The sequence below is a fragment of the candidate division KSB1 bacterium genome (genome assembly GCA_016214895.1).
GTDB lineage: Bacteria > Electryoneota > RPQS01 > RPQS01 > RPQS01 > JACRMR01.
Map to the genome: position 1 here is coordinate 1 of JACRMR010000020.1, position 115343 is coordinate 115343.

At 59.8% G+C, this 115343-nt stretch carries 87 protein-coding genes; 44 read left to right on the forward strand and 43 right to left on the reverse strand.

The window, feature by feature from the left end:
• Positions 1-277 precede the first annotated feature (277 nt).
• Positions 278-772, reverse strand: coding sequence for a ferritin (locus HZB60_09880; protein ID MBI5060072.1), 495 nt, complete (start codon positions 770-772; stop codon positions 278-280).
• A gap of 631 nt (positions 773-1403) precedes the next feature.
• Here HZB60_09880 and HZB60_09885 point away from each other — a divergent pair.
• The 8 genes from HZB60_09885 to pepF all read left to right on the forward strand — a co-directional run bounded on the left by HZB60_09885 (position 1404) and on the right by pepF (position 11326).
• Positions 1404-2450 (forward strand): hypothetical protein, encoded by a 1047-nt coding sequence (locus tag HZB60_09885; protein MBI5060073.1) that lies wholly within the window; start codon positions 1404-1406, stop codon positions 2448-2450.
• A gap of 10 nt (positions 2451-2460) precedes the next feature.
• The gene (locus HZB60_09890; GenBank protein MBI5060074.1) at positions 2461-2988 is read left to right on the forward strand and encodes a DinB family protein; all 528 of its coding nucleotides are present in this window, start codon (positions 2461-2463) and stop codon (positions 2986-2988) included.
• Between the two features lie 231 nt (positions 2989-3219).
• Positions 3220-5499 carry an aconitate hydratase gene (locus HZB60_09895; GenBank protein ID MBI5060075.1) on the forward strand — a complete coding sequence of 760 codons (2280 nt, stop codon included), beginning with the start codon at positions 3220-3222 and terminating at the stop codon, positions 5497-5499.
• Between the two features lie 340 nt (positions 5500-5839).
• Positions 5840-6361: a phosphohistidine phosphatase SixA gene (gene sixA, locus HZB60_09900; protein MBI5060076.1), complete on the forward strand. Its 522-nt coding sequence runs from the start codon at positions 5840-5842 to the stop codon at positions 6359-6361.
• On the forward strand, positions 6358-7065 hold the full coding sequence (gene tmk, locus HZB60_09905) for a dTMP kinase (protein ID MBI5060077.1): 708 nt from the start codon (positions 6358-6360) through the stop codon (positions 7063-7065). The genes sixA and tmk overlap by 4 nt, the downstream gene beginning before the upstream one ends.
• The gene (locus tag HZB60_09910; GenBank protein MBI5060078.1) at positions 7058-7792 is read left to right on the forward strand and encodes a thymidylate kinase; all 735 of its coding nucleotides are present in this window, start codon (positions 7058-7060) and stop codon (positions 7790-7792) included. The genes tmk and HZB60_09910 overlap by 8 nt, the downstream gene beginning before the upstream one ends.
• Positions 7785-9341 (forward strand): Ppx/GppA family phosphatase, encoded by a 1557-nt coding sequence (locus HZB60_09915; protein MBI5060079.1) that lies wholly within the window; start codon positions 7785-7787, stop codon positions 9339-9341. The genes HZB60_09910 and HZB60_09915 overlap by 8 nt, the downstream gene beginning before the upstream one ends.
• 77 nt (positions 9342-9418) lie before the next feature.
• Positions 9419-11326 (forward strand): oligoendopeptidase F, encoded by a 1908-nt coding sequence (pepF, locus tag HZB60_09920; GenBank protein ID MBI5060080.1) that lies wholly within the window; start codon positions 9419-9421, stop codon positions 11324-11326.
• Positions 11327-11404: 78 nt separating this feature from the next.
• On the opposite strand, the gene HZB60_09925 is transcribed toward pepF, so the two are convergent.
• The gene (locus HZB60_09925; protein MBI5060081.1) at positions 11405-13027 is read right to left on the reverse strand and encodes a T9SS type A sorting domain-containing protein; all 1623 of its coding nucleotides are present in this window, start codon (positions 13025-13027) and stop codon (positions 11405-11407) included.
• Positions 13028-13757: 730 nt separating this feature from the next.
• On the opposite strand from HZB60_09925, the gene HZB60_09930 reads away from it, so the two are divergent.
• On the forward strand, positions 13758-15461 hold the full coding sequence (locus HZB60_09930; protein ID MBI5060082.1) for an agmatine deiminase family protein: 1704 nt from the start codon (positions 13758-13760) through the stop codon (positions 15459-15461).
• Between the two features lie 79 nt (positions 15462-15540).
• On the opposite strand, the gene HZB60_09935 is transcribed toward HZB60_09930, so the two are convergent.
• From HZB60_09935 to HZB60_09970, 8 genes are all read right to left on the reverse strand, one after another.
• Positions 15541-17265, reverse strand: coding sequence for a right-handed parallel beta-helix repeat-containing protein (locus tag HZB60_09935; protein MBI5060083.1), 1725 nt, complete (start codon positions 17263-17265; stop codon positions 15541-15543).
• A 1-nt stretch (position 17266) separates the two neighbouring features.
• Positions 17267-17701, reverse strand: coding sequence for a hypothetical protein (locus HZB60_09940; GenBank protein ID MBI5060084.1), 435 nt, complete (start codon positions 17699-17701; stop codon positions 17267-17269).
• Positions 17702-17907: 206 nt separating this feature from the next.
• Positions 17908-18927, reverse strand: coding sequence for a quinone-dependent dihydroorotate dehydrogenase (locus HZB60_09945; GenBank protein MBI5060085.1), 1020 nt, complete (start codon positions 18925-18927; stop codon positions 17908-17910).
• A 3-nt stretch (positions 18928-18930) separates the two neighbouring features.
• Positions 18931-20229, reverse strand: a complete 1299-nt coding sequence (locus HZB60_09950) for a BamA/TamA family outer membrane protein (GenBank protein ID MBI5060086.1) — start codon at positions 20227-20229, stop codon at positions 18931-18933.
• Positions 20226-23909, reverse strand: coding sequence for a translocation/assembly module TamB domain-containing protein (locus HZB60_09955; GenBank protein ID MBI5060087.1), 3684 nt, complete (start codon positions 23907-23909; stop codon positions 20226-20228). Before HZB60_09955 ends, HZB60_09950 begins: the two co-directional genes overlap by 4 nt.
• A complete protein-coding gene (locus tag HZB60_09960) occupies positions 23909-25765 on the reverse strand; it encodes a BamA/TamA family outer membrane protein (GenBank protein ID MBI5060088.1) in 1857 nt (618 codons plus the stop codon). Before HZB60_09960 ends, HZB60_09955 begins: the two co-directional genes overlap by 1 nt.
• Positions 25766-25818: 53 nt before the next feature.
• Positions 25819-27390: a hypothetical protein gene (locus HZB60_09965; protein MBI5060089.1), complete on the reverse strand. Its 1572-nt coding sequence runs from the start codon at positions 27388-27390 to the stop codon at positions 25819-25821.
• Positions 27387-29945, reverse strand: coding sequence for a hypothetical protein (locus HZB60_09970; GenBank protein ID MBI5060090.1), 2559 nt, complete (start codon positions 29943-29945; stop codon positions 27387-27389). Before HZB60_09970 ends, HZB60_09965 begins: the two co-directional genes overlap by 4 nt.
• A gap of 296 nt (positions 29946-30241) precedes the next feature.
• On the opposite strand from HZB60_09970, the gene HZB60_09975 reads away from it, so the two are divergent.
• From HZB60_09975 to HZB60_09995, 5 genes are all read left to right on the forward strand, one after another.
• The gene (locus HZB60_09975; GenBank protein ID MBI5060091.1) at positions 30242-31519 is read left to right on the forward strand and encodes an efflux RND transporter periplasmic adaptor subunit; all 1278 of its coding nucleotides are present in this window, start codon (positions 30242-30244) and stop codon (positions 31517-31519) included.
• A 57-nt stretch (positions 31520-31576) separates the two neighbouring features.
• Positions 31577-32257: an ABC transporter ATP-binding protein gene (locus HZB60_09980; protein ID MBI5060092.1), complete on the forward strand. Its 681-nt coding sequence runs from the start codon at positions 31577-31579 to the stop codon at positions 32255-32257.
• Between the two features lie 6 nt (positions 32258-32263).
• Positions 32264-33490, forward strand: a complete 1227-nt coding sequence (locus HZB60_09985; protein MBI5060093.1) for an ABC transporter permease — start codon at positions 32264-32266, stop codon at positions 33488-33490.
• Between the two features lie 3 nt (positions 33491-33493).
• Positions 33494-34750 (forward strand): ABC transporter permease, encoded by a 1257-nt coding sequence (locus tag HZB60_09990; protein ID MBI5060094.1) that lies wholly within the window; start codon positions 33494-33496, stop codon positions 34748-34750.
• Positions 34751-34820: 70 nt separating this feature from the next.
• Positions 34821-36731 carry a S9 family peptidase gene (locus HZB60_09995; protein ID MBI5060095.1) on the forward strand — a complete coding sequence of 637 codons (1911 nt, stop codon included), beginning with the start codon at positions 34821-34823 and terminating at the stop codon, positions 36729-36731.
• Positions 36732-36846: 115 nt separating this feature from the next.
• On the opposite strand, the gene HZB60_10000 is transcribed toward HZB60_09995, so the two are convergent.
• From HZB60_10000 to HZB60_10010, 3 genes are all read right to left on the reverse strand, one after another.
• On the reverse strand, positions 36847-37944 hold the full coding sequence (locus HZB60_10000) for a dienelactone hydrolase family protein (GenBank protein MBI5060096.1): 1098 nt from the start codon (positions 37942-37944) through the stop codon (positions 36847-36849).
• Positions 37945-38062: 118 nt separating this feature from the next.
• The gene (locus HZB60_10005) at positions 38063-39241 is read right to left on the reverse strand and encodes an HD domain-containing protein (protein ID MBI5060097.1); all 1179 of its coding nucleotides are present in this window, start codon (positions 39239-39241) and stop codon (positions 38063-38065) included.
• A gap of 23 nt (positions 39242-39264) precedes the next feature.
• The gene (locus HZB60_10010) at positions 39265-40044 is read right to left on the reverse strand and encodes a PAS domain-containing protein (protein MBI5060098.1); all 780 of its coding nucleotides are present in this window, start codon (positions 40042-40044) and stop codon (positions 39265-39267) included.
• Between the two features lie 537 nt (positions 40045-40581).
• Here HZB60_10010 and HZB60_10015 point away from each other — a divergent pair.
• The 10 genes from HZB60_10015 to HZB60_10060 all read left to right on the forward strand — a co-directional run bounded on the left by HZB60_10015 (position 40582) and on the right by HZB60_10060 (position 52793).
• On the forward strand, positions 40582-43722 hold the full coding sequence (locus tag HZB60_10015) for a T9SS type A sorting domain-containing protein (protein ID MBI5060099.1): 3141 nt from the start codon (positions 40582-40584) through the stop codon (positions 43720-43722).
• 104 nt (positions 43723-43826) lie between these two features.
• Complete coding sequence (locus tag HZB60_10020; GenBank protein ID MBI5060100.1) at positions 43827-46169, forward strand: T9SS type A sorting domain-containing protein; 2343 nt, start codon at positions 43827-43829, stop codon at positions 46167-46169.
• A gap of 77 nt (positions 46170-46246) precedes the next feature.
• Positions 46247-47173 (forward strand): ornithine carbamoyltransferase, encoded by a 927-nt coding sequence (gene argF / locus HZB60_10025; protein ID MBI5060101.1) that lies wholly within the window; start codon positions 46247-46249, stop codon positions 47171-47173.
• A gap of 54 nt (positions 47174-47227) precedes the next feature.
• A complete protein-coding gene (locus tag HZB60_10030; protein ID MBI5060102.1) occupies positions 47228-47788 on the forward strand; it encodes a hypothetical protein in 561 nt (186 codons plus the stop codon).
• Between the two features lie 4 nt (positions 47789-47792).
• Positions 47793-49004, forward strand: a complete 1212-nt coding sequence (locus HZB60_10035) for an outer membrane protein transport protein (GenBank protein MBI5060103.1) — start codon at positions 47793-47795, stop codon at positions 49002-49004.
• Positions 49005-49071: 67 nt separating this feature from the next.
• Entirely contained in the window at positions 49072-50088 is a 1017-nt protein-coding gene (locus HZB60_10040) for an HD domain-containing protein (GenBank protein ID MBI5060104.1), read from the forward strand.
• Positions 50069-50362: a hypothetical protein gene (locus tag HZB60_10045; GenBank protein ID MBI5060105.1), complete on the forward strand. Its 294-nt coding sequence runs from the start codon at positions 50069-50071 to the stop codon at positions 50360-50362. Before HZB60_10040 ends, HZB60_10045 begins: the two co-directional genes overlap by 20 nt.
• 62 nt (positions 50363-50424) lie before the next feature.
• Complete coding sequence (eno, locus tag HZB60_10050; GenBank protein MBI5060106.1) at positions 50425-51702, forward strand: phosphopyruvate hydratase; 1278 nt, start codon at positions 50425-50427, stop codon at positions 51700-51702.
• A gap of 23 nt (positions 51703-51725) precedes the next feature.
• Entirely contained in the window at positions 51726-52055 is a 330-nt protein-coding gene (locus HZB60_10055) for a septum formation initiator family protein (protein MBI5060107.1), read from the forward strand.
• A 72-nt stretch (positions 52056-52127) separates the two neighbouring features.
• A complete protein-coding gene (locus tag HZB60_10060; protein ID MBI5060108.1) occupies positions 52128-52793 on the forward strand; it encodes a DUF502 domain-containing protein in 666 nt (221 codons plus the stop codon).
• Positions 52794-52867: 74 nt separating this feature from the next.
• Here the strand turns inward: HZB60_10060 and HZB60_10065 are convergent, their stop codons facing one another.
• From HZB60_10065 to ispG, 22 genes are all read right to left on the reverse strand, one after another.
• Positions 52868-53962 carry an AI-2E family transporter gene (locus tag HZB60_10065; protein ID MBI5060109.1) on the reverse strand — a complete coding sequence of 365 codons (1095 nt, stop codon included), beginning with the start codon at positions 53960-53962 and terminating at the stop codon, positions 52868-52870.
• A gap of 87 nt (positions 53963-54049) precedes the next feature.
• Positions 54050-54781 (reverse strand): tol-pal system protein YbgF, encoded by a 732-nt coding sequence (gene ybgF / locus HZB60_10070; protein ID MBI5060110.1) that lies wholly within the window; start codon positions 54779-54781, stop codon positions 54050-54052.
• A gap of 135 nt (positions 54782-54916) precedes the next feature.
• Entirely contained in the window at positions 54917-55447 is a 531-nt protein-coding gene (gene pal / locus HZB60_10075; protein ID MBI5060111.1) for a peptidoglycan-associated lipoprotein Pal, read from the reverse strand.
• A 71-nt stretch (positions 55448-55518) separates the two neighbouring features.
• On the reverse strand, positions 55519-56856 hold the full coding sequence (gene tolB, locus HZB60_10080; GenBank protein MBI5060112.1) for a Tol-Pal system beta propeller repeat protein TolB: 1338 nt from the start codon (positions 56854-56856) through the stop codon (positions 55519-55521).
• Between the two features lie 34 nt (positions 56857-56890).
• Positions 56891-57529, reverse strand: coding sequence for a TonB family protein (locus tag HZB60_10085; protein MBI5060113.1), 639 nt, complete (start codon positions 57527-57529; stop codon positions 56891-56893).
• 6 nt (positions 57530-57535) lie between these two features.
• Positions 57536-57973: a biopolymer transporter ExbD gene (locus tag HZB60_10090; protein MBI5060114.1), complete on the reverse strand. Its 438-nt coding sequence runs from the start codon at positions 57971-57973 to the stop codon at positions 57536-57538.
• 28 nt (positions 57974-58001) lie between these two features.
• Positions 58002-58697, reverse strand: coding sequence for a MotA/TolQ/ExbB proton channel family protein (locus HZB60_10095; GenBank protein MBI5060115.1), 696 nt, complete (start codon positions 58695-58697; stop codon positions 58002-58004).
• A gap of 104 nt (positions 58698-58801) precedes the next feature.
• Complete coding sequence (locus HZB60_10100) at positions 58802-59095, reverse strand: DUF2480 family protein (GenBank protein ID MBI5060116.1); 294 nt, start codon at positions 59093-59095, stop codon at positions 58802-58804.
• 22 nt (positions 59096-59117) lie between these two features.
• On the reverse strand, positions 59118-59456 hold the full coding sequence (locus HZB60_10105) for a hypothetical protein (protein MBI5060117.1): 339 nt from the start codon (positions 59454-59456) through the stop codon (positions 59118-59120).
• A 101-nt stretch (positions 59457-59557) separates the two neighbouring features.
• A complete protein-coding gene (gene erpA / locus HZB60_10110; protein MBI5060118.1) occupies positions 59558-59881 on the reverse strand; it encodes an iron-sulfur cluster insertion protein ErpA in 324 nt (107 codons plus the stop codon).
• 42 nt (positions 59882-59923) lie between these two features.
• Positions 59924-60841: a lipoyl synthase gene (lipA, locus tag HZB60_10115; GenBank protein MBI5060119.1), complete on the reverse strand. Its 918-nt coding sequence runs from the start codon at positions 60839-60841 to the stop codon at positions 59924-59926.
• A 6-nt stretch (positions 60842-60847) separates the two neighbouring features.
• Positions 60848-62506: an exo-alpha-sialidase gene (locus HZB60_10120; GenBank protein ID MBI5060120.1), complete on the reverse strand. Its 1659-nt coding sequence runs from the start codon at positions 62504-62506 to the stop codon at positions 60848-60850.
• A 50-nt stretch (positions 62507-62556) separates the two neighbouring features.
• Positions 62557-63432, reverse strand: a complete 876-nt coding sequence (locus HZB60_10125) for a 4-hydroxy-3-methylbut-2-enyl diphosphate reductase (protein MBI5060121.1) — start codon at positions 63430-63432, stop codon at positions 62557-62559.
• Complete coding sequence (locus HZB60_10130) at positions 63429-65438, reverse strand: 1-deoxy-D-xylulose-5-phosphate synthase (GenBank protein MBI5060122.1); 2010 nt, start codon at positions 65436-65438, stop codon at positions 63429-63431. The genes HZB60_10125 and HZB60_10130 overlap by 4 nt, the downstream gene beginning before the upstream one ends.
• Positions 65439-67199: a cytochrome c biogenesis protein CcsA gene (gene ccsA / locus HZB60_10135; protein ID MBI5060123.1), complete on the reverse strand. Its 1761-nt coding sequence runs from the start codon at positions 67197-67199 to the stop codon at positions 65439-65441.
• Between the two features lie 11 nt (positions 67200-67210).
• Positions 67211-68266 (reverse strand): cytochrome c biogenesis protein ResB, encoded by a 1056-nt coding sequence (locus HZB60_10140; protein ID MBI5060124.1) that lies wholly within the window; start codon positions 68264-68266, stop codon positions 67211-67213.
• A 24-nt stretch (positions 68267-68290) separates the two neighbouring features.
• On the reverse strand, positions 68291-68578 hold the full coding sequence (locus HZB60_10145; GenBank protein MBI5060125.1) for a NifU family protein: 288 nt from the start codon (positions 68576-68578) through the stop codon (positions 68291-68293).
• A gap of 73 nt (positions 68579-68651) precedes the next feature.
• Positions 68652-69362: a hypothetical protein gene (locus HZB60_10150; GenBank protein ID MBI5060126.1), complete on the reverse strand. Its 711-nt coding sequence runs from the start codon at positions 69360-69362 to the stop codon at positions 68652-68654.
• A 53-nt stretch (positions 69363-69415) separates the two neighbouring features.
• Positions 69416-69751 carry a cupin domain-containing protein gene (locus HZB60_10155; GenBank protein ID MBI5060127.1) on the reverse strand — a complete coding sequence of 112 codons (336 nt, stop codon included), beginning with the start codon at positions 69749-69751 and terminating at the stop codon, positions 69416-69418.
• A 62-nt stretch (positions 69752-69813) separates the two neighbouring features.
• The gene (locus HZB60_10160) at positions 69814-70680 is read right to left on the reverse strand and encodes a damage-inducible protein D (GenBank protein ID MBI5060128.1); all 867 of its coding nucleotides are present in this window, start codon (positions 70678-70680) and stop codon (positions 69814-69816) included.
• Between the two features lie 51 nt (positions 70681-70731).
• On the reverse strand, positions 70732-71694 hold the full coding sequence (locus HZB60_10165; protein MBI5060129.1) for a CBS domain-containing protein: 963 nt from the start codon (positions 71692-71694) through the stop codon (positions 70732-70734).
• Positions 71695-71709: 15 nt separating this feature from the next.
• Positions 71710-72834 (reverse strand): flavodoxin-dependent (E)-4-hydroxy-3-methylbut-2-enyl-diphosphate synthase, encoded by a 1125-nt coding sequence (gene ispG, locus HZB60_10170; GenBank protein MBI5060130.1) that lies wholly within the window; start codon positions 72832-72834, stop codon positions 71710-71712.
• Between the two features lie 352 nt (positions 72835-73186).
• Here ispG and HZB60_10175 point away from each other — a divergent pair, with 352 nt between their 5' ends.
• The 5 genes from HZB60_10175 to HZB60_10195 are packed head-to-tail and all read left to right on the forward strand — an operon-like array spanning position 73187 to position 78159.
• The gene (locus tag HZB60_10175; GenBank protein MBI5060131.1) at positions 73187-73777 is read left to right on the forward strand and encodes a nucleoside recognition protein; all 591 of its coding nucleotides are present in this window, start codon (positions 73187-73189) and stop codon (positions 73775-73777) included.
• A complete protein-coding gene (locus tag HZB60_10180) occupies positions 73774-74319 on the forward strand; it encodes a spore maturation protein (GenBank protein MBI5060132.1) in 546 nt (181 codons plus the stop codon). The genes HZB60_10175 and HZB60_10180 overlap by 4 nt, the downstream gene beginning before the upstream one ends.
• 21 nt (positions 74320-74340) lie before the next feature.
• Positions 74341-76914: a S9 family peptidase gene (locus HZB60_10185; protein MBI5060133.1), complete on the forward strand. Its 2574-nt coding sequence runs from the start codon at positions 74341-74343 to the stop codon at positions 76912-76914.
• A gap of 7 nt (positions 76915-76921) precedes the next feature.
• Positions 76922-77641: a class I SAM-dependent methyltransferase gene (locus HZB60_10190; protein MBI5060134.1), complete on the forward strand. Its 720-nt coding sequence runs from the start codon at positions 76922-76924 to the stop codon at positions 77639-77641.
• A 26-nt stretch (positions 77642-77667) separates the two neighbouring features.
• Entirely contained in the window at positions 77668-78159 is a 492-nt protein-coding gene (locus HZB60_10195) for a hypothetical protein (protein ID MBI5060135.1), read from the forward strand.
• Positions 78160-78307: 148 nt separating this feature from the next.
• Here HZB60_10195 and HZB60_10200 read toward each other — a convergent pair whose 3' ends face one another.
• The gene (locus tag HZB60_10200) at positions 78308-85612 is read right to left on the reverse strand and encodes a carboxypeptidase regulatory-like domain-containing protein (GenBank protein MBI5060136.1); all 7305 of its coding nucleotides are present in this window, start codon (positions 85610-85612) and stop codon (positions 78308-78310) included.
• Between the two features lie 447 nt (positions 85613-86059).
• Between HZB60_10200 and HZB60_10205 the strand changes: the two genes are divergently transcribed.
• The 10 genes from HZB60_10205 to HZB60_10250 all read left to right on the forward strand — a co-directional run bounded on the left by HZB60_10205 (position 86060) and on the right by HZB60_10250 (position 102293).
• Positions 86060-91048 (forward strand): carboxypeptidase regulatory-like domain-containing protein, encoded by a 4989-nt coding sequence (locus HZB60_10205; protein MBI5060137.1) that lies wholly within the window; start codon positions 86060-86062, stop codon positions 91046-91048.
• Between the two features lie 152 nt (positions 91049-91200).
• Positions 91201-92403, forward strand: coding sequence for a glycosyltransferase (locus HZB60_10210; GenBank protein ID MBI5060138.1), 1203 nt, complete (start codon positions 91201-91203; stop codon positions 92401-92403).
• Positions 92404-92405: 2 nt separating this feature from the next.
• Entirely contained in the window at positions 92406-93515 is a 1110-nt protein-coding gene (locus tag HZB60_10215; GenBank protein ID MBI5060139.1) for a mechanosensitive ion channel family protein, read from the forward strand.
• Entirely contained in the window at positions 93512-96202 is a 2691-nt protein-coding gene (locus HZB60_10220) for a glucosidase (GenBank protein MBI5060140.1), read from the forward strand. The genes HZB60_10215 and HZB60_10220 overlap by 4 nt, the downstream gene beginning before the upstream one ends.
• A 131-nt stretch (positions 96203-96333) precedes the next feature.
• The gene (ettA, locus tag HZB60_10225) at positions 96334-98007 is read left to right on the forward strand and encodes an energy-dependent translational throttle protein EttA (protein ID MBI5060141.1); all 1674 of its coding nucleotides are present in this window, start codon (positions 96334-96336) and stop codon (positions 98005-98007) included.
• Positions 98008-98386: 379 nt separating this feature from the next.
• Positions 98387-98866 carry a MarR family transcriptional regulator gene (locus tag HZB60_10230; GenBank protein ID MBI5060142.1) on the forward strand — a complete coding sequence of 160 codons (480 nt, stop codon included), beginning with the start codon at positions 98387-98389 and terminating at the stop codon, positions 98864-98866.
• A 37-nt stretch (positions 98867-98903) separates the two neighbouring features.
• Positions 98904-99497 carry a YceI family protein gene (locus HZB60_10235; protein ID MBI5060143.1) on the forward strand — a complete coding sequence of 198 codons (594 nt, stop codon included), beginning with the start codon at positions 98904-98906 and terminating at the stop codon, positions 99495-99497.
• Positions 99498-99562: 65 nt separating this feature from the next.
• Positions 99563-100618: a VOC family protein gene (locus HZB60_10240; protein ID MBI5060144.1), complete on the forward strand. Its 1056-nt coding sequence runs from the start codon at positions 99563-99565 to the stop codon at positions 100616-100618.
• A complete protein-coding gene (locus tag HZB60_10245) occupies positions 100618-101274 on the forward strand; it encodes a dienelactone hydrolase family protein (protein MBI5060145.1) in 657 nt (218 codons plus the stop codon). The genes HZB60_10240 and HZB60_10245 overlap by 1 nt, the downstream gene beginning before the upstream one ends.
• Positions 101275-101366: 92 nt before the next feature.
• On the forward strand, positions 101367-102293 hold the full coding sequence (locus tag HZB60_10250; protein ID MBI5060146.1) for an EamA family transporter: 927 nt from the start codon (positions 101367-101369) through the stop codon (positions 102291-102293).
• A gap of 114 nt (positions 102294-102407) precedes the next feature.
• Here the strand turns inward: HZB60_10250 and HZB60_10255 are convergent, their stop codons facing one another.
• Positions 102408-103814, reverse strand: a complete 1407-nt coding sequence (locus HZB60_10255) for a glycosyltransferase family 39 protein (GenBank protein ID MBI5060147.1) — start codon at positions 103812-103814, stop codon at positions 102408-102410.
• Between the two features lie 69 nt (positions 103815-103883).
• Positions 103884-104987 carry a hypothetical protein gene (locus tag HZB60_10260; protein ID MBI5060148.1) on the reverse strand — a complete coding sequence of 368 codons (1104 nt, stop codon included), beginning with the start codon at positions 104985-104987 and terminating at the stop codon, positions 103884-103886.
• A 370-nt stretch (positions 104988-105357) separates the two neighbouring features.
• Here HZB60_10260 and HZB60_10265 point away from each other — a divergent pair, with 370 nt between their 5' ends.
• Complete coding sequence (locus HZB60_10265) at positions 105358-105858, forward strand: hypothetical protein (protein MBI5060149.1); 501 nt, start codon at positions 105358-105360, stop codon at positions 105856-105858.
• On the forward strand, positions 105858-107414 hold the full coding sequence (locus tag HZB60_10270) for a T9SS type A sorting domain-containing protein (GenBank protein ID MBI5060150.1): 1557 nt from the start codon (positions 105858-105860) through the stop codon (positions 107412-107414). Before HZB60_10265 ends, HZB60_10270 begins: the two co-directional genes overlap by 1 nt.
• 87 nt (positions 107415-107501) lie before the next feature.
• Here HZB60_10270 and HZB60_10275 read toward each other — a convergent pair whose 3' ends face one another.
• From HZB60_10275 to alr, 4 genes are all read right to left on the reverse strand, one after another.
• Entirely contained in the window at positions 107502-108506 is a 1005-nt protein-coding gene (locus tag HZB60_10275; GenBank protein MBI5060151.1) for a hypothetical protein, read from the reverse strand.
• Between the two features lie 437 nt (positions 108507-108943).
• Positions 108944-109291, reverse strand: a complete 348-nt coding sequence (gene trxA, locus HZB60_10280) for a thioredoxin (GenBank protein MBI5060152.1) — start codon at positions 109289-109291, stop codon at positions 108944-108946.
• Between the two features lie 25 nt (positions 109292-109316).
• Positions 109317-109829 carry a TlpA family protein disulfide reductase gene (locus HZB60_10285; GenBank protein MBI5060153.1) on the reverse strand — a complete coding sequence of 171 codons (513 nt, stop codon included), beginning with the start codon at positions 109827-109829 and terminating at the stop codon, positions 109317-109319.
• 243 nt (positions 109830-110072) lie between these two features.
• Positions 110073-111215 (reverse strand): alanine racemase, encoded by a 1143-nt coding sequence (gene alr, locus HZB60_10290; GenBank protein ID MBI5060154.1) that lies wholly within the window; start codon positions 111213-111215, stop codon positions 110073-110075.
• A 739-nt stretch (positions 111216-111954) separates the two neighbouring features.
• On the opposite strand from alr, the gene HZB60_10295 reads away from it, so the two are divergent.
• Genes HZB60_10295 through HZB60_10305 form a run of 3 tightly spaced genes read left to right on the forward strand, consistent with a single transcriptional unit; the run spans position 111955 to position 114077 of the window.
• A complete protein-coding gene (locus HZB60_10295; protein ID MBI5060155.1) occupies positions 111955-112335 on the forward strand; it encodes a hypothetical protein in 381 nt (126 codons plus the stop codon).
• Positions 112332-113657, forward strand: coding sequence for a B12-binding domain-containing radical SAM protein (locus HZB60_10300; GenBank protein MBI5060156.1), 1326 nt, complete (start codon positions 112332-112334; stop codon positions 113655-113657). Before HZB60_10295 ends, HZB60_10300 begins: the two co-directional genes overlap by 4 nt.
• Positions 113658-113687: 30 nt before the next feature.
• Positions 113688-114077, forward strand: a complete 390-nt coding sequence (locus tag HZB60_10305; GenBank protein MBI5060157.1) for a hypothetical protein — start codon at positions 113688-113690, stop codon at positions 114075-114077.
• Positions 114078-114275: 198 nt separating this feature from the next.
• On the opposite strand, the gene HZB60_10310 is transcribed toward HZB60_10305, so the two are convergent.
• Complete coding sequence (locus HZB60_10310) at positions 114276-114887, reverse strand: DUF1579 domain-containing protein (protein MBI5060158.1); 612 nt, start codon at positions 114885-114887, stop codon at positions 114276-114278.
• Positions 114888-115343 lie beyond the last annotated feature (456 nt).

Consider the following 115343-nt stretch of genomic DNA (forward strand, 5'->3'; position numbering starts at 1 on the left):
TATATTAAACAAACCAAAACATGAGCGCGTGCCTACTATCTGTCCCATCTGCCATCATCCGGAAGCCGTCCACCCCGACGAACGGATGCGCCCCAAATCGGCCTTCAAGTTTCAAGTTTCAAGTTTTAAGTTTTAAGTTTTCAATGAGTAAAGCAATTTGTTCGGTCAAATAATTATTGCGAGACCCATCGTTTTTCATCCTTGTTCCTTGTTCCTTCCAAAAAAAGCGGGCCGGAACTCTCGTCCCGACCCACTGCAACCACACGCACGATAGCGTTTAGCCGCCGGCGCGCTTCTTGAGTTCCTTGTCGATCCACAAGAGGGACGACATGCGATTCTCGACGGCGGCGATGCGCGCGAGGATCTCCGCGGCGACTTCTTCCTCTTCCTGCTGCTCCGTGATGAACCAGTGCAGGAAGACTTGCGTGCGGTAGTCGTTCTCTTTCAGCGCCAACGCGTAGAGTTCATGGATGTTCCTGGTGATGTGCTGCTCGTGGGCCAGCACTTTCTTGAACAGCTCCTCGGGAGAGCCGAACTCGGCGGGCGGCTGCTGAATCGCTTCGAGCGTGACCTTGGCGCCATTTGAAATGAGGTGCTCGTAGAACTTCATCGCATGACCGCGCTCTTCGTCTGACTGCACTCGCATCCAGTGCGCGAAGCCCTTCAGATTCAGGTTTTCGACGTGAGCAGCCATCGAGAGATAGAGATAGGAAGAGTAGTACTCCTCCTGGAGCTGGTGATTCAGCTTGCCGGCCATCGCGGGTGTGAGCATGACGGAGTCTCCTATTGTATTAGTACACCGATGAATCCTGAACGAATCGAGTTCGCAAGTGGTCCCACCGTTCGGCAACCAAACTGGAATATAAGACCAAATCGTGAATTATTCAAGCTTTATGTTAGAGACTGTGGCGAACCATATATGGAGCAAATAAGACTGACCCGGGGATAAGGAGTGTGCAATCGGGCAAGGCTTGCACGGGTGAAACGGCCTCTGCCTCTCCGAGCGGGGGTCAGGGAAATCGTTCGTGAAGGGAAATCAGGTATATACCGAATCAGGCACGCCGTGAAGTCGGGCGATTATCGCTTGACAATGTACGGAGGCGGGCCTAAATTGACAATGTCCTTCTCACCTTGGCGGCACATGGCCTTAGCGGAATCCGACCGTTCTGCGACAGGTCCGCACAAATATGAATAGAGGTAGGCGAGACGATTGAGACCTCAGGGTGGATGGCGCAAGGCGGAACCGCGAGGTTCCGCTTTTTTATGGAGTCAAATGTCGGCCGGCAGCAGCGCGATCGTCCTTGTGCAACAATCCGATGGCAGCGGAGGCGTTACGGATGCGCAACGTCACAGGTCGGGCGCGCGGAGTTGGAGGATTAGTCGGGAATTCGTATCTTGTGGTCATGTCCACACCGAAAGTAGTTACGCAGAAGTTAGCGCACGGGTTCCCGGCGAAGTTGGCGGAGTATCACGCGTTGGCGCAGCCGTTGGAGGCGGATCTTACTCCGGCGCTGTTCACGTTTTTGCGCGCGCGCGAGCTTGTCATCAGCTACAGCGAAGTCGATGTACTCTCGGGACTGGCATCGCAATTTTTGTATTCGCGGGAGGAGCCGGAGTGTGTGAATTTGAGCTTTGTGCCGCCGGTGGAAACGTTGTTCAAGTCGCTGGGGATCTCGTGGAAGGAATTGACTCCGTCGGGATCCGACGCGGCGTACGCGGTGTTTCGCGATCGGGTCGATGCGGGATCGCCGATTCTCGCTCGCTTGCGCGAGCCGTTGATTGTCTATGGCTACGGCCAGAGTATCATTGAGCAGTTTGTGTACGCGGCGCGAGCCGCGGAGCGGATGCAGGAAGTTGCGATCTCGCGCTCGGCCTGCGATCGGGACTATTGGCGATATCCGTTGGACGAGGGCAACACTCTGATCGTGATCGACGAGGCGCCGCGGGGGATTCCGCGCGCGATCGAACTCTGTCATGTGGCGGCGTTGCGCACGGTACGGGCGTGGAAGACGCCCGTGCTGGCGGGCTGTTCAAGCGGGGCCCACGCTTACCAGGCGCTGGCGGAAGATCTTCGCGGTTCGATGGTGGATTTTGCGCGAGCATGCAGCCGGCCGTGGATGGGTCGCGCGTTGTGGCGGCAATGGACATCCCGCGACAGCAGTCGCGTCTATTTTGATTGCATGGCGCCGCGGTTCGGCGGGGCGGAACGCGCGGCCTTCAATAAGGCGGCGTTCTGTTATCAACAATGTGTGGTTTCGTGGCGGAAGTTCGCGGCGATTTTGGGGCCGACCTGGAACCACGCGGCGGTCGGTTTTAACGGCAATTATCCCGCGGAGTTTGTTTCGCGGTGGCGCAACCGGACGTTGCGCGAGCGCGCGGCGAGCTGCGTGGATGAGGCGGCGGACTGGGAGCATCGCGCCGTGAATGAGTTGTTGCGCGTGATTGCGTAAGGAATCGAAGATGGTTCCGGAATTGAAGCCTTGGGTAGAGCGGACGTTCGTGCTGGAGCTGCCGGACTGGCGATTTCCGCTGGAATTGGAGCGGCTGCGGAGCGGACCGGTGAGCGCGGAGCAATTAGTCAGCGGGTTAGAGCTTGACGTCTTGACAACACGAATTGACGGTGCGTGGTCGATCCAGGAGCAGCTCGGGCATCTGATTGATTTGGAGACGCTGGGCATGAGCAGGCTTGACGATTTCGCGGCGGGTAAGTCCGTGCTGAGTGCGGCGGACATGACCAATGCGCGGACGAACGAGCGTGAGTACAATCGGGCTTCGATTCGAGAGCTGCTAAGGGAATTTCGCGAGGCGCGGCAGCGCTTCACGACCCGGTTGGAGGAGCTATCCCCCGGGGATCAACAGCGGCGGGCGCTGCATCCACGGGTTCGGCAGGACATGCGTCCGGTCGATCTGATGTATTTCGTTGCGGAGCACGATAATCATCATTTGGCCCGGATATCCTCGATCATCCGCGAGGCGACAGGGCATTAGAGAGGGAGCCTCCTAAGAGAAAAGTCGCAGACGCGGCGCTGGCGAGTTATCGACAACTTATTGATTGTAAATATGTTAAGCGGCACGATGCCGCTTTTCTTTTGCTTGAATATCTGACGGAGGATTGCGATATTGTAAGATTCACCAAGATCGCGGCCGGGACGCCGTGAATGTCAGCCGTAACGAGCGTGCAGCACGGAGCTATTCTCGGACACGCAGGAGCAAGTTAAGATGGTACAAGTGGAATCCACGCGCGAATTCGTCGCGTCGGCATACAAGCAAATTGAAGCGCGGCTGGCGCTGGTTCGGCAGCGCGTAGGCCGGCCGTTATCATTGGCGGAGAAGGTTATTTTCGGGCATCTCGATGATCCGCTCGGCGCGGAACTGAACGCGGGGAAAAGCTATTTGCAGTTGCGTCCGGACCGGGTAGCGATGCAGGATGCGACGGCGCAAATGGCGTTGCTGCAATTCATGAGCGCGGGGTTGAAATCGGCTGCTGTACCGTCGACGGTGCACTGCGATCACCTGATTCTGGCGCGCGTGGGCGCCGGAGCAGATTTGCAGAGTGCGCAGGTGACCAATGAAGAGGTCTATAACTTCCTGCGGACGGTCTCGCAAAAGTACGGGATCGGATTCTGGAAGCCGGGCGCGGGGATCATTCATCAGGTGGTATTGGAGAATTACGCATTTCCGGGCGGTCTGATGATCGGGACCGACTCGCACACGCCGAATGCGGGCGGCCTGGGGATGTTTGCCTCGGGCGTGGGGGGCGCCGACGCGGTGGACGTGATGGCGGGGCTGCCGTGGGAAGTGCTGTATCCGAAGCGGATCGGCGTGCACTTGACGGGGCAGTTGACAGGCTGGTGCGCCCCGAAAGACGTGATTCTGGTGTTGCTGGGAATTCTGACGGTGAAAGGCGGCACGAACGCGGTGATCGAGTATTTTGGTCCGGGCGCGGAGACGATATCGGCCACGGGCAAGGCGACGATTTGCAATATGGGCGCGGAATTGGGCGCGACGACCTCGCTGTTTCCGTTTGACGCGCGGATGGACGCGTACTTGCGCGCGACGGAACGGGCGGGACTGGCGGAGCTGGCGGATGCTCACAGGCACTTGCTGGCGGCGGATGCGGAAGTGATGTCGGACCCGGCCAAGTATTTTGATCGCGTGATTGAGATTGATTTGGACAAGTTGGAGCCCTTCGTCGTCGGTCCGCACAGCCCGGACGCGGCGCGGCCCGTTTCGCAGTTGGCCCAGGCTGCCCGTGAAAACGGTTGGCCGCTGCAGCTCAGCAGTGCGTTGATCGGGTCGTGCACGAATTCATCCTATGAGGATATCTGTCGATCGGCTGACGTTGCGGATCAGGCGGCGGCGGCGGGCGTGAGGGCCACGATTCCGTTTTACGTGACACCGGGGAGCGAGCAGGTCTTCCGCACGATTCAGCGCGACGGACAGATGGCGCGACTGGAGCGCGTCGGCGCGACCGTATTGGCGAATGCCTGCGGTCCGTGCATCGGTCAATGGAAGCGCGAAGACGTGCGGGAAGGAGAGCCGAATTCGATCATTTCGTCTTACAATCGAAATTTTCCGGGCCGCAACGACGGCAGCGCGAGTACGCTGTCGTTTATCACGAGTCCGGAGATTACGGTGGCCTACGGCTTGGCGGGCACGTTGGATTTCAATCCGTTGACCGACGAGATTAACCTCGACGGCAAGTCGCTTCGCCTGCGGCCTCCGGCTCCGGCGCCCGATTTGCCGGCGAACGGATTTGTCCGCGACGTTGAAGGTTACCTTGCTCCGGCGGCCGATCGTGGCCGGATTGACGTGCAGGTGAAGCCGGACTCGGATCGGTTACAGGTGCTGGCGGCCTTCGCGAAGTGGGACGGCCAGGATTTCATCGAACTGCCGCTCTTGATCAAGGCGGTGGGCAAGTGCACGACGGATCATATTTCGCCGGCCGGGAAGTGGCTGCGGTATCGCGGCCATCTTGACAACATCTCCGACAACATGTTCAGCGGGGCGATCAACGCGTTCACGAAGGCGGCGGGCAAGATCGCGCATCCGCTCACCAGCGTGGCGAATCTCGAGGTCTCGAAGGTGGCGCGCGATCTGAAGGGTCGGGGGTTGCGGTGGGTCGTCGTGGGCGACGAGAACTACGGCGAGGGGTCCTCGCGCGAACATGCCGCGATGTCGCCGCGGTTTCTCGGCGGCGCGGCGGTGATTACGCGCAGCTTTGCGCGAATCCACGAATCGAATCTGAAGAAGCAGGGCATCCTGCCGTTGACGTTTGCGAATTCGTCCGATTACGACAAGGTTCGCGACGGGGACCGGATCTCGCTGCTCGATCTTGCACAGCTCGCGCCCGGCCGCGGTGTGACGATGATTCTCAAACATCGCGACGGCGCCTGGGAAGAAGTACCGCTGAATCACTCGCTGAATGCGGAGCAGATTCAGTGGTTCAAGGCGGGCAGCGCGCTCAACATGCTGCGGGACAAGCAGGCGCAGGCATAGGGACGTCGGCGCGGCTCGTAGTTCGTAAGTTGGGGCAGGGGAAGACACCTGCCGCGGCGGGGAAGGTGAAGACACCTGCCGCGGCGGGAAAGGTGAAGACACCTGCCGCGACGGAGAGGATTAGGACCGTAACGCTGGAACGCTGAGAACCGTATCCCCCCCCGCTGAAGCGGAGGGGGGACGAATCCGATTCCGGCCGGGTTGCGAAGACTTAACCCGGCTCGGCGACCATGTGCTGCCAAGGCTATAGGCGATAGATTCCGGCGGGGACACAGTCCCCGCTCGGCGAAGATGCAGAACCCCCCTATGTCCCCCCGTGAACGGGGGGGAGATCCGACTAATGGAAGTATATCTGCTCAGACATGCCATCGCGGCGGACCGGGGAACGCCGGGGTTGGTCGATGACGACCGTCCTCTGACAGCCGACGGGATCGACAAGATGAAGAAGGCCGCGCGCGGGATTGCGGAACTCGCGAAGGGCTTCGATCTTGTGCTGACGAGTCCACTGATCCGCGCGCAGGAGACGGCGCGGATCGCCGCCGAGGCCACTTCGAGCAGCGAACGGATCGGGGTTGCGAAGGAGTTGTTGCCGACGGCAACGACGCGGGAGATGTATTCGCTCTTGATGACACACCGTGCTCTCGAGCGAATCCTGCTCGTAGGGCATGAGCCGAATCTGAGTAGGTTTGCGACGCATCTGTTGGGCGGTACGAGCAGCGTGATTGAGTTCAGGAAAGGTTCGCTCTGCCGCATCGACCTCACGCCCTCCACCCCGCGCGAGTCGGGGGTATTGATTTATCTGCTGCCGCCCAGGGCCCTGCGGGCTTTGGGTTCCAAGGGTCGTCAACCCCACCATTCATGATTCGACAATTCGACAAGGCACATCACTATCCGGGCCGTTTGATCATCGTGGAAGGTATCGACGGGTCGGGCAAGTCCACGCAGTTGCAATTGCTTCAGAAATGGCTCTTGAACGAGGGCTACGAGGTCTTTTTCACGGAGTGGAATTCGTCGGCGTTGGTCAACGAGACGATTCGCCGCGGCAAGAAGAAGAATCTGCTGACGCCGACGACGTTCAGCGTGCTGCACGCGACGGATTTTGCGGACCGGCTGGCGCACTTGATCATTCCGCCGCTGAAGGCGGGGATGATCGTGCTCGCCGACCGCTATGTGTACACGGCGTTCAGCCGCGACGTGGTGCGGGGTGTGCATCGCGACTGGGTTCGCGATATGTACGGCTTCGCCCCGCGTCCCGATCTGGCCTTTTACTTCCGGGTCCCGATCGACATTTCGTTGAAGCGGATTCTGACGGGCCGGCCGCAACTGAAATTTCACGAGGCGGGCATGGATTTGAATCTCGCGGATGACTATCAGGAGAGTTTCAAAATATTTCAGAGCATGGTGCTGGACGAATACGACCGGCTGTCGGTTGAGTTTGGATTGACGGTGATGGACGCGACGCAGCCGATTTCGGCGCAGCAGTCCTTGATCCGGCGGATCGCGAAGGAGATGTTGAAGGGCTACAAGCAGGCGCCGTTCATGCCGGAGCGGAGGCAGCATGTCTGAACCCGGGACCGATTACATCGGCGTCGGCCTGCCGTACGTTGACATCAGCGACATCAGCGGGAAGTTGATCGTGATTGAGGGTACCGACGGCGTCGGCCGTTCGACGCAAATCGATGAGCTGCGGCGTTGGTTGGAGGTGAACGGGTATGGCGTGGTGACTACGGGCTGGACGCGCTCGAGTTTGATGGGCAAGGCCATCGACGAGGCGAAAGAAGGCCACACGCTAAACGTGCACACGTACAGTTTGCTGTATGCGGCGGATTTCGCGGACCGGCTGGAGCACGAGATCATTCCGGCGTTGAAGGCCGGCTTTATCGTGCTGGCGGATCGCTACGTGTACACGGCGTTTGCGCGGGCGCTGGTGCGGGGCGCGGACCGGGACTGGATTCGCAAGGTGTTCGGGTTCGCGTTGCAGCCACACATGGTGTTTTACATGACGATTGAGCTGGAGCAGTTGGTGCCGCGGGTGATCAACAGCGATACGTTGCGGGAACGCTATTGGGCGGATGGTTACGGCGAGGGCTTGAACTATTGGGAATCGGGGATGGATCTCAAGCTGGGGGAGGATTTCTACGACAGTTTTGTGGAATATCAGCGGCTGATTCTCGCGGAATTTGACCGGATGTCCGAGGAATACAAGTTTCACGTTGTTAGCGCGTCGCGCAGTTTACAGGACACGAATCGTCGGCTGAAGGAAGGGATCGAGGCCTTACTGAATCGTGGCTGAGGCTCCGCGCAAATTAGCGGCGATCGATATCGGCACGAACTCGATTCACCTGCTGCTCGTGCAGATCGACGGTCGCAGCGGGAAGTTCAAGGTGATCGGTCGGGCCAAGGAGCCGGTGCGCCTGGGCGCGGGCTCGCCGGACTTGAAGCACCTGTCCGAGGCGGTGATGGCGGCGGGGATCGAGGCGATCTCGAAGTTCAAGGCGATGGCGGATGCGGCGAAGGCTCCGCTGCGCGCGGTGGCGACGAGCGCGGTGCGCGAGGCGCTGAATCAGGCGGAGTTTATCCGGCGCGTGCAGGCGCAGACGGGTGTGCGGGTGGAGGTGGCATCGGGGTTTGAAGAAGCGCGCTTGACCTACCTTGGCGTAATGCAGGCACTGCCGGTGTTCGCGAAGCGCGTGTTGCTCATCGACATTGGCGGCGGCAGCACGGAGTTTCTGGTCGGCGACCGGGGCCAGATTCTGTTCGATAATAGTCTGAAGCTGGGCGCGGTACGGCTGTCGCAGCGGTTCTTTCCGACGGGGAAGATCGAGCGCGGGGCGGTCACCCAGTGCCGGGACTACGTCGCAGGCACGGTGTTTCCGGTAGTGCGCGAGCTGCAGCGCGCCAGTTATGATGTCGCGGTGGGGAGTTCGGGCACGATTCAGGCGATGGCGCGGATGATTCGCGGGATGCGCCGGGAATCGACGACGGGGATGACAAACGCGTTCGTGATTCAGCGCGCGGAATTGAAGAAGGTCGTGGGTGCGATTACGAAGGCGCGAACGGTTGCGGAGCGGCGACGGTTGCCGGGGTTGGATCCGGGGCGGGCGGATATCGTGATCGCGGGCGCGCTGATCGTCGAGCAGATATTCGCCGAATTGGGTTTGCGCGAGTTGACGGTCTCGGATTTTGCGCTGCGGGAAGGGATCATCGTTGACTCGATTGAGAAGAGCCGGCGGCGCGGGCGACCCGATCACGAGGGGGATATACGCTGGCAAAGCGTCTTGCATTTGGCCGAGCACTACCAGTATGAGCGCGGACACGCGGCGCAGGTGGCAAAGCTGGCGCTCAGCATCTTCGATCAAACGGCGAGTCTGCATCGGTTGGATGCCGTGGCGCGGGAGTATCTCGAAGCGGCGGCGGTCTTGCATGAGGTGGGCGGTTACATCTCGCATGCGCGGCACCATCAGCACTCGTACTATTTGATCAAGCACGCGGAGTTGCTGGGATTCACGGAGAACGAGATCGATGTGATTGCGAACGTGGCGCGCTACCACCGCAAGAGCCATCCCAAGATGACACACGACGGCTATGCCCGGCTGAATCCTGAGGAACAGCTGTTGGTTCGGAAGCTGGCGGGGATTCTGCGGATCGCGGACGGTCTGGACCGGACGCATTCGGGGGTGGTGTCAGCGGTAACCTGCCGGATCCTGAAGGGTTCGGTACATTTTTCGTTGCAACATCGCCGTAATGCCTCGGTCCATTTGGAGGAGTGGGCGGCGGGGATGAAACGGCAGTTGTTTGAGGAGACTTATCGGACCCGGGCAGTGTTCGGCAGTCAGACCTGAGTGCCGGTCGGGACCGATTTCGATAGCTTTTCACATTCTTCGTTGTGCGGTTTAACCTGGTCGAAGGAGGCTGATTCATGCGGCAGTTGCCCAAGGCTTACACGCGTCCCGTAGTCGGTTTCGGTTTGATGGCGTTGACGATTGCGCTGTCGTGCACGGGATTGTTTGCACAGGAATTGAAGGAGCGCAAGGACGTTCCGGACAAGTACAAGTGGGACTTGACGGATATGTATAAGACGGACGCGGATTTGGAGCGGGATCTGCAGGCGATCGAAGGGATGTTGCCGGGTCTATCGGCTTACAAGGGCAAGATCAGCCAGTCCCCGGACGACTTGTTTGCCTACTTCAAGGCGATGGAGCCGGTTCACATCAAGCTGGACAACGCGGTGGGCTACGCCCACATGTCCTACGATCAGGACACGCGCGTGACGAAGTACAGCGGCTACAAGGACCAAGTGGATAATTTGGCGAGCAAGGTCTATGAGTCGGAGTCTTGGTTCATTCCGGAGCTGGTGACGTTGACGACAGAGACTTTGGAGGATTGGTATAAACAGAAGCCGGAGTTGGCTTTGTACCGGCAGTGGATCGACAATCAGCTGCGCACGAAGCAGTACACGTTGAGTTCGCGGGAAGAGGAGTTGATCGCGATGGCCGGTCCGGCGTTGCACGCCGTCGGCAATGCCAACACGGCGCTACGCAACACGGACATCAAGTTCCCGACGATCAAGGACGATCAGGGGAACGACATCGAGATTTCGGAAGGCCGGGTGGCGATGCTGATGGAGAATCCGAACCGTGAAGTTCGGCGCAACGCGGCGTTGGGGCTGCTGAATACGTATATTCAGTACAAGAACACGGCTTCGGCGCTGATGAGCGGGAACGTTCAGTCGAACATGTTTAACGCGCGGGCGCACGGCTACAATTCGGCGTTGCAGGCCTCGATGGACAATGAGAACATCGACACGACGGTTTATCTGAATCTGCTCACGACGGTGAAGGACCACATCACGCCATTGCAGAAATACGTGGAACTGCGGCGCAAGGCGTTGGGCATCGACAGCGTCCATAGTTACGACATGTTCGCTCCGTTGGACGAGTCCACGACCTTGAAGTACACGTATGAAGAGGCGGTGGCGATGCTGAAGACGGCATTGAAGCCGCTGGGGACGGAGTACAATAAGGCGATGGCCAAGGCGTTCGAGGATCGCTGGGTTGATGTGTACGAGACGGCGGGGAAACGATCCGGCGCATACTCGTGGGGCAGTTATGCCAGCCATCCCTACCAGATGACGAACTTCAACGGGACGTTCGACGACATGTTCACGCTGGGCCACGAACTGGGCCATTCGATGCACACGTGGCACTCGTCGAAGGCTCAGCCGTTCATCTACGCGGACTACACAATCTTTGTCGCGGAAGTGGCATCGACCTTCAACGAGTCGTTGATCATGGACTATATGATCAAGCGCGAGACGGATCCGAAGAAGAAGCTCTACCTCGTGACGCAATACATCGATCAGATTCGCGGGACGTTGATCACGCAGGTGATGTTCGCGGATTTTGAGTTGAAGATGTACCGCGCGGCGGAGGCGGGCGAGCCGTTGACCTCGGAAAAGCTGTCGGAGCTTTACCTCTCGACGATGCAGGAGTTCTACGGTCCGCGCTTCGCGTACGACGAGCAGTATGCCTACACGTGGATCCGGATTCCGCATTTCTACCGGAATTTCTACGTGTACAAGTACGCGACGTCCTATTCGGCGGCGCAGGGCTTGTCCCAGCGGGTGCTGAGCGGCGGCGACAAGGAGTTGAAGGCGTATCTCGGATTCCTGTCGGGCGGTTCGTCGAAATACCCACTCGACTTGCTGCGCGGCGCGGGGGTTGACATGGCCAAGCCGGACGCGATCAAGGCGGTGATGACCAAGTTCGAGGAACTGGTCGGGCAGATGGAAAGCCTGATGCTGCAGACGGGGATGATGAAGGGCTAAGTCCTGCTTGAGGCTGTTTTGGGAAAGGGCCGGATCGTGACGATCCGGCCCTTGGTTTTTCCCGGGGTATGCCAGCGGCTATTTCAGCAGCACGAGTTTCTGTGTGAGCAACGGACGATTTTGAACTGCGTGCTTGGCGCGTAGAAAATAGATGCCGCTGCTGAGCTGGCCGGCATTGAAAGAGATGTCGCGGGTGTGGATCACGGGGCCGTGGAAGACGTCGGCGATGCGGCGGCCTAGGAGATCGAAGATTTCGATTTGATAGATATCGGCTTCCGGTGCGCTGAAGCGGATGCGCGTTTCGGAATTGAAGGGATTGGGGAAGACGAGCAGCGAGCTTGCTCTGGGCAGCGGAATATCCGGCTCACCGGCATCGCGAAAACTCGTATCGGGATACCACGGGTCGAAGCTCACATTACCCCGCACTTCGTCTCCCAAACCTGCCGGGTTCTCGCTCAGATTGTACGGTCCAGTTGCGTCACCCCAATAATTCAGAGTCGCGTCCAAGCTCTCGTGAGCGGCAAACACAGCGTAGGAGTTCATGCAGAATGTGTTTTCACGCAGCAGATGCAAATTACCGAGCGTATCGACAGCCACCACAGCCGCTGAAGCCGGGGAGATAGCGCTAAATCGATTTCGTCGCAGCTCCACGGAAGTGTGAAGTGTATATAGATGCAGGCCTTTGACGTCGGTTGCTCCCGGTAGCGCTCCCTCACAACTGTCCATAGAGTTATTCTCAAACAGTACGCGCGGATTGGACGCTTCGACTTCATCGGTGATCGTAATCGGGATGGCGGAACCCTGGGAGACAAAATTGTGTCGCCAGTGATTGGATTGTACCGCGATCAGCGCCGCGGTCCGGGCAACGATTTCAAATGACGGTCCCGCGATCCCCAACCCGTTGAACCCGCAGTTCTCCACGACCGTCCGTCCAAGCGTGTACACATGGACCGGAGACTGCAAACATGTTCCCGGGCCGAAGCTGCAATTTCGCAGCACGTTTTCGGAGCGATAGAGACCAACCCAGCCGAGCTCGGTCAGGCCACTGAAACTACAGTTCTCGATGAAGGAACTATCCAGCCCGCGCATTCCTCCCACGCAATGGCCTTCCACTCTACAATCTGTCGCCTGTAAGCGGCCTTGTGCAACGGCGCACCCATTGGTGACGTTGCGGAACACACAATGCGCGATGGTGACCGGAGTATGAAGATTGGGGGTCGTGTAGTCGATGCCGCCATAAGTGGAATCGAAGATGCATCGACGGGCCACAATTGGCTCGCCTGTCGCGTAGGCGATCCCGCCCGGACATAACATCCCGATGCGACGTGGGTACATCTGGCGGCGGTTAACAAAGCGGAAATCCAGTATCGAAACCTGGCTTCCTGCTGGTAGATAAAGGCATGCCACGGTGTCGGACCCGGACAGGGCGGACGGGTCAATCACTGGGCGCGGATATTCGCCGGTGTCCGGATCAACCTGCCCGCACAGCACAAACTGAAGCGGAGGCGCAACCAGCGCCTCCGCATACGTCCCGGTCTCGACCAGCACCGTGTCACGATCAGTCAGTGCCACGAATGCTTCTTGAATCGTAGCGAATTCGGAGGGCACCCGCAAGGTATGCGCGTACCCGGAGCCCGCGACGAAGGCAATGATGCCAACTGCGCTGACAACTCTTCCGCGCAATATTACCAGGCGGGACATGCCGCAGTTGGAACATAGACCCGGGCCTCGGCTTTGCAATCACAAAGCGTGCAATACAACACGTCGCATTTGTGTAGCCCGACCCTGAACTCGTAGACGTGATTCTGAACTAATGGTACCCCGTTGGTCGCGCGATAGCACCCGGACTCGCAGTGTCCGCCCTGGTCGAGCACGGTAGTGCAAGTCCAGACTTGGCCCGTGCCTGTATCAGTCAATTTCGCGCATGTTATACAATTGTGGCATATTGATTGGTCGCACTTGACGTTCTTGCATTCAAATTTGTAGTTATCCGTGCAGGGAGCGCTGAACGTCGTTACAACATCCCCCGCGGCACTCGAACACGTTTGACTTGCGTCGCAGGCGTCATCGACTAAGTCCCAACAGACGTTGCAGTCCGGGGAGTCGGGCTGCGCCAAACCGGTCTCGGACATTGCCATCAAGCAGCCCGCGATCGTCACGAGGCCAAGCGCCTTTACTCGCCCGTCCCTGAAGGCAGCGGCAATTGCCGAAAACAAGATGTACTTCATGTCAACCTCTTGCTAAGTCTGCGATAGAGAGTATTCGTCGCAGCGGGTCTGTAATATAGTACGCAATTGGCTGGAAAAAGGCAAGCCTCTCCATGAGGAATCTGAGAACTCTCGCAAGATTAGAATTAACATATAGTAAAATTGGATCGCATAGCTGGTCACAACGTTTGGAAAACGGTGGAATCACCACTATCTTTGATCTCATGAAGAAACACAGTATCAGAGCGATCTGGCTTGGAGCGGTATTCCATTTGATGACTGCGTCGTTGTGCGCTCAGATGGTCGACGATTCAGGAATTCAGCTCTTGCCGCGCGGGTTAGCTCCCGGTGAGCGAGCGGTGGCGCCTCGTACGCTGGACTATTTGACGACGCCTCCGGCGGAGCCGGTGCGCGCGGTGGCGGAATGGGAAGAGGTGGAAGCGCTGATGGTGCGTTGGCCGAATAGCACGTCGTGGAACGCGCTGTGGGCGCAGTTCATCGCGCCGGTGGCGCTGGATCTCAAAATCTATGTCATCTGCGCAACTGCCGGGCAGGCCATCTCCGCGGAGAACTACTTCATCGCGCAGGGCGTACCGGTTGACTCGATGGAGTTTCCGGTACAGGCGACGAACTCGGTTTGGATTCGGGATTACGGTCCGTGGTGGGCATGGCGCGAGAATTCGTGGGACCGCGCGATCGTGGACTGGATTTACAACCGGCCACGACCGCAGGATGATTCGATTCCGGAGTGGGAGGCGCGGGAATGGGGTCATCCCTACTACGGACCGAATCTGGTGTTTACGGGCGGCAATTTCATGGTGGACGGTTGGGGTCGGGGGTTTTGCAGCGAGCTGGTGTTCGATGAGAACGTACCCACGGTCGATACGCGGCCCGAATTGGACAGTGTGATGAGTGCCTTCATGAATTTGGACACGATGTACACGTTTCCGCGCTTCTTCGGCATCGATCACATCGACATGTCGATGAAGCTGCTCAACGATCATACAACGATCTTGAACCAGTACCCTGCCGGTAATTCCTTCAATGCGGTGATGGACAGTTGCGCGGAGATTCTGGCGGGGATCACGAATCCGTGGGGCGAGGCGGTCGCGGTGCATCGCGTACCGACGCCGTCGTGGAGCGGCGGGGTTCCGTTCACGTACACGAACGCGATCTTCGTGAACAACAAGGTGTTGCTGCCGATCTACAGCCGCGCGGAAGACACGGCGGCGCTGGCGCTCTGGGACTCGTTGCTGCCGGGCTATTCGATTCACGGATTCGACTGCAACACGATCATTCCGTCACAGGGCGCGATTCACTGCGTGGTGAAGGAGGTCATTCACCGTCATCTGATTCGCATTGAGTATGCGCCGCTGCCCGCCGCGCTGACGACTCCGGCGCAGGGGTTGATTGACGCGCGCGTGGTGTCGCTGGGAACACTGGATCGGGACTCCCTACAACTATTCTTCGCCACCGACGCGGCGGGACCGTGGCAGACCGTGGGGTTCGATTCCAGCGGAATCGAGCACTATGCGGCGACCCTGCCCCCACAGTTGGCGGGTGGTCCGGTGTACTACTACGTGCGCGCGAAGAATGTGGAGGGGAATTGGACGACGATGCCGCGTTACGGACCGGACGCGCACTATCTGACGCGGTTCGCGGCGGGCGAACCGGCGGGGCCGCAGCATTTGGTCGCGAATCGCAGCGGCGATGATCTGACGCTATCCTGGGATGCGGTCACGCAGGACGTAAACGGCATACCGATCGCCGGCGTTGAGTATGATGTTTACGGTTCGCTCACATTGGGCTCGATTGTGCAGGCGGGAAATCTGCTGACGACCACGAGTTCTCCCACCGCCCTGCTCGTGGGCGAGGCGATCGGCGCATCGACTCTTCGCTACTTTCAGGTCGTCGCGCGATTGCCTTAACCACCGCGATATGGTCTGCACTGAGAAGCCCGCGATCGCTCGCGGGCTGCTTGGTTTTGTGGTGACTCGTCGTACTCAGCTATTTCATCAGCACAAGCTTCGCGGTCGCGAGGGGGCGATTGTCAAGACCGGCTTGAACGGTCGCGAAATAAACACCGGAAGCAGCATCCGCAAGATCAATTCGAACGTCCCTGCTCGTGACGACCGTCCCTTTCCACGCATTTCTCACCCGTTGGCCCGTCACCGACGTCAACGTGATCGCGTATTCGCCCGGCAGCCCCACTTGCACGGTTAGTGTTGCGGAGTTATTGAATGGATTCGGGTAAACGGACACGGACGTGGAGGACGGAATCCATGCCGGCGGTCGGGAGCGCCCAACCGCAAACACCGTGTCTTCCGCCCAAGGTCGAAACAGGACGTCACTCCCGATGCGGTCACCGAGGCCAGCGGAGTTGCTGTCGGGTTCGTACGGACCGGAGGGATCGCCCCAATAGTTCATGGTAAAGTCCATGGGCTGCGCCGGATGAGGGTTGTTGGAGCCGACGGCGCCGGGGAAGTTGTTGCGAAAGATGTTGTAGTGTCCGACGATGTTCTCGCTATTGTAGCGGAGGATCCCGCCGCACGGGGTGTCGAAGCCGTAGGTCGTGCTGCAGGCTTCGATCAGGTTGTGTTCAAAGACGAGCGGATTCGAATTCTGCACGAAAGCGCCGACACCACTCGACGGCCCTTTGCAGTTGCGGAAGATGTTGTTCTCGAAGCGTCCGCGATAGAACTGGGTATGGAAGCAACCCTCGCCGACCCACCCGTGCTCACCGCCGAGCACGGTCATATTCTCGAAGGTGTTTCCCTCGACAATCAAGTTGAACAGATTCCGGCCGTCGCTGCACAAGATGGACCCTGTTCCGTACACCAGATTGTCCCGAAAGACGTTATCGCGGAGGGTGACATCGTCTTCATCAATCATGAATAACGCCCCGAAGAACGGGTCCGTTGCGTGACAGCTCGCGATCGTACATCCTTCAACGACCAGGTCACGGCCAAAGCTAACGAGCACGACAACGCCCGCGAACACGAGCCCCTCGAACATGCAGTTCTTAATCTCGCACGTCGTACCCGCACCGATTTCGATGCATGGCCCAATCGCGGACTCTGACTCGGGGTTAGGCTTGAAGGCATTGTCTTCGATCCGGGATGGTTCGCTCCACGCCCAATTGTCAACCGAGATTAGATCGCCTTCAAAGTGATTGTCCTCGATTCGATTCGCGCGAAATAGTACTGAGCTGTGCATGAACAAGCCGACGAGGTGAAAGCTACATGAGTTTTCGCGCATGATGTTGTGCTTGATCACGGGGGAGTTGTCCACCACGTGGAACACGCCCCAGGTTGTCTTCCACTCCCCGAAGTACGGAAAACGCGTGCCATGGCCGCCGGTCAGCGTGAATCCGGACACGACATTCCCATCGACACAAAGGGTGTCCATTGTGATGAGCGTAGCGGTATCCTGGTTGGCAAAGGAGTTTCCGTCGATCACGGTTCCGTAGATATCCGCAGAATCGCCGGAAAGCTCGTAGTGGCTCATCAAGGTCAGGCGGTGCTCCGGGAAGCGAATCAACTCAGGATACAGACCGCGATCTACGAGTATGGTGTCCTCCGGTTGGGAGGCCGCCATAGCTTCCACGATGGTGGCATGGTCGGCGGGGACATTGCGGACGAAGGCCAGGGCAACGCTCGGGGGAAGAACGGCGACCAATAGACACAGGGCGGCGGGCAGGAACGCCCACCGCCCCGAGCTCAGGGAGCGCATCTCAGTTCTCTTGGCAGTTCGTCGGACCGCCGCCGGTTACGATTGCCTGCACAGGACCAGCGGACTGTGGAGGCGTGGAGGTGCCGGTGCTCGCGAAACGTGCTTTCAGGATGTAATTCTGGTTCGGGTGACCAAGCGCATATGGCCCGCCGATATCGTTGCCTCCACACTCCCTTTGCACGAAATACGCTTCAGCAGGCCGCTCGAATTTCGCCTGTGACCACCAGTGGTATTGCGCGCTTGGACAAGTCACCCCGATTTGGTCCTTGCCTGGCGAACAAAGAGTCAGGTAAGCCGCGCTGGTCCCGGCGAGCACGGTTGTCTCACCGTCAACCCAGTTCGATCCATTCCATGACGTAGAAACCGATCCCCCCCACGCGAAAAGCAGAGCAGGCACGACGACGGCCAGCAGTGATACAACCAAGTTGCGTTTCATTTCCCGACCTCCCGTTGTTTGATTGGCGTTTGGCAAAACAACTTCTACCGATCGGCCTCACGAGTACTCTGCTATAAGATATCGCGTGTCCGCAAGCATGTCAAGTGTCCACCACAGGCGATGCCAAATCGTATCCAAAAAACAAAACATTGGCTTGCACGCAAAGCGACAGAAATGTCGCAGGTCAAGATGCCGCCGTGCCTCCATTACGTTGATGTAACAAGGCACTTCACGCATCCAGGTCCGAGGTACACCAAGGCAGTGTAGAGATCAACCAGACTCGCACCACTGCGCACGATACTGCGCACCTGCTGCGATGTGCCGATCCCACCCGCCGCGACAATGGTCTGCGACGCGCTCAACCCGGAGCGCAAGAGGCTCACCACTTCCAGCGTGCGCGGGTAGAGCGGCGCGCCGGAAAGTCCGCCGCGCTCGAGGGCCGCGGCACGCGGCACGAGTTGACGACGGACAGTCGTATTTCCGGCGACGATTCCGGCGAGTCCGAGTTCCCGCGTGAGCCGGGCGATGGCCGTGATATCCGCGTTGTTGAGGTCGGGCGCGATCTTAACCAACACCGGTTTCCCGCCGCGCCGTTGGTCGAGCTCCATGAGCGGGGCGAGGATCAATCGCAACGAGTCAACCGCTTGCAGATCGCGCAGGCCGCTCGTGTTGGGCGAAGAGACATTCACGACGAAGTAGTCGCCCAGCTCGTACAAGTGGTCCAGCACGGCGGAGAAATCGTGCACGGCCTGTTCCGGGTCCGTATCGGCGTTCTTCCCGATATTGATGCCGATCGGGATTCGCAGCAGACCCGTTTCGCGCACGCGCAGCAGATTCGCGGCGACCGCGTGCATGCCCTGGCCGGGAAAACCGAGCGCGTTGACGAGCGCTTGCGCCTCCGGAAACCGCCAGATGCGCGGCTTCGCGTTGCCGGGTTGCGGGCGCGGCGTGACCGTGCCGATTTCGACGTGGGAGAAGCCCAGCTCCTGCATCGCTAGCACGACTTCCGCATTTTTGTCGAAGCCCGCGGCCAATCCGACGGGATGATCGAAGGACAATCCCAGCACGCTGACCGGTGCCCGTCGCGGCATTCCCGCGAGCACGCGCAACAGGGCGCGGCCCGCCGCGGATCGCTGCAACATCGACAAGCGCCGCAACATGTGCTCGTGGACAAGCTCGGGGTCGAGCCGGAAGAGCAGCGGTTTTACCAGACGGTAGAGTGCCATAACTTAGAACCGGATCCCGGCTTCGAGACTGAGGGAGGTCTCGCCGTCGCGATTGATCTCCCAGCTTGCTTCGACCACGTGCACGTACGGCGCCCGGACCAGCAGGCCGACGGCAGCGGCGAAGCCGTCAACGCGCGTGCCGTCCAGTTGTAACTCGAATCCCTCCGCGGCAATCAACCCGCTGACGCCCCACGGCAATCGCTTTCCGTAGCTGCCGAACGCGGGGAGGGAATAGGTGGATTCGCGGAGTAGCGGAAAGCGGAATTCGGCCTCACCGGAGAGGTAGTTGGCGGCCTCAGCTTTGCTCGTTCGATAGCCGCGAAAACCGCGATTGAATCCGGAGTAGTAGTGCGACCACGCGGGCGTGGAGTTCGTGGCCGTGCCACCGGTGGCGCGTAACGCGATGACCGGCGGCCGATGTTCATCGCGAAGGGGCCACATTCCGGGGGCTGCCCAATAGCCGCGCAGCTCGGCACTGGTGCGCACGAAGTCGGCGGTTCCGACGACGAGATTGGTCAACGCGCGCGCGTAGGCTCCGCGCGCCGGATACCATTCGAGATCGCGTCGATCCAGCACCGCGAACGGCGAGCACCAGACGGTGTAATCGGTTTTGCCCTCCGCCGGGAGGTCAGTGTCCTGGATCACGTGTTGGTAGCGGAGCTCGCTGCCGACGCGGGAGCGCGCGCCCTGGCGCGTCGCGACGGACACGCCGATTCGATTATCCCGCAGGGAGCGACTCGAATCGAGCACGGCGCTATGCCGATCCGAGATCTTGAGGCTTTGGAAGAAGAGTTCCGTAGCGATCGGCAGCCGCGGCGAGAGCCAGCGGGTAGCATAGCCGCCGGTGACACCGGTGTTGGTTCCGAACTCGGTCATTAACCAGATGCGGCTGGCCGCTCCGCGGAAGTTGAGATCGAGACCGCCGAGCATCACGGCGGCACGCTCGAAGAAGTCCTGGACTCCGCGTACGTCGGCGGGCCGGCCCTCGGTAAACGCCACGGAAACAATCGGGATGTAAGGCCAGGACTCGGTGACCGAAACGCGCACGCGGCCCGCGGAGTCCGCGGCGATCGAGACATCGTTGAAGATGACCAGATTGTTCAGGCGATTGCGCGCCTGCACCAGTTGCGCTTCCGCGACGGTATCGCCGACTGCGAACTCCAGTTCGCGGAGCACGACCCATTCCCGGGTTCGGTGCAGGCCGTCGATCTTCAGCTCGCGCACCGTTATCGCGCCGTGAGCGACCCCTGCAACCAAGAGGCTCAGTAGGACCAGCAGTCCAACGCGCCGCGGAGATTTCATCGCCATTCCACCTGAAACACGGCTTTGATTTCGGAGGCATCCTTGCCGTACTGCAACGCGCTGAGTTTCAGCCAATCGAGCAGCCTGTACTCGACGGTGACCTCCTGCCCGCTCTGAATGCTCTCCACCGGTTGCAGGACGCGGACGAACAGGCGGTCCGTCACGTAGGAACCCACTTCGAGCGATCCCTGCGTGAGATTCCCTTGGTCCGAAGCGCGGTATTGCAGCAAGTCCAATCCGGCCATTTTGCCGACCACGGACGAGAGCTGACTGAGTCCCGCCGCGGCGATCTGCTCCTGGAGTCCGCCGCCATCTCCGTCGGTTGAGGGTACGAAAGCCTGAATCAGGGCATAGATCACTTCGGCCGCGGTCATGCTGTCGCCGTCCGCGGTGGTCCCGGACAGCTCCGATCTCGTCTCCAGGAGCGTGCCGGAGAGACTGACCGAAAGCTGCTCGTCGTGGATGGACGTGTAGAAGGCGCGGATCGCCAGCTCGGGATTCGTGATGTCGCCTTTGAAACTGACGCGCCCGGAGTCCTCGGGGACGCGGAACTCCTTGCCCAGGACTTCCACGGTTCCCTTGCGAACGAGAATGTCGCCGTTGATGTAAGGCTCCTCCCAGGCGTTCTTGTAAAGCCACAATTCGCCCGCCAACTCGACGTTGACGCCGCCGCCGCGCAGCCACATGTTGCCGGGGATATCGATGTGAATGGCATGGGACATTGGTCGATAGATCCGATCCGCCAGGGAATTGGCTTGCGCGGTGGTATCGCCGCGCAGCCGCGCGACCTCGCTTGCGACGTCAATGGCCTCAATCTGCTTGGTGGTCGCTTGTGTGATGCGATAGAGCGCTTCGCGGAAGCGCAGATCTCCGGTCGCGGTCAGCGAATCCAACGGTCCATGGAGTATTACATTGCCGTCAAGCCGGGCCTGGATCTGCCGGGAATTCACGGCCTGAAAGTTGTCGAAGTTCAGATTCAAGGCGAGGCTTTCCGGGGCGGGAAACGCCATCACGGCGGAACCGTCGCCGCGGACATGGCCGTCCGCTTCCACGTCCAAGCGACTGACGCGCAGCGTATCGCGGTCAACGTCGAGGGTGACGTTTGCGTTTTCATAATTCAGGCCATATCGCTGGTCACGATAGCCGCCATTCTGCAACCGCAACTGACCGGACCAACTCGGGATGGCCGGGGAACCGAGAATGAGGAAGTCACCACTGAGCTCGCCGGTCACCGTGGTTCCATAGGGCAGGATCGGATCCAACGCAGCCAGCGTCTGTCGCGTGAGTGTGACGGTGCCGAACATCGGCAGGCTGTCCAACAGTTGGAATCCGCCGTCGAAGGTCAGGAACGCCGGCAGCGTGGCATGGCCGAATGCCAACGAGTCCGCCTCGCGGATCATGAGCAATTCCAGGTCGGTCGCCGTGGACGACGTCGAAGCGTTGACTATCACGCGATCGAGCACGGGCGTGCCGCGAACCACCACGGTGTCGAGCGTCAGGGAGAAGTCGCCGGCGAGATTAGAATCGGGTCCCGAGAACTGAGCGCGAATATTCAGGACCGCGTCCGGCAGTTTGCGCTTCGTGATTTCCGCAATTCGTGAGAGGCGGATGGCCGACAGCTCGACGGCGAAATCCTGCTCACCGGGCCGCGCCAGCGTGCCCGCGGCCAGGAGCGATCCGAAGGGCGACTGCACACGCAGGGCATCCAGCTCCACAGTGGCACCCCGGAACGTGACGATGGTGGTTCCTTCCGTTTTCCAGATGGCGCCGAACGCGAGCGCAGCAGCGTGCGTAAGGATCAGCCGGAATTCCCCGGGTTCGGTTTGCACGCGCAGGTCGCTGGTGAGCTCGATCGAGTCGGCCCTCGCCCAGACGCGCAGGGTCACCCCAAGATCCTCGAGCGTACCATCCGCGAGCACCGACAGTGAGTCGATCCGCTGTCCCCTTGCCTCGATTCGGCGCGCGCGCGCCACGGCGCGGAGCGAGCGTTCGCTCAAATTGAAATCCTGAAGGCGAATTGCAATTTCGCGAACGGAATCCGCGCCGAGCGAAAGCTCCGATGCGCGCAGGTCTCCGGCCAGCCAGACAGCCGACGAATCTTGCGGCCGAAGTGAAACTACTCCGTGCAGATGAGCCTCAAGCGTTCCGGTCAGCGAGTCCAGAATGGGGAAGGCCGTTGCGAGCGGCCGAAGTCCCGAAATCCGCGCTCCGGGAATGTCGAGCTTCCAGGTTGCGGAATCCGATAGCGCTCCGTAAGCCGACATCACGACCGGGAATCCATAGGCCCAGACCCGCGCGGTGTCGAGCGAGAAGCTGACGGCATCGGACATGTGCGCGACCGCACTCAAGGAGTCAATCCGATAGGTGCCGAACTGCAAAACGCCGAGTTGAGCGGATACGGCCAGCGTGCGCCGGTCGGAGCCGAAGTTCTGCATCGTGCACATCAATTTACCGGACATCGGTGAGAGCGAGTCGGGAATGTCCGGCAACAGATGGTGAAGCAGCAATTGCTCGACCGTTGCGCGGAATTCGAGATCACTTGTGCGCGGATCGAATCCGAATACGGTAATCTCAGCCGCGAACGTTCCGCGAGCGGCGCCGCCGTGAATTTCGGCGCGAAGCATCGAGTCGGCGGTGGTTGCCCGGAGCTTCAGCGCGGTCAGGTCATAGCGTCCGTACGTGATGGAATCGAGATTCGCTGACACCGTCCAACCGTTGAGCGCATCAGCGGTTCCGGCGTTGTGAAGGGCAACGGTTCCGCGCACGGCAAGTTCGGTGGTGTCGGACCAGAGGCTCGAAGGCAATAACGGGTCAAAACTAATTTCGCCGGCCAGCGCGACACCGCGCGGGGGGAAGGGCAGCTCGACCGCCCCGTGCAATCGCCCGACGTGCGGACTCGCGATTTCAAATCGGGTCCGGAGCGAATCGTCAGCCGTTGCGTATTGCAGGTGTCCATTCAACAGACCGACCGGAATCAGCGGTGTCGCGAGCGACGCCGCAAATGCGGAATCGAGCAGGAACCCGACGGTGCCGGAGCATGACGGCAGGGAGTCCAGCAAGCCGATCTTGCCGCCGGCGTCGATGCTGAGCTGGGCCGGATCGTCGAATGTAATACTATAGTCCAACGCGGCAGTCTCATAACGGAGACTGCCCGACAGCAACCAGCGCTCGCTGCGATAGCTGAAGAGGGTGTCAAATGCGATCGCCGTGCAATCGGCGCGCACCGCAAATTCGTCGATCACCACCTTCCAGTCCGACGTGGCGGCAGCCGGGACCGTTTGGGGCACACGCGGCGCGAGCGCGGCGGCAATATTCGCCGCGCGGCTGCTATCGAAAGCAATGTCGGCGCGAAACCCGGAGACGGTGAGCAATCGAATGTGCGCAACGTGGTCGGGCAGTTCCGCCAGTGCGACTTGCGCACGCAACGTATCGAACCCGGCGATGAACCCGCCCCGTTCATCCAGCAGGCGCACGCCGGCAAGCTCCAGCTCGCCGTTCCAGCGCGCGTGTACCGATGTGAACAGCAGCTGACCGTGAATTCGCCGGTTGACGATGTCCAGCGCACGGTGAGCCGCATAGGTCTGGACGGCACGAGTCAACGCAGCCGCGGCCAAGCCAACGACCACGGTCAGGAGTGTCAGGGGGAGCCAGAGCAGGCCGATGCGCAGCGCGCGCTTCATTAGAACGGCGCTCCGAACGAGAAATGAATTGCGTAGGGACGGTCGCCGAAGGGATTCGGGCGAAGTTGGTAGCCGTAATCGACGCGCAGCGGTCCGACGAGGGTGACAAAGAGCAGGCCGATACCCGCCGACGGATACAGATTGCTCGGTTGCACGCCATCCGGCTCACTCCAGACGTTTCCGGCATCGACGAAGCCCGCGAGACTGACGGGTCCCCAGACGTTACGGCGCAGCTCGGCGGTCAGGCTCAGCATCAGATTTCCGCCCAGGATGGTTTTCACGTTTCCTGCGGCTCGTGGCGATAGTCCATCCATCCTCCAGCCGCGGACGGTGGAGGGACCGCCCAAGGTGAAGCGTTCAAACGACGGTGTTTCCGCGGAGTCATGCAGCGGCCCCATCACCCCGGCGTCGGCCTTTCCGGCGAGGACCGTAAATCGACCCTGGGGTATCAGCACCTTCGTTTGTATAACGGATTTCCAGTAGCGGTAGAACACGCGATAGGCGGCGCCGGATTCACTCAGGGTGATCCCGACGAAGTGGCCTTTGCGGGGAACGAGCGGATGATCACGGGTGTCCCAGCCGAGCGAAACGGTCTCGATGGATTTGGTGAAGTGGATGGTCCCGAGGTCCGTCCCAGATTCATCTTTCTGATCGGTCAGCGTACGACCGGCTTCGTTGGAAACGGAGACGCGGGCCTTCTCGGAGAGATTCATCGAGAAGATCGTCGTGGCGGTGCGGTCTTCGACGATCGCGAGCGGGCTGCTTTCGCGTGTCCAGGCCGGCACGATCGTGAGGTCGGTGCGATTCCACGGGACGTGCGGATAGAACAACTTGAGTTTTGCCTCGCGCTGGAACTCCGCATAGACGCCGGATAACGTCATGCGGCGTCCATGTCCGAAGAAGTTCAGATCGGTAAATTCGACGTCGCCGCGCGCCCGTTGCACGGAGTGATAGCCGGCTCCGTAGCGCAGCCGGTAGCGATTGCCCTCTTCGGTGGCGACGATGACGGGGAGTGTATCTCCGGGAGCGGAGAGATCGGGGCGAACGGTCACGTAGCGAAACGTTTCGAGGCGCACGAGGTTTCGTCGCGTGAGTTCGAGCTTTGCCGGCGAGTAGGGTGAGTACGGGGCGTAGGCGAGTTCGCGGCGGGCCGTGGCCTCGCGCACTTGCCGAAGACCGGTGACCGTAGTCCTGCCGAGGTAGCAGAAGTGTCCGGGGAAGAGGGTGAACGTGACGTGCCCGGTATTGGCCACGCTATCGACGGCGGTTCGCGTTTCCACACGCGCGCGGGCGTGTCCGATCGTGCGCAATTTGTACGCGAGTGTGTCGGCCGAGGTTTTGATGGCGGAGGTTGAAAACCGCTTGCCGATACCGATCGGCATGAGGGCGGACCAGCGCGCGGAATCCACACCCGCTCCGGAATCGCTGCCCATCACGATGTTCCAGTTGCTGACGATCGTCGGCTCGCCTTCGCGAATCTCCACTTGCAGGCGGAGTTCCTCGCGCTCGGGGTCGGGAAACACGCGTCCGGCAACTTCAATGTGGAGGAAGCCTTCGCGGGCATAGAATCGTTCGACCCGCACGACATCGGCGGCGAAATCGTCAGCGAAGAAGATCGTGCGACCGCCGAGCCGGACGTATCGCCGCAACCAGGTGGGCTTTTCGGTGGCCATGACGTCCAGCAACTCGGCCCGTGAGAAGCTGTGAATTCCGGGGAATTCGATGACACGAATACGCCAGCCGTTGAAAGCCTGCCAGCGGTCGTAATCGTCGGGGTTCAATCCGGCGAAAACGAGACTGACAGCTCCGAGCAGCGCGAGCAGGACACAGGGGAAGAGTCGTGGCGGACTCAGCATAAGCAATTACAGCCCATAACTGGGCTGTAATTAGCTGAATTTCAACGGGAAAGTCAAGCCTCGCTGGGGCGCAGGTGTCGCGGAGTGTGGGGGGCGAACCAGTGTCTGCCGGCAAGGAATTGGATCCACTCGGCCGCCAACGCCTCGGCTTCGTGAACACCGCCCGCGGAACGGACTTCACTGGTCAATTGGTCGAGGCCGGCGATGGCGGCTTTCATTCCGTCCGGGTCCGGCAGGTTCTTGTTGGCGAGTGCGGCGGTGAGTTGGAGCGCGATGACGTCGGTCATGGCTCGCACGAAGCTCTCCGACCACGAGGCGAAGTCGGTTTCCACGATCTGGGCGAGCGTCCGGCCGGCTCGCGAGACCTGTCCCTTGCGTTCGTCCACCACGGCGGAGTTTTTACCGGTCAAGCTCCCCACCAGACCGGAGCGCTTGCCTCCGCCATCGGGAAAGACCCTCTTTTCGTCAAAGCTCGACCCAATCTTTGCCGCCAGCGGCCGCGGGTTCCACTGCGCGATGTTCTCGGCGAAGCCGATTCGATGTAGATCGACGCGGGAGGCGAGTCCGCCCAAGCCGTTGACGAACTCGCCCATGCGATCGGTGAGAAAAGCATTTAGTTTGGCGAATAGGGCGGGCAGCCCGACGGCGGCGAGATAAGAATCGCTGTCCGGACCCTTCTTTTGGGCATCCCAGAAGGCGACCATCGCCGGGCCACTTGCGCGAGCGACCACGTGCTCATCAATGGCGTTATGGAGGCCGTTCATCCAGTTTCGACGATACTGCTCCAGCGTTTGCTGAGCGACTCGCAGTTGGGCGGCATAGCGGTCGAGCGCGGTCTGGTACTGGCGGCGCCGCTCTTCGATTTGACCGATCAGGCGCTCCGCGACCCACTTCCACTGGGTGATGGCGCGCACGTCCTGCTCGTCGTCAGAATCGTTTTGAACCGACGCCACCTGATCGAACAATGCGCGGCGGCTGTCCTCAAACTCCAGTTCGGACACGGGGGTGATCCAGAGCTTCTGTCCGAGCGCCGTGAGTCGCGCGCGAAATTCAGTTGGCAGCTGTTCTTCCACGGCAAGCGCGGCTCGCTGATGCAGAAAAGTCTCCACGACGACCGGTCGTTCGAACAGCGGGACGAGGGCGGCGGGATGCGGGATCCAGATCAGCCGCCAGGCCGCGTCGCCGAAGAGTCGCTGCTCGATGCGAATGACTTCGTCGCTGCCCAGATCGCCGCTCAGCAGCGAGGCGAGCGTATTGCGTGACACTTCGCGATCGGTCTTGCCGTAGTGGATTCTGATGGCTTCGACGCCGCCGCACTCCCAACTCCAGATGAGCGGGGACTCGGGCACGAGCACGGCATCGATCAACAGGCCGAACTGCGCGGCGGATTGTCGGACCCAGTCCGGGCTGCCGCCGCAAAACATCAGGCCCGGCCGTTGGTCACGTGCCCGCACGAGCGCATCGAGATCGGGCAGCGCGCAGCCGGTCTTGCGACAGATGGTTTGCAGCTCGAGCAGCGACGGGATGCTGCCCCGTTTGGACTGCTTTTCCGCCGCGTGAACAATCTGTTCGAGTAATCTGGCGGCCGCCGGAGCGGTCCGTTCAAACGAGCGCATTTCGATCACTTACCGGCTCCCGTCAAGGGCAACCAGCGCAGGGCAAATTGAACGGCAATGCCCAGCGCCGCGAGCAGCGCGAGCATGGTGAAGACCTTGTGATTTTCCAGCTTTTGTTCGGCCAGACTCTGGTTCATTTCATTGCGCAGGGTCTGGCCGCGTTCGTTCAACGTGTTCTCCATGAACTCAAACTTGGAGGCCAGCAGGCTGGCGAGTTCTCTGCGGAAGGCGGGAAGTTCTTCGGCCTGCAACGCTTTCAGTTCAGTCGCCACGCGGTTAGCGGCCTCCCGCCCGGCATCGAATTTGGCGGCGGTGGCGGCGTCGAAGGCCTCGATCCGTTCACAGAGCGTTTCCGTCCGGGTCTCGGTCTCGGTTCTGACGTGCGCGAACGATTGCCGCATTTCCTCGAATCCGCCGTCGATGTGTTTGATGGATGTGCGCACGGCCTCAATATCGGTGGCGTGCTTTTCCATGCGCTTGTCGAGAATCGGATAATATTTCTTGGTCGCCGCGTTATCGGCGAGCAGCAGTTCGAGCTTCTCCTTGCTGAGCGACAAGAGATTCTGCGTGTCGCTGGAGATGGCGTTCAGCGCGATCTGGTCGCCCTGATGCAGCGACTGGTAAAGGTGCGCATAGCGGTCCAGCGCCTGCGGCACGGTGGCGATTTGCTTGATGAACGCGTCGGTGGCGCCATCGATGACGGTTTTGAGTCGCGCCGCATTGTCATCGTAGTTCGCGCGGATGGCTTCGCGCAGCACGGCCAGCGCGGAGTCCTGTTTTGCCCGGAGCGCGGCCACATCGGATGACACCGCTTTGACATGGCTCTCCATGGCGGCGGTGAAGGATGCACTCGAGGAGCGGAGGGCCTCGAGCTGCTCATCGAAGCGTTTGGAGCTATGCCCGATCAGGGATTGCAGATCGCGTTGAAACTGTCCGCGATCTTTGTCCACGTCGCCGATTCGCGATTCGATCCCCGCGGTGCGCGTGAGCACCTCCTCCATCCGCTCATTCATGGTTTTGTGAATGAACTCGCGGAGGGATTCCAGCGTTTCCAGCCAGACTTCGGAGATCTGATGCAGCGTCTGCTGCGTTTTTTCGAAGTCGGCGCTGAGCGATCGTTCAATGCGTTCGCGCACGTCGCGCAGACCGTTTTCGATCTTTTCCCGTTGCGCGCGGCCGTCGGAGAGCGCCAGTTCGGTGGCGGATGTGGCGGCCTGTTCGGCGCGGGCCAGTGCGGCACCGAGCTGAGCGAACTGTTGCCGGTCGTCGTCGATCTTTTCGGTCAGTTGCCGATTTTCGGTTTCGAGCAGGCGCAGCGATTGAAGCTGGGCGTCACTGAGCAGCCGTCCCTGCTCGCGCTGTTCGGCGGTCAGCGCTTCGAGCGCCGCCTGATTTCCGGCCATGCGTTCGCGGTTGGCGCGATCACTGTCCCGCAATTCGCGGAGGATGCTGTCGAGCTGGGCGATGGACTCGTAAATCTGGACACTATCGGAGTTCATGCGTTCGCTGTGCTTGCGCATGACTTCGGTAAGATTCCGTTCGAGTTCGGACATGGCCCGTTGCACACCGGACAATTCCTGACCTTGCGAATCGCGCAGGGCGTCGATCTGATTGACGATGCGGTTTTCGGAGGCACTCATGCTTGCGGTGACGAGCTCGGGCGAGATTTGCGGAACCGGAGTTCCCTCGTGGGAGGACGACTGCGCCGCGGCAATCGAGCCGCGCGCCTCCACCTGCGCGGTCACCAGAACCTGAATTTGATCGCGCAGCCGGGAGACGACCTGGTCCAGGTCTCCGCGCACCTTGGTACCGACGTCGCCCATCACGGCGTTGATCGTGCGATCGAGTTTGTCCAGCAGCTCGCCGCGGTCTTCGGAATCTCGCGAGAGGCGTTCACCGATTTCTTTGCGATAGCGTCTCAGCTCCTCGACGACCGTGGTCTCGGTCCGGGTCAGTGCGTTTCGCACATCCTCCGACATTTCCAGACTGACCGGCCCGGCCGGTACCTGTTGCTGGATGATCTCGCGGATGACCGGTTCGGGGGATCTCGGCGCTGTCACGGCCAGCTGCTCCGATTCGGACTCGAGCTTCCTGAAGAGCGAGTCCATCTGACCGGAGAGTGCCTGGAGCCTGGCCTCCATTTCGGAGGTCACGCGTCCGATCGCGTCGCGGCTGGCCGCGTTCTGCTCCTGCATGAGTTCGGTTTCGCCGCGAAGTGCCTGTTCGAGCTGGGAATGGGTGGAAAGCAGGTCGGCGACGACACCGCCGGCGCGTTCCTGAATGTCGGCGGCGTTGGCCTTCATGGCCATCTCGAGCTCTTTTACCCCCTCCAGCAATCTTGTCCCGGCAGGACCGAACACTTCGCGCAACCGGTCAACTCCGCGAGCAATCTGTTGCAGAGTTTCCTCAGAACGCTGTAAATTGTCAATGGCGCCGATCAGGCGGGCGAGTTCATCACGGAAGGCCGGAATAAACTTTTGTTCCGTAAGCTCTTGGCTGAGATTCTCGAGGAAGTTCTGGAGCGGTTCGACGAGTTCGAGATGGGATCCTGGCTTCGGTGTCATCGTGTAAGTCTGAGTGTGGTTGAGAATTACGGTCCTATTCCGGCCAAAGAAGCGCAAGGTAAGTACCAAGCGAGGTTTCCGAAAGGAAACGCGGGGCGGAGCACGGTCGCTCGACCGTCTGGTGGCACGGGTACGGGATTCGCAGGTTGGCTGACGTCGCGGTCTTGCAACTTTCCGGCTGGTAAGCCTCTCGTAAACAATGAACCACGAGGCTCGACGGGCGTCAAATCGGCGAAATGCCAATCAATGTTTGGTCGTGTTAGACACAGTAAATAACTGTTTTGTACGAAACTCCTATGAAATCGAAGAAAAAGCGCCTCTGGACCATCATCATCATAGTCCTCGTGATCGCGGGGGCGACTGTTGGAGCCTTGACCAGCAAGCGGAAGGACACGCGGACGGCGGTGACAACCGAAGGAGTCGAGTACCGGCGGCTGATCTCCACGGTTTCGGCCGAGGGCGAGGTTGAGCCGGTCGATCAGGTCAAGATCTCGGCGGAGATTCCGGGTCGGATCACGGAATTGCCGGTGAAAGAGGGCGAGATGGTGACGAAGGGTCAGTTCCTGGTCGAACTTGATCCCAAGACCTATGCCGCGAATCGCGAGTCGGCTCAGTCCATGCTTCGATCCGCGCGGGCTTCTCGCGACAAAGCCGAGGCGGACTTGAAGCGGGTTCGCGAGCTGGTAACCAAGGGCATGGCGTCGCAGGCCGATCTGGACGCCGCTCTGGCGGGATCGGAACTGGCGGCGGGCGAGCTTGATCGAGCGGTTGCGGGCGAGAAGAGTGCCCGGGAAAGCCTTTATAAGACGCGCATCGACGCTCCGATGAGCGGGACGATTTCGCGGCTGAACAAGGAGATTGGCGAGTTGACGTTGGGTTCGCAGTTCCAAGAGGACGTGATCATGGTCATCGCGGACTTGACGAAGATGCAGGTCCGCTCGCAGGTTGACGAGAATGACATCACGGGGGTCAAGCTCGGCGATTCCGCGCTGGTCGAGATCGACGCGTATCCCGACACCTCGTTTCGCGGGATTGTGACCGAGATCTCGCAGAGTGCGACGCAAGCGGGCCAGCTGGGTTCGGAGCAGGTCGCCAAGAACTTTGACGTGAAGATTGCGATCGTCGATACGATTCTCGGGATTCGACCGGGGATGTCGGCGACGGTGGATATTGCGACGGACAAGCGGGATCACGTGTTGTCGGTGTCCTTGCAGTGCGTGGCCCTGCGCGACAAGGAAGAGGGCAAGGTGGTTGAGCTGACCGAGAAGAAGGAGAAGAAGTCGGCCCGTCAGGTTGCCGCGGAAGTAAAGTCGGGGACGGCGGACAGTTCGCTGTTCAAGCGCGAGCAGCCGCAAGAGGGGGTGTTCATTTTCGCCAAGGATTCAGCGGTATGGCGGCCGGTGCAGACGGGGCTCTCATCGGACCGCTATATGGAGATTCTCGGCGGCTTGTCCGAGGGTGACTCGGTGGTCAACGGTCCGTACAGCGTGCTCGCTCGCGATTTGAAGCACGGCGACAAGATCAAGTTGAAAGCGAAGGACGAGAAGGGCAAGGGCGCGAAGGGCGGCAAGTGAAACAGCGGAGCCATGGCGGAGCAGCACATGAGTGATAACGGCCAGCCTGCGGGCAACCTGATCGGCATCAAGAACCTGGTCAAGACGTACATCGTCGGGACGGAAGAGGTGCGCGCACTGCGCGGGGTGGACTTGCGTATCGGTTCGAACGAATACGTGGCGATCATGGGACCGTCCGGTTCGGGAAAATCGACGCTGATGAACCTCATCGGCTGTCTCGACACTCCGACGTCGGGGGACTACATTCTCGCGGGCGACAACGTCGCGCGGTTGGGGGATTCCGAACTGGCGGAGATTCGGAATCGGCGGATTGGCTTTGTGTTTCAGACGTTCAACCTCTTGCCGCGGACCTCGGCTTTGCACAATGTAGAGCTTCCGCTGGTTTATGCGGGACTCCCGGCCGCCGAACGCCGCAAGCGCGCGCTGGATGCGCTGGTGGAGGTTGGGCTGGAAGACCGCACGCATCACAAGCCCAACGAGCTGTCGGGCGGGCAGCGGCAGCGCGTGGCCATCGCGCGCGCGCTCGTCACGCGCCCGTCGATCATTCTGGCGGACGAACCGACCGGCAATCTTGATTCGCGGACGGGTGAAGAGATCATGGGCATTTTTGACAAGATTTACGCCGAGGGCAACACGATTGTGCTGGTCACTCACGAGGAAGATATCGCCCGACATGCGCGGCGGGTCGTGCGGTTGCGTGACGGCCTGATTGAAACGGACCACTTGGTTTCACGCTGACCGATCATGATACGGTTCTTCATCGATGTATTCGAGGGCGTGGGGATCGCGCTGAAGGCGCTGGCCCGCAACAAGCTGCGGGCGGTACTCACGACGCTGGGGATTGTGATCGGGGTGGCCACGGTCATCTTGATGGTGGTCACGATTCTTGGTCTGAATCGGTCCATCGCCAATCAGTTCGAGTTTCTCGGCTCGAATACGATCTATGTCTCGAAGTGGACGTGGATTTTCGGCGAGGGTGACTGGCGGTCGATGATGAAGCGGCGTGAGATGAAGGTCGAATACGCGGCTTACATCGAGCAGGAGTCTCAACTGGCCGAGGCCGTGACGCCGTTTGCGCAGGCCATGCGTGCGGTCAAGTTTCGGGGGGGCACGATCTCGCGGCTGCCGGTGTTCGGTGTGGATGAAGACTATCTGGTAACGAACTCGGTGAAGATTGAGTTGGGTCGTTTCATCAACGAACAGGATTGTGCGCGCAATCGCCAGGTGTGCGTGATCGGCTACGGGGTTGCCGACAAGCTTTTCGATCAGGTTCCGCCGGTTGGTCAGAAGTTGGATGTGGGCGGGAAGAAGTTTCAGGTCATCGGCGTCAACGAGAAGATGGGGCGCTTTTTCGGTCAGGACATGGACAACTTCGTGTTGATCCCGATCGGGGCGTGGCAAAAGACCTACGGCCGGCGTGACGACATGGACATTATCGTGAAGGCCTACGACGGCAACCAGACCGAAGACCTGAAGTGGGAATTGAAAGGCATCATGCGCCGCGCGCGCGGCCTCGAGGCGACCGAGCCGGACGACTTCGGGGTGAACTTACAGACGATGATTCTCGACTTTTTCAAGGCGATCACGGCCGGGGTGTACACCGGCGGCATCTTGATCGCGTTCATCTCGTTGCTCGTGGGCGGCATCGGCATCATGAATATCATGCTGGTTTCGGTGACTGAACGCACGAGCGAAATCGGGTTGCGCAAGGCGCTTGGCGCCCGCCGCTGGCAGGTAGCCTGGCAATTCCTGGTCGAGGCCGCGGTGATCTGTTCGGTGGGCGGGATCTGCGGAATTCTGCTTGCGGCCGGCGGCAGTTATGCGATGGACAGCTTCATCAAGACGACCATGCCATTGTGGGTGGTGCTGCTGGGCATCATCTTTTCGGCGGTGGTCGGTGTGTTCTTCGGTCTTTACCCCGCGCTGAAGGCTGCGCGGTTGTCGCCGATCGAAGCCTTGCGACAGGAGTAGTCGATGACGTGGCTGCGCGGACTCATTCAATATTCGGTATGGGAATCGCTGCGGATGGCGCTGGGCGCGATGTGGGCGCACAAGCTGCGCGCGGCGCTCACGCTGCTGGGCGTGATGATCGGCGTGATGACGATCATCTCGACGATGACCGTGCTGGGGGGAATCAAGCACTCGATCACGACCTCAATGCAGAATTCGCTGGCGGTGAACGTGTTTCAGGTGCAGCGCTACGACGATAACGGCGGTGGCATTCACATGGGTCCGCGCCAGCGTCAGCGGCGACCGGAAATTGAACCCGAGTATGCCGACGTGATCCGCGAACGTTGTCCCTCCGTGCGGGCGGTGGGCGTGGAAGCCTGGGAATTCGGTTACACGCTGCGGCGCGGCTCGTTGGAATCGAATCCGAGCCAGCAGATCGCGGGCGGGTCGGCGGAGTTTGCGTTCAACAACGGCTACAATCTGGCGCTGGGTCGTCCGATCACGCAGCAGGACATCGCCGCGGACCGGGACGTGATCGTGCTGGGCTGGGCCGCGTACAAGAAGCTGTTCGACCGTTTGAGTCCGCTTGGCAACTTCGTCCGCGTGGCCGGGCACAAGTTTGAGGTGATCGGCGTCTTTGAAGAGCGCGGTTCGTTGCTGGGGGAGAGCAAGGACAACGACAATTGGATCCCGATCAGCGCATGGTTTCGCGTGTTCGGCGACCGTTCGGTTAATCTAACGGTTCAAGCATGGAGCGGCGGGGTCTTCGATCAGGCACAGCAGGAAGTCATCGAAGCAATGCGCTCGGTGCGCGGCCTGAAGCCCGGTCAAAAGAACAATTTTGCGATGTGGACGCCCGACATGGTGCAGAACCAATTTAATCAGATGACCGCGGTCGTCGGGATCGCGGCGTTCGGGATTTGCGCGATTTCGTTGTTGGTGGCGGGGATCGGCATCATGAACATCATGTTGGTTTCCGTGACCGAACGCACGCGCGAGATCGGTTTGCGCAAGGCATTGGGCGGGACCCGTTCATCGATCTTGCGGCAGTTCCTGATCGAGGCGTTCATGCTGTCGCAAGTCGGCGGACTGGTGGGGATTATGTTGGGTTACATTGTGGCGGCGGTGATCAATAATCAGCTGCATTTTCCGGCCCCGATACCGATTTGGGCGGTCTCGCTGGCGGTTATATTTTGCAGCGTGATCGGTATCGGGTTCGGCATGTGGCCGGCGATCAAGGCGGCGCGCCTCGATCCGATCGAGGCCCTGCGTTACGAGTAATCGGCGGCCGTTCGTTCAGGTGATCCTGAGGAGTGACCGCTTGCGGTCGTGAGCATTGTGAGGTAAACGGATGATGCGTGTTGCGTTATTGCTTTCTCTAATTCTGTTCAGCATGACCATGATTTCGACGGCCAAGAGCGCGGCGGACTTGCCGCTTGAGGAGTTTTTCAAGACCTACCGAGTGGGCAGCCTTGCTTTTTCTCCGGATGAGTCCGAGTTTGCGTTCATCTCCGATAAGAGCGGCAAGCACCAGGCATATCGGATGCCGGTGCAGGGCGGCGACTGGCAGCGATTGCTCGAAACGGATGATGCGATCACTTCGATCACGTGGTGCCCCACGGATCGCTCGCTGATCATCTTCGGCATGGACCAGGGCGGGGATGAGAATTACCATCTTTATCGAACGACTCCCGCGGGCCAGACCTTCGAGGACTTGACACCGTGGGCCGGGAAGCGGGCCACACTGATCGGCTGGTCACACAACGGCTACTACCTCTACTTCAACTCAAACCGGCGCGACGACCGGTTCATGGATACCTATCGGCTCGACGTTCGCACCATGCAAACGGAGGTTGTTTTTGAGAACAACACGACCTTCAGCGTTGACGCGATCTCGCCGGACGACCGGGTGCTCATTCTGAACGAGTTTCTGAACGTGACATCGTCGAATTTGTACACGTACGATGTCACGACCAAGGAGACGAAGGCGTTCACAACGCAGGCAGACGGTGAAGCGAATTACGGGTTCGCCGACTTCTCGCCCGACGGCAAGCTATACTATGTCTTGAGCGACCGGGGTTCCGAATTTACGCACCTGAAAACATACGATCCGGCCACGCAGCAATGGGCGACGGTATTGCAGCCGGAATGGGATGTGGTCAGCGCCTCGTTCAGCTACAAGAACACATATCTCATCACCGCCGTCAACGAGGGCGGAATCTCGCGGGTGACGATTGTGGATCACAAGTCCGGCAAGCCGGTGGCGCTGCCGCCGTTGCCTGCGGCGGAAATTATTCCGGTGGGTTTCAGCCGCAGCGAACGCTACTTGCGGATCTACGTCAACGCCGACAACATCCCCGGCGATCAGTATGTGTTCGACCTGCATGAGAACAAGTTGACCAAGCTAACGGACCTCTTCGATACGAGCGAGTTGCGTGAGGAAATGATGGTGACCTCCCGCTTGGTTTCATATCCGTCGTTTGACGGCAAGCAGATTCCGGCGTGGTTGTATATTCCGAAGCACTTGCCGAAAGGCGGCAAGGCTCCGGTCGTGATCGACGTGCATGGCGGGCCGATGGCCCAGGAGACTCCGGCGTACAAGCCGTGGACGCAATTCCTGCTGAGTCGAGGTTTCATCGTGGCGTCGCCGAATGTGCGCGGGTCAACCGGATATGGGAAGTCGTACTACCTCGCCGACGACCAGAAGTGGGGCGAGGATCCGCTGCAAGATGTGGTGTACCTGAAGAAGTATCTTGCCGGCGTGCCCGAGGCGGACACGTCCCGCACGGTGATCTGGGGCGGCTCGTATGGCGGATACATGGTGTTGGCTGCCTTGGCGTTTACACCCGAGGAATTTACGCTCGGTTTGGATTGGGTGGGTCCGTCGAATCTGTTCACATTGCTCAGTTCGATTCCCCCCTATTGGGAGCCCTATCGCGCATATTTTTACAAAGAGATCGGTAATCCGGAGCTTGCCGCCGACAGCGCGCGGATGTACAAGCAATCGCCGGTCTTCTTTGCCGACCGGATTCAGCGGCCGTTGTTCATCGTGCAGGGCCGGAACGATCCGCGCGTGAAGGTGGCGGAATCGGATCAGATCGTGGACGCCGCGCGCAAGAACGGAAAAGAAGTCGAGTATCTGATCTTTGAGGATGAAGGTCATGGACTTCGCAAGCGGGAAAACAAGCTCAAGGCTTATGCCGCGATGTATGAGTTCATGCGGCATCACCTCGGCATGAACGGGACGGACCGGATCGATTAGTGGTCGCGGTGTTTCTCCGCACACTGTGACCATGATGAAACCCCGACGCTGACGAGCGCCGGGGTTTGTGTTTCTCGGAAAGTGGTTAACGGCAAACTCCGCTGCGAGCTGATCTCTACAGTTTCAGGCGCTTGTCGAGATAGACCAACGTCCGCTGGAGTGCTTCGTAGGTGATTGCCGCGTCGTAATCGGCGGCGTAGTTTGGATCCGCGAAGGCAGCGGCGGTGCTCAACAACACGATATCAACGCGCACACCGGCCTGGGACATCGCCTGACTGAACGCGGTGACCGTGGGACCGGGGCGTGTGAGATCGCGCTCACCGAATACAGCCTGGACCGGGCATGAAACGCGTTTCAGTGCATCCGGTCCCGGCCACTCGCCGGGATACCAGCAGGCACATCCACGCAACTTGGGCTGCGCGGCACCGGCGCTGATCGCCATGGAGCCGCCGTAGCCAATGCCCCAGACCGCGATTCGCGATGTTTGGATATCCGGATTCTGCGCGAGGTATTGATAGACCTGCAATGCGGAAGCGACGGCCTCACTATCCACGACGAGCGTCGTGAAGCGTTCGGCTTGCTTCGGGTCGGATGTGACCTCGCCTTTGAACATATCAACGGCAACGGCGACATAGCCACTCAGCGCGACGGAATCGCAGAAGGCCCGGATGGTGGAATTCAGGCCGAACCGATCATGCAGCACGATCACGGCAGGCGCGGCCTCCGCCGTGGCGGGGCGAGCGACGTACGCGCCCGGTGTCGCGTTCAAGTAGCCGGCCAGCTTGTCGAGTCGCGGCTGCCACCAGTCAGCCAATTGGGTGCGCGCATCGGAGGTATCGGCGGACCCGGCGGAGACCACGACGTCTTGTAACTGCACGCGGGTCCCGCTCCCCTGCCAATCGAAATGAAACGTCACGTTATGGGTGTCCGCGGCAATGATGTTATACTTCAGCGAGTCTCCCGGCCACGCCCCGCTGACCAGTCCTTCATCCAACCCGCCATTGGCAAAGGTAATCCGCCACGGCCCGCCCGCGGTGGCGGTGAACACAGCGTCGGCGGCGTCGAGCCATTCGACCAACTGCCAGTCCGTGGTCAGCGCGCGGTAGGCTTGCAGCGGCGTCGCGGCGACGTTGAAGTACGTGGCGAGCGTGTGCGTCGTCGGCTGAGCATACGCCATATTGACGCACAGCGCGAGGCAAATGAGCAGTTTCATATTGGCCTCCTTCAAATGGCATGTTGGCGAGAATATACGAAATTTATTGCGAATCGGAAAGGCGCTGGAACGCGAAAAGGCGGGCATGACCCGCCTCGCCGACCGCATCACAATCTGCTTAATGCGCGAGTTCCAGTCGCGAATGTGTTTCGGCGGCCAGATCGACGGTCCGCGGAGTGATCCGGTTTCCTTTGGCGTCGCGGACCAGTACCACGATCGGGTGGTGGGGCTTGGCCGAGTTCGGCTTCATGACGGCGGCGGCGCAGCCATCCAGACCTTTGGTGGTCGCCTCGACGATCCGCACCATCGAACCTGTCGGGAAGATCGAGATGGTCTCGACCAGTAGCTTCACAACTTCCGAGTTGTAGATACTGCGCGACTGTCGCACGATCTCCGTGATGGCCGCCTCGGGAGACTGCGGTGCTCCCTTTCGACCGGCGATCAGGTTATCGTAGGCATCGGCAACGGCCACGATTTCGGAGAGCGGGAACATGGATTCCGTGGGCTTCGCGCCGTTGACGTAGGGTTTCGTATTCTTACCCCGGACACCGAGCGGATAGCCCAGTCCGTCCTGCCGTTCGTGATGATAGAGGATCCCGGCCTGCGCCATGAAGAAGCGGTCGGTGCTATTTCCGAACATGGTGTGCCCGAACACAGGGTGCTCGCGCATCATGAAATGTTCATCTTCGCTGTACTCGTGCGGCCGCTTGGCCAGCAGTTCGGGAAAGGCCATTTTGCCGAGGTCGTGCAGAAACGCGGCGATTCCGAGTTCGAGCAGGTCGCGTCGCGAGTACAGCAGCCGGCGGCCGATCAGCACGGACAGCATGGTGACGTCAATCGCGTGTTCCTGATTGTAGCCGGTATTGCTCTTGATCAGGGTTTGATTGAGAATCAGCGCGGAGGAGTCCATGATCTCATCGACGATCGACGCGATCTCGCCCGAGACGCGCTCCACGTCCACGACGTTCCGGAACTCCGGCGCCTTCTCGATCACGGTCTTGAGTTGCTCGGGGGATACCGGTCGTTGGGCGGCGGCCTCGGCGATCCGCAGCATGGTATTGGAAACGACGGCGCTGGCGCGGTTGCGCGTCTCTTCGGAGATCGTTTCCTCGGGCAGAATATCCTCGGTCCCGTCTTCCACAATATAGAGCGCGGTCCGCCCCGTACCCAGCACGCGGTGGATGATCTCCGCTTCCAGCGGGAAGCCGGCGCGCAGCAGCAGCTGCCCGTCGTCCGAGAACAACGACTTGCCGAGCATCATTCCCGGCTGCAAATCCTTGACAGGACAAATTCGCATAGACTACAAGTTCACTTCAAGGCTTATTCATGGGCGGTGTCGCGGCTATACTGCAACACCATCTGTTCGACGTCATTTCCACTCATCAGCGGCAGGCATTCGATCCAGGCGGGATTGCCTCCCGGGTCTTGATCGCGGAGGGCCATGCGCAGTTTCATTTCCACGGCTCGCGTAAAGGCGGACAGGGCCTCGGCGGAGAGGCAGTGCCTGACATGGAGATCGAGCATGTTTGCCGGGCGGAAGCCGAAGACATCCGTCATGGCTTGATTGCGGTACAGGATTGCGCCGTCCGTCCCGGCGATCAAGATTCCGACGGCGAGGTGGTCGAGCACATTCCGCGCGTGCTCATCCTGTTCGGCCCGCAGCATATGGTGATAGGTACGATGCTCGAGGATGGCTTCGAGGTCGCGGGTGTACTCGGACAGGGTTTCGCCCGGCGTCTCTTCGGTGATGCCCGCGAGGCCGTGGCGACGCGCGGACCAGACACACAGCACCGCATCGAGTTCGCCGATGGAGTTGCGCTGCGGCAAGGCGGTCAAATAGTTGAGTTCGGCTTCGTCGTGCGCGGTTTGGAGTAATACCGGCTCGTCGGCGACCGGCTCGTCGCCGACGAGCTTGTCGATAATTTCCGACCACCTTGAGGCGACGGTCAGCCGGTTCAGCAGTGAGGCGGCATTCGACCGCTCGCGCCAAAGTTGATTGGCCTGCCGATTTTCGTAGATGACATCGCCATCCGGGCGGATCAGCATGATCGCGAGCCGGCTGTCCTCGAGGAGGGCTTGTGCGGTGGTTGCGGTTAACAAGATACGCTCATGGCGAAGTGAATGTTGAACATTTCGTCAAGGGGGCATCCGCAATTCAGAGACCAATTCGACGGGAATCTGCGGGGCGTCGAATTCTCTAAGCGCGGCAAGCCTTCCGTCCGCGGACTGTCTAATCTGGCTCGCACAGCGGGCTGCCGTTACCTCCGTTTGATGCAGCATCGTGGAACAAATTGCCTTCGGCGCGACATAGAGCATAAAGGATATATAAACAACATATTAAGAGGTTTATCTGAATTCGCAAGGAGGGAGCGTCGGGGTCCATGGTATGAACGGGGGTGCACGCATGTGCATAGATTGCGCGGAGTCAGTGCAGTGGGCATCGTCGCCCGATGCAGTGGTGGGCGGCGGAGTTGACTCTCTGCGGAACATTTGTTAGCTTGAGTACTGTGCTATAACTCTGTATGTTGCCTCACTATACGCGTTACGAGGCCCGGTCGCAGGGCTTTTGACTCGCGGATGAGACAGGACAGGCGATATCGAATTCTCGGAGTTTCAAATACGCGGAGTTCAAACAAGATGATGAAGAATCGTACGCCGGTTTGGGGGAGCGCATTGCTGGGGCTGCTCACCGTACTGCTCACCAGTCTGACCACGCAGGCTCAGCCATGCCCTGACCCCCGGCGCTGGGCGGACAGTCTGGGAGCGCCGATCCGTCAGGGCCACCACATCGAATGGCAGCGCGCGCTGGGCCGTCGGTCCACCGGAGAGATCGTGGTAACCTGGAGCGACACTCGAACGGGTGACCGTGACCTCTACGGACAGATGATCAACCCGGACGGCTCGCAGCGATGGGTGACGACCGGCATTCCGCTGGCGCGTTATCCGCAGTATCGCCAAGAGGATTGCGATGTGACGCCGGTGACTGACGGCGGCTGGATTATGGCCTGGATTGAGTTCCGCGAGGACAGTACGGGCGACATTTGGGCCCAGAAGATCAACGATCTGGGACAGCCGGTCTGGCCGGCCAACAATTTTACGGGCGTTCGTGTGGACGTATTTTCGACGCCGGTGAATGAGCTGACGGTCCGCATCGCACCCGATTTGGCGGGCGGCGCGATAATCGCATGGGAGGACACGCGGCGCGGCGATCCGGCTGAGATTTACGCACAGCATGTTGACGCCAACGGGAATACCTGGTCGCAGGTCTTGGCGGTGACCGATACCCTGGGCGAGCAAATCGGCATCACGGCCGATAGTGACGGACAGGGCAACATGATCGTGGCCTGGAATGACAAGCGGCTTGCCAGTGACCAGAATATTTACGCGGCGAAGATTACTCCGCAGCGGACGCTGCCGTGGGGATCGGGCGTGAATGGCATCTGTGTCTGCTGCGCGCCGGGTTCGCAGGACGGCGTGAAGATTTGTCCGGACGGTAACGGCGGCGCCTATCTGGTGTGGCGCGATCAACGTGGTGGCGCGCAGCGCGACCTGTACGCGCAGCGGGTCAACGGTTCGGGGACTGCGCTGTGGCAGGCGGATGGCGTGGTCGTTTGCGATGCCATCGAAGACCAGAATTCTCCGCGCATTTCGATCAGCATGAACGGTGGCGCGCCGGACGGAGCGTTTATTGTCTGGGAAGATGTGCGCGTGAACGGGTATATCGAAGAGACCTACGCTCAGAAGCTTTCGCCGCCGAACGGCGCGTCGCTGTGGCAAGCCAACGGTCTCAAGATTTGCGGCAATGCCGAGTCCGGCGGAGTCGGGCAGACCCGCCAGGGCGGGCGGCAGACAACGGATCTGGCGGGCGGGGCGATTATCGCGTGGGAAGACACGCGATCGGACGGCAACTGGCTGAAGTGCGACCTCTATGCGGCGCGCGTGAATGCGACGGGCAACTTTGTTTGGGGCGGGGATTGCGGCATCCCGATCGCGGTGGCGGCGAACCAGCAGGTCGCGCCCGTCTTGCGCGTTGATGAGGGCAACGGCGTCTTCATCTTCTGGGATGATTATCGCTCCGGATCGCAGTCAATCCGTTATCAGAATCTCGACATCACCAACGGTCAGTTCACGATCCCGGATCATCCGGACGGACTGATTGTCATCTACGGACTCGACGGCGACGCGAATGCTCCGCTTTCCTTGCCCATGACCATGGGTCGTGTGGGGGTCGTTTGGCAGGACAACCGCGTGGTGGGCGGGGGAACGCGTTTGTACTATCAGATCGTGGACACGACCGGGCACATTGAACGCGAGATGAACGGCGAGCCGTTGGTTCAGGATCCGGGTGAAAGTCCGAATCAACTGGGCCATCAAATTTGCCCGGATGGGGATGCGGGCTTCTTTGTGACCTTCGAGGATTTGCGGTCCGGCGTCAAGCGGATCCGCCAGAAGCGTGTGGGAAGCGACGGGGTTCCGCGCTGCAGCCTGGAGGGCAACTTGGTCGCGTTGGCCCCGGGCATGAACGATCAGGATCATGCCTATTGCGCATCGGATGGCGCGGGTGGCAGCTATGTGGTTTGGTCGGGTTCCGACGCGGCGTTCCTGATTGATGTGTACATGATGCGCATGAACGACAATTGCGAACCGCTGTGGCAAGCCCCGGTACGGTTGAGTACGGCGGACGCCGACGATATCGTCGAGGGCGTGGTAACGAGTTCCGGTGGCTGCTGCATCGTGGTCTGGACCTCCGGTGGATTCGGGCAGCTCAACGTCTCGGCCGCCCGCGTTTGTCAAGACGGCAGCGTGTCCTGGAATCGGGAAATCTGCTCGGCGAACGGTTCGCAATACGAGCCGACCTTGTTTGCGGATGAGGAAGGCGGCGCCTATTTCGCGTGGTCGGATGCGCGCACCTTTGACATGGGCAAGGACATCTACGCGCAGCACGTGAACGCCGCGGGCGCTGACAGTTGGACCGCCAACGGGATTGTCGTGGCCACGATTGTGAACGACCAGAAGGAACCGACGATCGACATCGACTCCCAGCGCAATCTGTTTGTGGTCTGGGAAGACTACCGGACCGGCGACGTGCTCAATCTCGATCTGTATGGTCAGAAGATCACCCCGGCCGGGCAGCGGCTGTGGCCGACGGACGGCAAGCGGATCGCGGTCATTCGTGGCGACCAAACTGAAGCTCAGTTGGAGACCGAATGGAACGACGGCCTGTACGTATTCTGGACGGATTATCGTGGCCTGTATCAGGACGTGTACGCCACGCACCTCGATCATGACGGCAATCTCACGACGGACTACTGGCAAGCGGACAGCGGGCGCGTGATCTGTGATTTCTACCAGGGGCAATTGAGTCCGACCACCAGTGACGACGGTCACGGCGGCATTCTGGCGTTTTGGCAGGACTTGCGCGCGTCGGGCAAGGAACCGTTGATCAATATCTGGGGCCAGTGGGTCAACGACTGCACGGTCGGTGTTACCGAGGTGCGGGGCCAGCCGGTTCCGGCGGTGTACACATTGGAACAGAACTACCCGAATCCGTTCAATCCGACGACAAGTATTCGCTTCTCAGTACCTCAGACCGAGCGGGTTGAGTTGACGGTCTTTAATCTGCAGGGGCAGCAGGTCTCGACCCTGGTCGATGAGGTGATGACCGCGGGCGTGTATGACGTGCAGTTCGGCTCCTCGCGGCTGGCGTCGGGAATCTACTTCTACCGGCTGCACACACCTACGTTCGAGAGCGTCAAGAAGATGACGCTGTTGAAATAACGAGTTTGGAATCGGGCGGCACTCGCGAGGGTGCCGCTCTGTGAATCCGGGGGGCGGAGTATCATCGTCGTCGCCCGATTGTCTTGAACCCCTACTGAATTGATATGCGTGGTCAGAACTACATAATTTTTGTGTTGGCCTTGCTGAGCATCAGCGCGGCCGGTTGGGCGCAGTGCCTCGACGATCGCTATCACACGCTGGAGGAACTCTACGCGTTTGTGTTTGAGCTGCAGGCCCAGCATCCCGACTGGGTAAAGGTGGACTCGATCGGCCATTCCCGCGGTGACATGGACGGCCGGCAGTGGCCGATCTATGCGGTGAAGATCTCGAACAACGTGCAGGTATTTGAAGACGAGCCGGTCTCGCTCATCATCATGCACATTCACGCGGAGGAGGTCATCGGGGTTGAGACGAGTATCGCCTACATGCAGCGGTTGGTGACCAATCAGGGGCGCGACTTGCGCATGTACACCCAGATGTACTTCGTGCCGACGATGAACCCGGACGGGCTGGCTGTGATCTCCGACTGCCGGGATAATACGTGGCGCAAGAATGGTTATCGTCCGCCGCAGCTCGGCAACCGCGATTGTGTGGTGGTCCCGGGCGTCGGCTCGGATTCGTGCGGCGTGGACTTGAATCGCAACTTCGAGTTCAACTGGATTTGGGGTGACACGCTGTGGCAGCCCGCGGCGAATGAGCCGTTTGATTATTATCGCGGGCCCGGTCCGTTTTCGGAACCGGAGGTGCAAGCGATCCGCGATCTTGCGTTGCAGATTCGGCCGACGACCTCCATCGTGTATCATTCGTCGCGATCGGGAGCCGTGGCCGAGCGCAGTATCATCGCCTGGCAATGGGGTGTCGATCCCGGTCCCTACAAATTTCCGCCGGACTGCACGGCGCTGGGACAGTGGAACCGACGCTATGTCGAGCAGACGTTAGCCTATCCGGGCAACGACCACTTCACCTTTGTCTGGGGTGGCACGCACAACGGCTGTTTGCAGGACTGGTTCTATTGGAGAATCGGGACGTTTCAGGCGCTGACCGAATCCAGCCCGAGCGACGGCGACATTCAGCCGGATTCCGTTCGCCTGGAGGCGACCATTTCGGCGATGATGCCATCGTTGGACTGGATGAACCGGCGCATGATGAACTTCGATCATGATCAGCCTGCGCCCTTGGCGATCCATACGCGCGATGCCTCGACACTTCAGCCCATTTCGGCGGAGTGGCGAATTGCGAGTACGTGGACGCCGGTTCTGGCACCGCGCACGACCAACGAGCAATATGGCCGCATGACGATCCTCCCGCCCGCCGGGCCGATCACAATCATCGCGCGGAAGGACGGCTATGCCGACGCGACGGCCTCGACGACGATTCAGCCGGGTGGCGACGTGCAGTATGTCACGCTGGATCTGCAACCGTTACCGCATCACAATCTCACCCTCCGCCTGGTGGACGCCGCGGGCGCGGGCACAGCGGGGACGGGCTTTCTGGACGGCAAGTTCCCGCGCTGGCTCAACATTCCCGCGGACGGACTGACCGTGAATCTCGCGGAGGGCGAGTACAGTTTGCGCGCGCGGGCCGATCTGGAGGGAACGGTGGTTGCCTGGCGCGACTTTGTACTGGGCGGTGACCGTACGTTTGAGATCGCGCTCCCCGCATCGCAAACGGTCTTCACGGAGAACTTCGACGCGGGGACCTCCGGTTGGACCAGCGGCGGTGACGGCAATGAGTGGAGGGCCGAGCTTGACACGACGTCGATGAACTTCGGGACCTGTTTGCACACCAATCGCGAGGGTTACCGAACGACGTACGCGCCGAACGCGAACTCGTGGATTCACACGGATCAGTCCATTCCGTTGGCGGGGGGCAACATTGCCTATCTCGAGTTCTATCGGCGCGGTCGGCTGGACGTGCCCGCGGATAGCTTTTTCGTCGAGGTTTCGACGGATGGCGGAACGTGGGAACGCGCGGCGGGATTCTGTGACATGGAATTGGACTGGACGCGCACGTATGTAAATCTCAGCCGTTGGATTCCCAATCCTGTGCAGTTGCGGTTCCGCCTACAGGCCGACCATGCGCTGGGCGAGTTGGGCATGCACGTTGACAACATTCGAGTGTACACGGCTACGGATAGTGACGCGCCGATTCCGCCTGCCTTTGTCCCTTATCGATGGCAGATCAAGAATGTCTATCCGAATCCGTTCAATCCGTCCACGACGATCACGTATGAGTTGGGCGGTCCCGGTCGTGCCGAAATCGTGATCTTCAATCTACTCGGCGAAGAAGTCCGGCGATTTGACATCATGCGGGCAATGGCCGGGGTCGGTGAGGTCAAGTGGGACGGCGCCAATAGCAGTGGGCTTGGGGTTCCCTCCGGGATCTACTTTGCGCGGTTGACCTCTGGCGGTCATCTCGCGACGCACAAGTTGCTGTTGATCAGATAACGCAACGGACCCGGCACCAAGCCACGGCCATTCAACTTTCGACCCGCAACTTCATCAAACTAACGGCATAGGTCCCCATGACGAAACCCCGAGAGCATCGCGACTTCCTTTCAATTCACGATCTCAGCCGTGAGGAAGTGATTGAAACCCTTGCGCTTGCAAAGGAGTTAAAGCAATTAGAACGCGACCACGCGTACAGCCATGCGCTGCAAGGGCAGACGTGGGGTCTGATCTTTCACAAGCCCAGCCTCCGGACGCGGATCTCGTTTGAAGTCGGCATCAACCAGCTTGGCGGCTCCCCGATCTACATCACGGATGCCGAGATTCAGTTGGGTAAGCGCGAAACGATTTCGGACGCGGCACAGGTTTTGTCCCGTTATCTGGGCGGAATCGTGATTCGGACCTTCAGCCATGACGATGTTGAAAAGCTCGCACATTTCGCGGACATCCCGATCATCAACGGCCTCACGGATCACTCGCATCCGTGCCAGATCATGGCGGACATATTGACGGTTTACGAGCACCTCGGGCGCTACGAGGATTTGAAGATCGTTTACCTTGGGGACGGCAACAATATCACGAACTCGTGGTTGGAGCTGGCCTGCCTGTTGGGCTTTGAATTCGTGGTGGCGACCTCGACGGATACGTTGCCGGACATGGAGCTCTTCCAGCGCGCCCGCTCGGCGGGTCGTTCGCGGGTCACGCTCAGCCACGATCCGCTGGAGGCGGTGCGGGGTGCGCACGTGTTGTACACGGACGTGTGGGCATCGATGGGGCAGAAAGAACAGGCCGAGTCCAAGGCGAAAGCGTTGCACGCATTTCAGATCAATCAGCAGTTGGTGGAGCGGTCGGACAAGCACTGCATCGTGCTGCACTGTTTACCGGCGGAGCGGGGCCGTGAGATCACGGACGAGGTGATGGACGGTCCGCATAGCCGGGTCTTTGATCAGGCCGAGAATCGCCTGCATGCGCAGAAGGCGATCATGGTGAAACTGAACGACTAATTCAGACAGGTCGCGGAGAAGCCTTCGGGTTCAAAGCGAATTGGAGAAACGACGATGAAACCGCGTCTCATTCTGCTAACGGCGGTCGGGATGTTTGCGCTGCTTAGCAGCGGTTGCTACACGAAGTTTTACCGGCCCGGCATGGAGATGACCGGTCGCGGGCCGTACGACACGTTGTACGATCGTTACGATTCGACGGCGATTGACACGACACTGACGGCGCCGGTGATCACGGATGAGTATCCGCCGCGCAGCTACGACCATTACGATCAGTGGTCTTATTGGGGTCGCCCGCGTACGCGCTGGGGATTTGATTTCTATAACTACGACCCAAGCTACTACCAGTCGTACTACGGATACTACGATTATTACGGAGTTCCGTGGTGGCGTAACTGGTACCGGGATCCGTGGTGGTATTATGGTGGCCAGCCGGGCGTGCCGGGCGCGCCGGAGCAGCCGCGGGAGCGCGGCCGTCGCGAGGCCGGCGGCGGGCCGGGCAGCATTGGAACGCCTCCGCCGCCGAGTTCGATCGCGACTCCGGCTCCGGCGAATCCGCCGCCGCAGCCGGCGAAGCCGAAGGACGATAATAAGCGCGAAGGAAAGCGGGGTCGATAACAGCATGAAGTATTTCATCCTTGCACTGCTGGCCTGCGCTTCGATAGCGGTCGCGCAGGATCAGATTCCGGAGCGCTTGCTGCTCACGACGGGCCAATACCTCGGCCCCGGCGCGCGCGCCATGGGCTTGGGCGGAACATACACAGGCATCGCGGATGATTATTCCGCGATCTGGTGGAATCCGGCGGGTCTGGCGCAGGTAAAGCGGATCGAGCTCCAAGGCTCGCTGTCCCGCACATCGTTCAAGAACGAGACGGATTACTTTGGCTCATCTCTCGACGGCTCGACGAGTTCACTCCGCCTGAATGACATGGGCGTGGTGTTTCCGGTTCCGGTTTACCAGGGCGCGATGAGCTTCGGGATCGGCTATTCGCAGGTGCTGGCCTTCGATCGGCGCACGCGGGTGGAATCGCCTGTTGACAGCAATGCCGACTGGGACGATTTCGACGAACTTGAGAGTGGGCGGCTCGGGCTCTGGAGTTTCGCGGGAGCGGTCGATGTATCGCCGAATCTCGCGCTCGGTCTTGGATTGAACTACTGGTCCGGCGGCGATGAATACACGCTCACCGGACATTACACGGACGCGGATTCGCGGATTTACAGCGAGCAGTCGATCACCACCGATCTTTCCGGCATCGGTGCCAACGTCGGTGGTCTGTTCCGGATCGGGCGGACCGGGCGTGTCGGCGCGATGTTCCATTCACCGATTTCAATGTCGCTGAAGGAAGACTGGATCATCGAGGGTGCCAGCGGCTACGATAATTATCGCATGTCGTATCCGGCGGTGTTCCGCCTGGGCGGTTCGATCTCTCCCGGACGGTGGCTGGTGGCGGCGGATTTGGAGTATCGCGATTGGACCTCGCTCTCGTTTCGGAGCGACACGCCGTATCGGGATGTCAGCAAGGCCGAGGCCAATCAGCAGATCAAGGATCAGTATAAGTCCACGACGCGGTTGTCGTTCGGCGGCGAATACTTATTTCCGGCTTACGGCCTGCGCGGCCGCGCCGGACTGAGTTTCGCACCGACCAATTATCGCGCGTCCGGCGGGGATGATGACAAGACGATTCTCACGTTGGGTCTTGGTATTCTGGTGGATCGCAGCGTGATGCTCGATGCGACCTATCACTTCTCCAGCTATACCGAACAGGTCACGACGGGCCTGACCGAAGACATCAGGTCCAACGCCGCGTTGTTCACGCTCAGTTACCGGCTGTAGAATCCATTCCACCTCAAGCAGGAGTTGCGGGGGCGGTTCGGAGACGGACCGCCCTGCCATATCGCCCATGCCTCCCGTTACCCTCGACACCACACCGTCACTTGCCCGCGTTCGTGAGCTGCCCACCGGTGAGAAGATCATCGGTTTTTATTTGCTCACGAAGCTCGAAGTAAAGCCAAAGAAATCCGGCGGCAACTATCTGGAACTCCGCTTGCAGGATTCGTCGGGGACGCTCGATGCGAAGAAGTGGGAGGAATTCGAGGAATTCGCGGCGGTCGCGAAGCCCGGCGATGTATTGAAAATCGAGGCGGTCGTGGATCGCTATCGCGAGATTCCGGGGTTGGTCATTTCCCGCCTGCGCCACGCGACCGGGGACGAGGCGCCGGATGGCAGTGTGTTCCTTCCCCACTCGACTCTCTCCGAAACACAGGCGCAGCAGGAGTTGTTCCGTCACATCGAGTCGATCACACGACCGGACCTGCGCGCATTGCTGGAGGCGATCTTCGGCGACGCCGGATTCCTCGCGGCGTTCTTGCGCGCGCCGGGCGGCAAACTCTGGCATCACGCGACGATCGGCGGACTGGCGGAACACACGATCTCCATGTGCTATCTTGCGGACGCGCTGAGCACACTGTACTCCGACCTGAACCGCGACCTGCTGATCGCGGGGGCGATGTTGCATGATCTCGGCAAGGCCTTTGAACTCAAGACGGAAATTGCGATTGACTACACGGTCGAAGGGCGATTACTGGGTCACATCACGCAGGGCGTGCTGCACGTGGATCGGGCCATCTCCGCGATTCCCGAATTCCCCGATGAACTTCGCCGCCAGCTCTTACACTTGATCCTCTCCCATCAAGGCGACGGCACGATGGGCTCGCCGGTCAAGCCGATGACGTTGGAGGCGCTCGTCCTCCACTACTGCGACGAGCTCGACAGCCGGATTAACGCGTTCCAGGGGGTGCGCTCGCACACACCCGAGGGCCGCGAGTTCAGCGATTATGTCAAGTTGATGGAGCGATTCTTCTACTTCCGCTCCGCGGACGAACCCAAACCGGATCCCGATGAGCAATCCCCTGTCTGATCCCCGCGAGTACACGGAGTGGAAGTCGCTGCCACCGTTGGACGGAGGGGTCTGGGTGGCGATGGTAACCGAGGTGCTGGACGACAACGGGATCCCGAATCTGGTCAAGACCGACCTGTCCGCGGGCGGGCTGGGCGTCGTCACGGGGACCACGACGCTGGGTAAGCTCTGGCGCGTGCAGGTCCCTGCCGAATACTACGAGCAGGCGCTTGACATCTATGATTCACTGTTCGGCGATCACGGTGTCACGGAAGAAGGCCCGGAAATCAGTTGATTTTGCTCAGGGGAATGCGTATATTCCCACGTAAATGCGCCTAATTTGAACATTTGAGAGCGATGACGGAAATCACTGACGTCTTTGCCCGCGAGGTACTGGACTCCCGGGGCAATCCCACCGTGGAAGTAGAAGTAGTGCTCTCGGGCGGTGCCATGGGTCGGGCCACGGTTCCCTCGGGAGCCTCGACCGGCGAACATGAAGCCCTCGAACTGCGGGACAATGACAAGAACCGCTACCTGGGCAAGGGTGTGTTGGATGCCGTGCAGAATGTGAATACGCAGATCGCGGACAAGCTGGTGGGTCGTGACGCGATCTACCAGCAGGACGTGGATGCGATGTTGCTTGAGCTTGACGGCACGGAGACCAAGTCCAAACTGGGCGCGAATGCGATCCTCGGGGTGAGCCTGGCCGTTGCGCGGGCCGCGTCCGATGCCTGTGGGCTTCCGCTATATCAATATTTGGGCGGAGTGGGGGCCAAGATGTTGCCGGTACCGTTCATGAATGTTGTGAACGGCGGCGCGCATGCGGACAATCCGTTGGACTTTCAGGAGTTCATGATCGTTCCGCGCGGTTTCAGCAGTTTTTCCGACGGTCTGCGCGCAGGCGTCGAGACGTTTCATCATTTGAAGAAGGTGTTGAAGGCCGCGGGTCATTCCACAAACGTCGGTGACGAAGGCGGGTTTGCTCCCAATCTGAAATCGCACGCCGAGGCGATTGAGTATATCCTCAGAGCCATCACCGATGCGGGATATGAACCGGGGGAGGAGATTGCCATCGCTCTCGATTGTGCGGCTTCCGAGTTTTTTGACGAGAAGACTGGAAAGTACGATCTTGCTTGCGAAGGCACGAAGCTCGACGCCGAGGAATTGACTGCATATTACGCCGATCTGTGCAAGCGGTTTCCGATCATTTCGATCGAGGATGGACTCTCCGAATCGGACTGGGACGGCTGGAAGCACTTGACGAAGCAATTGAGCAAGAAGGTGCAACTGGTCGGGGACGACATTTTTGTTACCAACGTCAAGCTGTTGTCGCAGGGTATCGAGAAGGGCGTAGCCAATTCGATTCTGGTGAAGGTGAATCAGATCGGGACGCTATCCGAAACGCTCGACGCCGTCGATCTGGCGCGGCGCGCCGGCTACACGCAGATTATTTCGCATCGTTCGGGCGAATCCGAAGACACGACAATCGCCGACCTCGCCGTGGCGACCGGCTGCGGCATGATCAAGACCGGTAGTGCTTCGCGCACGGACCGCGTTGCCAAGTATAATCAGCTGATGCGGATTGAAGAGGAGCTGGGCGATACCGCGGTTTATTTTGGAGCCGTTTGGAAATGAGCGCGGGTGCTCCCGAGAGCTTAATGCGTCCCCGAGGCGGACCGCGCAACTATCGGCGCTTTTTGAAGCCGGGGCCGATCGTCGTCGCCTCCGGCTTGATTGCATTTGCCGCGTGGTTTGTGTACGGCCGTGACGGACTATGGGAGCGTCACAAGCTCGCCGTGAGATACGAGCTTCAGGCGGCGCAGATCGCCGGTCTGCAACAGGAGAAGGTGGAGCTCGAACGCTATCTTTCTGACCTGACCGCGAAGGAACCGGCGGCGATGGAACAGGCCGCTCGTAATTATCATATGGTCGCGCCTGGCGAGCTGATTTACGAAGTCAAAGTGCAGGAACCGCAGCCTCCGCAATAGGCAGTGAACAAGTCCGATCGAAGTCCCGATTCCGGCCGGAGTCGGGACTTCTCGCTCTAACCCGACATTCCCATGGACACGCCAACGACACCCGGCCGTCGCTCGTTCTTCCGACGTAACTTCGCCACCGGCATGTTCGTGCTGGCACCGGTCGCGATTACAGTGTATTTGGTCATCGTCGTCGTGCGCTTCATCGGTGGATTTCTTTCTCCGTACTTGCGCGGCATCGCCTCGACGGTGCTCGGTGAAAGCGTCACTCCGTACGTCGTGAATGCGCTGACCGAGCTGGTGGCGTTTGCGCTGACCATCGGCCTGATCGCGATCTTCGGCGCGGTGGTGCGGCGCGTGTTAGGTCAGCGGCTGCTCGAAATGGTGGATTGGCTGCTCGGGCGCATTCCCGTGGTGCGCGATGTTTACGACGCGCTGCGCAAGTTCACGAAGATGCTCTCCGGCGACCGCAGCGGGTTCCAGCGCGTGGTTGCAATTCGATTTCCGACGGATCGTACCTGGTCGATCGGCTTTGTTACGAACACGAGCGACTGGCAGGTTCCCGCGGGTCAATCCACCCGGATGTTGTCCGTGTTCGTGCCGACCTCGCCGGTTCCGACATCGGGATTTCTCGTAATGTCGCCCGCTGAAGAGGTTGTAGAATTGCCGATGAGCGTGGAGCAGGCGATTCGACTGGTGGTCTCGGGCGGCACCCTTAGCCCTGACCAGGTGGCCGTTCCGCCGTCGTGACGAGTACCGGCCGAAACACGAAGCGGGTGGCCAAATGGTCACCCGCTTTCGCGTGGAATTGACGTCCGACTCGGCTACGCGGACTCGGCCGGCTGGTCGCCGTAGATCTCGGCGTAGATTGCCAGCGTGGACTTCAGCAGCGCGGCGACTACGGGTCCGATCACGAAACCGAAGAATCCAAATGTTGCAATTCCGCCGATCGTACTCAGAAACACGAGCAGTTCGTGCAGATTGATTTCCCGTTTGACAAGTACGGGGCGCAGCAAGTTGTCAATATTGGCGATGGCGATCCAGCTCCAGAGAAAGAGACCGAGGCCCAGCCAGAATTTTCCGATCAACATGAGCAGGATCGCCGCCGGAAGCAGGATGATCTGCGCGCCGACAGCCGGTATCACCGACGCCACGGCCATCAAGACGGTCCAGAAGAACGGTGCGGGAATGCCGCAGATCCAAAACGCGATTCCCCCCATCGTCCCTTGCACGACCCCGATGATGCCCACCGCTTTCAGTGTAGCTTTGCTGGTGTCGAAGAAGTTCGCGATCAAGCGGCGTGATTGATTCTCCGTGAGCGGTAACACGCGGCGAACCCATTCCCCGAATCGCGCGGCATCGAGGTAGCAGAAAAAGAGCGTGTACAAGGTGACAAACAGCAGGACGGCGAATCGCGCCAGACCGCCGGCCGTACTCTGAACCAATCCGATCAGCGCCTGTCCCATCCACGTCGCGAACTCATCAAATCGCGCGCTGAGATCGCCGACCTCGATGGGATAGTCAAAGATGTACAATCTTCCGGAGGCCGTAATTTCATTCAACCGGGCCTCAAATTCCGCCCGGTGCGGCTCGAACCACGCTTGGGCCCGATCCGCCAGCATGGCCGCATCCGACAGCATGATCAAGCCAATGGCGGTGAGCGGTACAATGATAAACGCAATCGTCGTCAGAATCGATAGCCCGGCGGCAAGCTGATCGCGGTTGCGCGTGCGCCGCTTCCACCAGTGGAAGATCGGGACCGTGAAGACCCACAGGATCATTCCCGCGATCACGCCGGGAATCAAGTCGGAGATGGTGAAGGTGAAGGCAACCAATAAGAGTCCCAGCAGCAACAATACGAATCTGCGTTGCTGCGGGTCGGCGGGCCGGGCAATTAGCTGCGGTTGAGATTCAGTCATCGCCGCGAACGCCAGAAGCCCCAGCGCGGCTCGCGTTGGGGCTTGAGGATGGTTAGTGCGCTCGAGTGACTAAATCCGCGCAACAATCTAACGGCTGCTTTCCAATTCATCAATCCGCTGCCGCGCGACTCTCGACTCCTCGGACTGGGGGTACTGTTTTATGAGGCTCTCCCAGACCTTGCGCGCTTCGCCGGTTTGTTGATCGGCCCGGTAGCAAAGCCCGAGTTTCAGCATGGCCGCCGGGGCCTTGGGCCCCGCGGCATCCATGTCGATGACGCGCTGATACTGCTCGACGGCTTCGTCGTACTGCTTGCGCGCATAGTAGGTTTCGCCGAGGCCGTAGCGCGCGTCGTCCGCGAGGTCCGACTGCGGGTTGCTTTCGAGATATTGCAGGAATCCGACTTCAGCCAGATCGTAATTCCCCAGCGCCAGGTCCTTCTGTGCCGCGTCATAGTAATCGATACCGGAGCCGGAGTTCGAGCCGGTGGTTCCGGTGTCCTGCTGCTGCAACCACTCCTGCAGCGGAGCGAGCGAGCGGTCCATGCGTTGGACAATATCGTCCAACCGGGCCGCCAGTCCTTCCACCTTCTCTTCGAGAGTCGTGGAGCCATACTGCGACTGCGAAGTGTACGAGTGCAGGTCTGCGCCGAGCGTCTCCAGGGCCGCGGCCATGCGCTTGGTCTCGGCGCGCACGCTATCGAGTCCGCGTTCAATCTCCGCGTTCTGCTGCTGCAAATCGAAGAACTGTTTTCGCGACGCACAGCCGGTCACGGCCAGGGCTAACGCGAAGCACCCGATGATGATACGTTGAGTTTTCATCTCTACCGATTCGGAACGGGTTGAGCGCCCGCCCGGGCTGCCATCCGCACACACTTCAAGCAGTTCGAGGGTCGAATCGACCCTCGAACGCATGTCTGCCGTCACCAACCGACCGCGCTCCCGCGCGCAGGCCGCTTACTTGGCGCGGAATTCCGCGCGGCGGTTGCGCGACCACGAGGACTCGGAATGCCCCGGATCCGCCGGACGCTCTTCGCCGTAACTAACGGTACTGACACGACCGGCGGCGACGCCTTCGGCCACCAGCGCCTGCTTGGCGGCTGTCGCGCGACGCTCACCGAGCGCGAGGTTGTACTCGTTGGTGCCGCGTTCGTCGCAATGGCCTTCGATCGAGATGCTCCAGTCCGCCCATTTCTTGAAGATCTCTCCGTTGGTCTTGACTTTGTCGCGTTGATCGCCGCGAATTGCAGACTGATCGTAGTCATAATATACGGTCTGAATACGCTGGCGATCCGCGTCCATTTGTGACTGCTGGTCGTCTCCGGAGGTGGTCGGCGTCTCCGGCTTGACTTCTTCAATGGCGGGCGGCGCTGTCACCTCTTCCGTCGTCTTGCGCGTTTTTTTCTTGCAGCCCGTCATCGAGATAGCCACGGCGAGTACGAACACGGCGAGCAGCGGAAGCAGGCGGGAGAGATTCTTCGGTTTCATGGTGTCTCCACAAGAAGTTGTTTTGGTATGTTAGGTGATGAAATCAAACTTGGTGACGCTCGAAAGGCAGTTCAATTCTCGGCGGCGAAGTTCAGCGCGGGTCCCCATTGCGGCTGGGACGCATCGAGGCCGAAGCTCAACTGCCGCGCTCCGGTGCCGTCCCAGTTGCACGCCCAAATGGCTGATTTTCCGCCCTGCACCGAGGTATAGCATATTTTCATTCCGTCCGGCGACCAGCTCGGGTCGAGATTAGACCCGGGATCGGTGACGCGGCGCTCGCTGCCGTTGTCGAGCGCGATAGTGAAGATCTGAAAACCGATTTCGCGGCTTGCGAAAGCGATCAAGTCACCGCGGGGAGACCAGCGCGCGGTTTCGTTGTAGTTCCCGGCATACGTGAGCCGCTGCACGCTGGCGCCGTCCACATCCATCCGGTAGATTTGCGGTCCGCCCGCGCGGTCGGAGGTAAACACGAGTTCGCGTCCGGTCGGCGCCCACGACGGCGAAGTATCGATCCCGTAGCTGATCGTAACTTGCGATTTGCCGCTGCCGTCGGGATGCACGAGATAGATTTCGGAGTTACCGTCGGCGGACGAGCTATAGGCGATCCAGTTACCGTCCGGCGAGCAAGCGGGCGCGCTGTCCACTCGCGGCGAAGCGATAAACGGCGCGCTTTTGCCGTTCGCCATATTCAGTTTGTAAATGTCGGCGTTGCCGCCCTTGAAGCTGGTATAATAGAGCGCTTGGCCGTCCGGCGCCCACGTCGGAGAGAAGTTCACATTGTTATCACGGGTCAGCGTGCGCGGATTGGCGCCATCCCAGTCCATGGTCCACAGCTCCTTGGTCGAGCCCGTCTTGACGACGAACACGATCTTGGACGTGAACGCGCCGTCCTCCCCGGTGAGCATCTTGGTGATCCACGCCGCGATCTGGTGCGCGGCATTTCGCGCGTCATCGGCCTTGAACGGAAAATCCTGTCGGTGAATCGGTTCGACGATCGGCGGCTGATAGACGGCGATCGTGGCGGTGGCCTTGTCCCACCCGGCGTTGATCGTGCCGAACACGCGCGCCACTTGCATGCCGCCAAACGTCCGCAACGTGTCATTCTTTCCGTTCACGCGGCGGACTTGAATAACGGTGTCAGCGGGCAGATCCCCGGGCTCAATCAGATTGAAATAACCGCAGTAGGCCAGATCGCCTTTCACGAAGTCGTGCAGGATCACCGGAAGTTCGCCGGCGAAATCCGCGCTGCTGCCGGCCGTGAACGGCATCAGGACCACATTCAACCGGCCCACCGATGTGGTTTCGGTTCGCAACGTAACATTCTGCGAGAACGCGACCTTGATCATGAACGCCATCAAAATCAGCAAAGCCAGTCCACCGGACAAGTGCAGCAAGCTGGCGTGCCGCATCGCCCGATGCAAGGATCGAACGTAACGTCGCGGCTTAGCGTCCGGCTTTGGGATTGACCACGAATTCAAAGTTGATTCCTAACTCACCTTTCTCATATTGCGGCGGCAGCGGCGGGAATTTGCCCGCGAAGCGTACCGCTCGTTCCGCGGCCTGATCCAGAAGCAGATTTCCGGACCCCTTGATCAACTCGATATTCGTGATCTTACCGTCGGACTGAATCACAAAACTCACGGTGGACATGTGTTGCGCTTTCGCGCCGGGCGGCGGCCGGAAGTTCTGTTCGATCTTTGACTGCACGACCGCCAGATAGAAATCGTACTCGAACCCCGGGTTTTGCAGCGTCAGCGTCCCGGCATCGCTCTGCCGTTCGAGTTTTGGCTGCACCGCGCGCGGCGCCGGTTCGTCCGGCTCCGGCTTTTCGAGTTTCGGCAAGACTTTGTCTTTTTGCTTCTTTGGAACTTCGAGCGGCGGCGCTTTTTTTTCCGGCAGCACCTCTTGCTCTTTCGGTTCGGTTCGCTTAGGGGCGGCCTGCGGGGCGCTCGGTCGAACCAGTTTGACCGTCGTCGCGGTTGGCAGCGGTTTGTCTTTGATCCGCCCCGGCTGACTCGCCAGAATCAGCGCGACGATGAAGACGACATGCAGCCCAATGGAGCTAAAAAGAGGTCCGCGCACGGCATTCTATCGTCTTCGACCATGCTTGGATTCGCCGGGTTCCGCGACCAACCCGAGATCAGCGACACCCGACAAACGCAACGCATCGATCACGGTCAGCACTTTCGCGTAAGGGACATCCTTGTCCGCCTTCAGGAACACGGGCTGACCGGAATTGGCCTTGTAAACCTGATTAAACGCGGCGTCGAAGCCATCTTCGTCCACGGCGGCATCGTCGATCAGGATCTTGCCGCTCTTCTGCACAATGATGGTGATCCCGGTTTTCTCGCTGGGCTGCGCGGACGCCGCCTGCGGGACCGAAATGTTCAGCGAACTCTGCATGATCGGAGCCGCGACCATGAAGATAATCAATAACACCAGCGTGACATCAACCAGGGACGTCACGTTGATATCCGGAATCGGCGCGTAGGGAACCTTGAACTTCCCCTTGCGTCCTTTCGGCATGGATTGTTGCAGTGTCGGACCGCCCATCTCAGGGCCTCGGTCTTACGACGGTGGCCGCGCTCTCGCGATCATTGCCCATGCGTTCGATGGCAAAGGCGAGATCATCCCCGAAGGCTTCGGCGCGTTCAGCTTCTTTGCGCAGCCAGGTCGAAATAAAATTGTAAGCGACGAGCGCGGGAATCGCCGCGAAGAGCCCGATCGCCGTGGCGACCAACGCTTCGGCGATCCCCGGCGCGACGACGGCGATGTTCGCGCTGCCCCAAATCCCGATTCGCTGAAACGCGCTGATGATTCCCCACACCGTCCCCAACAGCCCCAGGAACGGTCCGGCCGAACTGCACGTCGCCAGAAACGGCAGAAAGCGCTCTGCGCGGTTCAGTTCGACGGCGGCGGCTCGGGCGAATTCGCGGCCAATAAGTTCGCTGTCGCGGGAGTCCTGGCCGCCACGCTCGATCAGTTCACGATGCACGTACAGGTAAGCACGCGCCACGATCGACGACGAGAAGCGTCGGGCTTCGCCGGCCAGGGACCGCGGATCGAACTGCGACCAGCGGTAGCGGTCGATGCCGGCATTCGCCCGCCGGACGCGGGCCATCAGCAGAAGCTTCTCTATGATAATGGTCCAGGACGCCACGGACATAGCTGCCAGGACCAGCAACACCAGTTTTGCAAACGGAGATGCGATCCAGACGAGTTCCCAGAGACCTCCCTGCTGCGGGGCCATCAGATACCTATTCTCTTTTTATTCAATAATTTACAACAGACGCCCCCGCAAGAGCGAGCTGTTCATTCCATGGCAATTGAATATAAGGCATTACCTGTTGTATGTCAAGTGATATGCGGGGTTTCGGCGGGCGGCTCGGAGCCCGGCCGTGCGCGCTGCAACAGGGTAATTGGGCTGCATGCCTCTCCGAACGAGAGGACCGCCGCGACCGTGGTCAGCCGGGCGACGGCCATCAGATAGCACCAGATCGGCAGCTCGGTGTGGTGCACCCACGGAATCAGAACCGCCTGATTACGGTAAGGTTCGTAGTCCAGCTTGTTCAGTTTCTCGCGGAATTCCGTTTCACGGACAATGCCTTCACCGGCAAGATCGTCGAGGGGGAATTTGATCAGGGACATGAGCGGCGGGATGGGGGTGGGACTAAGCGGATATTTCCGGTCGTACGAGTCTGAGGTCGAATTCGCGATCCGCGCGTTCCTCAAGGACGATGCGATCTCCCGGTCTGAGCTTGTGCTCGGCGGTGAATCGCATCCAGCCGTGCAGTTTCGAGCGATTGCGAATTTGCATTTTCGACCGCTCGATGTCCGTTTCGATGACGAACCCAAGATCGGTGCGCAGCTTCACCGGGACTCCGCGCTCACCTTCGGCGGCGAGCGCGTCGGCGGGAAATAGCTCGAGGAACTCGAATACGCTCAAGTAACGCTCGGTGAACCACAGGTTCTCCGCGGTCACCAGGAGCTCAACGGATTGTCGGGACACGGGAATGGTCGAGGGAGAGAGTCAGAGAGATAAGCAAGGGTGGATGGCAAGCGGACTCCCCGCGCTGGAGAGTCCGCCGCAAATAAGCTATGTACGGGGACTCAGCTCGAGAAGCTTTGGCCGCAGCCGCAGGACTTCTTGGCGTTCGGGTTCTTGAATACGAAGCCCGATCCATTCAGCCCGTCCTCATAATCGATGGTGGTCCCGTTCAAGTAGAGGTAGCTGCGCGTGTCGCACACGAGCGTGACCCCATCCTGCGAGAAGATCTGATCGTCGTCGCCGGTCTGATTGTCAAACCCGAGCACGTACTTGAAACCGCTGCAACCGCCGCCGCGCACACCCATGCGCAGTTTCCAGTCAGCCTTTTCTTCCTTGGTCATGATCTCTTTGACCTTGCTCGCTGCGGTCGGGGAGAGATTAATCATGGTTGTCTTCCTTTTCTGTTTATCGGTATTCCGCGAGTGAATTCAAGTTGAGCGGGCGCCACCTTGCATCAGCCGCTCCTGCGTCTCGGCCTTGTAAGAACTGCGCACAAGCGGACCGGCCTCGACGTGCCGGATGCCGAAGGATTTGCCCCACTCGGCATATTCGACAAAGCGATCGGGATGCACATACGCCATGACCGGCAAGTGTCGCGGGGAGGGCTGCAGATACTGACCGATCGTCACGAGACTGCACCCCACGTCGGCCAGGTCGCGCAGCACCTGCCGAACCTCCGCCGGAGTTTCGCCCAGCCCTACCATAATGCCGGACTTGCTGACCAGTCCGCGCTTGGCCGCGTGCCCCACGACCTGCAAGCTGCGCCAGTACTTTGCCTGCGGCCGCACCTGCAAGTGCAGGCGCGCCACGGTTTCCATATTGTGCGCAAACACCTCCGGTTGCGCATCGAGCACGAGCTCGAGATGAGCAAGGTCCCCTTTGAAATCGGGTGTCAGCACCTCGACTTTGCAGTGCGGATTCAGCTCGTGTACGCGGCGGATGGTCTCCGCGAAGTGTGCCGCGCCGCCGTCCGGCAGCTCGTCGCGATCCACGGATGTGATGACGGTATAGCGCAATCCCATCGCCTGAATCGCTTCGGCCGTGCGGATCGGTTCCAGCGCATCGAGCGGAAGCGGCCTGCCGGTTTTCACATTGCAGAATCCGCACGAGCGCGTGCAGGTATCGCCCATGATCATGATCGTCGCCGTTCCGCGACTCCAGCATTCGGCGCGATTTGGACACGCGGCCTCTTCGCACACCGTCGCCAGTCGTTGACCGTGCACGATCTGTTTGACACCGTGAAACGCCTTCGTCTGACCCAGGCGAATCTTCAGCCAGTCCGGCCGCGGAACCCGCGCCTGCGATTGTGTATCTGCTTCCAGCAATGGAAGCTCAGTCAGCGCCATCTGGTCTCACTCGGTAGCCGATGTAACAATGTAAAAGCGCGGAATCCCCGGCACGATCCCGGTGGAATCGAGATAGGTCGTATCCGTGGTGCTCCCTTCAAAGGTCTCAAACGGCGTTTCGGGATTCACGCTGGAATAAACTTTGTACAGCGGTTGATTCTCCGAATTCCAGATCAACCGGACAAACTCGTTTTCCGGATGAATCACCAGAGCGGTTGGCGGCGGCATCATCGGCGGCGGGGTAATGCGGAACCAATTCGCGTAAGAATCGCCGGTGTCATTGCGCAAGTCCACCCAGCACGCATAGAATCCGTCAGCACTGAAGGTCGTGCCGTTGTAGTCACCAAGAAACGTGCTGGTCGTCGGATCGCTCACGGCATCGCTGATCGGGAAGTTCGGCTCCCATGTGACCCCGCCGTCCGTCGAGATAGATCCGTAAGCCTTGTACGTGCAATTGGCGGGATCATCCCGGGTGTCGAGCCAGGCGATTCCGATGTCGCCCGTCGCTGGATTAACGCTCATCCAGTGAAACCACTGCCAGTGACCGGTAATGTCGTCTTCGACGTGCACCGGCGGCGTCCAGTTGGTACCGCCGTCTTGCGAACTGATGAACAGGACATCAGGGTTGCCGCTGCTGCAGTCCACCCAACTGCAGTAGAGCCAGCCACGGCGCGGACCATCTGAAATATCGCAGCCCACGACCGGATATCCTTCGACTCGCCAGGTCCCGCACCCCGGCGTGGGAAACGCATTATTGAAATTGGCAATCGTATGATCGAGATGCCAAGTATCTCCGCCGTCCAGCGAATAGTCCAGCTTGATCGTGTTGGTCGAGTAGCTGTTCCACACGGCGTAGATCTCGCCGTTGGGACCTACGGTAGGACAGGAAAACTGGGTACTGGTCCCTCCGGAAATCTGAACTGGAGTGGAAAACGACGCACCGCCTGTGGTTGACCTGGCAAAGTAGATCACGGACCCGCCGGTCGCACGGAACTTCGTCCACGTCACATAGTAATTGTCAAGGTACGGCGAGCCCACACTGTAGTCACTACAAGCGTAAGGCTTGTCTTCAAAGTCCGGAGTTCCGCCGCCCACATGTTCCAGGACCGGGACCGGCGCGGCCCACGTCGCGCCGCTGTCCACTGACGTTTGCGAATAGATACCGTTATCGACGCCGGGGTCGCGGTCAAACGCGATGTAAAGCGCGTAGAGTCTTCCGCTGAGATCAGCGCTGGCAACCGGGTCGCCGGCCGCATCGTAACTCCCCACGGGTCCGCGCGTGACCAGTGCATCGGTGAAAGTCAGTCCGCCGTCCACCGTGCGGTAGAAGCCGCCCGAGGCATCGCCGTTTCGATAATCGTTGGCGCCGGTCAACACGATGCCCGGATTGAGCGGGCTGGCGGCGGCCGTCATTTCGTTCTGGCGGCTGCCGAACGGATCTTGATTGCAGCGGACGTTCGCACCCACATCGTCGAGGCTCCGGACTTGACGACGCTCGCTGACCGGGGGATAGAGCACCACTCCGGAGATCGGCACGCCCGCGCGCACTTGCAGTTCGAGTGCCCGCGTGGACACTCGTCGCTCCGCGCCATTTGCCGACCCCGCACTCGATCCAAGTAACAGCGAACACAGACAACAACACATCAACGCGCAAAGTCTAATCATGATGTACTCCGTTCAGGAATGGTTATCCTGAAGCTTAAGGTTCTTCGCACTCAGGCTTCAACGATCTCCGCGCTGGCCTGCACTGCAATGAAGTTACGCACGCGTTCGAGCAGCCAGTGCGGTGTGGATGCCGAGCCGGTTACGCCCACGGTGTCATCGGGACTGAACCAGCTCAGGTCGATTTCTTCTTCGGTAACGACGCTGTAGGAACGGTCATTGACCTCCTTGCACACGCCGTACAAGACTTTCGTGTTGGAACTCTTCGTTCCTCCCACCATCACCACCACATCAACTTCTCTGGCGAATTGCATGAGGTCGTTGTCCCGGCCGACGACGAATCGGCACAAGGTGTTCTCGACCTGCACTTCCACCTTGCCGCAGCATGCCCGGATCCACTCAATTCGCTCCTGAAACCACTCCGCCGACACCGTGGTCTGACAGAGCACAAACGTCTTCCGCGCCGCATCGAGTTTCTTCACATCTTCGCGGTCATAGACCACGAAGGCCTGATTGTCGCAATGCCCGCGAATGCCGATGGTCTCGGGGTGAAATGGCTTGCCGATGATGACGACCTGCTCGCCGTTCAAGTAATGCGTGCGGGCGATATTCTGTGAGCGCGTCACCACCGGGCACGTGCCGTCAATCACCTCGACTCCGAGTTGCTTCGCCTTCTCATACGTTTCCGGTGGTTCGCCGTGTGCGCGGATCAGAACCTTGCCGGGGACCGCGCCATTATCCGACAGCACGTCATGCTCGGCGCTGTGCAGCCCGAGGTCTTTCATCCGCGCGATTTCGACTTCGTTGTGGATGATGTCCCCCAACGAAATCAGTTCCTCGCCGGTGGTCTGCAGCTCTTTTTCGGCCATCTTGACGACCCGGCGCACGCCGCCGCAGAATCCGGCTCGCGGATCAATCAGGACCTTCATCGTGCTCCGGATTCCTCGCCGTCTTCCGGCGCGCTGTGAATTCTGGTAATCAGCCTTCCGGCGGGTGTCGCCGCGTCCCCCCGCGCCTCGCCTTTCCATATCCGTCGAATCAACTCCGCGATCTGCTGGTCCGACAGGCCGCAAAGCTCAAGCAGTTGTTCGCGCGTCCCGTGCTCCACGAAATTCTCGGGCAAGTGCACGGACTCGAATCGTTGCGGCCACCCGTGCAGCTTCATGAAAGTAGCCACGCGGGAACCGAGGCCACCGCCGCCGCAGTTCTCTTCGAGCGTCACGACTGCCTCGTGTTTGGCCAGCATGTCCGCGAGCAGCCGTTCATCGATCGGTTTTACAAAGCGGCAGTTCACGAGCGTAACATTAAGTTCGTCGTGGGCGATCGCCTGTCGCGCGATCTCGACCATCGTTCCCACCGCCAGCACCAGCACGCGTTTCCCTTCGCGCAAGACGTCCCAGCTGCCCACGGGTATCGCCTGCGGCTCGCGATCCCAGTCGATCAGGTCGGGCGCTTTGTCGCGCGGATACCGAATCGCCATGGGACCGCCTTCCACGGTCAGACCCGTGCGCATCAGGTCGCGCAGCTCTTCGCCCGAGCGTGGCGCGGCCACGATCATATTTTGAATGCAGGACAGAAAGGCGAGATCCAGACAACCATGGTGCGTCGGTCCGTCTTCACCGACGAGGCCGCCGCGATCCAGACAGAATAGTACCGGAAGTTTCTGCAACGCGCAGTCGTGCACGATGTGGTCGAAGGCTCGTTGCAGGAAGGTGGAGTAGATCGCCGTCACCGGCCGCAGTCCCGCGGTGGCCATGCCGGCCGCAAACGTGACAGCGTGCCCTTCCGCGATCCCGACATCGAAGAAGTTATTCGGATGGGTGGTCGCGTACTTCACGAGGCCGGTCCCTTCCTTCATGGCGGCGGTTATCGCCACCACTTTGGGATTCCGCGTCGTCTCGCGGATCATGGCCTCGCCGAAGATGTCCATATAGGCCATCCGCTGCACTTCCGGAGCGACGTCCGGTGCGGCTTCCGCCTTCGGCTCGATTTTGGCGGGCACGCCTTTGACCGCGTGATACTTGATCGGATCGGCTTCCGCGATATCGTAGCCCTTGCCCTTCATCGTCAACACATGCACGATCGCCGGGTGCTTATGCGCGGCCTTGATGTTCTCCAGCACTTCAACCAGCTCGCGGACATTATGCCCGTCAAACGGCCCGAAATACTGGAAGCCCAGGTCCTCGAAGAGCATTCCCGGCGAAATCAGCGTCTTCAGCGACGCTTCCATTCGGCCCGCCATTTTCTGCAAGGAGCGCGCCGCGACCGGCGACTCGCCCAGCAGCTTCCAGACCTCATCCTTCACCTTGGAGAGTTTCGGGTTCGTCTCCATGCGCGCGAGGAATTTCGGCACCGCCCCGACATTCCGCGAGATCGACATCTTGTTGTCGTTGAGAATGACCGTGAAATTCCGGCCAGACGGTCCGGCGTTATTCAGGGCTTCAAAAGCGAGTCCCCCGGTCAGCCCGCCGTCTCCGACAATCGCGACCACGTTATGGTCCTCACCGTTCAGGTCCCGCGCCACCGCCATGCCGTAGGCCGCGCTGATGGCGGTCGAGGCATGCCCGGCGCCGAACGCATCGTAGTCGCTCTCGTCGCGCTTCAGGAAACCGGACAGCCCCTTATAGCGGCGAATCGTCTTGAGCAGCGCCCGCCGCCCGGTCAACATCTTGTGGATGTAACCCTGATGCCCGACGTCCCAGATTAACTTATCCTGGGGGGTATCATACACACGATGCAGCGCAACCGTGAGTTCCACGACGCCCATCGACGCTGCCAGGTGGCCGCCGATGGAATTGATGGTGTCCCACAGCTCCGTGCGCAGCTCGACACATAGTTGTTCCAGCTCCTCAAACGAGAGCGGTTTGAGATCCGCCGGTGAATTCACTCGCGCAATCACCGGCGCGAGTAAATCTTGCGAACGTGCTTTGTTCAACTACCCCACCTCCGGATTCTTCGCACGCGACGGAATCGAGCGCGGCATCATGCTACTCTTCGCTGGCTTTGGCTTCGTCGGCAGCTTTCCTTTCAATCGCCGCAAAGCCCAGAACAGGAAACCGCCTTCGAGGGCGACGAAGCCGAACATCTGCCAGGGCAGGCCAGGCGCGGAACCCGCGCCGTAGCTATGCAATCCGGACAGATAGTAATTTACACCATAATACGTCATGATGACGACCGGAAACGCGCCGACGGAATAGGCCGCCAGTCCGCGCCAGCCCAGCCATCCCGCGCTGCGCCCGTGCAGAAATACGATATAGACAAACCAGGTGATCAAGGCCCAGGTTTCCTTCGGATCCCAGCCCCAGAATCGGCCCCAGCTCACGTTCGCCCACACGGCCCCGAGCAAAATGCCGGTGATGAGAAGCAGCGTGCCGACCTGAATGATCTTCAGGTTCGCCTTCGCCAACCCGGCCAGTTTCGGCGTGACCGCGCCGTGGGAGCGCACTCCCGCGATCAGCACTGCGTGGCCCAATCCCATGGCAATCGCGAAACAAGAGTAGCTCGAGAGCGTGATGATCACATGGTAGTTGAGCCAGTAACTCTGCAGCGCGGGCACGAGTTGGTTGATCCCGCGATCCAGACTGGCGAACTGCGCCACGCCGAGAATCAGCGCTCCCAGCCCGGAACCGACCAGCGCCAGCACGCGATCACGTTTGATGAGTTCGTAGATGATCGAGATCAGCACCGCGGCCCAGCCGATCGCCAGCAGCGATTCGTACATATTGGACCACGGCGCGCGGCCACTGATGTAAGCGCGCATCGCCAGGCCCGTAGTATAAAACAGCAGCCCGCCGATCATCCCGAGCATGCCGCCCCACTTGAGCACCGCCCACGGTTCGCGGGCGAGACTGAACAAGAACAACACCAGCGCCAGCGCCAGCAGGATTTTCGCGACAGTGAACGGCCGGATGTAATTGTAATTTGTCTCCCACGCGAGCTTCGACATCAGTCCGGGCTGCCCGTGCATCATGGCGGCTTGCGTATTGAGAAACACCATCACCGAGGTGTTGAACATGTCCGGACGGTTATCGCGCAGCGACGCGTACATGCCGGAGAAGGAAACGGCCAATGCTTGCAAGGTATCTTTCACGCCTGCCGGCTGCGGAGCCAGCAACGTGTCCTCGAATTGGCCCAGCACTGTCGGCATGGACAACCAGGTCGCCGTGGGCTCGCCGCCCTCTGTCGGTGCCATCAGCGGTAGATCATGATTGAAGACCGCGGACAGCACGCTCATCCGGTTCAGCAGTTCATTCGCCTTGCCCTGTACAAAGGTTGGCTTGTCGCCCTTTTGGTCCGCCATCGCGCCATCGCGGGCCAGTTGCATGAGTCCATTGTTTGACTGAAGCGCGACCAGCGAGAAGTGGTTCCCTCCGGTCTTCGGCAGCTTCATCTCGTCCCGCAGCGGACCTTTGGGAATGTAGAACAGCTTCTCGTTGGCCCAATAATCGCCGTCGGCCATCCATCGGAAGTAGGTCTCGGTCGGGTGTTGTCCCTTGTAACTCGCCTTTCCATAAACCATCGCGACCAGCTCGCGGGCAAAGGTATCCAGGGGTTTCACTCGACCGCTGGTTTGAGCGGTTATTTGACTGGCCATGTCCCAGTCGAAACCAGCGCTAAGTTCGGCTCCGTCCGCGGCGCGCGCAGCAGCGGAGCTGAGCATCAGCAGGAGCAGCAGTATGTTGAGTCGGATAATCATCGAAGTCTTCCTCATCCGTTAGCCGGTTGTGGCACTCTTTCTCCGGTCTCCGCGGTCATCTCCGTGTCCTCGGCAAGTTTGAACTCGCGTCGCACCGGTTTCGGCGGAAATTTCTGTTTGAGCCACGGCTTGACAAAGAAGATTCCGGCCATGCTCAGAATCAGCAGGATGCCTCCCACGTACATAAACGGGATGCCCGGATCATAGGACACTCCAAGCACGGTAGCCTGGCGTCCGTCCTTCAAGTCAATCCACGACGCCTGGCTGATTTTGTAATCCTTGTACACCAGCGGGTGATTCAACATCACCGTCCATTTTACCGTATCCTGTTCGCCTTGCTCCCAGGCCTTGACGTCGGAGCGGAAGATCCTTGTCATACCGGAGCCGGGATACATGATCTGCTCGAACTGGTCGCACCAGACCGCGAATGGCAGCTCGACTTCCTGTCCCATGAGCATGTCGAGCTTTTCCCGGTCGAGTTCTTCGAGGAAGAACGAGGTCGAGAAATCGCCTTCCGGCACGACCATCTGGCCCTGCATGCCGAAGCGGTGCGTAATGATCGACCCTGCCATCAGAATCAGCAGTGCGACATGCGTGGACAACCAGAACACCTGATGCGGCCGGTAAGGCGCGCGGCGCAACGTACAGCCGATCAGATTGATCGCCAACAGCACAATCAGCGAATCGAACCACCACGTGCGATAGATAACGATGCGCGCGGCGCCGTTGCTCAGCACCGTTTCAATGTAAGTCCCGTACGCCATCGCGCTGGCGAGGGCGAGCAGCAGAACGATGGTGAGCTTGACGGACGAAAAGAACAACCAGAGCTTATCGACCGCGAGGTCGAACCCAAAAAGCGCAGCGGTTGACTCATCTTCTCGCTCGATCGTATGCTTGTCCCGTCTCGGAAGTGCGGCCAAGGCGATCAAGGCAAACAGACCGAATAGAACTCCCAAGAAGAACCACGTAAGTGGACCGCGCTTCTTCTCTCGCGCAACATACGCACAGAAAAAGCCGCCTATCGATGCCCAGGCGAAGAATATCCCTATCCACATTCCCCACGTCATGCTCTGGCCCTCGGCAGTTTGTGCTTACTCAAATACGACTTCCCGCAATCCGGGGATTCGTTCCTGAATCATCAGGCGCAGACCACCTTCCATGCTTTCCAGGGCGCCGCCGCAGCCTTCGCAGCCGCCGCCGAACGCGATCCGGGCGACGCCGTCGCGGACGCAGACGGCCTTCGCATCGCCGCCCTCTTCCATGAAGATCGGACGCAGCGAGTCAATCAGTTTGTCGAGCGCTTCAAACTGCGCGCGCTCGTCGTCATTCGTGAACGGCTCGGTGCCGCCCTTATTGAAGGTTGTCAGATTAATGGTCATCTTGTGTCTGCTCGTTTCCCCCAATTTGTGGGGGGACCAAGGGGGGGTGAATTCAGCGTTTCAGTGTCTGCTCTTACTGTCCCCGTGTTTCCTTGAACTTCCGCCGCGGTACGCCTTCCAGCGTTTTCGCGCGCTTCGCCGCCGGGTGTTCACCCGCCGGCTTGCGATACGCGCGTTTCGGCGGCGCTTCGTCGAACGAGCGCGGTGCGCGGCGCGCGGGCCGCTCGTCTCCTTCGTTCCGCCACTCGTCCGCACTCGGACGCTGCTTGCGACCGGCGTTGGTAATCAATTCTTCGTCGCGGAAGAAGTCCCACAGCTTGTGCAGCATATCCATCTTGCTCAGCGGCTCGCTGCCGACAATTTCCGCGACCTTGCCGGTTGCGGTAAAGGTTTCGTCGTCGTATCGCGGTGGACGGAAGTCCTTGTGTTCGCCGAAATCGCGCTTCGGAGGGCCGTATTCGCGCGCGGGGCGGTCGAACGGCCGCTTTTCACCGTACGGCTTGCGGAACGGCCGGTCACCGCCACCTTCACGACTTGCAAACGGCTTGCGGTAGGGGCGGTCGCCGCCTTCGGCAGCACCTTCGCGCTTGACATACGGCTTGCGATACGGGCGGTCACCGCCGGCTTCGCCCGCTGCAAACGGTTTGCGGTACGGCCGGTCGCCGCCGCTCTCGAACGAACCTTCGCGTTTGGCGTACGGCTTGCGTGCCGGACCGCCGGGTTTGAATCCCCCACTCTTGGGACGGCTGTCGCTGCGCGGCGGCTTGGAGTAATCTCGGGGCATGGCCCTATCTTTCTTGGTCGGTTAATTTAGAAGTGATCAAGAATATCGCGCAGCTAATTGTTGGCGAGGTTTCCGGTTCGCTTCGTGGTATTTCGTTCGAATAATATGATGTGCGTTTCAACGTCCGCCACGGGGCAATGTTCGACGCCGTGCGGCACGACAATCAGCTCCCCCGGATTCAAGATCACGTCCCCGTCCCGGAATTGCATCTTGAGTTGCCCCTTCACGACATAGAAGAGTTCATCTTCTTCCGCGTGAAAGTGCCAGACAAACGGCCCCTTGAGCTTCACGCACTTGACCTGAAATTCATTCACCTCCGCCACAACTTGCGGCGACTCAAACTCCGTGATTTGGGCGAAGGCGGAGGGGATGGTAACTTTAGAGCGCATTAGAACATCCCCTCAAGCTCATTCTGCAGTCCACGTTTCCACATGAGACACACACGAGGAATCTACTCTGTGTCGCTATCCTCGGGCTTTCCCTTCGATACGTCTTTGGTCCCGTCAATCTTCTCAAAACCGCGTTTCGTGTGCTTCAGGTGCTTCTTTACATCACGAATGTCTCCGTGTTTGGGAAGATCCTCCGGAGCGATCCCTGTATTTCGAATCATAGCTCTCCGAACCTCTTTTCCAACCGCGAGGTGGGCGTCATTTAGATGACGCGGTCCTCGAATGTTCTGAGTATTGATCTTCAGCTCGACCTGCGACTCACGAAACAAATTCGCAGCCAATTCTTGCCTACCCATAAAATCCAAAGGAGAACGATCACTCGGAATCAAGCGTATCTCACGAAGTCGAGAAAGATTCATGTTATACATTCCACGATATCCCGCGTTCTTGAAGAACGCAAAGTCCTTGCTTTCGTTGATACCTGCACTGCGGACAACAGCTTCAAGAGAATTTTCACGTTGTGTAATATCGTCTCGCATCTCCACTCGCTGAACTGCTTCTGCATCGAGCCAAATCTGGTGGACAGTGGCGGCCAAGCCAGCAAGATATGTCTGAACCAGAGCTACGGCCGGCCGCTCAGGATCGGCGTTCATTGCTGTCAAAAAACAGGCAAACCGATCCATCTTGAAGTCATCGCAGCGCTCCCCGTCAATGTCCCGCGGGCACGACCTAAAGAAATCAAAGGAGGGCATCCCAAGCGTTGTCGGCACTACCATCGCACGGCTAATGACCTTGCTCGCAAACGTCCGGTAATCAGCATAACCGAAAAACGACATAACGTCGCGCGCATACCAATAACGCTTGCCATCTTCATCGAATCCGAGGCTCTCAAAAGAAGAGAAATCAGATCCAGAGAGTTCAGTGTCCATTATGATCTCCCAATTGTCGTCCGTTGTAATAGCGTACTTCGTCCAAACATCTCATAAACCCTGGGACGTCTGCCGCAACTGCTGGACTAAATGCGCGAACTTGTGCAAGAAGGCTTTCGGCTCGTCCTCTATGCCCTGCGGATTGAAGTGCATTACGTCATTTCTGACTTTGTTGACTTTCTCTAGGTCCGCTATAAAGCCTTCCCTGTCGACTTTGAGACTGACTTTCGCCCAACGACCGGGTTCCTGAAGCAATCTTACGTACTCGCCAAAGTTCATGCGATGAATACCTGAAATCTCACGGGCACCGTCCTCCGGATTCTTGGCAGCGTCGAGTTCTGGCTGACTGAACTTCCCGTGAATCAACGCCCGAATATGATTCTCAATCTCACTGATAAGCAAGAATGGTTCTCCCAGCCGATGAAACTCATTTGCCAAGTCCGATGTCGTGATAATACCAGAAATCACATTCTTGTTGTCACGAACAAGAACACACTCATACCTAATCACTATTCCGACGGCATCGAAGATAGTCTCATTGTCACTAATTTCGTGGTGCGGTTCCATAAAATGTCGCGCCTCGCTTCCGGGAATACTGAGCGCATAGCGTTGACCTACGCCACGCCAAGTAACCATTCCCTTCGCCTCGTGCGGGCTGGTCATCACTGGCAATTGGGAGAAATCATTATGTATCATGAGTCTCACAACCTCGCCTATCGGACTATTGGGCGTCACACTTACGGGCTTGTTCCGCGCCGGACCCAACATACAAATGCGTAACGTGGGATCAAACGGCGCACTTGCCGAAACAAACGCTACTGGAGCATCAATGTGAGTAAGAGTGAAATCGGGCACCGTCCAAATGCACAACCCTTCAAGTGCACGAACTATGTCTGCGGTATTGCCATCGCTGCGCCTGTAATAACCAAACCAAGACAACAAATCACGGACGGTGTACTCGGGTCTAAGCCCGTTACGAACCTGTTCCGCCACTTCCTTGAGCTTATCGGACATGGATGCCTCTCATTCCTACGCCCCCGCCACCAGCATCGCCTTGCCGCTCGGACGCTGGCTCACGTCGTACTTCTCCGCTTCTTCGAGCAAGCGCGGAATCAGTTCGTCCTCTTTGAGCGTGGCGATGATCTTGCCGTCCTTCATCAGCATGCCTTTGCCCTTGCCGCCGACGACGGCGAGATCGGCCTCGCGCGCTTCGCCCGGACCGTTCACCACGCAACCCATCACCGCGATGTGCAGCGGCTTCTTCAGTCCCGAGATCGCCTGCTCCACGCGCATCGTCAAATCAATCAAGTCGATTTCACAACGTCCGCAGCTCGGACACGCCACCAGATTTGGCCCGCGCGTGCGGAGTCCCAGCGACTTCAGAATCTCCCACGCCACGCGCACTTCTTCTACCGGATCGGCGGTCAAAGAAACCCGCATCGTTTCGCCGATTCCGTTGGCGAGCAGATAGCCGATCCCCATCGCCGACTTGATGATTCCGGTTGAGGGCGGCCCCGCTTCGGTGACGCCGAGATGCAGCGGATAGTCGCACTGCTCGCGCATCAGCGAATACGCTTCGATCATGCGCGGCACGTTAGACGCCTTCAGCGAGAGCACGATGTCTGTGAAGCCTTCGTCCTCGAGAAAGCGAATATGCCCCAGGGCCGACTCCACCATCCCCTGCGGTGTCGGTCCGCCGTACTTGTCGATCAAATCCTTTTCCAGCGAACCGGAATTCACACCCACGCGCATCGGAATCCCCGCCTCCAGCGCCGCACGTGTCACGGCTTTCGCCCGCCCCTCTCCGCCGAGATTGCCCGGATTGATGCGAATCTTATCGACACCCGCGTCAATCGCCTTCAGTGCCAGCTTGTAATGAAAATGAATATCCGCCACCAGCGGCACGTTCATTTCGCGCTTAATCAGCGGCAGCGCAGCGGCAGCCTCGTCATCGGGTACAGCCACGCGAATAATTTCACACCCGGCCTCCTCGAGGCGCCGGATTTCATTCAGTGTCGTCCGCACGTCGCGCGTGTCGGTCGTGCACATCGACTGAATCGCGACCGGATAATCGCCGCCGATGGTCACACTCCCGATGCGTACCTCACGAATACCTTTGCGGCGCGCCCCGACGGCCGCTGCGCCTTCGTGCAATCCGGCACCATGGCCAACGATAACTGGTAAACTCAGGTCTTGCAAGATGTTTGCGAGAGTTAATCCACAGCATTCCAGAACGGCAACTCTGGTTTAACTCGAAATATACTCAAAAGTTCAGGGAAAGTCAACCCTCTGTGAAGTAAATACTTATTGTTTATAATAAACTTAGCCATGCTATCGACCCATAATATGACAACCTCGGTCCAAATTAGGGGTCCAGACCGCGCAATTGACGCGAAATCCGTACCTCTTGGCGTCTGGAGCAGCTTCACTTCTCCTTGTGAATCTGAAGCACAGGTCGTATCTTTAGCGAATGATATGACAGATTCCGGGGAATGAAGGGATACCCATGATCAACTGGATTTGGTTGGGCATGATCGCCATCGCGGTGATCGTCGGGGGGGCATCGGGTCGGATTGAAGAGGTCTCGAAGGCCGCGTTCTCCTCGGCAAAAGTGGCGGTTGAGATCGCCATCGGTCTGGTCGGGGTCATGGCCATGTGGCTCGGCGTCATGAAAGTCGCCGAGGAGGCTGGCATCGTCCGTTGGCTGGGTCGAGCCGTCCGCCCCGCCCTCTCGCGAGTGTTTCCCGAGATTCCGCGGGACCATCCGGCCTTGGGGTCCATGACGGCCAACATCGCCGCGAACATGCTGGGACTCGGCAACTCCGCCACTCCGCTGGGATTGAAGGCGATGCAGGACCTGCAGGAGCTGAATCAGGACAAGCCGACGGCCACCAACGCAATGGTGACGTTCATCGTGATCAACGCGACCTCCGTAACCGTCATTCCCGCGACGATCATCGCGCTCCGCAAGGACGCCGCCAATCCGACTTCGATTCTGCTCCCGAGTCTGATCGCGACCGCGGTCAGTACCGCCGTCGGGATCATCATTTCCAAGCTCATGCAGCGTTATTCCAAACCGGGGAACACCGCCTCATGAGCGATGGGTTTGCGCTCTTCTCCGACGCCGTCGCGCGCTGGTCGATCCCGGTCATCTTGCTGCTGATTCTGGGTATTGGCGCGCTCAAACGCGTGCGCGTATATGAGTCTTTCGTCGGCGGCGCGAAGGAAGGCTTCAACGTCGCGCTCCGGATCATTCCCTATCTCGTAGCGATGCTCGTCGCGATTGGCATGTTCCGCGCGTCGGGCGCGCTTGAATTTATCACGTCGGGCCTCGCGCCGGTGCTGGCTCCGCTGGGCGTGCCGCCGGAAGTGCTGCCGATGATGCTGATCATGCCGCTCTCAGGCTCCGGCGCGCAAGGTGTGTTGGCCGAGGGCCTGAAGACTTATGGTCCCGACACGCTACTCGGCAACATGCTCTCGGTCCTGAACGGCTCGAACGAAACGACGTTCTACATCATCGCGGTTTATTTCGGCTCCGTCGCCATCCGCAACATTCGCCACGCACTTCCCGCGGCGCTCATCGGCAACATCGCCGGTTTTGCCGTCGCCGTTGCCCTCTGCAATCTACTGTTTGGATAACCTCACCCGCCCTGAGTTCTCATGCTGTCCTGTCATCGCCTGTTTGCACTTTGCGTCGTCGCGGCGCTGGTGGTGTCCGCGGCCGTCGCGGCTCCGCTAACCGTCAATCCCTGGCTGGTCACCGGCACGCTCTCGATTCCGCGACCGCTGTTTTCTGATACATTGTGGAGCACGAATTCACAATTGGATCAGCTGGATCCGAACTTCCGTGATCTCCTGCCAGAAGCGGGCGGTTCCTTCCCGTGGTCGCCGCTGGATCAGGCAACATGGGAGAAGCAGTCCAACGACACACTCAAGTTCCGCATCGCGGCGGCGCAGCCCTACGCCGTGTTTGCGGCAAGTTATGTGACCACCACGCGCCGCCAGGAACTACCGTTGAAAGTGAGTTGTGGCAATCCCGTCGCGGTCTGGTTCGACGGCAAGCTCGTGGGAAAACAATCCACGGCCAAGGACAATCTCTACGAGGTCTCGGGCACCGTGGACGCGCACACGGGCAAGCATCTGCTGCTCGTGAAGTGCATCGGCGTGGCGAATATTTCGCCCGCATCTTGGACCCTGACCGCTTCGTTTACCGAGGATTCCACGCGCATCGGAACCGTTCAGTTCTCCGCGATCTCGCGCCGCGGCTTGCAGCACTGGACCGACTGGGGTTTGTTTCAGGAATTGGGCACGCCCGCGGTCTCGGCCGACGGCCGCTATGTCGCCGTCGTGCGATCGCAACGCGATGAAAAGTATAAGAAGTCCTCGTGGATCGAAGTTTACGATTCGCGCGCGGCCAAGCTTGTTGAAACGATTCGCCCCGGCAGCGGCCTCAGCACCGGCTCAATCTGGTTCATGCCCGTCTCCCCCGCGCTTGTGTACGGACTGGGCGGCGACAACGGCACCACACTCTGGAAATTCGACTTGGTCTCGCGCACAACCACACCGCTGTTGCGCGACGCCAAGGAGATCGACCACGTGGTATGCTCTCCGGACGAACAGTACCTCTATTTCTTTCAGGACGACGAGGATCAGGACGAGGGGGCCTACAAACTCTATGACGAAGTCGAGGACCGCGTCTTTGACTATAATCGACTGCGGCACATCGTCGAGTACAGCATCGAAAGCAGAACTTCTCGTACGCTGAACGACGTCGGCACCTTCGCCATGAACGAATTTGAGTTGTCTCGCGAAGGCCGCAAGCTCGCGTTCACACGATTGATTCCCCGTCCCGGTTATCCGTTCTACAACACCGAGCTGTGGGTTTACGATCTGCGCGAACGCGACGGACAGCTGATCACCTCGCTGCCGCTCACGGAGAGTATCCGCCACCTTTGCTGGCTCCCCGGCGGAACTCAACTGTACTACTGCTCCGCCGGCGATACCGCGAATCCCGCCGACACGGTCTATCACAACGGCAATCAGGCTTGCTTGTTCTCCGTTGACTTGAAGACGAAGAAGATCTCGAACGTGAGCGCCAATCAAACGTTCAGCGTGGCTGAAGGCGGCGCGCGGTCTCGCATCTTGTGGAGCGAGCGGACCGGCAAGCTCTTCTTCACCGGGGACGATTTCGGCAAAGTCTCGCTGTTCCGCACAACGCCGGCGGCGGTACCGAAGTTTGAGTCGATCAGCCTCTCCCGCCTGGTCAATGACAATCCAGCGATCGCGAGCGACGGCTCGCTGCTCGCCTACACCGCGACCAGTCCGGCTAAGCCATTCGCGCTGTTCTGCTTTGATCCGGTCAGTGGCAAAGAGACCGAACTTGCGGACCCGAACCGTGAGTTGATCTCGCGTTCCGAGTTGGCGACATATGAAGACTACGCCTTCACCAACTCCGAACAGCAGTTCATTGACGGCTGGATCTTCTACCCGCCGCATTTCGACGCCAACCGGAAATATCCGCTGGTGGTCTATTACTACGGCGGCGTGAGTCCGCGCGACCGCCGCTTTTCGTTTCAGTATCACTGGCTCGCGGCGAACGGCTACGTCGTTTACGTGTTGAACCCCGGCGGCTGTGTCGGCTACGGACAGGCGTTTGCGGACATTCATTGCAACGATTGGGGTACCCGCGCCACAGCGGACGTGATCGAAGGCACGAACAAGATTCTCCACGACAAGAGCTTCCTCGATCCGAAGCGGATCGCCGCTTACGGCGGCAGCTACGGCGGCTTCATCACGCTTGACCTGGCCACCAAGACCGGCATGTTTACGGCACTCTGCGACATGTACGGTATCAGCAATCTCGCGAACTACTGGGGATCGGGAACCTGGGGCTACTGGTACGGGAATCTCGCTCTGCCCGGTGCCTATCCGTGGAACCGGCGCGACGTCTATGTGGACAAATCGCCGATTTTTCACGCCGACAAGGTCACGAGTCCGCTTCTGATTCTGCACGGCGCGTCCGATCCGAACGTCCCGCCTGCTGAATCCGATCAGATGTTCGTGGCGTTGAAGTTGTTGGGCAAGGATGTCGTCTTGATCAAGTTCAAGGATGAAACGCACAACATCAATGTGAAGTTCGAGAATCTAATTGAGCACCGCGAGCTGATGCTCGAGTGGTTCGATAAGTACGCAAAGGGGGAACCCGAAGGCTGGAACTTGCGCAATAAGCAGTGAGCCGCGGATGTTCACTCACACCGCGCATCTCTATGACCTGATCTACACGCGGATGAAGGACTACGCCGCCGAAGCGCACGCGGTGCATGAACTCATTCAGTCGAGCCTGCCCGGTGCGCGATCGCTGCTGGATATTGCCTGCGGAACTGGCGAGCACGCCAAATGGCTGCACGGGGAGCACGGTTATGAAGTGTTCGGCATTGATCTCGACTCGAACATGGTCGCGATCTCGCAAGCCAAGTGTCCTGAGTGCCGCTTTTTGACCGCGAACATGGTGGATTTCGAAGTTGCGGAGCGGTTTGACGCGGCCATCTGCCTGTTCGGTTCGATCGGATATCTGACGGACCTTGCCGATGTGGCTCAGGCATTCGAACGCGTTCGCTCGCACCTCAAGCCCGGCGGTGTGTTCCTGCTCGAACCGTTCCTCAGTCCGGAGCAATACCAGCCCGGCAGCGTATTCATGGAGGCCGTCGATCAGGAACAGGTCAAGCTGTGCCGCATGTCCGTTTCGTCCGTGCACGACCGCATTGGCGAGTTCCATTTCGAGTATCTTGTGGGGCGGCCCGCCGGAATCGTTCACCTGACCGAAACCCACACCTTGCGCCTCTCCACAATCGCCGAGTTGCAATCGGCCCTCGAGCGGGCGGGGTTTCAGACCGCATACCGCGAACCGGGACTCCGGAACCGCGGGCGGGGCTTGTTCGTATGCGTTATGAAGGGTGCCTGAAACCGATCGTATTCCAACGGAGGATCATGATGGACGAAAAGTCAACCTACATGAAGAGCTGGGAGCGTGAACACGCGGTTACGCTGAACGTATTACGCCACTTCCCGGCCGACAAGCAGGATTTGAAACCTGCCGAGAAATGCAAGAGTGCCAAGGACCTGGCATTTGTCTTCGTTTCCGAGTATGAGATGCTGGGCAAGGCGATCATCGCCGGTGAATTGGACTTCTCCAAGAAGTTGCATCCCCCGGACTCGTTGAGCCAGATCATTACTCAGATTGAGCAGATCAAGGAGCCGTTTCTCGCATCGATCAGTGCCATGTCGGATGCCGACTGGAACGGCACCATGATGTTCATGACCGGGCCGGGCAAGATGGTCCCGGTTCGTCGTGCTGAGTTGCTCTGGATGTTGCTGATGGACATGATTCATCACCGCGGTCAGTTCTCGATCTACAATCGCATCGCCGGCGGCAAGGTACCGTCCATCTACGGCCCGTCCGCCGACGAGCCCTGGATGTAGCCGCTTCCGCCGAGCCGGGTTAGGTCGGCGCAAGCCGGCCGGAATCTGAGACCTATTGACAGATGAAGAAGAGGGCGACCCGACCGGGCCGCCCTCTTCGTATATCCGCCGCGCCGAGCGGTAAACTCGTCGCGGTGAATTGATTTGCTTACTTCAACAACAGCAACTTCCCGGTCGCCGTGTACGAACCCGCGTTCATCCGGGCAATGTACATACCGCTGGGCAGATTGTCCGCCGTGAAGCTGACGTTGTAACGGCCGGGCTGATAGACATCATCAACCGGGCGCGCGACCTCCTGACCGTTCATGTTGTACAGCACGATCTGCACGCGGCTCGCGTTCGGGACATCGAAGCGGAAGGCCGTTGTCGCATTGAACGGGTTCGGGTAGTTGGCATGATACGCGAACTCCGTCGGCAGCGGCAGCGGCGGTTCCGGCCGATCCACCGACACGAACAGCGTGACCGGAATTGTGTACAGCAGGCCCGGAGCAGTGTGCGTGATGCGAATCGTCGCCTGATACTCCTGTCCCGGAGTCAGACCGGCGGCCAGCATCCCGACCGTGATTTCGCGAGCTTGTCCCGGGTTGATAGTGCCGGTCGCCGGCGAGGCCGTCAACCAATTGGCATCGTCGCCGATCACATAATTCAGCGGACACAGACCCGCCGGATTCGAGATCGTGAAAAACGCCGCCACATCGTGTCCCGGCCACGTCGTTTGCGAAATGGACGTGACATTGAACACCGCCTGCGGCGCGTTCATGACCGCATCCAACTCCGTAACCCCGCCGTCGGTGACAACGACATCAGGCGTAACGGTGTCGCACCAGCCCGGCTTGGAAAACACGACGGTCACGGTACCGGGTTCGGCGCCCAGAGTATAGGAACCGTCCGCGGCGGTGTAGGCCGTATCGACCTGACTGTCCACGTACACGGCCACGCCTTCAACCGGAGTATTTGCCGGAGCCCCGATGACAACGCCTGCGATTTCTCCGGCCGGACCGCCCCAGAACTGTACGGCAGTCTCATTTTGCGGTTCAAACGGCCCGCCCACGCCACCGAACCAGAGCTGGATGGCTTCCGTCCCGGTTTCGTTTTCGACGCCCACCGTCGCCTGATTGACATCGGCCATCGACTGATACACGAAGCGGATCCCGCCCCGGTCGTCGATCACGCACTCAAACGTGTAGTTCCCGTTGCCGTTGATATGCGGTACATCGAGCCATGCCGCGATGAACACACCATCAGCCGCATCGGATCGATACATCACAATTCCGCCCGTCGGAAGGAACAGATCGTCCCAGAACGGATACAGTACCGTGTTCGGCTCCTGCGCGTTCGGGATTTCGGTATTCACGAACGACGCGCTGTTGCTGGTGAATGAAACAAAGCCGTTCGAGCAGATGTACACCGAGGTGTATTCCTGGCCGTAGTATTCGACCGTGAATCCGAGCGGGAACGGTCCGGAGGACTGATCGTCACCGGTCAATCCGGTGTTGGTTCCGTCCGTGGAGATATCGATCCACTCGTAGTCCACGACTTCCCACGGACTTTGCACCGCGCCGATGCGGCTCGCGCCGTCGCCGACGTTCGGCACTTCGTCGAAGCCGCGCACCGTCCACGTGTAGAATTCATCCGGCACCGGCGGCGTGTCAAGATACTGCGTCACGTTCGCCGCGACGCTGCCGATCTGGACGTCGTTCCGGTAGATGCGATATCCCGCGAGGTCCACCAACTGCGAACCATCCGCGTTGGTGGTCGGCGCCGTCCAACTCACCCGCATGACCGACTGGCCCTGCGGAGTGAGCTCGATGGTGGGAGGTGCGCCCGGCGCCATGTTGCAACGGGCATCCACGACCGTATTGCTCGGAGCGGATTCCTCGTTATTGTCATAGTAGGCCGTTACGTAGTAGTCAAACGGCTGATTTTCCGGGCGCGGATCATCGTAGAATAGCACAGCCGGGAGCGTCGTCCCGATCTGCCCGCCGTCGCGATACACCCGGTACTGCACCACATCGTCCAGCGTTCCGTGTCCGCCGCGTGAATCGATGCCGGCATCGCCACCGCGCACAAAGGGAACACGAACGTTGGTCGCCGTGGTCAGACGACTCGCCTGCCTCCAGGTATCGGAAACAGACTGCCGGGCACTGCAGGTAACCGGGAACCGCTCGAGGCTTGCCCCGGCCTTCGCCGTCAGCGCCCGCGTGCGCATCGCTTCGGCCTTGAAGTTCGTGGCCTTCGCGACCGCGACCGGACCCCGATTGACGACCGGCGATTGCACGCCGACCGGACTGGGCATGAGTTCCTGCGCGACCCCGCCGATATCTCCGATCACGAAACAACGCTGCATCGGAATGATAATCAGTCCGGGCTCATACGGGTTCCACAGCCCCGCGTCGGAAGCGTAGTAGAACGTGTTGTTGATAAACGGCGTGGCTTCGTCGCCGCCCACGCAGATCGCATTGGCCGCCATCTGCCGCATACCGATGAAGAAGGAGCCGCTCGTGACCGTGACCGGCGTGCTCAGTTCCCACTCTTGGAACACGTCGTACGGCGCGGCCTGATTCAAGTCCACGACTCCGAGCGGATCGCCGGTCGGCAACCCACCGCTCTCTTCAAACACGCCGATCTGAAGCGGATCTCCATCAGTCGCGAAACCGCTGATGTACGTCTTTAACCGAGTCACCGTGATCGGTCCGTTGCCCTGATAGTGCGCGACCAGCCAGCCGTAAGTGGGCTGGAAGCCCCACCAGCCGATACCGTCAACGGTGTTCGTTCCGTTGTCGTAGAACACTTCGACTTCCGGCGGCGAACCCGGGGCAAGCCACTGGAGATGAATGTGATCGTCGAAGTTTCCGTTAGCCGTCAGATTGACCGGCGGGATCGAACCGAACAGAATAGCATGGTCCAGCAGGGCCATGTCGGATTCCACCGGAGTCGATACGTTGATGTCCACCGCGGACACCGCGTAGTTATAGACGTTGTCCTGCGTGAGCTGATCCGTCGCGTTGGACGGGACCACGGTAGCGACCAGCGTCCAAGTATCCTCGGTCTGCAGCTTGCGATAGACCCGGTAGTTGTCCACCAGCGGATCGGCGGAGTTATTCCAGTCGAGCGTGACCAGACCGGTCGCGCTGTTCACGCTGCCGATGAGCCCGGTCGGAACCGGCGGATCCAGGCGTACGAGCGTGAAGTTCTGGTTTCCGATACCGCCTTCGGGCACCGCAACGATCAACTCCTCCGGGTGATATCCCGCGAGCGTACACGTCAGCCGGCGGTTACCGACGACCACGCCTTCCAGCGTGTAATCGCCGTTGGCCAGCGGATGCGTCACCGGATGGCTAACGCCGTTGGCGGCCACCGTGACCTGCGTCATCACGCCCGCGCCGCCGTCAAACGTAACGTGCCCGGTGACGTTGGCATAGGTCGGCTCCGGACCCCAGAACGTAACTGCGGTCTGGCTCGCCGGAATGAACTCGCCCGCGCCATCAACGCAAACCTCGATCGCGTCCGTGCCCGTCAGATTCTCCACACCGGTTGTCCACGTTGTCGCATGGTCAACCTCGTTGTAGTTAATCTGAATTCCGCCGTCGGAATTCAGCACGATCTGGAACGTAAAGCTGCCCGCCCCATCGATATGCGGCACATGATCCCATTCCACGATGAATTGACCGAGTGCAATGTCAGAATAGTAATAGACCGCTCCGCCTGTCGGCAGGAACAGGTCATCCCAGATTCCGTAGATCGCGTTGTTCGGCTGAGCCGGGTTGGGAATCGGCGTGTTGACGTAAATCGCCGAGATGTCGGTGAATGATATCCAGCCGTTCGAACAGACACGGACTGAGTTATACGTGTTGCCGTAGAACGTGAACGGGAATCCGATGTTGAACGGTCCGAGGTTCTGATCGTCGCCGGTCAGTCCGGTATTGGTTCCGGTGGCGTTAATCTCGGTCCATTCATAGGAGCCTTCCGCCCATGGCAGGACCACCGAACCCGACCAGGTTCCTGCCGGTCCCACATTCGGAATCTCATCGTAACCGCTCACGCCCCAGACATACGTCTGGTTCGCTTGCGGCGGCGTGTCGTCAAACTGTTGCACGCCGGGCGCCACAGTACCGATTTGCACTCCGTCGCGATAGACGTAGAACCCCGCGAGGTCCACCAGTGCCTGGCCGTTCGCGTTCAGCGTGGGATCGGTCCACGAAATCCGGACCGTCTGGTTATTCAGCGAGGAACCGACGACGTTGGCGGGCGCCGCCGGCGCCATGGCCGCCATGCCCTCTTCGGTTCCCGTCGGGCCGGACTCTTCGCCGTTGTCGTAGTAACCCTTCACGTAGTAGCTGTAGGTGATACCTTCAGCCACGAAGTCATCGTAGCGATTCTCGACCGGCGAAGCCAGCAGCACATCGTCACGATAGACATTGTAGTGGACGAGCTCATCCAGCGTGCCACGGCCCGCGCGGGCGACATACTCAAGCTCTGGAGCCTGTGAATAGGCGCCGGATTCGACATGGTAACCGCCGGTGGCACCGGCAAACCCGCGGTCCGCCGCGAACTTCTGACGTACCGGACCGACGTTTTCAATCGGATTGCCGTGCTGGTCCTTGGCGGGCAAAATATCGGCCGTCGTCGTCCCGGCCGGAACCTGATCGACATGATAACCCGACGGATCGCCGATCGCCATCACATAGCCGGCCGCCGCACCCGGCGCACCGCCGACCCACACGCGGCACATCCAGTCATGAGACGTCCACAGATTCCATGCCGGATGACCCTGCGTCCAGTATGACCGCGAGTCCGGCGAGCTATTATCCGAACCGGTTCCCGGTCCGATGATTCCCGGAGGGAACTGCCAGAGCACCCAGAAGTCCGCTTCCGTATCAAGCGTCACTTCGCCGTCGGAGTGGGCAATCAACCAACCCGGCGTGCTGTCGGCGCCAATCTCCGTCCAGGTCTGCAACGGGTTGTTGAAGTCCGGAATTCCGCCGTTATCCGCGCAGAGCAAGACCTGCGGCAGCGGATCACTGCGCTCCATGTAAAGGTTAATCGTCTGAATCGGCAGCGGGTAGTCCACCGAGTCCGCGGGCGGCGGCGTGAACCGCACGGCGAAGAAGTCGGTCGGACCGTTGGGGCTGGCCACGCGGAACCACACTTCCGACGTTCCGTCATCATAATTGAGTTCCACGGCCGGATGAACTCCCGGCGGCAGCCAGCTCAAGTGAATATGGTCGTCAAAATTGCCGTTGGCCCGCAGTAGTGCCGGCGGCAGTTCGCCGTAGAGCACCGTCTGGAGGTTCGAGTTTCCGGATTCCACCGGCGTCGAGGCCCCCAAGTCCACGGCGCGAACCGTGAGATCCCAGATGCCGGATGCCGGAATCTGCTGCGTACCACTCGTGGTGGTGTATGTGCTGCCCAAAATCCAGTCGGCATTCTCATGCAGCTTGAAATAAATGCGATACTCATCGACCAGCGGATCCGTCGAAGCGTTCCAGGCCAACGAGACCAAGCCCGTTTCATCAACGCCGTTCGTATCGAGACCCGTCGGCGCGGCCGGCGGCAGACGACGCAGCGTGAGGTCCGCTCCGGTATAGCCGCCGCCCGGCACCGTGATGCTGATCGTCGTCGGCGCATAGCCAGCCAACGATCCAGTAATCAGCCGGTCGCCAATGACCACATTGTTCAATGTATAGTCACCGCTGGCGTTCGGATTCGAGGTCGGATTACCCAGCCCATTGGCACGCACGGAGACCTGCGTCACCACTCCGCTTCCGCCATCGAGGGTTACATTCCCCGAAACCGTCGCACCCGTCGGTGCTTGCAGTCCCCAGATGATCACATCGTCAAAATAGAATCCGGGGAACGCCGAAATGATTGGATCGGCACCGAATTCAAAGCGGAACAGCGGCGTCTGGCCGACCATGCCGGTCAACAGGAAGGTAGCCGGGACCCACCCATTCGAGTTCCCGCTCCAGGCCGGCTGGCCGCTCATCCACTGATTATCCGGACTTAATGCACCAACCGGGTATCCTTCCTCCGGCGATAGAACGTTCCAGGTTGCCCCGGCGTCCACGCTGACCTTCAGGTTCGCGCCGTCATAAGTGTTCTCGCTCGAGTACCAGACCCAGCAGGCAAATGACGCCACCGGCGAAACGACCGGCAGACCGACATCGAGATCAACCCAGTAATGGCCGTCGTCTTCATAGATATCATCCAGGTCCAGTCCCCAAACGTTCGGCGCGCTGTTCGGTTGCGGTCCGGCCCCTTCGGTGGGAATGCCCCACTCAAACCCATCCGCGTCCCCGGCGGCCACCCAGCCGCCGTCACCCTGATCAAACCCATCATCGTAAGTCGGGCTGCCGACGCGGACGTCCACGGTGCCCGAAGACCCGTAATACGGATTGGCATACGCCCGAACGTAGTAAGTCAGGTCTCCCGACGGAGCATTGGCATGAGTGTAAGCTTGCGTTCCCGGCGCCAGCGTTGCCAGCAACACACCGACGCCCGGCGTGCCCAGCCAGACCTGCACGTTGGTTAAGGTAACCGGGTTCCCGTTGGTATCCTGCGTCGGATCAATCCAGCTCAGATCGACAGTCGTTCCCACCACGTTCGCCGCCACGTTTGTCGGCGGATTCGGAATGCCATTGGCATCCACAACGAGATAGGCCACACCAGCAGTCGGGCACGAGCCTTGACCGCTATTGCAGATTTCCAGACCTTCGGTGCCGCTGGCATTCTCGATCCCCACACCGCCGCCCCCGTTATTCGTCAGGAGGGCGTACTGGAGAATTACGCGGCCGTCTTCGTAGCAGATGATTTCAAAGGAATAAAGCTGCGTCGGATTCCCGAATCGCGGGCAGTCCACCCACGCCACGATGAAGCGATCATTCGCCGGATCGGACAGCCAGTAGGTGCCGCCCACGCTCGACGGCAAGAGATCCTCCCAGAATCCGTAAATCGCATTGTTCGGCTCGTTGGGCGAGATCAGTGGACCAAACGCGCCCAGACTGTTGCTCGTGCTCGTCGGCGATATCCAGCCGTTCGAGCAGATTCGCATCGACGTATAATCCTGATCGAAGAATGGGAAGGTGAATCCCAAGTTGAACGGACCTTCGTTGCAATCATCGCAGCTCGTGGCCCGCGTTCCCGTCGCGGTGATATCAATCCACGCGTAGTCCGTTTCCATCCACACATACTCATCCAGCGGATTTCTGCCGCGTCGCTCATTGTCGATCACCGGCTGCGGCTGGTTGACCGCTGCCAGGTTGATCGGAGCCCCGGCGGCGGCCAAGTGCCGAGCCGCCAGCAATTCCTCCGCCGTCCATTGTTCCCCCGCTGCCCACTTATCGAGCAGACGAACGACCTCGGACTTATCGTAGCTCTGATCTGCGCGCACCACGACCAGCCCTACGACAAGGACCAGCGCGAACAAAGCTGCTGTCAACTTCCAAAACCGCATGATCTCCTCCGTCAAAGTTAGACGAAACCCAGTCTTCCGTAACTATAGAATAAACGGACTTCTCTCCTAATAATCAAGTCTGCCCCGGAAAAGAGACCTCGGCGGAATATGCTTCTCCTCCCCGGAGTTTCGCGTACCTCTCGGGAGGTGGGTGGTTGTAACTTAAGTGATTATTTTACAGGTAATTGTGCTTGTTTGTGACTCCTCTTCTCCGAAGCGTTTCGCCTAAAAAATTGTTATTAATGGCGTTATGTGAAACCGTAAGCCATGCTTGGCGTGCTCATTAACGCATTTTATGCGCACTCGCGGTGTAACCGCCGAGCGCACCAGGAGCGAGCCGCTTGCGCATGCCGCAGGCCATGCGTAACTTTAGCGAATCAATGGGGGACCGTGGTCCCGCGCACCCGTCTATCACCGCAACCGAGAGGTCTGCACTCGGAGGAGTCCATGGCGAGAGTTCTACGGATTATACTTATGGCTGTCTCGGCGATCACGGTATCCGCCGGCTATGCGGCGGTTTCAACCCCCGACGCCCGGGTCGGCGTCCCGCTCTTCGGGGACTCGCCGACGCCTCTTGGTGTCAGCTCGCCAACTCCCGGCCTGACCACCATCTCACTGGAGAATCCTTCGGTCCAGATGCAGGAAGTCACCGTCGATTTCCAGACCTACACCTCGTTCGGCATGGCCGGAGAACCGTGGGCGTCTGTTGACGGCTCCCCGGCGGTGCCGCAGATCAGCCGTTTCTATCGGATCGCGAACACGGGGGGTGTGGACCTCGTCATCAGCAATGCGGATTACGAGATTCTGAACGACGTCGATGTGCTGCCGTTCCAGTGGGAGGAAGCGGCTTTCGGCGGTCTCAATCGTGACGAGGCGGTCTATTCTGCCGACCAGTGGTACCCGGAGCATGTAGTCGAGATGTCCGAGCCAATGATCCTGCGCGATTTCCGCGTGGTGTCGGTCACGCTCTATCCGGTGCAGGTCAATCCAGCAACTCGTCAGGTTCGAATCTACCATTCGATCAATGTTGATCTCGTCGGCAATGAAAACCCGGCGCCGAATGAATTGCTGAATCCGCGCCGCCCCTCAGGGAACTGGGTGCCGCTTTACAATTCGGTGATCGTGAATCTCGATGACGCGGCGCTGGCGAACGCTACGGAAACTCCCGGCAGTATTCTGATCGTCTCGCACAACAACTCGCAGGCTACGCAGTGGGCGGACAGTCTGGCGAGATGGAAGAAGCGCCGCGGGTTTGACGTCACCATCGACGCCCGCAGCAACTGGAATGTCAACACCATTCGCACAGCGGTGCAAGCCGCGTATGCAAACTGGGACCCGCCTCTTGAGTTCGTCGTAATCATCGGCGACCCGCAGTGGACGTTCGGGATCACGACGGACGGCGGCAACTATGACCACACCTATGCGCTTGGTAACATTGGCGACGATCTTGAAGACATTGGCTGTGGTCGCCTGAGCGGCAATTCGGCGGACCAAATGGCTACGATCAACGCCAAGATCATGGCCTACGAGCGTACGCCGAATATGACGGACACACAGTGGTACACCAAGGCCTTTCTGTATGCCGGCGTGGCCAACGAGATCGCGTCCAATTACACGCTGATGCAGTGGACGGCGCAGCAGTTCCGCCTGAACACCGGCGTGCAGAACTGTCAGGTCAACTGGGTGAACGGCCATGTGGACGACAATCTGGTTCGCACGCAGTTGAACGGTGGCGTCGGATACTTCTTCTGGCGCGGAAGCTGGCTCTCCCAGATGGAGACTTCACTTGCGGGATCGTGCTCGAACGGTACCCGGCTGCCCATCGTGATGTGTGTGACCTGCGGTGCCAATGAATTCGTATCTGGCCTTGGCATCGCCGAGTCGTATCTGTTGGCCGGTACCGTCTCATCCCTAAAGGGCGGCGTGGCTGCCATTGGAACTTCGACGTCCGGTACTCACGCGCCGCCGAACGGCACATTTGCCGGGGGCTTGCTTTATGCGATTACCACACAGGAAATCGAGCACCTCGGTCACGCGCTTAACGCAGGCAAAGTTTGGCTGCCGCTGACGTTTGGCGTCGGATCAAGTGAGGCCCAGAGTTTCACGCGCTGGAATAATCTGATGGGTGACCCCAGCCTCTCGATGTGGTCGCGCACTCCGACCGTGATGTCCGTGACGTTTGAGTCCACGATCGCCGTCGGCACGCACAGCGCGACCTTTGACGTGGTTGACGATCAGGGTATTCCGGTGGAAGACGCCCTCGTCGTACTCTGGAAAGGCACGGAGACCTATGAGCGCGGTTTGACGAATGCGCAGGGGCATCTTGAACTGCCGACGAGCATTCAGTCTGCCGGTGACCTGCTGTTGACGATCACCAAGCGCGATTACGTGCCCTACCTGGCCACCATCGCCTGCAATGCTGTGGACGAGCACGTGGCCCTGACCTCATACACCATCGACGACGACAACTCGGGCGGCACGAGCGGCAATGGCAACGCCACGCTGAATCCGGGCGAGACGGTTGACCTCCCGATCTACCTCAAGAATTACGGCGGCACGGCAACGGCCACCGGCATCTCTGCCCAGTTGGTCAGCCACAATCCGAAGGTTACGATTGCCACACCGTCAGCGACCTACGCGAATCTTGCCCCCGGTGATTCCGCGCTGGGTTCGACCGCCTTCCGCCTGGTCAGTTCTTCGACTCTGCTGCAAGATGAGGTAATTCTGCTCACGCTGAACGTGACGGCGGCCTCCGGATCGACGCACAGCAACTTTGAAATCGAGGCCAAATCCGGGCGGGCGGACTTTCAAACCACGCAGTTCACGCCGAGCTTTGCTCCGGGCGTCACCAGTCAACTAAGAGTAACTTTGCACAATGGCGGTGTCGCTGAATTAACTGGTGTCACGGCGACGCTGCAATCGCTCAGCCCCTTTGTGGCCGTGGACGACGATCACGGAGATTATGGCACGATTGCGATCGGCGGAAACGCGACCAATACCGCGGATCAGTTTACGCTCCGCGCGAACTCGCTGACGTTCCGCGGTCACGTCGCTCCGATGTTGTTGTTGGCCAGGACATCCAACGGCCATGTCGATTCCGTCGGCTTCACCGTCACGGTCGGCAATGCGACTGTGACCGATCCGACTGGTCCCGATGTTTACGGTTACTACGCCTACGATAACGGTGACGCTTCGTACGAGATGCATCCCACGTTCAATTACGTGGACATCTCCGCCGGTCTCGGCACGAACCTGAACATCAACGACATCGGCGAGAAGACTCAGGTCAGCCAGGTCTGGTCCGCCGCCCGTGCGTTGCCGTTTGAGTTCAGCTATTACGGTCAGGTCTTCGATTCGATCACGGTCTGCTCCAACGGCTGGGCCGCCTTTGGCAGTCAGGCCTGGCACGACGGCTTCCGCGATTTCCCGATTCCGGCGCAGCAGGCTCCCAATGCCATGCTGGCCCCCTATTGGGATGACTTGCAGACTTCCGGCTCCGGGCAAGGCGTCTGGACCTACTACGATTCAACCAACCACCGTTACATCATTCAGTGGAAGGCGAAGGGCGGCAGCAGCTTCAGCACACAGCTGAATTTCGAGATCATCCTCTTCGACGAGGAGTTCCACCCGACGTTCGACGGCAACGGCAATATCCTCTTCCAGTACCAGACAGTGTCCCTGAATCTGCCGGGCATCGGCGGCGAGGCCGATGGTCAAACGATCGGCATTCAGGCTCCGCTTGGTCTGATCGGATTACCGATCTGCTACCAGCTCGCCCATACGCCGGGGTCGGCCACCGTTGCGAACAACCGTGCGATCCTCTTCTCCACTCAGGCGCGCAATCTGCTGGGCGACATCCAAGGCACGGTGCGCGATGCCGAAACCAACCTGCCGATGCCGGGCGTTCAGATCACGATCGACGGCCAGAACTACCTCGGCACTTCTAATGCTCAAGGATTCTACACGATTCCGGACATCCTGATTGGCAGCTACACGGTCCGCGCATCGTATCCGCGCTACAACGACGGCACGGTCGAAAACGTCATCATCGAGCTGGACAGTCTTGAGACGGTGGACTTCATAATGGTTCACCCGGAGTTTGCGCTGTCGCGGGACACGGTTCGCGTGTCAATCCCGAGTCAGCCGAGCGCGACGACCTTCCAGATCATCAATGACGGCAACGGTCCGCTCGACTATGCGCTGAACATCACCTATGCCGGCGACGTGAATCCCGATCCCTGGAACTTGCTGCTTGACGACGTGATTGAAGTGACTGGCTCCACCGGCGACCACCTGATTCTCGGCTGCGAATTTGTCGGCGACTTCTGGTGGATCTCCGGCGGTAACGGACCCGACGGCGACAATCTGCTTTACAAGTACAACTTGAACGGCGATCTCGTCGGTACTCTGGAGCAGCCGACCAGTTCCGCGTACGGTTGGTTTGATGTCTGCTGGGACGGCAACTACCTGTACGGATCGGATGACGACAACCTGACCGGAATCGATCTGACCAGCGGCCAAGTGATGAACCAGATTCCGATTCCGCTCAGCCCCGCCCGTGCGATCGCGTTCGATCCGGCCACCCAGACGTTCTGGATCGCGGATTATACGCACGACCTGTTCAAGGTCAACCGTCAGGGCCAGATTCTGCAACAAGTGGCCAATGCGGAAGGCCCGAATCAGTTAGCGATTACGGGTATGACTTGGCGGGCCGACGATCCCGATGGGTACAAGCTCTATATCTTCAGCCAGAACGGCGCCGGCAGCCAGACGCGTGTGACTCGCATGAACACGCAAACCCTGGCGCGCCAGACCGTGATCGACCTCGAGGCGAATCCCGGAGATCGCTCCGGCGGCTGCGCGATGACCGGCGGGTGGAACAGCACCTTGCTTGTGTTCGGCGCGATTCTGCAGAACTCGACGGGCGACCGCCTTGGCCTCTTCGAAGTCGATTTCAATACGACGTGGATTGATGTGACGCCGACGGCGACGACGATTCCCGGCGGCACCAGCCAGACCGTCAACGTGGTCTTCGACGGGGCCCAGTTGCGGCCGTTTGTCTATCGCGTCAACATCAACATGCACAGCGACGTGCTGGATACGACCTATTCATTGCCGGTGGTCTTGACGGTCGAGGAGACCGCGGCGGAAGACGGTCCGCCCGCCCTCATCACCGAGTACAGGCTGTTCCAGAACTACCCCAACCCGTTCAATCCGTCCACGTCGATCCGCTACGATCTGAAGGCCGCGGGTCACACGACCCTCGCCGTTTACAATGTCAACGGCCAGCAGGTGGCCACGTTGATCGACGGCGTTCAGGAGGCCGGCGCCCACTCGGTTCACTTTGACGGCGCGGACCTGGCGAGTGGCGTGTACTTCTATCGACTGGAGAGCGCCGACTTTGTCAGGGTTTCCAAGATGGTCTTGATGAAGTAAGCGCAGATCAATCGCGTGGGTTCAAGGGGCACGGTCCGTCGTGCCCCTTTCCTTTTGGCCGGCTTTCCGGTGTTTTGGAACAACTTGCGCCTCTCCGGCGAATTTCCTAAATTGAAACTTATGTCAACGGCTTCAACAAACGTTCGCGCGGCATGAGGATCGGCTACGTCCACAGCACGCCGTTTCCGTCGTTGGCCGCGAATGTGGTACAAGTCGTTCAGATGTGTCGGGCGTGGGGCGCGCTCGGGCACCACGTCACCTTGTTTATTCCGCGTGCGGACGCCTACAGCGACTCGGCGGCGGCACTCGCGGCTGCCGCGCAGATGTTCGGCGGAGCGCTGCCCTTTGAGGTGGAATACGTCGCTCGCAAGCGGCTCTGGGGCCGTCTTGATGTGCTGGGCAGTGTGGACGGAACGATCAGCGCCATTCGCGCGCGCAAGCCGGATCTCGTTTACACGCGCAATCCATGGTCTGTCGAGTTTCTTCCCCGCACCGGCACGCCGTTCGTGTTTGAAGCTCACGAAGAGCATGTGCATGTCAAGTCGCATATTCTCGACTTGATGTTGCGCAACATGATTGTCCGCGCCTCTCAACGTCCTTCCTGTGCCTGTGTCGTCGCGATCTCCGCGGCCCTCGCGCGTATTTGGGAAGGCTACGGAGTTCCCCGTTCAAAGCTGCTCGCCGCGCATGACGGCGTGGATGCGGAGCTCTTCGGCCTTGATCTACCCGCCGCCGCTGCTCGCGCCGAATTGAGTTCCGCCGGATTCGCGGGGTTGAGTCCTGCGGGTCGGGTGGTGGTTTACACGGGGGCGCTCCGCGCTGATCGCGGCGTTGATCAGATGCTCCGGGCCGCTCAACGGTTGGACACGCTCACCTTCTTCTTCATCGGTGGCACAGATCAGGAGTTGGCTCAGTGTCGCAAATCGGCGGCTGACCTTGGGCTTCGCAATGTGCACTTCCCCGGACGCGTCGCCCATCGTGAGATTCCCCATTGGCTCGCCGCGGCGGACATCTTGTTGATGATGTGGACCTCGAAAGTTCCGACGATGCGCGGGGCCTCGCCGATGAAGATGTTTGAGTATATGGCGGCGGATCGCCTGATTGTCGGACCGGCATTCCCCACCATTCGCGAAGTCCTCGAGAACGACAAAGACGCGGTGTTGTTCCAGCCGGACGACGCGGAGGCTTTGATCGCCGGTCTTGAACATGCCTGCGCGCTGCTCGACAGCGGAGGAGCCGCTTCGCTCGCCCGCTCCGCGCGCGAGAAAGTCCGGCGCGACTACACCTGGCGCACTCGTTGTCAACGTATTCTCGCGGCGCTGCCGCCGCTCGAAATACCGCTTCACGGATCATGAACATGGATCAGCTTCGTCACGCGCTCGCCTACTCCTTTCTTGACGTCTCGCTCTATCATTATCTGCTCGCTCTGAGCTGTCTGGCCGGCGGCTGGGTCTTGCGGCAGATCTTGATGGGCGCGTTGCGTCACGTCATGCACCTCTCGGCGAAGACCGAGACGGCCATCGATGACATTCTGATCGACGCGATTTCGAAACCGCTGTCGTTGATGTGCTTTGTGCTCGGCGTTTGGGCCGCGATCGAGGTCCTGCCGCTCTCGCCCGAGCTCATCAACTTCGCCCGTTTTGTCCGCGGCGGGGTGAAGGCGGTCACGGTGCTGGTAGTGGTCTGGTTTGCGCTGCGGCTGATCGACCGTTCTACCCGTCACATGCAGGAACGGGCGGTCGAGACCAAGTCGCCGATTCTCGACTTCGTCCCGCTCTTTCGCAAAACCGCGAAGATCTTTCTGGTTCTGATCGGGATTCTGATTATCATTCAGGACCTCGGCTATTCCGTGGCTTCGCTGATCGCCGGACTGGGTCTGGGCGGTCTCGCGCTCGGTCTCGCGGCGAAGGACACGCTGGCAAACTTCTTCGGCAGCGTGGTGATCTTCGTGGATCGCCCGTTCACGCGCGGTGACTGGATCAAGATCGGCGAGCATGACGGTGTGGTGGAAGAGATCAGCATTCGGGTCACTCGGATCCGCACGTTTCAGGACAGCCTGATCACCATCCCCAACGCGCAATTGACCACGACGCCGATCATCAACTGGACGGCCATGCGCAAGCGCCGCGTCAGGTTCTCGATCGACGTGGCCCCCGACACGCCGCCGCGCCTCGTGGAACAAGTCGTGGCGGCGATTCGCGACTGGATCTTATCCGATGCGCGCTTCCTGGCGGACGGCCTTACCGTGGCGGTAACCGCCCTCAACAACTACAGTCTCAACGTGCTGGTGAATGCTTATACCGCCACCGCGGAGTACCCGCCGTTCGTCGCGGCGCAGCAGGACCTCCTGTTGAACGCACTGCGGATTCTGCGCGAGCATGAAATCGCGTTGGCCTTCCCCACGCAGACGCTAAACGTGTCGCATGAGTCCGCCCTGGTTTCCCGGTCGTCCAGCGCGGAGTCATGAGTAGTTCTGCGTCCACGGTCGGCGCCGAACTTCGCCGCCTGCAAGAGTGCCGCGATCAGGGAGTACCGTGGAAACAGTGGGGACCTTATCTCGCGGACCGCCAATGGGGCACGGTGCGTGAAGACTACTCTCCCGACGGCGACGCCTGGGCGTTCTTGCCGCATGATCACGCCCGCAGCAAAGCCTATCGCTGGGGTGAAGACGGCATCGGCGGATTCTCCGATGACGAGCAGACGCTTTGCCTCGGGCTCGCGCTCTGGAACGGCAACGATCCGATCATCAAGGAGCGTTTTTTCGGCTTGACCGGACCCGAAGGGAATCACGGAGAGGATGTCAAGGAATACTACTACTATCTTGACGCCACCCCCTCGCACTCCTATCAACGGCTGCTTTACAAGTATCCGCAACGCGAGTTCCCGTATGCCGAACTCGCGCGGCAGAATCGTCGTCGCACGCGTCAGGAGCACGAGTATGAGTTGATCGACACCGGAATCTTTGCGGATCATCGCTACTTTGACGTTTTTATCGAATACGCCAAAGCCGCGCCGGACGACCTCCTGCTGCGCGTCACGGCCTGGAATCGGGGGCCGGATTCCGCGCGACTCCACCTGCTCCCTCACGTCTGGTTTCGGAATGACCTGACCTGGACTGACGCCACTCGCCGACCCGTGCTGCGCGCCGTCTCCGCGGATTCAATTTCCGTGTATCACCACCGGCTCGGCGAATTCGTCTGCTATCTGGATGGCTCGCCTGACTTGCTGTTCTGCGAGAACGAGACGAATTACCGCCGGCTTTACGGCCTGGATCGGGGCGGTCCGTTTTTCAAGGACGGCATCAACAACTATCTGGTTCACAACCACCGCGCCGCCGTGAATCACGCGGGCGTCGGCACGAAGGCCGCCGCCGGTTACGAACACCGGATCGGCCCCGGGGCCTCGGCGACGATTCACTTGCGCCTGACCCGCGCCGCGCGCTCCGCTCCGTTTGCGGATGTCGCTGCGGTCTTCGATCAGCGCCTGGCTGAGGCCGACGAGTTTTATGACCATATTCACGCGGAGCTGACCGATTCGGACATGCGCCGCGTACAACGACAGGCACTCGCGGGAATGCTCTGGTCCAAGCAGTACTACGCGTACGACGTCACGCGCTGGCTGGAGGGCGACCGCGATCGGCCGCCGCCGCCCGAATCGCGCAAACATGGCCGCAACCGTGACTGGCCGCACGTGAGCGTCGGCGACGTGATTTCCATGCCGGACAAATGGGAGTATCCGTGGTTCGCGGCCTGGGATCTCGCCTTCCATTGCATTCCCTTGGCCATGGTCGATGCCGAATTCGCCAAACAGCAGTTGTTGTTGCTGACGCGGGAATGGTACATGCACCCCAACGGACAGTTGCCGGCCTACGAATGGCAATTCGGTGATGTCAATCCGCCCGTGCACGCCTGGGCGACCTGGCGCGTGTACAAGGTGGACAAGAAGGCCAACGACGGTCGCGGCGATCTCGCTTTTCTGGAGCGCGTGTACCACAAGCTCCTGATGAATTTCACGTGGTGGGTCAACCGCAAGGACGCGGAAGGCAACAACATCTTTCAAGGCGGCTTTCTCGGGCTGGATAACATCGGCGTCTTTGACCGCAGCTCCGCGCTGCCGACCGGCGGGTCGCTCGAACAGTGCGACGGCACGAGCTGGATGGCGATGTACTGCTTGAACATGATGCGCATCGCGCTCGAGCTTTCGCGCGTCAATCCGTCCTATCAGGACATGGCCACCAAGTTCTTCGAGCACTTTCTGCGCGTCGCCGCGGCGCTGGCGAATCTGGGCGGCCAGGGCATCAATTTGTGGGATGAGCGGGATGAGTTCTTCTACGATGTGCTTCACACTCCCGACCACCAGCTCGTTCCCCTCCGGGTTCGTTCCATTGTCGGGTTGATCCCGCTCTTCGCCGTGGAAACACTGGAACCCGACTACCTGCATACGACACCCGCGTTCAAGCAGCGCGTCGAGTGGCTGATGGAGAACCGTCCGGAACTTGCGGACCTCGTCTCACGTTGGGAGCAGACGGGCGCTGGAGATCGTCACTTGCTGTCGCTGCTGCGCGGTCACCGCTTGAAGTGCCTGTTGCGCCGCATGCTCGACGAAAGCGAATTTCTTTCGCCCTATGGAATACGCGCACTCTCCAAGATTCACGAGCGCGAGCCCTATCATTTTCACGCGAACGGAGACACCTTCACGGTCGCCTACCGCCCCGGTGAATCGGACACGGGTCTGTTTGGCGGCAACTCCAATTGGCGCGGCCCGGTTTGGTTTCCGTTGAACTATTTGATCATCGAGTCACTGCAGAAATTCTATCATTATTACGGCCCCGACTTCAAGGTCGAGTGCCCGACGCACTCCGGCAACTACCTGACGATTCTGGAGATCTCCGAAGAGCTGACCCGTCGGCTCGGCACCATCTTCCTGCGCGACGCGAACGGCCGCCGCCCGGTCTTCGGCCACCATGAGCAGTTCCATCACGACCCGCATTTTCGCGATCATGTCCCCTTCTACGAGTATTTCCACGGCGACAATGGCCGGGGCGTCGGCGCGTCCCATCAAACGGGTTGGACCGGCCTGATCGCCAAACTCCTGCATCCACGCAAGGACCGCGAGGACATCCACGCCGAGTCCGCCGGAGGTTCTGCTACATGATGCCATTTGCATAGTGGTCCCTGTTCCTTGTTCCTTGTTCCTTGTTCCTTGTTCCTTGTTCCTTGTTCCTTGTTCCCTGTTCCTTGTTCCTTGTTTCATCCCTCCGCCCTCATCCCTCATCCCTTTCTTCCATGGCCCCTCAGTTCGCCTTCGTCATTCAAGGTCTGAAAAAGTTCTATAATGGTCAGAAGGTCCTCGACGACATCAATCTGGCCTTCTATCCGGGCGCGAAGATCGGCGTCGTCGGTGACAATGGTTCCGGCAAGTCAACACTCCTGCGCATTATGGCCGGCCTTGACAAGGAGTATCAGGGATTGGCCGAACCGCACAAGGGCGTGCGCGCGGTGCTTGTCGCGCAGGAGCCGGACATCGATCTTGCCAAGACGGTTCGTGAAAACGTCGAAGTTGCCTTTGCCAAGGTTCGCGATCTGATCGACCGCTACAACAAACTCGCCGAGGACATGGCCGCCATGGACGGCGACGAGATGGAAAAGGCGCTGGAGAAGATGCAGCGCTTACAGGACGAGATCGAGCAGGTGGATGGCTGGAACCTTGACCATCAGATTGAGGTCGCGTCTGACGCGCTCTTTCTGCCCGACGGCGACACCCCCTCCGCGGTGCTTTCCGGCGGGGAGCGGCGCCGCGTGGCGCTCTGCCAAGCCCTGTTAGAGAAACCCGACATTCTGCTGCTGGACGAGCCGACCAACCACCTCGATGCCGAAACCGTCGAGTGGCTGGAGAAGCAACTCAAGGAGTTTCCCGGCACCGTGATTATCGTCACGCACGACCGCTACTTTCTTGATAATATCACGAAGTGGATTCTCGAACTGGACAACGGTCGCGGGATTCCGTGGGAGGGCAACTACTCCTCGTGGCTCAAGCAGAAGATCGATCAGCTCGACTTGCAGGAAAAGAAGGACACGATCCGCTTGGCCGTACTCAAGCGCGAACTCGCCTGGATCAATCTGAACCAGCGCGACCGTCTGATTGAAAGCCGTAAGCATGTCGAGGAGTACGAGCGTCGTTCCAAGGAACTGTTCGACCTGCACCTGCAATCCATGGACATCCAGATTGCTCCGGGTCCGCGGCTCGGCGAGGTGGTGCTGGAGCTGAAAAACCTCTGCAAGGGCTACTCCGCTGCGCCGCTGATCAAGGACTTTACCATGTCCGTTCCGCCCGGTAGCGTGATCGGCGTCATCGGCCCCAACGGCGTCGGCAAGACCACGCTGTTCCGGCTGCTGACCGGCGAGGAACAACCGGATTCCGGCGACATGCACTTCGGGCAAACGGTGACGCTGTCCTATGTCAGTCAGATGCGCGACGATCTTTCAAATGAGAACACCGTATTCGAGGAGATCACCGGCAACGCCGACACGATTGTGATGGGCGACCGCGAGATTCCGTCACGCGCCTATGTCTCCAAATTTAATTTCCGCGGCACGACGCACCAGAAGAAGGTCGGCTTGCTTTCCGGCGGTGAACGCAATCGCGTTCACCTCGCCAAGCTCTTGAAGATGGGGGGCAATTTTCTCTTGCTCGACGAGCCCTCCAACGATCTCGACGTGACCACGCTCCGCATGCTGGAGAACGCGATTCTCGATTTTCCCGGCTGTGTGATGGTCATCAGCCATGACCGTTTCTTCCTCGATCGCATCTGCACGCACATCCTCGCCTTCGAGGGTAATGGCTACGTGCGCTGGTTTGAGGGGAACTTCCACGCCTATCAGGAACGCCGTCAGCAGGAACTCGGCAGCTTGACGAACCGGCCGCGCCGCAGCATGTACCGCAAGCTCTCGCTCTCCTGAGATGTTGTCGAATCGGCCTCACACACGAGGGTGCCGCTTGGCACCCTCGTCTGCTCTTTGCCGAACCGGGCACTGACCTCCGCCGAGCAGGGATTCCTTCCCTGCCGGAATCTCGCTCAGCCACTGCTTTTCGCCGCGGCATGTGTCTCCACATGCCCGGAATCGGCATCTTCCGCCGAGCAGGGATTCCTTCCCTGCTGGAATTGTCAGAACCACCGAGTGCTTGCCTCGCCGTGCCGGGTCGGGGTCGGCCGCCACCCGCCCGGGATCAGACATCGTCGCACCATCTTATATCATTATAAATAAAATATTAGCTTCCGGAATCCAAAGGGAACCAAACGTAGCCGTTCAACGTTAAATAGTTTGAACCCAAACGAATATGTCCTCTCATTTCAAAGGCCCGGAGCGGGAGCGGCTTGCCCTCGACTCTTTTGTTAAGCTGATGCGCGCGTCGTCGTCGCTGTCCGGGACCATGGTCCGCCAGATCCGGGCACACGGGCTAACCGAACCTCAATTTGCGGTGCTGGAAGTAGTTTACCACGTCGGTCCGCTCCATCAGCACTTGATCTCGGAGAAGTTGCTGATGTCGGGCGGCAACCTCTCGCTGGTGATCGATAATCTGGAAAAGCAGCACCTCATCATTCGCCGCACGAATCCGGCGGATCGCCGTTGCACGAAGATCCACCTCACCGACGCGGGGCGGCAATGGATGGCGGACTACTTTCCGGAGCACGCCGCGTTCATCACTCAGCAAATGGCGGCGCTGACGCCGGAAGAGCAACGCCTGCTCGGACTTCTTTGTCGCAAGCTCGGACTGGCCGCCGCCGCCCTGAGCTCAGAAACTCCACGCGAAACATGATCTCAACCACCATATCCTCATACTCGGAGATTCACCCATGATCCGGAATGTCATTTTCAGCCTGACCGCTATTTCAGCCCTGTCCCTCGCGGCCTTCGCCGGCAGCTGGGACGTCGATCAGGCTCACTCCAAAGTCGGCTTCACCGTCACGCACATGGTGATCTCGACAGTCGATGGTAACTTCGGAATGTACACCGCCAGCGTAAGCTACGATGAGCAGTACCCATCGAGCCTCGCGTTCGAGGCCGCGATCGACGCGTCCTCGGTCAACACGAACAACGAGAAGCGCGACGGTCACCTCAAGTCGCCGGACTTCTTTGATGTCGCCAACTCGCCCACGATCACTTTCAAGTCCACCAAGACCGAAGTCGTCAGTCCGGGGAAGTTTAAGGTAACAGGTGATCTCACGATGCGTGGCGTGACCAAGTCCGTTGTGCTGGATCTCAGCGGCCTCGACAAGATTATCGACACACCGTGGGGCACGCGCAAGACCGCGGCCGTCGCGACCGGCGAAATCAACCGTCACGACTTCAACCTGAAGTGGGACAACGCGTTGCCCGGCGGCGATCTCATCGTCAGCGAAAAGGTGAAATTGAATATCGTCGTCGAACTCGATCAGAAGAAAGAGTAGTCTTCTCGTCACGATCAATCCGGGGCGGGACTCAGCGTCCCGCTCATTTTTTTTCAGGAACCATCATGTCGATCACCGGCCTGCACCACATCACACTCGTCTGTTCCGCTGCCGCCAGGACGCTGGACTTCTACACTCGCGTGCTCGGTTTGCGCACGATCAAATTGACCGTGAATTTCGATGATCCCGCCAGCTATCATCTTTATTTCGGCAACTCCACGGCCGATCCCGGTTCCGCCATCACCTTCTTCGAGTGGCCGCAGGCTCCGCAGGGCCGGCCCGGAATCGGCGGCACCCATCACTTCGCCCTCACGGTCGCGAGCTACCAGTCGTTATTGAAGTGGAAGCGCTACCTGAACGATCTCGGAATTCGCACGCGCGGCCCGTCTGACCACTTCTATTTTCGCTCACTCTATTTCCGTGATCCCGACGGCGTGCGCATCGAGCTGGCGACCACCGATCCCGGTCTGCTCATCGACGAACCCGCGGACCAGCTTGGTACGCACGATTTTCGCGGCGCCTTGTCACCGGTCCCGGACCTCGCCACTGAATCATGGGCGGATCCCGTACCACAGATTACCGCTGACATGTTGCTCACCCGCGGCTTGCATCATATCAGCGCCTACTCCTCCGATCTCAAAGCCACGGATCATTTCTATCGGGTCCTGCTCGGCCTGCATCGCCTGAAGCGGACTGCGGATCGTGACGGGTCCGGTCTCGCCCACTGGTTCTGGGGAGACTCGTCCGGCACGCCCGGCACGCTGATCTCTTATTTCGAACAAGACCCCGCCACCGTCAAGCGCGCGCAAATCGGCATCGGCCAGACCCATCATTTCGCGCTCGGGGTTCCGGACGAAGCCGCCCAGCTGGTCTGGCGACGACGGCTGATCGAGGCCGGACATTCGGTATCGCCCGTCATGGATCGCGTGTATTTCAAGAGTATCTATACCCACGATCCTGACGGACACATCGTGGAGCTCGCCACCATGGGACCCGGCTTCGCCGTTGACGAACCGCTGGAATCTCTCGGTCAATCACTCAAGCTCCCGCCGTGGCTCGAATCGAAGCGCAACCGGATTGAGTCGGTCCTGCGCCCGTTGACTCGCGAGCACGCCCGATGATGAGCAAGCTCACGCTCGAAACCGATGTGCATCGGCACCAACCGCTGCTGACCTCGGGCGACCCGCTCGCCTCAGCCCGGAGCGCCATGCTGCTCCTGCACGGTCGTGGTTCCGATGCGCATGATATCATGGGCCTCGCCGCGGAGCTTTCCACAGCCGGCATGGCCTATCTCGCGCCTCAGGCCGCGAATAACACGTGGTATTCCTACGGCTTTCTCCAGCCGCAATCGCGCAATGAGCCCGCGCTCAGTTCCGCGATCGCGCGGGTCCGCGGCTTGCTCGACTCCGCACGGGAACAAGGCATTCCGACGCAGCGCACCTTCCTCGCCGGGTTTTCGCAAGGCGCCTGTCTCGCGCTCGAGACCGCCGCGCGCGCCGGCTTGCAACTCGGTGGCGTGTTTGCCTTCTCGGGCGGACTGATCGGTTCGGAACTTGATGTCGCCTTGTATTCAGCCGGGCTGACCGGTACCCCGGTATTCATCGGCTGCGACGAGCGCGATCCACACATCCCTGCATCCCGCGTTCGCGCCTCCGGTGAACTGTTGACGACACTGGGCGCAACCGTCACCGTGCGCTTGTATTCTGATCTGGGCCACTCAATCAATCGAGACGAAATCGCAGCCGCGCGCGCCATCCTGCGGACCGCGCTTGTTTAGGTAGCTGAAGGCAGTGCGACGCCGCTACGCATTTCTTTCGTGGCCCCTCAATCCGCGGTTGCAGATCGTACGCGGATTCGTATATTGGAACTATGCGTATCCTGCTCGCCTATTCCGCGCTATGTCTGATCTGGGGCACGACCTATCTTGCGCTCAAAGTTGCGCTGGAAGGCTTCGCGCCCTACTTTATGGGCGGCACGCGATTCCTGCTGGCCGGAATTCTGCTCCTGCCCTCGCTCTTTCGCCGGCAGGCGACGATGCCGGAGGATCGTCGCCAGTTGGGGTTGATCGCACTCAGCGGTCTGCTCATGCTCACGGGTGCGAACGGCCTCGTCAACCTCTCCGAAGTCTATCTCGACTCCGGTCTGACTGCGCTCACCGTATCGACGGCACCCGTCTGGTCGGCATTGATTGGCGGCTGGTTCTTCTCGAAGGACGAGCGCTTTGACAGATGGTCTGCGGTCGGCTGCGGCCTCGCCGTGCTTGGCATGGTCGTTCTGCATCACCATCGCCTGAATCCTGAGCACGTGGAATGGCCGGGCGTGATCGCGGCTTGCGCCGCGCCGGTATTCTGGTCGGTCGGATCATTGATCGCGCGCACGAAAGTCAAGACTCGCGATTTCCTCGTGGCCACGACAATTCAGATGTTCGCGGCGTCCGTCGGCTTCTTCCTGATTTCGTTGCTGCTCGGCGAGTCGTGGCATCCGCAATTAACCGCGCGCGTAGTCAGCTCGATGCTCTACCTGATCGTCGTCGGTTCCGTCGTCGCCTATGCCACGTACGTGTGGCTGCTGAATCATCTCCCCGCCTCCCGCGTCGGCACCTACGCATATGTGAATCCCATCATCGCCTTGATTGTCGGGCATCTGATTCTCAGCGAACCGATTCACAGCGAAGTTTATCCCGCGTCCCTGCTCATTCTCGGCGGTCTTGTGCTGATGTACTATATGCACACTCGCATCTCCGCCCGCGCTGCCGAAGGCTTTCGCCGAGCGGGGACTGCCTCCCCGCCGGAATGATACGTCCGCAGCGGCGTATTTCCGGAGTGCTCCGACTTCGCCGAGCGAGGACTGCCTCCCTGCCGGAATCTGTCGCTGGGAGGCACTTGTCTCCATGTGCCCCCTGTTCTGCGATCACCCTGAGTGCCGTATCTGCTTGATTGCCTGCACGCACAGCGCCGCTCCCATCCCCACGAACGGCAGATAGAACGGAACCACTGGCAAGCGGAACCGCGCCAACCCGCCCACGCCCACAATCAGCATGAAGTAGAGCGCGAACACCGCACACATTGTCAATACACGCGGCAGCCGACTCGCTCGTGTCTCCCAACAACCGCGAAGCGCCGCCGCGTAGCTGACGAATAGAAACAGCGCGGTGATCAGCGCGGCCAGTAACTCGGCCGCGCTTTTCTGTGTGCAGAACGCGGCAAGCTTGTTTCCCATCCCGTGCAAATCCCGCAGCGAAGTCACCGGCAGCCCGAACGATTTCACCAGATCGGCGGTCCCCAGATTCAGAAACGTGAACACCACGCCCTTCCCGTAAGCCGCCGCCATCGTCGCAGGCTCCCGCTGAACGTGGGTCAGTGCCGTGCGCTTCCAGTACTCCGCACGTTGAAATTCACTCAGCGTGGCGGGATCGTCGCCCGCGCTCAGCGCCAGCGAATCCACTTCCGCCATGAGGAGCCGCACCATCGTATCAAAATCCACGCCGCGCTTCGCCGCCTCAACCGGCGCGACGTTCAGCACCAGCAGATTATACGCGCCGGATGTGGAGAGCGCAAACTCACCGAACTGCTGCTGATTCCTCGCCAACCACGGCAGCAGGGCAATCAGAACACCGCCGCACAGCACCGCGCACACAACGAGTCCGCGCCGCAACTCGCGCCGCAACAACACGAGCAGCGCGCCGCCGACCAGAATCGGCAAGTACTGGCCCACCGGGCGAATCAAGGTGTCAACTCCAAGTGCCAGCCCCAGCAGCAGCGCATCGCGCCGGCGATAACCGCCGTCGATCAGTTCGACCGTCAGCCACAGTGCAACCACCAGCACAAACACAAACAGTGTATCGCTGAGCAGCAGCGTACCGTACAGCAGCAGATGCGGATCCAGCGCGTAGAACCACGCCGACCAGGTCGCCGCCGCATCGCCGATCACTCGCCGCAGCGACCGGAACAACAGCGCACACGCGATGGCATCCAACAGCAGTTGCGCGAGCATCGCTGCCCAAGGCCGCTCGCCGGCGATTGCATAAATTCCGGCGACAAACAGCGGGTATCCCGGTGTGCGCAATGCATCCGGCTCCCGTTCAATTCCGCGCGTAAACTTACCGTGTGCCAGCAACGTGACCGCCAAATCGTGATAGCCGGGCGAATCGTTGTTGAGATCGAGCTGCTGCTTGGTTGTCAGGGTCCACGGATGCACCGCCACAAAGAACAGCAGTCGCGCCGCCAGGGCCACACAAAGGATGGTGAGCACAGCGCGAGTCGTCGATTGGGTAAGCGGGGTCGGTATCATCTCGCGGACAAGATACGCAAATCTCATTGAAAATTCAACAGCAGAGACCCGCGGCAAGCGCGGGTCTCTGGAGTCATTTGCGCGGTCTGGAGGCGATTACGGCTGATACGCCGTCACCGTGTAAAAGCCCGTCGCCATCGGCGCGGACGCATCCACGTAGGTCGAGTCCATGGTCGTCGTGATCAGATTGGAGGGGATGACTTGGACGTCTGGAGTAGGGGCGCGATATACCCGATATTCCGTCGCACCCGTAATCCCGTGCCACCGCAGCCGCGCCCCGGCCGCCGAGTAGTACACGTTCAAGTGTTGCGGCGCGGCGGGCGGCGTCCCCATCGTGAATCGCCACACCGGGCCGGGCGTCACACCGGACGCATTGCGTTCGTCGATCCGCCAGAAGTACGTGGTCGTCGGCGCCAGCGCATCCGGCGGATCCCACGTCGTCCCCGTTTGATTGGTCACCAGCGCCGGTGGATTGCTCGCGCCGAAATACACGTCGTGCGATTCCGCGCCTGCGCCCGCAGTCCAACTCAGGATAATCGGCTCACCGAGATTCGTCGCAAGATCGGTGGGGAGCGGATTAGACGCCGGATCGGGCAAGTTACTCGCGGCCTCACTCGAGATCAACACCAGCGTGGTATTCTGGCCGCTGTAGCTGCCTTGCAGTGCGCCGCAGTAAAGTCGCACCGTGCCCGTTCCGGTAGCCGGTGCCTGCCAATTGAACGTGCCCGACGTGCGGTTGTTGCTCGAAAAGTGCACGCCGTTCGTCTCGCCGGACACATTGTACGTGGAAGTACTCGTACCCGCGGTGATCACTCCCGCATTGTTGGTCCCGGTTCCAATTCTGCAGGACGCGTTGAAATTCGAAATACTCGAACCGGACAATCGTTCGATGGTGAGCAAATAGCTCTGTCCCGGTACGTAGGCCGCGGGAAATCCGGAAATCTGCACGGTTCCACTACCACCGCCATGACAGGATGCGGCGCACGTCTGCCGACTTGGAGCGCCGGAGCGGCCGGTATAGTTTGCGTGCGAATAGCCGTCCGTAAAGAACAGACCCAGGGTCAAGCAGACGATGAAGACTCGCATATCCGGTGGCGGTGACGTAGTTGTCGGATGCCATCCGCATCCGTTCGGCGGTTCGGGCGATGCAGCATCATCCGCCGCAATCCCGTAATAAGGAAGATAATCATTCTGATTCATGAATCAAGCGCAGGATCTGACGGTTTCGACACTGCGCGCAGGCTCGACATTGCACTATTCTTCACAAAATCAGTAATTCGGACAAAGCGAGTCCGGTTTGGGTTAGGTGCGAAATAAGCACTCCTGCACGGTATTGGCCTCCTCCGCCCCGTGATTCCAAGCGGGTCGAGCGGGCGCCTCATGTCCTACGGGTGGGCACCGGCAGCACCGAATCTCCGGCAAGCGCAAGCCTTCTGGGACGTCTTCTTCCAATGGCAGCGCGTCAAATTCAAACTATTCGCGTCACACCCCTTGACAAGCTCAGTTTTTTTCTACTACTACTAGTCCCCGTCCGATAACATGGTATGACTAACCCAAAGGGAGTTAAACCATGAAGAACACTCATCTTGTCTTCGCGCGATTAGCGTTCGCCGTAATCGGAGTTGGTGCAATCCTCATCACCGAGGACGCTCGCGCACAGGGCTGCGGCTTTACCGCCGAACTTGCGGACTGCTTCTGCTCCGCTATCGCCGGCTGTCCAACAAACGACGACAGCTGCGCGTCCAAACAATTCACACCGCCATGCACGGGCATGTACACACTGGCGGGATTGATTGACTGTGCTGATGACGATTGCGAGGACTACAACTTCTGCATCAGTATCTACAACGGCGCAACGCCGGTCTATTCATGCGTGGTGGGACCGACTTGCGATTGTGCCGAGACCTGCGGCGGCGGCGTAGGTCAAGTCTGCTTGACCGGAAACACAAGGTATTCACTTTACGTCTGCCTGACTCCATGTGACATTAGTGGCCAATGTCCTCCGAGTTCAGGGGAGTGTTGTGCGACCGCCACGCTGACCTTCTACACTGCTGTCGTCAGTTGCCCTTGATGATCGCGTTTCTGCTCATCTCGATGTGCTGCTGCATCGGACTCGCGTACCCGCGAGTCCTGCGTGTCCCCCTTGAGATTCCGACCATCCAAGCGGCACTGGACTCGACAAGTTCCGGAGATACGGTGCTCGTGGGAATGCACGAGTACTATGAAGCCCTGCTCGCCCCCGCACACACGTTCTATTTGCTGGGGGACGTGGCGCCCGACACCGGCGACTTTGCGCGCCCCACGGTTGATCCATCGCTGATGACGGACCCGGTGCCTCGTGGCTGTCTGACAATCCCTGATGGAGCCGACGCGATCGTGCGTAACTTCCGCTTTCGCACGCGTACCAGCATCGCTGAGCGCGCCCATCACTCGGGCATCGTCTGTGGTGAAGCTCACGCTGTGTTTGAATATTGCGTCATGGAATCCCTCCGAACCGGGCTTCGCGCCATTGCGGCCGGCAGCACGCTGATCAGTCTCGATCATTGCATTTTCCGCGCGGATAGCTTCTATTGCATTTACGCGCATCAAACGACCGTCACCGCCGACTATTGCGATTTTTCGGGTCCCGATATCTACCAACTGCTTTGCGGGAGCGGGTCGCGGATCACGAACTGCCATTTTCGCGATGGAGATCACACACTGCTGGGCATTGGTGGTATCGACGTAGTGGTCCGGGGTTGTGTATTCGGCCCGTCGCCCCCCCTCAACTTTCCTGCACTGGTCTGCGACAACTTCGGTGGATCAATTATCGACAACGTGTTCTCCAACCTCCAACAAGGGCAGGAAGTACTCGGCGTTACCATCGACTGCGCCCAGCCACTGCGAATAACGGGCAATACTTTCTATCAGAATCGCGGTGCGATCATGCAGCCGCGGGCCCAAATCCGGTTTTCCTGCCTCGACGGCGATCAGTTGCAACCCGTTGTTCTGGAGCGAAATGTGCTCGCCGCTTGTTCGGTGAATGGGCTAAGCAAAGCACTCTCAATCGTCGCCGGAGTGCGAGCCTTTCGCAACCGAATCTCAGATATGCAACCACCACGCGTCCCCGCCGTACATTCGAACACGACGGATTCAGTGGTGTTTCGCGAGAATGTTTTCATGAATAACGGATTCGGAATGACCCTCTGGAACGGTGAGATCGACGCGCGCTGGAACTACTGGGGCGACTCGACCGGGCCGTTTCATCCGGACTTGAATCCCGGTGGGCTGGGTGATGAAGTCAGCGACTTTGTGCTGTTCGAGCCATGGCATCCGGACACGAGCTTTCTCGATCTGCCCGATCCGCGCGCGCCATCGCCGACGGAGTTCTCGCTCTCAGTATATCCCAATCCATTCAACGGGCACACGCGGATTCGCTTCGTCGCTCCCGAGCCGGGCGTCTATTCGTTGGAACTCTTTGATCTGCTGGGCCGCCGGGTTGCCGAAATCTGGAACGGCCCATCCATCGCCACGCGCGAGATTCACTTCGACGCGTCGATGCTGAGTTCAGGAATCTATTTCGTCAGAGCGAAAGACGCGATCTTCAACCGCCCGCTGGCCACGCAGAAGCTCGTGCTCCTGCGCTGAGCATCACTCTCGCGAACTTGTACACAATGGACAAGGCGGGTCGTCCACACAAGGGACGACCCGCCTCGTTTTCGCGCCAACCAATCGTTACGGCTGGTTTGCCGTCACGGCATAGTAGTACCTGAATGAACCGAGCGACGTGGAATCCACATATCCCGTGTCCGCGGTCGAAGCAAGATAGTACAGCGGCAATACTTGCACGTCCGGCACGATATCCCGATAGACCCTATACTCGGGCACACCCGACACGGGACTCCAGCTCAGCTTCGCGAGCAGGTTCACCGGCTGAACCACGAGATGCATTGGCGCAGCAGGTGGAATCGGGTTGATCGTGGCAAACTCCCACACGTCGCCGGGTGTAACGCCGGCGGCGTTGCGCTCATCGATTCGCCAGTAGTAGGTGACTCCCAGACCAAGATCACCCGGCGGATCGTAACTCGTTGCCACCTGATTACCGCTGTAGTCCGGTGGATTCGTGGCCCCGAAATACACGTCATGCGAACTTGCCAGCGGGTCAGCGGTCCACGCGAGTGTGGTCGTTATCGCCACGTCTCCGGCATGGTTCGCCGGCAGCGGATTCGTGGCGATACCCGGCAGCAATGGCGCCTCGTTGGACACCAGCACGAGGGTCGTGTTTTCACCGTCGATATCGGTTTGCAATGCTCCGCAGTACAGCCGTACCGTGCCTGCTCCCGCGGCTGGAGCCTGCCAGTTGAACGTTCCGGAGGCCAAGTCGCCGGTCGTGAAATGGACTCCGTTCGTTTCACCCGTGACGTTATAAACCACCGTACTCGTCCCTGCCGTGATTACACCGGCATTGGTCGCGCCCGTACCGAGTCGGCACGACGCATTGAAATTCACGATCGTTCCGCCGGACAATCTCGCGATTGTGAGCAGATAAGTCTGGCCGGGAGTGTATGTCGCCGGAAACCCGCTGATCTGCACCGTTCCGTTCGCGGGCACGACCCCGTGGCAGGAACTCGCGCAGGTATTTCTTCCCGGCGCGCCCGAGCGTCCCGTATAGTTTGCATGCGCGAACACATTCGCCGCCAACACCGAAATCGACAACGCAACCAGTGCTATCCTGATCATCTTCAACGTCCTTTCCGCAGTTAAACCCTCATCATTTGCAGTATCCCTTGTTCATCGTACAGCGCGGATATCCGTCGAAGTTCTCGTGAAATTCTTCACAATCGAACGTGGAAGCGTCCGTCTTGGCAAGTCCAGGCGCTATCTTCATCATCGCACGGATAATCCGTACATCGAGTCCTTTGTCCGGCATTGTGCGCTGTACTTGACCATGAATATAACACTTCGCCATCGCTTGTCAATGGGTAGGACCGCAGAGCGGCGGAAAGGTGCAGCCGAGCGGATTGCGTTATTTTTCACAATATCAGCAAATCCGCCCGGCGAGGTCTAATTGTGCGGCTCGTTCTTCCGTCGGACGGGGTCAGTATGCCTCTCGCGGGGGCAAAACGAAGCCCGCGATTTTTCGCGGGCTTCATGGTTTCGCAGGTGGGTGCGGGAGCTCAGGCGGCGGCCACGAGCGCATCGACCCGACTCTTCAGCGCTGCTTTGGGCATTGCGCCGACGACGCGATCGACGAGTTCACCGTTTTTGAAGAAGAGCATCGTGGGGATCGACTGAATGCCGAATTGCCGGGCGATGCCGTGATTATTATCGACATCCACCTTGGCAAAGCTGACTCGCCCCGCGTATTCGGTGGCCAGCTCCTTGACGATCGGCGCGATCATGCGGCAGGGGCCGCACCAGTCGGCATACGCATCTACGACCAGCATCGAGTGCGATTTGAGCGCATTCGGAAATTCCGCATCGGTCATGTGCAAGACATCCGACGCCACGGTTTCGTTCGACATGAGCGGGTTAAGAGTTAAGGTTCAATCAAGAGATCTTCAACAGGCCCTTGATCTTGTCTTCGAAGTAAGACTTGGGATGATAGCCCACGACCTTCTCGACGATCTCACCCTGTTGATTAATAATATAGGTGGTAGGGATTGACGGCGGCGAGCCGAACAATGCCTGAGTTTCCTGATTGAAGATGCCACTGATGTAGGAGATCTTCATGTCATCGGTGAACTTCTTCACGGCGGGCGTACCCTGGCGGGCGAAGGCGACCCCGGCAATGACGAGTCCCTTGTCTTTGTAGGAGTTGTAGAGTTCCACGAACTCGGGAATGCCCTTGCGGCAGGGGCCGCACCAGGTATCCCAGAAGTCAACGATCACGACTTTGCCGAAGTTCTCGCGCATATTGATCGTGGCGCCGTTCACATCGACCATGGTGAAATTCAGGTTCTTAGCGTCCGCCGGGATAGCGGCTTTCTTGGCCGTTTCGCCCGAGCAGCCGACCGAGGCCATCAGTAGCAGAGCCAGTGAGAGCGCGGCGATCTTCCGCATCTTGTCTCCTTGGAAAATGAATGAAATCAATTGCATCGCGTGCACTCCTCCTGAGGAATGTAATCTATGAACGAGGATCTATTGTGAACGGTTCCATGGGCGACGGGGACGGGTCGCGAAGCGTGGTGTTGGCCGAACCGCTTCCGGCGGGGTGGGAGACTCCGCTCGGGGTGACTCTCCGATCCGGCGGCGCGAGGACCCGCGGCCCGGCGGGGTCGGTAGCCCTGCTGGGCAAAGCGACCGCTATGAGAAATTCGAGTGGGCGATGAACTGCCGTTCGAGCCGAGGCGAGAGCCAAGTCGGCAGCTCGTAGGCCAAGGCACCGATCAGCGGGGCAAGCTCGTAGAGGTAGAGTGTGGAGTCGCCCTGCTTGCCCCAGAACACGACTTCTTCGCCGACCTCCGGTTTGCCCGTGCCGCAGAAGACGAAGCTTGCATCGCGACCCATGACGCCGACGAGTGGCACCCGTTTGCCGCGAAAGAGGACCGGAGCCTGCCCGGCGAAGGAACGCGGATAGCTGACGCCGAATCCGAGCGCGACCTCCGCACCCCAACCATCGGCCGGCGCGCGCCAGATTAAAGCGGTGGGAAATCCATGTCCACGCTTGACGCGTTGCACGCGGCGGATGCGACCCGCGAGAGTCATCACGGGTTGCAGCGGCAACGCGTCGCTAACTTCCGAGGTTGTCGGTTGACCATAGAGCGCGATGCCGGTGCGCACGAGATTTCCGGGAACATCCGGAATCGCCAGCGCGGCGGCGGAATTCGCGAGGTGAATCCAGCGCGGCTGTATTCCGAGCTTCGCGGCGCGGGCGACGATACGATTGAAGACGGCGATTTGCGCGCGTCCCTTCCGCTCATCCTGCGGACCGCTGTAGCCGAGATGCGAGTAGATCGCGCAGACGTTGAGCTCACGCATCGCGGCGATTCTCGGCAACGCCCAGTCCGCGTCGTGCTCGGGAATGCCGACACGACCGAGGCCGGTATCGAACTTCACGTGCGTGGGGATTCGCATTCCCCGGTTTCGTGCGACCGCGGCCAAGTATTCGACTTTGTACCAGCTCGTGGCGGCGGCTTCGAGATTATAATCGAGAAAGAGCTTAACGGGTTTGCCGACCCAGTCGGTCATGACGAGAATCGGCTGCGGGATTCCGGCTTTGCGGAGTTCGACTCCTTCGTCGGGCGAGCTGACACCGAAGGCGGTAACCCCGGCGGCGGCGAGCACGCGTGCGCACGGCACGAGGCCGTGCCCATAGCCGTTCCATTTGACCACCGCGAGCAGTCCGCGCGGTGAAACGCGCTCAAGCAGCAGCTGGGTGTTGATGCGCAGAGCATCGAGATCGATGCGGGCGACGGGATGTAGATCGAGGCTGCCTGACGAGATCACAAACCGGAATGTACGCAGTTTCGCCCCGAAAAACAAGAAGGTTCGGCAAACTTGACAAAACGATGAGTAATGAGTGATAAACGCTGATTTTAGGGGGTCAGTGCAAATACATTTTTGACCAAACAAATCCCTAACTTGGTGAAAACTCGGAGTTTCAATCGTAGAACGTGTGATTAGAAAGACTCGAATTCTGCCTGGCGGCACTTGCCTTCGAGTGCCGCAACGGGAGGCCGATTGCTTGATCGACGAAGCGCACGCGCAGTCGCGATTCTTTCGGAAGGGTCACATGGAGACATGTGACGCCAAGGATCGAGGATGACTTTCCGATTCCGGGCGCCCGGGGACGGGTGATTCGGCGGACGAGTTCCCCCCCGGCCCCCCACTGGATGTGGGGGAAGACCGGACGAAGAGCGGGGTGCCCTTGCCCCGCCGGGCGAGACTCTCCGATTCCGGACACCCGGGGACGGGCGCCTCGGCGGAAGGGTTCCCCCCCGACCCCCCACTGGATGTGGGGGGAGACCCGACGAAGAGCGGGGTGCCCTTGCCCCGCCGGCGGAGACTCTCCGATTCCGGGCACCCGGGGACGGGTGCCTTGGCGAGAATCGGGAATCGTGCTTCACAAGGGCCATTCAAGTTGACTCTGGGGCTATGGATGCTTATATTCGCACCAACGGGAATGGAGTTGCGCTGCAACGTGGTTATCGGTTACGCACTTCCCGTCAATTGAAGGGCGGCGGCGGTGGGAATCGCAAATCTCTATGCCGGTTGGATTGGGATATTCGGCGGATTCCTGACAGGTTTGATAATCGGTCTGATCTTCCATCGCGACCAGTGGTTAGGCGGATATAGCACGTGGCCCAGACGAATGATACGTCTGGGCCATGTTGCGTTCTTTGGCTTGGGTTTTATCAATCTGGCCTATGCGTTCACGCTGCAGGCCTTTGCGATCGAACCCGCCTCGAACTGGAGTTCGATTCTGTTCGTTGTCGGCGCGGCCACGATGCCCGCAGTGTGCTTTTTGTCGGCGTGGCGGAAGCCGTTTCGGCACTTATTCGCGATTCCGGTGCTCAGTCTGTTGATGGCGATATCCAGCTTTATCTTAGAGGATTTGCGGGGATGAAGATTGCACTGATTGCCATGAGCGGGATTCGCGTGATGGATGCGGAACTGCTGCGCCTCGGGCTGACGCTGCCGGGCTTCGTGGAGCGCAGCGAGGTGATCGCGTCGCTGCCGAGCCTCGGTCTGTTGACGCTGGCGGGGATGACCCCGCCCGCGCATCGTATTGCGTACATCGAAGTCGGCGATTTGAACGCGCAATACCCGGACGGCGGCTTGCCGGGCGAGTATGATCTGGTGGCGATCTCGAGCTACAGCGCGCAGATGCACGAAGCGTATGAGCTGGCGGATCGCTTTCGCCTGCGGGGCGCGCGGGTGATCCTCGGCGGACTGCATGCGTCGAGTTTGCCGGAGGAGGCCGCGGCGCATGCCGACGCGGTCGTGATCGGCGAGGGCGAATCGTGGTGGCCGCAGGTATTGGAAGACGCGGAGCATCATCGCCTACAGCCGTTTTACGGTTCGGATCGCGTGGAGTTCGATCTGGCGGAAGCACCGCTGCCTGCGTATGAATTGCTCGAGATTTCGAAGTACAACCGCCTGACAGTTCAGGCGAGTCGCGGATGTCCGCACCGCTGCGAGTTTTGCGGGAGTTCCTCACTACTCACGAGTCAGTACAAGCAGAAGCCGGCGGAGCGGGTGTTGGCGGAGATCGACAAGATCCGCGAGCTGTGGCCGCATCCGTTCATCGAATTCGCGGACGACAACGCGATTGTGAATCATGCCTACTGGCGGGGGCTGTTGCCGGAGTTGGCGCGGCGGGATGTCAAGTGGTTTGTAGAGACGGATATTTCGCTGGCGCAGGATCCCGACTTGATCAAGGCGATGCGCGACGCGGGCTGCGCGCAGGTGCTGATCGGCCTGGAGAGTCCGGCGCGGAGCGACTTGTACGGGCTTGAACTGCGGACGAATTGGAAGATGAAGCAGTGGAATCACTACCGCAAGGCCGTGCAAGCGATCCAGGAGCGCGGGATCAGCGTGAACGGTTGTTTCGTGATTGGCCTGGACGGTCAGGACGATTCGGTGTTCGAACGGGTGTTTGAATTCGTGCGGGATACGGGGCTGCACGAGGTGCAGATCACGATGCAGACGGCGTTTCCGGGGACCCCGCTGTTTTACCGGATGTTGAAGGAGGGGCGGCTGCTCAACCGGCACGATTGGCGTAGTTGCACGTTATTCGATGTCAACGTGAAGCCGTTGAAGATGAGCGAGAGCGCCCTGCGCGAGGGATTCCAGCAGTTGGCGCTGCGACTTTACGGCGATGAGTTCACGAAGCAGCGACGGGCGAGTTTCAAGCGCGCGTTGCGCGCGGGGGCGGAGCGGGAGTAGGCTGATCGCGAGCAATCACGGGAGGTGAAGATGGCTACCGAGGCCGGTTGCGCCGCGCTCTATTATGCGGCGTTCGTGTACGACGGAATCCTCGGGTTGTTGTTGCTGGCGGTACCCGGGACGGTGTACACGGTGATGCACGAGACGCCGCCGGAGCATTTCGGGTATGTGCAATTCCCGGCGGCTTTGCTGCTGGTGTTCGCGGCGATGTTCTGGACGGTGGCGCGCGACCTGCAACGCAACCGCAATTTGATTCCGTACCTGATTCTGTTCAAGCTGGCGTTTGCGAGCGTGGTGATCGGCTATTGGATCGCGGGGGACATTCCCGGGTTGTGGAAGCCGTTTTCGATCATCGACCTGTTATTTGCGGGGGCGTTCTATGGTTCGTGGTGGCGAACGCGGATTCCGCGCGCGGCGTAAACGCCCGATTCGAGTGCAGGGGCCAGCGACGAGTTGGGCGCGCGGCAGGAAGTGAGGGCCGCGCCGACTCGCCGAGAGGGGCGGGGAGCTGACAACCCGCCGGGCGTCGAGCCGACGATTGTTGACACGGCGCCAGACTATAACAGAAACGGGCGGCCCAGATCGGGTCGCCCGTTTGCCGTCTCAGCAGCGCGCGGATTACTTGCGCTTGTAGTGGATCTCCATCACCTTGAATTCTTTCGGGGTGCCGACGGCGTCGTACATCTCGAACTTGTGGTTGTTGTCGTCGATCAAGGTCATGACATACTTGACGGGCTTGTCCTTGAGGTTCATCATCGGATCGTCCATCTTGCCCAGCATGGTAATGGTCTTGCCGTCGGGGCTGCCGGTTCCTTCCGCGGTGGAGATCCCGGTGCCGAAGTCGTCGTTCCAACTCATCCAATAGAGCTTGCGGAACTTGTCGTAGCCGGTCATGCCGATGCCGTGGTACGGCTGGCCCATCATGTCTCCGGTGAACTCGCTGTGCACCACGCGTCCACCCAGAATCATTTTGTCGATACAGCTCCCCTTGCTCTCCATCGGGGGCTGCGCGGGATCCATCCACATTTTGGAGGAGCAATCCCAATTCCCGACCATTTTGGCGAGTGCGGCATGCTCGGCACCCGGGGTCCCAAGTTCCTTGCAGGCTTCCATCATCTTCTGCATCTCTTCGGGAGAGGGCTGCTTGTCCTGTGCGGGGGCGGAAACGGTCGCAGCGACGATGGCGGTCGCAACGACTGCGAAACGGAATGATCTGAAAAAGCTGAACATAGCATCTCCTTTGGTTAGGTGGCTGAATTTGGATGCCCAAATGTACAAATTTCTCTAATTCGAGTCAAGTTATGATTTGCAGAGTAGGAATTTTTTTTGGTCTGTCAACAGAGATACAACAAGAACGGGCAGATCATTAGACCTGCCCGCAAGGGGAGTGCTCCGGCGTAGTCGGGGTCAGCGGTTGGGGACCGGGTTGGAGGGTTGGGAGTCGGCCTCGGTCTCGCGCACCAAGGAAAAGATGGACCGAAACGCGGATTCCAGAAGTCCGATCAGCAGCAGAGGTCGGTTCATGATGGTCCTTGCGGTGGGTTGACAGTAACTGCACACAAGATAGGGAGCAGTTCGCCGGCGCGCAAGGCGGGGAGACACGTCGATAGAGATAGAGGGCGGCGACGGTCGGCGAGCCAACTATAGTGAGTAGAGTGGCTGATTTGGCCGCTTGCCGTGGAGCGC

Excerpts from the sequence above, each read along its gene's own strand:
- HZB60_09880 (MBI5060072.1), bottom strand. The coding sequence starts at position 772 with ATGCTCACACCCGCGATGGCCGGCAAGCTGAATCACCAGCTCCAGGAG.
- HZB60_09885 (MBI5060073.1), top strand. The coding sequence starts at position 1,404 with ATGTCCACACCGAAAGTAGTTACGCAGAAGTTAGCGCACGGGTTCCCG.
- HZB60_09890 (MBI5060074.1), top strand. The coding sequence starts at position 2,461 with ATGGTTCCGGAATTGAAGCCTTGGGTAGAGCGGACGTTCGTGCTGGAG.
- HZB60_09895 (MBI5060075.1), top strand. The coding sequence starts at position 3,220 with ATGGTACAAGTGGAATCCACGCGCGAATTCGTCGCGTCGGCATACAAG.
- sixA (MBI5060076.1), top strand. The coding sequence starts at position 5,840 with ATGGAAGTATATCTGCTCAGACATGCCATCGCGGCGGACCGGGGAACG.
- tmk (MBI5060077.1), top strand. The coding sequence starts at position 6,358 with ATGATTCGACAATTCGACAAGGCACATCACTATCCGGGCCGTTTGATC.
- HZB60_09910 (MBI5060078.1), top strand. The coding sequence starts at position 7,058 with ATGTCTGAACCCGGGACCGATTACATCGGCGTCGGCCTGCCGTACGTT.
- pepF (MBI5060080.1), top strand. The coding sequence starts at position 9,419 with ATGCGGCAGTTGCCCAAGGCTTACACGCGTCCCGTAGTCGGTTTCGGT.
- HZB60_09925 (MBI5060081.1), bottom strand. The coding sequence starts at position 13,027 with ATGTCCCGCCTGGTAATATTGCGCGGAAGAGTTGTCAGCGCAGTTGGC.
- HZB60_09930 (MBI5060082.1), top strand. The coding sequence starts at position 13,758 with ATGAAGAAACACAGTATCAGAGCGATCTGGCTTGGAGCGGTATTCCAT.
- HZB60_09935 (MBI5060083.1), bottom strand. The coding sequence starts at position 17,265 with ATGCGCTCCCTGAGCTCGGGGCGGTGGGCGTTCCTGCCCGCCGCCCTG.
- HZB60_09940 (MBI5060084.1), bottom strand. The coding sequence starts at position 17,701 with ATGAAACGCAACTTGGTTGTATCACTGCTGGCCGTCGTCGTGCCTGCT.
- HZB60_09945 (MBI5060085.1), bottom strand. The coding sequence starts at position 18,927 with ATGGCACTCTACCGTCTGGTAAAACCGCTGCTCTTCCGGCTCGACCCC.
- HZB60_09950 (MBI5060086.1), bottom strand. The coding sequence starts at position 20,229 with ATGAAATCTCCGCGGCGCGTTGGACTGCTGGTCCTACTGAGCCTCTTG.
- HZB60_09955 (MBI5060087.1), bottom strand. The coding sequence starts at position 23,909 with ATGAAGCGCGCGCTGCGCATCGGCCTGCTCTGGCTCCCCCTGACACTC.
- HZB60_09960 (MBI5060088.1), bottom strand. The coding sequence starts at position 25,765 with ATGCTGAGTCCGCCACGACTCTTCCCCTGTGTCCTGCTCGCGCTGCTC.
- HZB60_09970 (MBI5060090.1), bottom strand. The coding sequence starts at position 29,945 with ATGACACCGAAGCCAGGATCCCATCTCGAACTCGTCGAACCGCTCCAG.
- HZB60_09975 (MBI5060091.1), top strand. The coding sequence starts at position 30,242 with ATGAAATCGAAGAAAAAGCGCCTCTGGACCATCATCATCATAGTCCTC.
- HZB60_09985 (MBI5060093.1), top strand. The coding sequence starts at position 32,264 with ATGATACGGTTCTTCATCGATGTATTCGAGGGCGTGGGGATCGCGCTG.
- HZB60_09990 (MBI5060094.1), top strand. The coding sequence starts at position 33,494 with ATGACGTGGCTGCGCGGACTCATTCAATATTCGGTATGGGAATCGCTG.
- HZB60_09995 (MBI5060095.1), top strand. The coding sequence starts at position 34,821 with ATGATGCGTGTTGCGTTATTGCTTTCTCTAATTCTGTTCAGCATGACC.
- HZB60_10000 (MBI5060096.1), bottom strand. The coding sequence starts at position 37,944 with ATGAAACTGCTCATTTGCCTCGCGCTGTGCGTCAATATGGCGTATGCT.
- HZB60_10005 (MBI5060097.1), bottom strand. The coding sequence starts at position 39,241 with ATGCGAATTTGTCCTGTCAAGGATTTGCAGCCGGGAATGATGCTCGGC.
- HZB60_10015 (MBI5060099.1), top strand. The coding sequence starts at position 40,582 with ATGATGAAGAATCGTACGCCGGTTTGGGGGAGCGCATTGCTGGGGCTG.
- HZB60_10020 (MBI5060100.1), top strand. The coding sequence starts at position 43,827 with ATGCGTGGTCAGAACTACATAATTTTTGTGTTGGCCTTGCTGAGCATC.
- argF (MBI5060101.1), top strand. The coding sequence starts at position 46,247 with ATGACGAAACCCCGAGAGCATCGCGACTTCCTTTCAATTCACGATCTC.
- HZB60_10030 (MBI5060102.1), top strand. The coding sequence starts at position 47,228 with ATGAAACCGCGTCTCATTCTGCTAACGGCGGTCGGGATGTTTGCGCTG.
- HZB60_10035 (MBI5060103.1), top strand. The coding sequence starts at position 47,793 with ATGAAGTATTTCATCCTTGCACTGCTGGCCTGCGCTTCGATAGCGGTC.
- HZB60_10040 (MBI5060104.1), top strand. The coding sequence starts at position 49,072 with ATGCCTCCCGTTACCCTCGACACCACACCGTCACTTGCCCGCGTTCGT.
- HZB60_10045 (MBI5060105.1), top strand. The coding sequence starts at position 50,069 with ATGAGCAATCCCCTGTCTGATCCCCGCGAGTACACGGAGTGGAAGTCG.
- eno (MBI5060106.1), top strand. The coding sequence starts at position 50,425 with ATGACGGAAATCACTGACGTCTTTGCCCGCGAGGTACTGGACTCCCGG.
- HZB60_10055 (MBI5060107.1), top strand. The coding sequence starts at position 51,726 with ATGCGTCCCCGAGGCGGACCGCGCAACTATCGGCGCTTTTTGAAGCCG.
- HZB60_10060 (MBI5060108.1), top strand. The coding sequence starts at position 52,128 with ATGGACACGCCAACGACACCCGGCCGTCGCTCGTTCTTCCGACGTAAC.
- HZB60_10065 (MBI5060109.1), bottom strand. The coding sequence starts at position 53,962 with ATGACTGAATCTCAACCGCAGCTAATTGCCCGGCCCGCCGACCCGCAG.
- ybgF (MBI5060110.1), bottom strand. The coding sequence starts at position 54,781 with ATGAAAACTCAACGTATCATCATCGGGTGCTTCGCGTTAGCCCTGGCC.
- pal (MBI5060111.1), bottom strand. The coding sequence starts at position 55,447 with ATGAAACCGAAGAATCTCTCCCGCCTGCTTCCGCTGCTCGCCGTGTTC.
- tolB (MBI5060112.1), bottom strand. The coding sequence starts at position 56,856 with ATGCGGCACGCCAGCTTGCTGCACTTGTCCGGTGGACTGGCTTTGCTG.
- HZB60_10090 (MBI5060114.1), bottom strand. The coding sequence starts at position 57,973 with ATGCCGAAAGGACGCAAGGGGAAGTTCAAGGTTCCCTACGCGCCGATT.
- HZB60_10095 (MBI5060115.1), bottom strand. The coding sequence starts at position 58,697 with ATGGCCCCGCAGCAGGGAGGTCTCTGGGAACTCGTCTGGATCGCATCT.
- HZB60_10100 (MBI5060116.1), bottom strand. The coding sequence starts at position 59,095 with ATGTCCCTGATCAAATTCCCCCTCGACGATCTTGCCGGTGAAGGCATT.
- erpA (MBI5060118.1), bottom strand. The coding sequence starts at position 59,881 with ATGATTAATCTCTCCCCGACCGCAGCGAGCAAGGTCAAAGAGATCATG.
- lipA (MBI5060119.1), bottom strand. The coding sequence starts at position 60,841 with ATGGCGCTGACTGAGCTTCCATTGCTGGAAGCAGATACACAATCGCAG.
- HZB60_10120 (MBI5060120.1), bottom strand. The coding sequence starts at position 62,506 with ATGATTAGACTTTGCGCGTTGATGTGTTGTTGTCTGTGTTCGCTGTTA.
- HZB60_10125 (MBI5060121.1), bottom strand. The coding sequence starts at position 63,432 with ATGAAGGTCCTGATTGATCCGCGAGCCGGATTCTGCGGCGGCGTGCGC.
- ccsA (MBI5060123.1), bottom strand. The coding sequence starts at position 67,199 with ATGATTATCCGACTCAACATACTGCTGCTCCTGCTGATGCTCAGCTCC.
- HZB60_10140 (MBI5060124.1), bottom strand. The coding sequence starts at position 68,266 with ATGACGTGGGGAATGTGGATAGGGATATTCTTCGCCTGGGCATCGATA.
- HZB60_10145 (MBI5060125.1), bottom strand. The coding sequence starts at position 68,578 with ATGACCATTAATCTGACAACCTTCAATAAGGGCGGCACCGAGCCGTTC.
- HZB60_10150 (MBI5060126.1), bottom strand. The coding sequence starts at position 69,362 with ATGCCCCGAGATTACTCCAAGCCGCCGCGCAGCGACAGCCGTCCCAAG.
- HZB60_10155 (MBI5060127.1), bottom strand. The coding sequence starts at position 69,751 with ATGCGCTCTAAAGTTACCATCCCCTCCGCCTTCGCCCAAATCACGGAG.
- HZB60_10160 (MBI5060128.1), bottom strand. The coding sequence starts at position 70,680 with ATGGACACTGAACTCTCTGGATCTGATTTCTCTTCTTTTGAGAGCCTC.
- HZB60_10165 (MBI5060129.1), bottom strand. The coding sequence starts at position 71,694 with ATGTCCGATAAGCTCAAGGAAGTGGCGGAACAGGTTCGTAACGGGCTT.
- HZB60_10175 (MBI5060131.1), top strand. The coding sequence starts at position 73,187 with ATGATCAACTGGATTTGGTTGGGCATGATCGCCATCGCGGTGATCGTC.
- HZB60_10180 (MBI5060132.1), top strand. The coding sequence starts at position 73,774 with ATGAGCGATGGGTTTGCGCTCTTCTCCGACGCCGTCGCGCGCTGGTCG.
- HZB60_10185 (MBI5060133.1), top strand. The coding sequence starts at position 74,341 with ATGCTGTCCTGTCATCGCCTGTTTGCACTTTGCGTCGTCGCGGCGCTG.
- HZB60_10190 (MBI5060134.1), top strand. The coding sequence starts at position 76,922 with ATGTTCACTCACACCGCGCATCTCTATGACCTGATCTACACGCGGATG.
- HZB60_10195 (MBI5060135.1), top strand. The coding sequence starts at position 77,668 with ATGATGGACGAAAAGTCAACCTACATGAAGAGCTGGGAGCGTGAACAC.
- HZB60_10200 (MBI5060136.1), bottom strand. The coding sequence starts at position 85,612 with ATGCGGTTTTGGAAGTTGACAGCAGCTTTGTTCGCGCTGGTCCTTGTC.
- HZB60_10205 (MBI5060137.1), top strand. The coding sequence starts at position 86,060 with ATGGCGAGAGTTCTACGGATTATACTTATGGCTGTCTCGGCGATCACG.
- HZB60_10210 (MBI5060138.1), top strand. The coding sequence starts at position 91,201 with ATGAGGATCGGCTACGTCCACAGCACGCCGTTTCCGTCGTTGGCCGCG.
- HZB60_10215 (MBI5060139.1), top strand. The coding sequence starts at position 92,406 with ATGGATCAGCTTCGTCACGCGCTCGCCTACTCCTTTCTTGACGTCTCG.
- HZB60_10220 (MBI5060140.1), top strand. The coding sequence starts at position 93,512 with ATGAGTAGTTCTGCGTCCACGGTCGGCGCCGAACTTCGCCGCCTGCAA.
- ettA (MBI5060141.1), top strand. The coding sequence starts at position 96,334 with ATGGCCCCTCAGTTCGCCTTCGTCATTCAAGGTCTGAAAAAGTTCTAT.
- HZB60_10230 (MBI5060142.1), top strand. The coding sequence starts at position 98,387 with ATGTCCTCTCATTTCAAAGGCCCGGAGCGGGAGCGGCTTGCCCTCGAC.
- HZB60_10235 (MBI5060143.1), top strand. The coding sequence starts at position 98,904 with ATGATCCGGAATGTCATTTTCAGCCTGACCGCTATTTCAGCCCTGTCC.
- HZB60_10240 (MBI5060144.1), top strand. The coding sequence starts at position 99,563 with ATGTCGATCACCGGCCTGCACCACATCACACTCGTCTGTTCCGCTGCC.
- HZB60_10245 (MBI5060145.1), top strand. The coding sequence starts at position 100,618 with ATGAGCAAGCTCACGCTCGAAACCGATGTGCATCGGCACCAACCGCTG.
- HZB60_10250 (MBI5060146.1), top strand. The coding sequence starts at position 101,367 with ATGCGTATCCTGCTCGCCTATTCCGCGCTATGTCTGATCTGGGGCACG.
- HZB60_10255 (MBI5060147.1), bottom strand. The coding sequence starts at position 103,814 with ATGAGATTTGCGTATCTTGTCCGCGAGATGATACCGACCCCGCTTACC.
- HZB60_10260 (MBI5060148.1), bottom strand. The coding sequence starts at position 104,987 with ATGAATCAGAATGATTATCTTCCTTATTACGGGATTGCGGCGGATGAT.
- HZB60_10265 (MBI5060149.1), top strand. The coding sequence starts at position 105,358 with ATGAAGAACACTCATCTTGTCTTCGCGCGATTAGCGTTCGCCGTAATC.
- HZB60_10270 (MBI5060150.1), top strand. The coding sequence starts at position 105,858 with ATGATCGCGTTTCTGCTCATCTCGATGTGCTGCTGCATCGGACTCGCG.
- HZB60_10275 (MBI5060151.1), bottom strand. The coding sequence starts at position 108,506 with ATGATCAGGATAGCACTGGTTGCGTTGTCGATTTCGGTGTTGGCGGCG.
- trxA (MBI5060152.1), bottom strand. The coding sequence starts at position 109,291 with ATGTCGAACGAAACCGTGGCGTCGGATGTCTTGCACATGACCGATGCG.
- HZB60_10285 (MBI5060153.1), bottom strand. The coding sequence starts at position 109,829 with ATGCGGAAGATCGCCGCGCTCTCACTGGCTCTGCTACTGATGGCCTCG.
- HZB60_10300 (MBI5060156.1), top strand. The coding sequence starts at position 112,332 with ATGAAGATTGCACTGATTGCCATGAGCGGGATTCGCGTGATGGATGCG.
- HZB60_10305 (MBI5060157.1), top strand. The coding sequence starts at position 113,688 with ATGGCTACCGAGGCCGGTTGCGCCGCGCTCTATTATGCGGCGTTCGTG.
- HZB60_10310 (MBI5060158.1), bottom strand. The coding sequence starts at position 114,887 with ATGTTCAGCTTTTTCAGATCATTCCGTTTCGCAGTCGTTGCGACCGCC.